Annotated in this window: 88 protein-coding genes, 2 other RNA genes, 3 pseudogenes and 1 other annotated feature; of the genes and pseudogenes, 74 read left to right on the forward strand and 19 right to left on the reverse strand. The window is 34.9% G+C overall.

The features are described 5' to 3' along the window. The first annotated feature begins 186 nt into the window (after nucleotides 1-186). From ACQV18_RS05705 to rpmA, 13 genes are all read left to right on the forward strand, one after another. Nucleotides 187-423 (forward strand): hypothetical protein, encoded by a 237-nt coding sequence (locus ACQV18_RS05705; RefSeq protein WP_428892689.1) that lies wholly within the window; start codon nucleotides 187-189, stop codon nucleotides 421-423. Between the two features lie 168 nt (nucleotides 424-591). Beyond that, nucleotides 592-2,052 (forward strand): alpha/beta hydrolase family protein, encoded by a 1,461-nt coding sequence (locus tag ACQV18_RS05710; protein WP_428892690.1) that lies wholly within the window; start codon nucleotides 592-594, stop codon nucleotides 2,050-2,052. A 27-nt stretch (nucleotides 2,053-2,079) separates the two neighbouring features. Further along, a complete protein-coding gene (locus ACQV18_RS05715) occupies nucleotides 2,080-2,358 on the forward strand; it encodes a hypothetical protein (RefSeq protein WP_428892691.1) in 279 nt (92 codons plus the stop codon). Beyond that, nucleotides 2,336-3,661, forward strand: a complete 1,326-nt coding sequence (locus ACQV18_RS05720) for a protein kinase domain-containing protein (RefSeq protein ID WP_428892692.1) — start codon at nucleotides 2,336-2,338, stop codon at nucleotides 3,659-3,661. Before ACQV18_RS05715 ends, ACQV18_RS05720 begins: the two co-directional genes overlap by 23 nt. A gap of 51 nt (nucleotides 3,662-3,712) precedes the next feature. Continuing rightward, nucleotides 3,713-4,594: a metal ABC transporter ATP-binding protein gene (locus tag ACQV18_RS05725; protein WP_428892693.1), complete on the forward strand. Its 882-nt coding sequence runs from the start codon at nucleotides 3,713-3,715 to the stop codon at nucleotides 4,592-4,594. Nucleotides 4,595-4,609: 15 nt separating this feature from the next. Continuing rightward, on the forward strand, nucleotides 4,610-5,410 hold the full coding sequence (locus tag ACQV18_RS05730) for an ABC transporter permease (RefSeq protein ID WP_428892694.1): 801 nt from the start codon (nucleotides 4,610-4,612) through the stop codon (nucleotides 5,408-5,410). 27 nt (nucleotides 5,411-5,437) lie between these two features. Then, entirely contained in the window at nucleotides 5,438-6,895 is a 1,458-nt protein-coding gene (abc-f, locus tag ACQV18_RS05735) for a ribosomal protection-like ABC-F family protein (RefSeq protein WP_428892695.1), read from the forward strand. Nucleotides 6,896-7,070: 175 nt separating this feature from the next. Beyond that, complete coding sequence (locus ACQV18_RS05740; RefSeq protein WP_428892733.1) at nucleotides 7,071-7,124, forward strand: hypothetical protein; 54 nt, start codon at nucleotides 7,071-7,073, stop codon at nucleotides 7,122-7,124. A 455-nt stretch (nucleotides 7,125-7,579) separates the two neighbouring features. After that, entirely contained in the window at nucleotides 7,580-8,023 is a 444-nt protein-coding gene (locus tag ACQV18_RS05745; protein ID WP_428892696.1) for a hypothetical protein, read from the forward strand. A gap of 116 nt (nucleotides 8,024-8,139) precedes the next feature. Further along, a complete protein-coding gene (locus tag ACQV18_RS05750) occupies nucleotides 8,140-8,370 on the forward strand; it encodes a hypothetical protein (protein WP_428892697.1) in 231 nt (76 codons plus the stop codon). A 381-nt stretch (nucleotides 8,371-8,751) separates the two neighbouring features. Beyond that, nucleotides 8,752-8,822 (forward strand) — a sequence feature (ribosomal protein L21 leader region). Nucleotides 8,823-8,858: 36 nt separating this feature from the next. Continuing rightward, on the forward strand, nucleotides 8,859-9,170 hold the full coding sequence (gene rplU / locus ACQV18_RS05755) for a 50S ribosomal protein L21 (protein WP_428892698.1): 312 nt from the start codon (nucleotides 8,859-8,861) through the stop codon (nucleotides 9,168-9,170). 2 nt (nucleotides 9,171-9,172) lie between these two features. After that, the gene (locus tag ACQV18_RS05760; protein WP_428874991.1) at nucleotides 9,173-9,517 is read left to right on the forward strand and encodes a ribosomal-processing cysteine protease Prp; all 345 of its coding nucleotides are present in this window, start codon (nucleotides 9,173-9,175) and stop codon (nucleotides 9,515-9,517) included. Nucleotides 9,518-9,529: 12 nt separating this feature from the next. Next, nucleotides 9,530-9,820 carry a 50S ribosomal protein L27 gene (gene rpmA / locus ACQV18_RS05765; RefSeq protein WP_090290150.1) on the forward strand — a complete coding sequence of 97 codons (291 nt, stop codon included), beginning with the start codon at nucleotides 9,530-9,532 and terminating at the stop codon, nucleotides 9,818-9,820. Nucleotides 9,821-9,926: 106 nt separating this feature from the next. On the opposite strand, the gene ACQV18_RS05770 is transcribed toward rpmA, so the two are convergent. The 5 genes from ACQV18_RS05770 to ACQV18_RS05790 form a co-directional block, all read right to left on the reverse strand. Continuing rightward, nucleotides 9,927-10,082, reverse strand: coding sequence for a hypothetical protein (locus ACQV18_RS05770; protein ID WP_428874421.1), 156 nt, complete (start codon nucleotides 10,080-10,082; stop codon nucleotides 9,927-9,929). A gap of 338 nt (nucleotides 10,083-10,420) precedes the next feature. Further along, nucleotides 10,421-11,626: a hypothetical protein gene (locus tag ACQV18_RS05775; protein ID WP_428892699.1), complete on the reverse strand. Its 1,206-nt coding sequence runs from the start codon at nucleotides 11,624-11,626 to the stop codon at nucleotides 10,421-10,423. 13 nt (nucleotides 11,627-11,639) lie between these two features. Beyond that, nucleotides 11,640-12,395 carry a hypothetical protein gene (locus ACQV18_RS05780; RefSeq protein ID WP_428892700.1) on the reverse strand — a complete coding sequence of 252 codons (756 nt, stop codon included), beginning with the start codon at nucleotides 12,393-12,395 and terminating at the stop codon, nucleotides 11,640-11,642. After that, nucleotides 12,396-13,076: an ABC transporter ATP-binding protein gene (locus ACQV18_RS05785; RefSeq protein ID WP_428874418.1), complete on the reverse strand. Its 681-nt coding sequence runs from the start codon at nucleotides 13,074-13,076 to the stop codon at nucleotides 12,396-12,398. Beyond that, entirely contained in the window at nucleotides 13,069-13,449 is a 381-nt protein-coding gene (locus ACQV18_RS05790; protein WP_428874417.1) for a GntR family transcriptional regulator, read from the reverse strand. Before ACQV18_RS05790 ends, ACQV18_RS05785 begins: the two co-directional genes overlap by 8 nt. Before the next feature lie 224 nt (nucleotides 13,450-13,673). On the opposite strand from ACQV18_RS05790, the gene ACQV18_RS05795 reads away from it, so the two are divergent. After that, complete coding sequence (locus ACQV18_RS05795; protein WP_428874415.1) at nucleotides 13,674-15,143, forward strand: DUF1538 domain-containing protein; 1,470 nt, start codon at nucleotides 13,674-13,676, stop codon at nucleotides 15,141-15,143. Between the two features lie 10 nt (nucleotides 15,144-15,153). Beyond that, nucleotides 15,154-15,804, forward strand: a complete 651-nt coding sequence (locus ACQV18_RS05800; protein ID WP_428874413.1) for a P-II family nitrogen regulator — start codon at nucleotides 15,154-15,156, stop codon at nucleotides 15,802-15,804. An 888-nt stretch (nucleotides 15,805-16,692) separates the two neighbouring features. On the opposite strand, the gene ACQV18_RS05805 is transcribed toward ACQV18_RS05800, so the two are convergent. Then, nucleotides 16,693-17,208 (reverse strand): hypothetical protein, encoded by a 516-nt coding sequence (locus ACQV18_RS05805; RefSeq protein ID WP_428876042.1) that lies wholly within the window; start codon nucleotides 17,206-17,208, stop codon nucleotides 16,693-16,695. Between the two features lie 378 nt (nucleotides 17,209-17,586). Here ACQV18_RS05805 and ACQV18_RS05810 point away from each other — a divergent pair, with 378 nt between their 5' ends. Next, the gene (locus tag ACQV18_RS05810) at nucleotides 17,587-18,486 is read left to right on the forward strand and encodes a YitT family protein (RefSeq protein ID WP_428874409.1); all 900 of its coding nucleotides are present in this window, start codon (nucleotides 17,587-17,589) and stop codon (nucleotides 18,484-18,486) included. Nucleotides 18,487-18,995: 509 nt separating this feature from the next. Here ACQV18_RS05810 and ACQV18_RS05815 read toward each other — a convergent pair. The 3 genes from ACQV18_RS05815 to ACQV18_RS05825 are packed head-to-tail and all read right to left on the reverse strand — an operon-like array spanning nucleotide 18,996 to nucleotide 21,075. Then, nucleotides 18,996-19,283, reverse strand: coding sequence for a DUF5960 family protein (locus ACQV18_RS05815; protein ID WP_428874407.1), 288 nt, complete (start codon nucleotides 19,281-19,283; stop codon nucleotides 18,996-18,998). Beyond that, complete coding sequence (locus ACQV18_RS05820; protein WP_428892701.1) at nucleotides 19,283-19,654, reverse strand: hypothetical protein; 372 nt, start codon at nucleotides 19,652-19,654, stop codon at nucleotides 19,283-19,285. The genes ACQV18_RS05815 and ACQV18_RS05820 overlap by 1 nt, the downstream gene beginning before the upstream one ends. Next, on the reverse strand, nucleotides 19,651-21,075 hold the full coding sequence (locus tag ACQV18_RS05825; RefSeq protein ID WP_428875001.1) for a Y-family DNA polymerase: 1,425 nt from the start codon (nucleotides 21,073-21,075) through the stop codon (nucleotides 19,651-19,653). The genes ACQV18_RS05820 and ACQV18_RS05825 overlap by 4 nt, the downstream gene beginning before the upstream one ends. Nucleotides 21,076-21,361: 286 nt before the next feature. Here ACQV18_RS05825 and ACQV18_RS05830 point away from each other — a divergent pair, with 286 nt between their 5' ends. Together ACQV18_RS05830 and ACQV18_RS05835 are read left to right on the forward strand one after the other, a co-directional pair. After that, on the forward strand, nucleotides 21,362-22,573 hold the full coding sequence (locus ACQV18_RS05830; protein WP_428876048.1) for a dicarboxylate/amino acid:cation symporter: 1,212 nt from the start codon (nucleotides 21,362-21,364) through the stop codon (nucleotides 22,571-22,573). A 146-nt stretch (nucleotides 22,574-22,719) separates the two neighbouring features. Continuing rightward, the gene (locus ACQV18_RS05835; RefSeq protein WP_428892702.1) at nucleotides 22,720-24,219 is read left to right on the forward strand and encodes a C69 family dipeptidase; all 1,500 of its coding nucleotides are present in this window, start codon (nucleotides 22,720-22,722) and stop codon (nucleotides 24,217-24,219) included. 49 nt (nucleotides 24,220-24,268) lie between these two features. On the opposite strand, the gene ACQV18_RS05840 is transcribed toward ACQV18_RS05835, so the two are convergent. Next, a complete protein-coding gene (locus tag ACQV18_RS05840) occupies nucleotides 24,269-24,547 on the reverse strand; it encodes a hypothetical protein (RefSeq protein ID WP_428874424.1) in 279 nt (92 codons plus the stop codon). Nucleotides 24,548-24,849: 302 nt separating this feature from the next. Here ACQV18_RS05840 and ACQV18_RS05845 point away from each other — a divergent pair, with 302 nt between their 5' ends. Continuing rightward, the gene (locus ACQV18_RS05845) at nucleotides 24,850-27,132 is read left to right on the forward strand and encodes an Ig-like domain-containing protein (protein WP_428892703.1); all 2,283 of its coding nucleotides are present in this window, start codon (nucleotides 24,850-24,852) and stop codon (nucleotides 27,130-27,132) included. 8 nt (nucleotides 27,133-27,140) lie between these two features. Here ACQV18_RS05845 and ACQV18_RS05850 read toward each other — a convergent pair whose 3' ends face one another. Next, nucleotides 27,141-27,356 (reverse strand): transposase, encoded by a 216-nt coding sequence (locus ACQV18_RS05850; protein ID WP_428874423.1) that lies wholly within the window; start codon nucleotides 27,354-27,356, stop codon nucleotides 27,141-27,143. 378 nt (nucleotides 27,357-27,734) lie between these two features. On the opposite strand from ACQV18_RS05850, the gene ACQV18_RS05855 reads away from it, so the two are divergent. Beyond that, nucleotides 27,735-28,943 carry an acetate kinase gene (locus ACQV18_RS05855; RefSeq protein ID WP_428892704.1) on the forward strand — a complete coding sequence of 403 codons (1,209 nt, stop codon included), beginning with the start codon at nucleotides 27,735-27,737 and terminating at the stop codon, nucleotides 28,941-28,943. 117 nt (nucleotides 28,944-29,060) lie between these two features. Then, the gene (gene pyrR, locus ACQV18_RS05860) at nucleotides 29,061-29,600 is read left to right on the forward strand and encodes a bifunctional pyr operon transcriptional regulator/uracil phosphoribosyltransferase PyrR (protein ID WP_428874395.1); all 540 of its coding nucleotides are present in this window, start codon (nucleotides 29,061-29,063) and stop codon (nucleotides 29,598-29,600) included. Between the two features lie 383 nt (nucleotides 29,601-29,983). Here the strand turns inward: pyrR and ssrS are convergent. After that, a non-coding RNA gene (ssrS, locus tag ACQV18_RS05865) (6S RNA) lies at nucleotides 29,984-30,166 on the reverse strand. Between the two features lie 144 nt (nucleotides 30,167-30,310). Next, a complete protein-coding gene (locus ACQV18_RS05870) occupies nucleotides 30,311-31,582 on the reverse strand; it encodes a replication-associated recombination protein A (protein WP_428882475.1) in 1,272 nt (423 codons plus the stop codon). 142 nt (nucleotides 31,583-31,724) lie between these two features. Here ACQV18_RS05870 and ACQV18_RS05875 point away from each other — a divergent pair, with 142 nt between their 5' ends. The 4 genes from ACQV18_RS05875 (at nucleotide 31,725) to recD2 (ending at nucleotide 37,004) form a co-directional block, all read left to right on the forward strand. Then, the gene (locus ACQV18_RS05875) at nucleotides 31,725-32,867 is read left to right on the forward strand and encodes a cysteine desulfurase family protein (protein WP_428892705.1); all 1,143 of its coding nucleotides are present in this window, start codon (nucleotides 31,725-31,727) and stop codon (nucleotides 32,865-32,867) included. 14 nt (nucleotides 32,868-32,881) lie between these two features. Next, entirely contained in the window at nucleotides 32,882-33,220 is a 339-nt protein-coding gene (locus ACQV18_RS05880) for a cysteine desulfurase (RefSeq protein WP_428874259.1), read from the forward strand. Nucleotides 33,221-33,311: 91 nt separating this feature from the next. Next, nucleotides 33,312-34,454 (forward strand): tRNA 2-thiouridine(34) synthase MnmA, encoded by a 1,143-nt coding sequence (mnmA, locus tag ACQV18_RS05885; protein ID WP_428874258.1) that lies wholly within the window; start codon nucleotides 33,312-33,314, stop codon nucleotides 34,452-34,454. 135 nt (nucleotides 34,455-34,589) lie between these two features. Then, entirely contained in the window at nucleotides 34,590-37,004 is a 2,415-nt protein-coding gene (gene recD2, locus ACQV18_RS05890) for an SF1B family DNA helicase RecD2 (protein WP_428892706.1), read from the forward strand. A gap of 96 nt (nucleotides 37,005-37,100) precedes the next feature. Here the strand turns inward: recD2 and ACQV18_RS05895 are convergent, their stop codons facing one another. Then, nucleotides 37,101-37,409, reverse strand: coding sequence for a hypothetical protein (locus ACQV18_RS05895; protein WP_428874256.1), 309 nt, complete (start codon nucleotides 37,407-37,409; stop codon nucleotides 37,101-37,103). Between the two features lie 487 nt (nucleotides 37,410-37,896). On the opposite strand from ACQV18_RS05895, the gene alaS reads away from it, so the two are divergent. The 13 genes from alaS (at nucleotide 37,897) to ssrA (ending at nucleotide 48,485) form a co-directional block, all read left to right on the forward strand. Then, on the forward strand, nucleotides 37,897-40,545 hold the full coding sequence (gene alaS / locus ACQV18_RS05900; RefSeq protein ID WP_428892707.1) for an alanine--tRNA ligase: 2,649 nt from the start codon (nucleotides 37,897-37,899) through the stop codon (nucleotides 40,543-40,545). 153 nt (nucleotides 40,546-40,698) lie between these two features. Next, nucleotides 40,699-40,959 (forward strand): IreB family regulatory phosphoprotein, encoded by a 261-nt coding sequence (locus ACQV18_RS05905; protein ID WP_428874262.1) that lies wholly within the window; start codon nucleotides 40,699-40,701, stop codon nucleotides 40,957-40,959. Between the two features lie 3 nt (nucleotides 40,960-40,962). After that, nucleotides 40,963-41,397 (forward strand): Holliday junction resolvase RuvX, encoded by a 435-nt coding sequence (gene ruvX, locus ACQV18_RS05910; RefSeq protein WP_428874254.1) that lies wholly within the window; start codon nucleotides 40,963-40,965, stop codon nucleotides 41,395-41,397. 10 nt (nucleotides 41,398-41,407) lie between these two features. Then, entirely contained in the window at nucleotides 41,408-41,713 is a 306-nt protein-coding gene (locus ACQV18_RS05915) for a DUF1292 domain-containing protein (RefSeq protein WP_428874253.1), read from the forward strand. Between the two features lie 167 nt (nucleotides 41,714-41,880). Continuing rightward, nucleotides 41,881-43,071, forward strand: coding sequence for an endolytic transglycosylase MltG (gene mltG, locus ACQV18_RS05920; protein ID WP_428884899.1), 1,191 nt, complete (start codon nucleotides 41,881-41,883; stop codon nucleotides 43,069-43,071). A 193-nt stretch (nucleotides 43,072-43,264) separates the two neighbouring features. After that, a complete protein-coding gene (gene udk / locus ACQV18_RS05925) occupies nucleotides 43,265-43,885 on the forward strand; it encodes a uridine kinase (RefSeq protein ID WP_428892708.1) in 621 nt (206 codons plus the stop codon). A 19-nt stretch (nucleotides 43,886-43,904) separates the two neighbouring features. Next, on the forward strand, nucleotides 43,905-44,384 hold the full coding sequence (greA, locus tag ACQV18_RS05930) for a transcription elongation factor GreA (protein ID WP_428874250.1): 480 nt from the start codon (nucleotides 43,905-43,907) through the stop codon (nucleotides 44,382-44,384). A 156-nt stretch (nucleotides 44,385-44,540) separates the two neighbouring features. Further along, on the forward strand, nucleotides 44,541-45,296 hold the full coding sequence (liaF, locus tag ACQV18_RS05935; RefSeq protein ID WP_428875419.1) for a cell wall-active antibiotics response protein LiaF: 756 nt from the start codon (nucleotides 44,541-44,543) through the stop codon (nucleotides 45,294-45,296). Continuing rightward, nucleotides 45,293-46,354, forward strand: a complete 1,062-nt coding sequence (locus tag ACQV18_RS05940) for a sensor histidine kinase (RefSeq protein WP_428874247.1) — start codon at nucleotides 45,293-45,295, stop codon at nucleotides 46,352-46,354. Before liaF ends, ACQV18_RS05940 begins: the two co-directional genes overlap by 4 nt. 25 nt (nucleotides 46,355-46,379) lie before the next feature. Further along, nucleotides 46,380-47,012 (forward strand): response regulator, encoded by a 633-nt coding sequence (locus tag ACQV18_RS05945; protein WP_428874246.1) that lies wholly within the window; start codon nucleotides 46,380-46,382, stop codon nucleotides 47,010-47,012. 65 nt (nucleotides 47,013-47,077) lie between these two features. Beyond that, the gene (locus ACQV18_RS05950; protein WP_428874245.1) at nucleotides 47,078-47,413 is read left to right on the forward strand and encodes a HesB/YadR/YfhF family protein; all 336 of its coding nucleotides are present in this window, start codon (nucleotides 47,078-47,080) and stop codon (nucleotides 47,411-47,413) included. A gap of 15 nt (nucleotides 47,414-47,428) precedes the next feature. Continuing rightward, nucleotides 47,429-48,031 (forward strand): ECF transporter S component, encoded by a 603-nt coding sequence (locus ACQV18_RS05955; RefSeq protein WP_428874244.1) that lies wholly within the window; start codon nucleotides 47,429-47,431, stop codon nucleotides 48,029-48,031. A gap of 91 nt (nucleotides 48,032-48,122) precedes the next feature. Next, nucleotides 48,123-48,485, forward strand: a transfer-messenger RNA (tmRNA) gene (gene ssrA / locus ACQV18_RS05960). A gap of 125 nt (nucleotides 48,486-48,610) precedes the next feature. On the opposite strand, the gene ACQV18_RS05965 is transcribed toward ssrA, so the two are convergent. Both ACQV18_RS05965 and ACQV18_RS05970 read right to left on the reverse strand, forming a co-directional pair. After that, the gene (locus ACQV18_RS05965; protein ID WP_428892709.1) at nucleotides 48,611-49,732 is read right to left on the reverse strand and encodes a tyrosine-type recombinase/integrase; all 1,122 of its coding nucleotides are present in this window, start codon (nucleotides 49,730-49,732) and stop codon (nucleotides 48,611-48,613) included. A gap of 66 nt (nucleotides 49,733-49,798) precedes the next feature. After that, nucleotides 49,799-50,458 (reverse strand): helix-turn-helix domain-containing protein, encoded by a 660-nt coding sequence (locus tag ACQV18_RS05970; RefSeq protein ID WP_428892710.1) that lies wholly within the window; start codon nucleotides 50,456-50,458, stop codon nucleotides 49,799-49,801. A gap of 154 nt (nucleotides 50,459-50,612) precedes the next feature. Here ACQV18_RS05970 and ACQV18_RS05975 point away from each other — a divergent pair, with 154 nt between their 5' ends. From ACQV18_RS05975 to ACQV18_RS06045, 15 genes are all read left to right on the forward strand, one after another. Then, on the forward strand, nucleotides 50,613-50,804 hold the full coding sequence (locus ACQV18_RS05975) for a helix-turn-helix domain-containing protein (RefSeq protein WP_428892711.1): 192 nt from the start codon (nucleotides 50,613-50,615) through the stop codon (nucleotides 50,802-50,804). 12 nt (nucleotides 50,805-50,816) lie between these two features. Further along, complete coding sequence (locus tag ACQV18_RS05980; RefSeq protein ID WP_428892712.1) at nucleotides 50,817-51,098, forward strand: hypothetical protein; 282 nt, start codon at nucleotides 50,817-50,819, stop codon at nucleotides 51,096-51,098. A gap of 211 nt (nucleotides 51,099-51,309) precedes the next feature. Then, the gene (locus ACQV18_RS05985; RefSeq protein WP_428892713.1) at nucleotides 51,310-51,549 is read left to right on the forward strand and encodes a hypothetical protein; all 240 of its coding nucleotides are present in this window, start codon (nucleotides 51,310-51,312) and stop codon (nucleotides 51,547-51,549) included. Nucleotides 51,550-51,583: 34 nt separating this feature from the next. Further along, nucleotides 51,584-53,914, forward strand: a complete 2,331-nt coding sequence (locus tag ACQV18_RS05990) for a phage/plasmid primase, P4 family (protein WP_428892714.1) — start codon at nucleotides 51,584-51,586, stop codon at nucleotides 53,912-53,914. Nucleotides 53,915-54,275: 361 nt separating this feature from the next. Then, the gene (locus ACQV18_RS05995; RefSeq protein ID WP_428892715.1) at nucleotides 54,276-54,572 is read left to right on the forward strand and encodes a hypothetical protein; all 297 of its coding nucleotides are present in this window, start codon (nucleotides 54,276-54,278) and stop codon (nucleotides 54,570-54,572) included. Nucleotides 54,573-54,576: 4 nt separating this feature from the next. Beyond that, the gene (locus ACQV18_RS06000; RefSeq protein WP_428892716.1) at nucleotides 54,577-55,098 is read left to right on the forward strand and encodes a hypothetical protein; all 522 of its coding nucleotides are present in this window, start codon (nucleotides 54,577-54,579) and stop codon (nucleotides 55,096-55,098) included. Then, complete coding sequence (locus ACQV18_RS06005; RefSeq protein WP_428892717.1) at nucleotides 55,091-56,302, forward strand: phage portal protein; 1,212 nt, start codon at nucleotides 55,091-55,093, stop codon at nucleotides 56,300-56,302. Before ACQV18_RS06000 ends, ACQV18_RS06005 begins: the two co-directional genes overlap by 8 nt. Further along, the gene (locus ACQV18_RS06010; RefSeq protein ID WP_428892718.1) at nucleotides 56,289-56,858 is read left to right on the forward strand and encodes an HK97 family phage prohead protease; all 570 of its coding nucleotides are present in this window, start codon (nucleotides 56,289-56,291) and stop codon (nucleotides 56,856-56,858) included. Before ACQV18_RS06005 ends, ACQV18_RS06010 begins: the two co-directional genes overlap by 14 nt. Before the next feature lie 5 nt (nucleotides 56,859-56,863). Then, nucleotides 56,864-58,066 carry a phage major capsid protein gene (locus ACQV18_RS06015; RefSeq protein ID WP_428892719.1) on the forward strand — a complete coding sequence of 401 codons (1,203 nt, stop codon included), beginning with the start codon at nucleotides 56,864-56,866 and terminating at the stop codon, nucleotides 58,064-58,066. 24 nt (nucleotides 58,067-58,090) lie between these two features. Beyond that, a complete protein-coding gene (locus ACQV18_RS06020) occupies nucleotides 58,091-58,369 on the forward strand; it encodes a head-tail connector protein (RefSeq protein WP_428892720.1) in 279 nt (92 codons plus the stop codon). 109 nt (nucleotides 58,370-58,478) lie between these two features. Next, entirely contained in the window at nucleotides 58,479-58,664 is a 186-nt protein-coding gene (locus ACQV18_RS06025; protein WP_428892734.1) for an HNH endonuclease, read from the forward strand. Nucleotides 58,665-58,776: 112 nt separating this feature from the next. Beyond that, nucleotides 58,777-59,136, forward strand: coding sequence for a hypothetical protein (locus ACQV18_RS06030; RefSeq protein WP_428892721.1), 360 nt, complete (start codon nucleotides 58,777-58,779; stop codon nucleotides 59,134-59,136). After that, nucleotides 59,133-60,779: a terminase large subunit gene (locus ACQV18_RS06035; protein ID WP_428892722.1), complete on the forward strand. Its 1,647-nt coding sequence runs from the start codon at nucleotides 59,133-59,135 to the stop codon at nucleotides 60,777-60,779. Before ACQV18_RS06030 ends, ACQV18_RS06035 begins: the two co-directional genes overlap by 4 nt. Before the next feature lie 14 nt (nucleotides 60,780-60,793). Beyond that, complete coding sequence (locus tag ACQV18_RS06040; protein ID WP_428892723.1) at nucleotides 60,794-61,204, forward strand: phage head closure protein; 411 nt, start codon at nucleotides 60,794-60,796, stop codon at nucleotides 61,202-61,204. Nucleotides 61,205-61,350: 146 nt separating this feature from the next. Beyond that, a complete protein-coding gene (locus ACQV18_RS06045; RefSeq protein WP_428892724.1) occupies nucleotides 61,351-62,091 on the forward strand; it encodes a hypothetical protein in 741 nt (246 codons plus the stop codon). 457 nt (nucleotides 62,092-62,548) lie between these two features. Here the strand turns inward: ACQV18_RS06045 and ACQV18_RS06050 are convergent, their stop codons facing one another. Next, nucleotides 62,549-62,713, reverse strand: a complete 165-nt coding sequence (locus ACQV18_RS06050) for a hypothetical protein (RefSeq protein ID WP_428874243.1) — start codon at nucleotides 62,711-62,713, stop codon at nucleotides 62,549-62,551. A gap of 283 nt (nucleotides 62,714-62,996) precedes the next feature. Between ACQV18_RS06050 and ACQV18_RS06055 the strand changes: the two genes are divergently transcribed. The 8 genes from ACQV18_RS06055 to ACQV18_RS06090 all read left to right on the forward strand — a co-directional run bounded on the left by ACQV18_RS06055 (nucleotide 62,997) and on the right by ACQV18_RS06090 (nucleotide 71,063). Beyond that, complete coding sequence (locus ACQV18_RS06055) at nucleotides 62,997-63,569, forward strand: TetR/AcrR family transcriptional regulator (RefSeq protein ID WP_428875506.1); 573 nt, start codon at nucleotides 62,997-62,999, stop codon at nucleotides 63,567-63,569. A gap of 33 nt (nucleotides 63,570-63,602) precedes the next feature. Further along, nucleotides 63,603-64,067 (forward strand): hypothetical protein, encoded by a 465-nt coding sequence (locus ACQV18_RS06060; protein WP_428892725.1) that lies wholly within the window; start codon nucleotides 63,603-63,605, stop codon nucleotides 64,065-64,067. Between the two features lie 11 nt (nucleotides 64,068-64,078). Then, nucleotides 64,079-65,272 (forward strand): iron-containing alcohol dehydrogenase, encoded by a 1,194-nt coding sequence (locus ACQV18_RS06065; RefSeq protein WP_428882486.1) that lies wholly within the window; start codon nucleotides 64,079-64,081, stop codon nucleotides 65,270-65,272. A 17-nt stretch (nucleotides 65,273-65,289) separates the two neighbouring features. Then, nucleotides 65,290-66,660: an aldehyde dehydrogenase gene (locus ACQV18_RS06070; protein WP_428874239.1), complete on the forward strand. Its 1,371-nt coding sequence runs from the start codon at nucleotides 65,290-65,292 to the stop codon at nucleotides 66,658-66,660. Between the two features lie 556 nt (nucleotides 66,661-67,216). Continuing rightward, nucleotides 67,217-67,720: a GNAT family N-acetyltransferase gene (locus ACQV18_RS06075; protein WP_428892726.1), complete on the forward strand. Its 504-nt coding sequence runs from the start codon at nucleotides 67,217-67,219 to the stop codon at nucleotides 67,718-67,720. Nucleotides 67,721-67,841: 121 nt separating this feature from the next. Continuing rightward, nucleotides 67,842-68,321: a cupin domain-containing protein gene (locus ACQV18_RS06080; protein ID WP_428874237.1), complete on the forward strand. Its 480-nt coding sequence runs from the start codon at nucleotides 67,842-67,844 to the stop codon at nucleotides 68,319-68,321. Nucleotides 68,322-68,929: 608 nt separating this feature from the next. After that, the gene (locus tag ACQV18_RS06085; RefSeq protein WP_428874580.1) at nucleotides 68,930-70,261 is read left to right on the forward strand and encodes a sodium-dependent transporter; all 1,332 of its coding nucleotides are present in this window, start codon (nucleotides 68,930-68,932) and stop codon (nucleotides 70,259-70,261) included. Nucleotides 70,262-70,739: 478 nt separating this feature from the next. Beyond that, nucleotides 70,740-71,063, forward strand: coding sequence for a hypothetical protein (locus ACQV18_RS06090; RefSeq protein ID WP_428875511.1), 324 nt, complete (start codon nucleotides 70,740-70,742; stop codon nucleotides 71,061-71,063). Between the two features lie 32 nt (nucleotides 71,064-71,095). Here ACQV18_RS06090 and ACQV18_RS06095 read toward each other — a convergent pair. Further along, a pseudogene (locus ACQV18_RS06095) lies at nucleotides 71,096-71,332 on the reverse strand (transposase); the annotation flags it as partial. 153 nt (nucleotides 71,333-71,485) lie between these two features. Here ACQV18_RS06095 and ACQV18_RS06100 point away from each other — a divergent pair. The 8 genes from ACQV18_RS06100 (at nucleotide 71,486) to ACQV18_RS06135 (ending at nucleotide 78,022) form a co-directional block, all read left to right on the forward strand. Continuing rightward, nucleotides 71,486-71,803, forward strand: coding sequence for a hypothetical protein (locus tag ACQV18_RS06100; protein ID WP_428892727.1), 318 nt, complete (start codon nucleotides 71,486-71,488; stop codon nucleotides 71,801-71,803). A gap of 57 nt (nucleotides 71,804-71,860) precedes the next feature. Further along, entirely contained in the window at nucleotides 71,861-72,160 is a 300-nt protein-coding gene (locus ACQV18_RS06105; RefSeq protein ID WP_428876321.1) for a type II toxin-antitoxin system RelB/DinJ family antitoxin, read from the forward strand. Beyond that, the gene (locus tag ACQV18_RS06110) at nucleotides 72,157-72,471 is read left to right on the forward strand and encodes a type II toxin-antitoxin system RelE/ParE family toxin (protein ID WP_428892728.1); all 315 of its coding nucleotides are present in this window, start codon (nucleotides 72,157-72,159) and stop codon (nucleotides 72,469-72,471) included. Before ACQV18_RS06105 ends, ACQV18_RS06110 begins: the two co-directional genes overlap by 4 nt. 297 nt (nucleotides 72,472-72,768) lie before the next feature. After that, nucleotides 72,769-73,830 carry an extracellular solute-binding protein gene (locus tag ACQV18_RS06115; RefSeq protein WP_428892729.1) on the forward strand — a complete coding sequence of 354 codons (1,062 nt, stop codon included), beginning with the start codon at nucleotides 72,769-72,771 and terminating at the stop codon, nucleotides 73,828-73,830. Between the two features lie 77 nt (nucleotides 73,831-73,907). Beyond that, a complete protein-coding gene (locus tag ACQV18_RS06120) occupies nucleotides 73,908-74,930 on the forward strand; it encodes an ABC transporter ATP-binding protein (RefSeq protein ID WP_428876324.1) in 1,023 nt (340 codons plus the stop codon). Continuing rightward, nucleotides 74,930-76,645: an ABC transporter permease gene (locus ACQV18_RS06125; protein ID WP_428892730.1), complete on the forward strand. Its 1,716-nt coding sequence runs from the start codon at nucleotides 74,930-74,932 to the stop codon at nucleotides 76,643-76,645. The genes ACQV18_RS06120 and ACQV18_RS06125 overlap by 1 nt, the downstream gene beginning before the upstream one ends. 255 nt (nucleotides 76,646-76,900) lie before the next feature. Next, a complete protein-coding gene (locus ACQV18_RS06130) occupies nucleotides 76,901-77,131 on the forward strand; it encodes a PF20097 family protein (protein ID WP_428874374.1) in 231 nt (76 codons plus the stop codon). A gap of 429 nt (nucleotides 77,132-77,560) precedes the next feature. After that, nucleotides 77,561-78,022, forward strand: coding sequence for a Dps family protein (locus ACQV18_RS06135; RefSeq protein WP_428892731.1), 462 nt, complete (start codon nucleotides 77,561-77,563; stop codon nucleotides 78,020-78,022). A gap of 176 nt (nucleotides 78,023-78,198) precedes the next feature. Here ACQV18_RS06135 and ACQV18_RS06140 read toward each other — a convergent pair whose 3' ends face one another. Then, nucleotides 78,199-78,819: a nitroreductase family protein gene (locus ACQV18_RS06140; RefSeq protein ID WP_428874372.1), complete on the reverse strand. Its 621-nt coding sequence runs from the start codon at nucleotides 78,817-78,819 to the stop codon at nucleotides 78,199-78,201. Nucleotides 78,820-79,390: 571 nt separating this feature from the next. Here ACQV18_RS06140 and ACQV18_RS06145 point away from each other — a divergent pair. From ACQV18_RS06145 to ACQV18_RS06165, 5 genes and pseudogenes are all read left to right on the forward strand, one after another. Further along, nucleotides 79,391-79,717: pseudogene (locus tag ACQV18_RS06145) on the forward strand (helix-turn-helix domain-containing protein); the annotation flags it as partial. A 51-nt stretch (nucleotides 79,718-79,768) separates the two neighbouring features. Then, on the forward strand, nucleotides 79,769-80,008 hold the full coding sequence (locus ACQV18_RS06150; RefSeq protein ID WP_428874371.1) for a transposase: 240 nt from the start codon (nucleotides 79,769-79,771) through the stop codon (nucleotides 80,006-80,008). A 37-nt stretch (nucleotides 80,009-80,045) separates the two neighbouring features. Further along, nucleotides 80,046-80,330, forward strand: coding sequence for a hypothetical protein (locus ACQV18_RS06155; RefSeq protein WP_428874370.1), 285 nt, complete (start codon nucleotides 80,046-80,048; stop codon nucleotides 80,328-80,330). Between the two features lie 297 nt (nucleotides 80,331-80,627). After that, nucleotides 80,628-80,759: pseudogene (locus tag ACQV18_RS06160) on the forward strand (hypothetical protein); the annotation flags it as partial. A gap of 93 nt (nucleotides 80,760-80,852) precedes the next feature. Next, nucleotides 80,853-81,197 (forward strand): transposase, encoded by a 345-nt coding sequence (locus tag ACQV18_RS06165; RefSeq protein WP_428892732.1) that lies wholly within the window; start codon nucleotides 80,853-80,855, stop codon nucleotides 81,195-81,197. Nucleotides 81,198-81,393: the final 196 nt, after the last annotated feature.

Below are 81,393 nucleotides of genomic sequence, written 5' to 3' on the forward strand. Positions count from 1 at the left end.
AGTGGGACATTTTGATTTGTGTTCTCTTGAGACATTATCATTTACGTTTAACAAAATTTAGTTATAAATCAAATTTTTTCTGACATAATAAATGTAAGCGCTATACTAAATGTAAGTAGAGGATTCATATGTGTTCTAGGTATGGAGGTCTGTTTATTTATTAATTTATGAAAGGGTGTATAAAATATGAAATTTAATGATTTAGTTAAAGATCTTCAAGGAAATCCAAACTTAATTGCGGCATATATTTCAAATCCAAATATGGTTTTAGAAAAGTATAATTTAACTTCAGAAGAACACGATGTATTGCTATCTGGAAGTTTTGACGGATTAGTAAGTTTAGGTGTTTCTGGAGAGTTAGCAGCTGGTGTTCTTTCAGGGGCTCATAGTTCTACTTGTGGACCTATGACGACTAGAATTTAAAACACATTTTACCTTTACGCAAATTAGAATATAATTTGTTTAAATAGACTTAAGTATTTTGAACTTTATATGAAAACTATACGAGAGTAGAATTAACGTTATACGATTACACAGAACAACTTGTTTATTTTAGTCTGTTCTGTGTTTTTGTATTATTGAGGTGATTGTATGAATTTTCAAGTGTACCAATTAACAGTAAATGAAGATAGGAGTCATATTTGTTACGTAGAAGCCACCGACATTGGAGAATGCTTAAAAATATGTAATTTAAAGGATGAAGAATTTAAAAAGTTAAGTGTAGAGGAAATAGTATTTTTAGGTTGGCTATCAAAAACATTACTTTTGATTCAAACTAAACATACGTTGATAGTGTATGACATGGTAACTGATAGAAAAAAGTACAATATATTCTTGAAAGATAAAATAAGGACGATACTAAGTAGAGATAGTACTTATTTTGATTATGTTGTTCAATTGACAGTCGATCTTCTGGAAGTAAAAAGGTACTATTTTTTAAATGGACAGACTGAGAAAATCATGTCATTAAATACAATATCAAACGATGTAGAATTTTTAGGTAGGGAAAAATTTGAAAGATATTATGTGGAATATGAGCGAATAATTTTAAAAACATTAGACGTGGGTCTAGGTGTTATTTTAGATAGTTGGAAGAAAGATACTTTGGAAGTAGTAAATAAAGATTTAGAATGTAAAATTACTGTGAATGATAAAATTTGTTTTAAAGGTAGTGGATACATTGATAGGGCATATATGTTGGAAGGGTATGTACTTTTTTCATTTACAAACTTTTTAAAACCTAGAACTTTATATAAATTATATCTAAATGGGTGTTTAGAAAGATATTCTTGTTCGAATCAATTCCCTGAAAAAATTTTAAACTCTCATTTTCAATTAGGGAACATTCAAAAGAAAAGGATGGGAAATAGAGAAGTTCCTGTAGTAGTAATTGAACCTGATGAATTTAATTTTAAAACGCTAGTATATTTGCACGGCGGTCCAGACACCTATATTAGGAACGAGTATTTGGATTTTGTGGAACAGATGTTAAATAAGGGTTTTAGAGTAATAATGGTTGATTATTCAGGAAGTATTAGCTATGGGTCAAAATTTTATAAAAAATTATTTAATAATAACGGAGAAGAAGCTGTTAAAGATATTGAAAGTATATTATTGAAAATTAGGATGGAAAATTCTCAAATTTTTATAATGGGTGAAAGTTTTGGGGGATATCTTGCTGTTGTTTCAGCAATAAAATTTTCTGATATCATTAGTAAAGCTATATCTATAAATGGCTTTACTGATTATAGATACCAGTATATATTTTCAGTAGCAAGACAAGTGATAACAAAATACTTTGACATAACCATATCTAAAAACAACCCGATTGATTTGATAGAAAATATTTCAAGCTCGGCACCATTGGTTTTTATTCATGGTGAAAAGGATGTATACTGTCCAATTAAGCAAATTGAAGTTTTTATAGAAAAACTAAGAATGATAGGATATATAGATGTTAAATTAATTAAAATTGATGGAGAAGGTCATTATAGCATGTTACCTCGAATTATAAATAAATTTTATTCACAATTTATAAAAGAAGTTGTTTAATAATTATTAATCAAGGGAGTGTCTCAAATGGAACGAACTATTAGTAAGGAATTAGTGGTAATGCTAGAGAAAATTTGTACTGATGTAGATGACAGTCCTCTTTTCTGGAGGGAGTTTTATAGTTGGTGTATCATTTCATATCGTAAAGATAGAGTGAATCGATTTTCAATATCAGAGTTAGGCAAGTTTTTATTAAAGAGAAACATTGAAAATACAAAAGAAATAATTGTAGCATATATTCATATTCTTTATTCTTTAGCTATGTATGAGGGGGAAGAAATTTATGGAGAAGGATTCGTTATTTGATTTATTAAGTGGGAAAGTTACAGAAATGAAACCAGAAATGATTTATGAAGAAGGAATATGGAGCCACTATTTACCTTCAATTGGTTATGAATTACCTAACTATGGATTTAAGATACACATTTCGGCTACTCTAGAAAATGTTATAGATATAGCAGAGATAATTTTCCCTATATTAATTGATAAAAATATAAAATTCAAATTTATTAAATCAATAACTCATTTAGGTTTTCTGAATATGGGGAATTATGGCTATTCACAGATGGGGAAAATGTGTACCATATATCCTAAAGATATAAAAGATTTATTATCTTTATTGGATATCTGTTATAAAAAGACTAAAAAATTCGCTTCTATAGCCATTCCATCGGATTTTCCATATATGTGCAGTAGTGTCGTGTATTATAGATATGGGGAATTAAAAACAGAAAAAGATGATAATGATATTGAATTTGTTGACTTAAGAAAAAAATTTATACCAGATAATATAGAGATACCAATTGATGATTATTATATTCCACGATTAGAAACTGTTGCGAAAAAATATATGCCATTAAAATGTTTACGAGTTAGAGGGAAGTCATCTGTTTATTTAGCTATTGATATTGATAAAAATAGTATGTGCATCATTAAAAGAGGGAATTTTTTAGGAGAAATAAATTTGGACGGAGAAGATGGACTTGACAAAGTATATAATGAGTATGTCATTTTAAAAGAATTAAAGAAATTAAAACTTTTTCCTGATCTATATGATGTGTTTTATAAAGATAAGTCATTATTTATTGTTGAAGAATTTATTGAGGGGGAAATTTTAACTAATATATTTTTAAATAAAGAAATACAGAACATAAATAAAATCATATTGATGGATATTCTAAAGGCTTTAAAGCAAGTACATTTGGAAGGATATCTACTTAATGATTTATCCCCTGATAATATAATGATTAATCAAAATAGGTTTGCACGTTTTATTGATGGAGAATATTCTGTACATGAAGAAAAGTATACAAATGTTATGAATTTAGTGGGTACACCAGGATTTTCTAAATCAAAATATAGTTTAAAAGATAAAGACCTATATTCTTTTATTTGTATTTGTTATTTCTTTTTCAACAGAAAACATTATTCAGACTTGCGAGAAGAAACTAAAGAAGATTTTATAAAAAAAGTAGATGAAAATCCAAGGTTTTTAGAAAATGTACACGTTGATTTAAGCAGTTTACTGGGTATGTATGAAGAAGAATTCTTTGAAAAGTCATATGAAACTAAGATAGAGATACTGGAACAAATAATTATGAAATGTTAATCTTATACAATTTGATAGGAGAAAAAGCATAATTTAAGGAGAGTGTTTAGATTGAAAAGAGTATTAAAAGTGGATAATTTGTCTTATTACTATGAAAATGGAGAGGGTATTAAAAATATTTCTTTTGAATTAGAAACCGGAGATTTTTTGGCGATTATAGGTAAAAGTGGTGCGGGGAAAAGTACGTTAATAAATTCTATTTTAGGAATTCTTCCAAAAATAGAGGGAGAGGTTTGGATAGATGATGCGTTGTCTGCTAAAGATATTTCGTTTAGTCCTCAAAGTCAAGCAATTGATTGGTATTTAAATGTCTTTGATAATGTTTATATGGAAGCTTTGTTTGAGGGTACGATAAATGCTAAAGAACAAACAAGAAATGTAATGAATAATATTGGGTTAGAAGGAAAAGAAAAGGAAGATCCAACCAATTTGTCAGGTGGGCAATTGCAACGGGTTCAGCTAGCAAGGCAACTTGTGTCAGATTCTCAAATCTTAATTTTAGATGAACCTACATCTAGTTTAGACGTGATAACTGCTGAAAAATTTTTAGAGCAATTAGAAAATCAAACTAAAACAGGAAAAACATGCTTGGTATCGTCTCATGACTTAGACATGTTAGAAAAACATTGCAATAAAGTATTATATATAGAGGAGGGAGAGGTTGTCTTTTTTGGATTACTTAATAGTTTTTTAGATCAATACAACAATTTGAATGAATATAGCGTTTTTTATGAAGGAGGCTTAACGAACGAATTAAGACAAAGTATAAGTGAACTATTTAATGTATTAGAGTGGCAGCCGTTAACAGTTGAAATAAATACTGATGAATCTATTAATCTAATACTGAAGATACTTGTTGATAATAATATTATAGTCCGTTCAATCGAACAGAAAAAACGTAGCTTAAAAGAAATTATTCAATTGAAAGGATAAGGAGAATAGGAAATTATGAAAAGATTAAGTTATAAATATCAAAAAGTAAATTTTATAAAATCTATACTTAGAGTAAGTTATATAGAATATCGCGCATTAATAAACAATAAACACCTAATCTATACCCAATTACTTGTACCTACGTTATATTTTTTATTCTATTCAACAGGGATATCTTCAACTTTTGGTATGATTTCTTATGCGAATAAGGAGATTTCCTTTTTGCAATTTTCTTTCATAGGGATTATTGGATTAACAGTGTACAGTCAAATGGCGCAGTCTGTGTATAGAATTATATTAGATCGTAAATGGGGGCTTTTAGCGTTTAAGTACTTCAAAGGAGTTACACCGTTAGCATATATTATTGGAAAAATGTCATTTCCATTATTTAACTTCTTAATACAAATAAGTGTAGTATATTTAATTTCTGTTCTTATGGGAGATTATTTTACTGCTAGTCAATTCTTAGTTATTGCGCTTTTTTCAATAATTATAATGATTTTTTGGTTTTCTGTTGGAACTGTTATATCTTTAAAAATAAGTTCTTACAAAGTGAGAGATTTGATTTTAAATACTTTACTCTTGCCAATTTCTTTCACAGCACCTATATTTTTTAGTTTTGATAGAGCGCCTATATTCATTCGATATGTATCGTATATAAATCCTTTGACGTACCAACTAAATGCACTTAGAGATATTAGTTTCCACATTCCCAATTATTTTAACGTGGGTATTGTTGTGTTGATGACAATGTTAATGGGAGGTATTGCAATATATTCTGTACAAAATGCAGAATTAACAACAAATGAAAGATAATATAAATAATTACTAGGAGGACGATGAATGACTATACTAAAAAGTATTTGTGTTGAAATTTCAGGGAGGCAAGTATTATCTATTGATCGATTGGAAATATCTGATGGTGATAAAATTGCTGTTTTGGGAGGTAATGGAAGTGGTAAAACCACACTATTAAATTTAATTTTTGGTGATTTTGAAGCTTTTTCTGGAATACTAGAAAAAAAACACGATTTTCTTTATTTAAAACAAAATAAGACCGATATTGGAATGGATAATGAAACAAATTATGAATTTCTATCTAAGATAGGTGATGTTCCTTTTCATAATGAGATAACAGCGTGTAGTGGTGGAGAGAAAATAAAACTGTATCTATCAAACGTTTTAGAGAATGAATATACAAATTTAATACTTGATGAACCTACTACTAATTTAGATTTAAAGAGTACACGTTTTTTGATACAAACCTTAAAAAATCATCAAGGTATTATTATTTTTTCTACCCATAATAGAGAATTAGTAGAAAATATTGCAACAAAAATTTGGATAATCGAAAATCATAATGTGAAAGAGTATAAAGGAGGATGGGAATCTTATATCTATCAAAAGGAATTAGAGGAATCAACTCTTCAAAATAGAAATACTCAGATACAAGAACAAAAAGAACAGTTAGAGGCTGCTATTGAAAATAAACGAGAGTCATTGAAGAAAATTTCTGATATTACAGTGCGAAAAAAAAATAAGAGAATTAATCCTGGTAGATTAGCACAGTCTAAATCTAAAGGAAGCAGTCAAAAAGGGATTGCTAGACAAATAAAATCGCTTGAAAAAAAGCTAGGAGCACTCCCTACTCAAGAGGATATAACTGATAGGAAAAATATAGAATTTCCTTTAGTAGAATCACTAGCTTTAAATAGTAAAATACCTATAATTGCCAACGGGTTAACAATTTGTATGGGTGATAGGATATTATTAGACAATATTTCATTTCAAATTGCAGCAGGTGAAAAAGTTGCTTTTGTAGGAAATAATGGCACAGGAAAAACGACCCTATTAAATTATATATATAATAGGGGAGAATCAATTTCGGTTTCTTCGAATGTAGAATTCTCATATGTCAAGCAAGGTATTTATTTTGTTCAAAGATCAATAAGTCTCATTAGTTATGCAATGCTCAATACAAAGTATTCGTATGACTTTGTTGTGAAAGTATTAAAACAAATGGGATTTGATGAATGTGACCTAGAAAAAGAAATTAGAATATTTAGTATGGGAGAGCAATTACGAGCCGTGATAGCCACTTCCATTCTTACACCTAGTAATATATTAATTTTAGACGAGCCAACTAATTATTTAGATATTAATGTAATGATGGGCTTAGAGAGGCTAATAAAGAACTATCCTGGTACAGTTGTATTCACATCGCATGATTACACTTTTGTAGAAAAAACAGCCACAGTTATCTATGAATTATCCGGGTGCAAATTAAGAAGGATCAAATAGAACTATATAGTGACCAATAAAATTACTAATATCATTAATAAAGATCATTATGCATTGTAATCCAACTTGAAAATGGAGATACGAAGATAATTATTTTAAACCGCTAACCATTATATAATAACCGAAGGAGATTGGTTTTTTGGAGTATTCAGCATGCTTATATCCAAATGGGAATATGGATATTCAAGTTTATTTTTTTTATAATGAGAATATAAAAAGTATGGTTTGAAGGTTATGTAGATAAGCAAGAAGAAAAAATGCAAGAACAAATGAATTTAGCAGTGGATTCTATTCAATATCCAAAATTGAGAGTTGAATAATATCGATTATTTACAAAAAATGGGTTTGTAGTAAATATGTTTGATTAAATAAGTTTCTGAAGGCAGCTTAAATATTGGCGGTATTCAAGGCTTTTTTGTTTTTGAGGGGGTATTTTTGAGTTAAAAAAGATGATGAGTTGGTGAGGATGTTGGATTTTATTATGATACTATATCTGTTATTTTATAGGGAATTTGTTAAAAAAAGAAGGTGAGGCTACAAAGGAATATGTACTTTTGTCTCAAATCATTGATAAATGTTTATTTTTACGGAATTATTTTGAAAAATTCTTAGACTATAATACATATGTGACATAAAAGGATAAAAATAGGAAGCTTCTGATACACTTAGTTTGTGAGAACAAAAGTGAAAGGAGCTTCCTATGAGGTCTATTATAACAGAAGAAGTGCGCTATCGAAAAAAGTTGTCGAATATGCTATTAAATACAACAATAATGCAGCAGCAAGACGTTATCATATGAGCCGTCATAATGTAAAACGTTGGCGAGATCGTTACAATGGGAATAGGGATAGTTTAAGATTAAAAAGTCCTAGACCGCATTCTCATTCGGCGAATTATCAAGCAGAAGAACTGGAGTTGGTTCGACGAAACTATCAACGCTATGGTCATGAAGGGCTAGCAGAAGTCTATGTACAATGTCGAAGAAAAGACTATAAGCGAAGTTATGATTCGATGTGCAAACAAATTCGTCAAAAGGGCTGGAATTGTGTACAGAAGGGAGCTATCCTAAGACAAAATGGCGGGGAACAAGAGCTACTCAACCTGGATAAAAAGTACAAATTGATATAAAACACGTTCCTCAGCAGTGCATTAGCTGGAATAGTTGTGGTAAATGTTACTAGCAAATTACTGCAATTAATGAGTATAGTTGAAAACGAGTATGTAAAATTGTTGAAGAGAAGAGAGTGACACATACTGCCACCTTTTTAATTGATCTTGAGGAACAGTTTGGCTTTAAGATTGACAAAGTTCAAACAGATAATGGCTCGGAATTCACTAACGCTCTCCATCAAACTGGCCGAAAAATTATCCCTGAAGAAATATTCGATCAAAAAGGGATTCACTATCAGCGCACAAGATCCTATTCTCCCTGGCAAAATGGGATTGTAAAGTGGAGTCATCGTGAGGATAGTTAGAGAATCTAACATCGAATCTTTAATTCAGAGGCACAATTGATATCCGCTCATCAACGGTATATCCATCGAGGTAACAATGTTCATCGAAAGCTACTCAATTTTAAAAGTCCAAATGAAATGATTCAAGACTATTTAACACACATGCGGCTTAGCCTTATCTAATTTATCTTATCTTGTTAGCAAATCAAGGATCGTTACACTTTCCTCCTTGACAGGCTAAGAAGGTAAGATGATCGAGTACTAGGCTAGATCGCTATCAGAAGATTTCTATTTGTGTAACATATGTTTGACAACTCTAGAACAACCAAAAATATCTTTCCTTAGAATTATTGACAGTCTAAAGTAATTCTGATATCCTACTAATGTTGTATTTGTGTAGCACCACAACTGCAACCGCTCATCCTTGAGTTTAAGTGCATTAGCCACTCAAGTTGGCGAGTCTAAGTGTAGGTATTTATACCGAAAATCTAATAATAGGAGGTGCTTGAATGTACGCAATTATAAAAACAGGCGGCAAGCAAATTAAGGTAGAAGAAGGACAAACAATCTTCGTTGAGAAGCTAGACGTTGCTGAAGGCGATAAAGTGACTTTTGATGAAGTCGTTTTAGTAGGTGGTGAAGGTGAAACAAAGGTAGGTTCACCATTAGTTGCTGGAGCAAGTGTAGAAGCGACTGTTGAGAAACAAGGACGCGAAAAGAAAGTGGTTACTTTCAAATATTTACGTCGTAAAGATTCTCACCGTAAGCAAGGACACCGTCAACCATACACTAAATTAACTGTTAACGCGATTAAGGTTTAATCATGATTCAAGTACAAATCAGCCTTTCAAAAGAGGGTCAAGAAGTTAAAGCAATCGAAATGACAGGACATGCTGGTTATGGTGAACATGGACAAGATATTGTCTGTGCCGCAGTATCTAGCCAAGTTATTTCAGTAGAAAACTCTCTTTACCAACTCTTGCAAGTGCCTGTAGAAACCACTGTTAATGAAATGGAAGGTGGTTATCTCAAGCTCGTACTACCATCGATTGAACAAAAGAAGTTAAAACATGATGTGCAACTTTTGATGCGTCATTTAATTTTAGCTTTAGAAGTGACAGAACAAGCTTATCCCGAATATATCCAGATTAAACAAACTATACTATAGGAGGTGCTCTCTATGTTGAAATTAGACTTACAACTATTCGCTACTAAAAAAGGTGGAGGTTCTACTCAGAACGGTCGTGATTCCATTGCTAAGCGTTTAGGCGCTAAAGTTGGCGACGGTGAAGAAGTAACAGGTGGATCAATTATCTACCGTCAACGTGGAACAAAAATCCATCCAGGCGAAAATGTTGGCCGTGGTGGCGATGATACATTATTTGCAAAAATTGATGGAATCGTTAAATTCGAACGCAAGGGTAAAAAAGCTAAGAAAGTTTCAGTTTACCCAGTAGCTGTTGAAGCTTAATCGAAGTTTTTAAAATGCCTAACATCTTAAAAGCAGTCCTAGTTAAACTAAGACTGCTTTTTTGTTTGTCTAATGATTTGTTGAAGTGACAGTTAAGCCGTAGTCATCATTGGTCGTTTATTTCAATTTCTTTGAATGCTATATTATAAAAGTCTGTCTTATCAATTAAAATAATACTTTCTGATTCTTTGCTTTTATCGGCTATTAACTCATCTTCTGTTGACTGTTTAATTGCTCTTTTTTGATTGAAGTATTTTCTCAAATTTTGAAATTTCTTCCTCTAGTTTTCTGCTTTCTTTTTCCCTTGCGCAAAGCAGTTGTGTCACCCGAGCTCATCATGCTCACCAGCCGTAAAAGCCTCTTTCATTTCACTTCCTCTTTAAATAGTTGATGGCTAAAATATTTCCAGTAATTTAAAGTGGCTATTCGATGGGGAATATAGCTAAGAAGCATAAATAAATATCTAATTATAATGTAACTTTAAGTAATAAAAAGGAAATGGTTTTCTTTTAAAATTAAAGGCATAACTTTTTTAAAATAAAAGGAGGCTGTGACATTAGTCAGCCTCCTTTAAAGTACAATATGGGTGCGTATGATTCTTTAATTCCAAATTAAAAGATCTAAATAATTCTGATACTCTTTAGGAAAATCGATTCTAAAGAGTGACTGGCTTTGTCCGGTGTTTAAATCGTAATAGCCATAATATTTCTTGCCAGAATCATTGAGGGAGAGAAGAGATGGCCCCTTACTGTTATAGTCAATCACTTGAATATCTAGCCCAACTTCCAAAGATTCAAAATGTTCAATCGGAATCTCACCGATATAATTATCTTCCTTTATTGAGTAGCGGCCAAAGTGAGGCTTATTTTTTTGATATTCGATGATATAAATATGGTTAGAGTCAGCAGTCAGGATTTCGAAGCTATTTGAACTTGGAATGGTTACTTTAGTTTCTTGCAATGATTGGTCTTTAAAATCAAACAGAAAGAAGGGACCATTCTCGTCATTTTCAAGATTATAGCTAGTTTGAATAAAGGGAGCATCAAGAGAGAGGTTACTACTTAAGAATGGACTATTGAGCCAAACATCTTTAGCTAGAGTTTCCTCATCACTATATACAGTATAGTCTTCTTCATTAATGAGTTTAAATTGGTTTTCTTTGTTGACTTCATCAAGTTGGTAAATTGTAATTTTGTTTTTAAAGGAAAATTTGTCGCTATTGCTGTTTCCCGATTCGATATTGTAAAGACACATTAGATAATATTTACCATCAACTTGTCGGATTTGAACATTTTGCAGATAGATTTTATTCGAGTCCTTAATTGAAGTTTTGATTGTAGGAATATCTTTGATAAGCTCCTTTTTATTTGTAAAGTCTAAAAAGTGAACTTTGATGGGTTTTTCTTCATTAGAAAACAAATCACTTTCAATCCAGAAATAGTGCTTATCTCCTTGATAGATTTGTTCTAGTGAATCTATTCCTTTGAAAAAGTTGGGGGCTTCTTTAGCTAATGCTTTTAATTCTTTATTTCCCTCAAAATCAAGGCTTTTGAATTTAAGATTTGAACGACTCAACTGAAAATCTCCACTTTTATTTTGGAACATTTCTTCTGGCAGAGAGAAGAAACTGTTTTGACTACTTAGTTGGACATACTCTTCAGGTAGATTGGTTAGTTTTTCATCTCCTTTTATTGAGGTTAATTTCCCAATAATCGGCGAGTTAAGACCATAGAGACTTCCTACTAATAAGATTAAACCCATGCCAATGATTGCAAAGTATTTAATCATTTGTTTATAATAATTCATCTTTCTACCTCCTTTAAATATGCAGATCTTTTGCGACATATTGACTGCCAATCCAGTAAGTGATACTTCCTACAAGGATAAAACTGAGTGGATAAAACGCATGAAACTCGAGATTAGTAGGTAGCATACCAAAAGCTATGAGTTTTCCAGTAAGATATGTTCCTGCTACTAGGATGAGCAAGTAGAGGACAGACCATTTCCAGGAATAGGCGCGTTCAAGCAGTACAAATAGAAGGGTGATTGGAATCAAGGCAAGCCAGGCTAAGATATTAACAAGCGATACCCAGATGGATTCGGTGAAAAGATTGGTGAAATAAGAAAAGTTGAAAACGAGATAGAGGGGCATATCATTTGAATACCGCTCTTGTAAGATCATTTGTAAGAGAAAATGAAAAACATATACCGTAAAATAAACGAATAAAATATTCAGGAAAAAATAAAAGACGAGGCTTAGAAATTTTGCATGGTAGAGGCTGGATCGTTTAAAAGGGCCAGCTAACCAGCGAGAAATCATTTTACCTTGGCTAAACCAATCTTTTAACCAGATTAAGAGGGTCGCAATTGCCATACTAATAACTCCGATAATAAAGGCGATATTTATGATATTCAGCAATATATTTGGCTGATTTACCATATTTTGTTGGAAATTGCTTTGTATATTATTATTAATAGAAATTAAGGATAGGACGAGATAGATCAAAGCGACGATTAACCAGTAAAATTTCTGCCTTTGTATTTCAAAATAAGTTAAACTCAATACTTCTCTCATTTAATTTAACTCCTTTCTTAACCATTCAACTAAGGATAGTTCTTCATTTTCACGCATATCTTCTAAATAGATAGAGTGTTTGATTTGGCCCTCACTCATTAAAACGGCTCGGTCGATAAAGTGTTCGACATCGTAAAGTTCATGAGTGGTTACTAAGACACCACAGTCTTTTTGGATAAATGAACCAAAGAGTTCAAGAATTTCTTCCCGGCTAAAGACATCGATGCCAGCAAAGGGTTCATCTAACAGAAGATAATCTGCCTCTAAAGATAAGCCTAACATTAAATTAAGTTTTGCTTGATTCCCCTTGGATAGTTCTTTAATGCGCTTACTATCTTCTAATTGGAAAAAATCTTGGATATCTTGTGCTCTAGTAGGATTCCAAGCAGGATAGAGATTGTACATAAATTCTTTGCATGCTTTAACCGTCATCGAAGGGGGAAAGTTGAGGTAATCGGGAACATGCCATATTCTAGCTTTAGCATCTCGCAATTTTATTTCATCAATATAAATTTCCCCTTGATAAGGCAAAAGTCTGGCAATACAGTTAATGAGGGTCGATTTTCCTGTACCATTAATGCCGATCAATCCAGTGATTTCACCTGGTTTAACTTCTAAATTGATGTCTTTAAGGACCTTATGCTTACTGAAAGACTTGTTGAGGTTTTCGATTTTAATCATGGTTAATGGCCTCCTTTTTAATTTGATAGCTATGGGTAAGGCGTTGGATGATATCTTCTAATTGCAAATCCATGGGAATTAAAACATCGACTAGGTTTTCGATGGCTTGATCAATGGATTCATATTTAAGTTGAGAAATTAATTGCGTGTCAGTTGTTATGGTGCTAGGTCTTTGAGCTTGAGTAACAATCATACCTAAGTCCTCCATTTCTTTAAATGCCTTTTGAACGGTATTGGGATTGACTTTCCATTCCTTTGCTAATTGTCTTCTTGAGGGCAATTGATAACCCGGCGTATATTTGCCTGTGATGATCTGATCTTTTACCCAAGTAATAATTTGGGTATAGATGGGTAGATTGGGTGCAAGTTTCATTATTTTACCTCCATTAAAGCTTTATTATATTCCAAGATGTGTCCCACAATCATAATACAGCTTGTTTAAGTGTATTATACGAGCCATACACTTTTAAGTCAAGGTATGAAGGTAAAAATGCAAGTAAAAGATGAACGGAATGAATGGTGATAAAGATTTAAGCAAAAGTCAAGCTAAGCTATGGTATGATGAAGGAGAAATAATATTTATGAAGGAGGAATGTTATGGATTTATTAGTCGATAAATTAAAAGAAGTGTTAGCTTCTGTACTGCCTATTATACTTATAGTTGTGATCATTTCATTGACCATGGTCAATGTGTCGGCAGATATGATGATTCGTTTTTTAATAGGGGCTGTCTTTTTAATTATAGGTTTAACGATCTTCTTATTTGGTGTGGAAGTTGGTATGAGTCCTATAGGAGATTTGATGGGGAAAAGTGTAGCAGATGCTCCCAATATTTGGGCCATTACAGGGCTAGCCTTTGTAATTGGTTTTTCGGTCACGGTCGCAGAACCTGATTTACTTATTTTAGGCCAACAGGTGGCTGATGCGATGGGAGGAGCTCTTACTTCAACGGTGATTGTTGCAATGGTCTCACTTGGTGTCGGCTTCTTAATTGCTTTTGGTATCGTGCGGATTTTGTCTTCCTTTTCGATTAAGTATTTTTTCTTAATTGCTTATGGGTTGATCGCCTTAATGGCTTTATTGGTTTCTAATGATTTTATAGCCATTGCTTTCGATGCGTCAGGTGCCACGACAGGTGCCTTAACCACACCTTTTATCTTAGCATTGTCAGCGGCTGTTTCATCTCGTAAAGGGGGGCACATGGCTGAGGAAGATTCTTTTGGTTTAGTAGGTGCCATGAGTGTCGGGCCAATTTTAGCAGTTATTTTATTATCAGTTATTACAGGAGTAAGTTTCCAAGGGCAAGCAGAAGTTTATCGTTATACGGAGGGAATTATTGCCCCATTCTTTTTGGCTATTGGACACACTTTGCTTGAGTCTTTAATGGCCCTCGCTCCCTTAGCCATTTTATTTGCGATTATGAATTGGAAACAATTTAAGCTTAAAAAGCGTGAACTCAAACGGATTATCAAAGGGGTTACTTACACTTTGATTGGACTGGTTCTCTTTCTAATAGGTGTCAATCAAGGCTTTATGGATATGGGGCGTTTTCTAGGTAATATGTTAGCGCGTGACTTTCAGGCATGGTTACCCGTAATTGGTTTGATTATGGGCTTGGTGATTGTTTTGGCTGAGCCAGCCGTTCACGTATTGGGAGACCAAGTTGAAGCGGTAACGGGTGGTTTTATTAAGAATAAACTTTTACTTGTCTTTCTATCTATTGGAGTAGGCCTAGCTGTCAGTGGGTCACTGGTTCGTATCCTAGTGCCTAGTATTCAAATCTGGTATTATTTATTACCTGGCTTTCTTTTAGCCATCTGTTTATCCTTTTTTGTAGATGATTTATTTGGAGGGATTGCTTTTGATGCGGGAGGCGTAGCTTCCGGACCAATGACGGCAACTTTCATCCTGTCCTTTGCACAAGGGGCAGCGGATCGGATTCCAACGGCAGATGTGGTAACGGATGGCTTTGGTGTCATCGCAACGGTTGCAATGGCGCCAATCGTCATGATATTATTACTCGGAATCATCTATAAGTGGAAATTAAAACAAGAAAAAATAGCATAGGAGGGTATTTATGCAGACAGTCTTATTTTTTGCAATTGTTAAGAAGGGTACAGCCTCCTATTACCTTGAGCAGGCACGCCTGGCAGGAGCCACCGGTGGAACGATCTTTCAAGCAGAAGGAACAGTTGCCAATCCTTTCTTAGATTTATTAGGTTTGAATGATTCCAAGCGTGAAGCCTTATTGATGTTGGTTGATCATTCAAATGAAGAAAGAATTCATCAAGTCTTAACCGAAAAGTGTGAATTACCTAAAAAAGGAAAGGGCATTCTCTTTTCAATTAATACAAGTAGTGTTTATGGCAGTCACCAGTTAATGCATGAATTTAATGAGGGAGGTCAAGAAATGAGTAAGTATCAATTAGTAGCTACAATTGTTGATCGTGATTCAGGGGATGAAGTAGTGGAAACTGCTCGTGAAGAAGGAGCAGGTGGAGCAACTATCCTCCATGGTCGAGGACTAGGTTCGAAGAAAGCTCCTAAGATTTTTAATGTTCAAATTGAACCGGAAAAAGAGCTTGTCTTAATGATTGTTGAGACACAAAAAGTGCCTGAAATCATTGAAAAAGTTTCTAAAGCCATGGATATTGACCAACCGGGTAAGGGAATCCTTTTTACTATCGATGTCAACGATGTAAGCGGGCTTTTCCAACAAATAAACTAATTATGTAAAACTAAAAAAGTGGATTAAGACGAATGATTAGCTTATGATACATTTATTAAAAGGGAAAAATGACAAAAGAAGTTTGTCGTAACACCGAAAATAAAGCTATTTAATATAGTATCAATTCGAAAAGTAATTTTTTGAAAAAATAAATATTAAAAAAGCAAGATGAATTAAATTAATAATTTATCTTGCTTTTTAGTATTGCTAAATTTTTGCTAATCTTATGATACCTCTAAATAAAAATTGTAATTTAACAGGAGCGACAGTATATATTTTTTTAGCACCTGTCCATGATATATATCCTTCATATTTTATGCCGTTCCTATACTCTACATACCATTGTTTATAGGATCTAGGGACCGGACCCGGGTCAGTTGGTACCACTTTCCATACTTCTACAAAAAGAGTACGCGGAGGCCAAACTTTCGACCTGAATATATAATCCTCTTTTGTTACATCTGTATCTTCAGTAGAAACAGATTGTGTAGTAATATAATCCTCTTTTGTTAGATCATTATCTTCAACAGAAACAGATTATGTAGTTATATAATCCTCTTTTGTTAGATCGTTTTCCTCAGCAGAAACAGATATAGTTGATAGACCTAAAAATATAGTTAGAATTAATATTGATTTTATATAATTATTTTTTTTCATAATTATTTTCCTTCCTATGTTTTTTATCTACAAAATAAAATAATGAATACACAAACACAAATCCTATTATTCTATACAATAAGTTATCAAAAAAATATGAAATCGTTAATTTCCCTTGGAAAAATGTTATTAATACGCTTACCAAAATATATACTCCTACAAAAAGTAACTCATTTATTATTTTGCTTAGTTTCTTCATAAAATTCACCTAATGATCCTTTTAAGTTACGATTATTGTAAATAATTGTATTGATAACGAAATCCTCTTACAACAAATACTCTTGCATAGTCAGAAAAACCGATAGCACCAATAGCTCCATCTATAGCCGCTGCTGCAAGTTTAAATTGTGGTGGTAACAACATAAGTATAAATCTTGTTGCAACTCCCGTACCAGCTCCACCTAGAATACTAAACGTTGACGCACTTATATATACATCCTCATTACCTTTTGATGCTTTTCCATGCCATACCAACTTTGTTACCCCGTTACTTTGTCTTCTTAACATGCTAGTACTATCATTTGAAAATTTAGAAGTATCTATTCCTAGATCATTAAAATACTTTATAAGTTTATCATCTGTGATAGTTACAACTGTCTCATCACCATTTTCCGAAGTGTCAAAATACTCTGAATTTTCTTTATAAAAATCCATTACAACATTATCATTAACATTAGCTGTTTCCTTTATTGAAGTACTTGCATGGGCATTAACATCAAAATTAAAGAGAGAACTTACCATTATCATTAAACTTACTGCTATCACACTCAACTTATTCTTTGCACACATCAACACCAACCATCTTTCAAAAATTTATTGTTGATAGTATACACAAAAAAATCAGATATAACAATTCTTTTTTTAAAAATTATAAATAATTAAATTTGTTGTATAAAAATTTATTGTTTTTAACTTAAATAAAAGTCTTAACAAGAGAAAAAATATACCATCATTACTTTTGCAAATTATTAGGAATGGTAACTCAGCGCTGTCAATAACTATTGAAACAATAAAATAAATTAATGATTGATTATAATTTACTAAGATTTTAAAAACCTACTTGAAAGTGATTACATTCTTGTCAAAAAAGGGTATAATATCCTTGATAGTAAAGGAGTGGTGGCAATGGTAAAAAAAGTAATGGACTATTTTGAAATAACACCGAAAGGGATTCTTTATTCTGTTTTGATAATGACTTTAGGTTGCATTGTTTATGCCTATGGGGTTAATTATTTCCTCATTCCTAATCATTTTGGTAACGGTGGTGTAACGGGTGTTTCTATGTTGGCCTATTATTTACTTAAAATACCAACCGGTACAAGCAACTTCATCGTTAATGCCATTTTATTAGTGGTTGGATGGAAATACCTAAGTAGGCGAACCTTGCTTTATACAATTTATGCTTCAACTTGTTTAAGTTTTTGTTTAAATGTTATCCAACCAGCCCCTTATATTGCAACTAATATTATTATTCCAGCTGTAGCGGGTGGAGTTCTTTTAGGAGCAGGTATTGGTTTAGTTCTTAGAGGCAACGGGACGACTGCTGGTACGGACATTGTCGCAATGATTATGCAGCAGTATCTAGGAATCAGTTTCTCTGCTGGTTTGTTAATGTGTGATATGCTAGTTATTTTGGCTTCCAGCTTCATTATTGGAGTAGATATGACGATTGTGACGATCATGATGATGTTTATTGCGAGTCAGACCGTAAACTTTGTGACAGATGGGGTCAACCGTCGAAAGTCCGTGATGATATTCTCCTCTAAGAAAGAAGAAATTGCGGATATAGTAATTAAAGAGATGGTGCGAGGTATCACTGTATTTAGGGCATATGGTTACTATTCTAAGCAAGAAAGGGAAGTCTTACTGGCAATAGTGAATCGTAATCAGGTTGTTCAATTACAAAGATTAGTGACTCAAATTGATCCCAAAGCCTTCGTCACTATTTCAGACGTTCAACAAGTAATTGGCGAAGGGTTCACCTTCTTCTCCTATGAAAGTCCACACAAAAAAAGATACCATTAACCATTAGTAATTAACTGATCTAAGGAACTCGATTGAAAGGTGAAGCCCCCTTTTTAATCGAGTTTTTATCTTGCTATATAAGGAAATAAATGAAGAAGCTAATAATATTTCCCTGCTTCAAAAACAATGGATACCATTGATTGAGCTGTGCTCTTTAATCCAGCCATCTTAGCATTGGATGAAGTAAGTTCTTCAGTCGATAGTTTTTTAGAAAGATTAAATGAAGAAGGTATGGATAAGGTAAGGGAGGGGGACCTCCTTCGTAATGCCCTACCGCTTATCGACCATTTGTAATGCCGATATTATCTTGTTGATGAAGAGTGGTAATATTAGTGAAAAAGGAAACATGATTTGCTTTAAGTAGCTAATGGGTGTTATGCAGACGGCTATTAAAGTCAGTTTGCTAATCAAGCTTAGAAAAAAGCTCACTCAAATGAGTGGGCTTTTTGAATAGAAAGATGGATAGCACTAAAATCCTAGCTTGATAGGCTGGCATTGAGGGTAGAACTTTAATCAACATAATGATACTGATATTGGTAAATGCGAATTAAATGGTTGCGCTTATCGGTACGCACCTTGAAAACAAAAGTGTGAGTACGTTGGTCGAGACTGTGTTTTTGAGGGATACGAAAATAATTAATGGTTGATGCCGACATCATTCGTAATAACTCATCCTCTAGAAAAGCAAGAGGAACTTTCAGCTTAGAATAACGATAGAAATCCTCTTGAAATCGTTGATAATTTTCACTGAAATAATCAAATTGTGTTTGATTATGGTGGTAGTCATTGGTTTTCATTATTCCACCTCCTCAGCAAGTGTAATATCGATAATTTGTTCAAAAGCTAAAAGGAGAAAGTTTCTAGAAAGGGGGTCTTCAATCGCACAATGGTCTAGATTTAGCTCTTTAAGAGTGCCGGTAAATGATTGGTGGGCCTTATTTGGATGATTGCCTTGATAAATAAGGCTAATGGAGAGTTTTTGAACATAGGCTTGGCTGAGTAAAAGAAATTTCTCCTTAGGAGACAGTCTGGCCGGGCTTGAGTCAGTAAAGCTGTGTGACAGAGCAGAGCTATGTTCTGATAAGAAAAAGCCCATCCATTTAGCCATTTTGCGATCTTGATATTGACGTGCAGCTTTAGATGATAAGTAAGACCGATCTACACTCATTCTAAACCATCCAATCCGCCTGCTCCGCCTGCTGCATGACCACCCATCAACTTGCTTCGAGCAATGGAACGAGAACTTTCTAGTAAGGCGCTAGCTTTTAAAACAGAGACGTAGCCAAAACGTTTTCGAATAGCATCTACTGTTTTATCGAGGCGCTCTTCTTTTGATATTTGTCTTGGCTCTTCAAAAAGCGAAAAGTAATGGATGTTTTCTTCTACCAAGCCCGAATAACGAACACCAATATGGCGAACGGGTCCGTTTTTATATTTAGAGCGAAAGAGCTCAATTACAGTGGCTGTTAAGACTTTTGTTTGCTGGCTAGGATCGATTTTGGTTTGAGCGCGAAGGGGAGATAGGTCAACTGCTTTGGAATAACCGACAGAGACAGAGACCAGCTGTGCTTTTTTGCCAGCCCGTCTTAAACGAATGGCCACTTGTTCTGCCATTTCACTTAAAAGCAATTCAATATCTGCTTGCTGAGTATAATCATGGGGTAAAATTTGCGAATTACCGATAGCTTTAGACTTCGGACGATAAGGCTCACTAACTTTACTTTCGTCGACCCCATTGGCATGAAAGAATAATTGCAAGCCAATTACACCGAACTCCTTTTTTAATTGTTCAGGATTAGCATGGGCTAGATCATAAATGGAATGAATCCCTAACTGATTGAGTCGTTTGGCTGTGCGCTTACCAATCCCCCAAAAATCAGTTAAATTTGGAATGGCCCATACTTTGCTTGCAACATCTTCATAGGACCAATTTGCTCGCATGGTCGGCTTCTTTTTAGCCTCGTTATCTAAAGCGAGCTTAGCCAATAAAGGATTGGCATTAGAAAGACCAATGGTTGAAGCGATTCCTGTTTTACGCCAGATATCCAGTTGAATTTTACTAGCTAACATTTCTAATTTGTCTCGACGTGACACCTGACGATCAGGAATAAAGTAGTTCAAAACATGCGTTAAATCAATAAAGCTTTCATCAATTGAATAGGGGAGAATATCTTCTTCAGAAGCATACTGGGTTAACAGCTTTAAAAGGTCGATATTCTTTTTAATATAAAGGTCCATCCTGGGTGGCACAAATAATGAACGTTTGGCCCAAGATTCAATATAACGAACATAGGCAGGATCCGTTCGTAAGCCATTACGTCGAGCGTTGCGATAGTTGAATCGTCGATTATGAAGAGAGAAGGGTAAATCATAAGTTCGTCCCACATTGCTACGCCCAAAAACTTGCTTAAAAATGGGAGAAGAAGCCAAAATCAGACCTTGAGAAGTGTCTGTTTGACTCATGACACAAAGGCTTGTTCTTAGAGGATGCAAGCCACGCTCAACACACTCTACGCTCGCATAGAAGGATTTCATATCGATAAAAGCAATATCAGATTTAGGTTCACGGCTATAATCAATAATAGTCATTACAAATTCCTCCTGTAAGCAACAGTTTAATACGAACGGATGTTCGTGTCAATAGCGAAAATAATTTAAAGAATTTTATGAGATAGGAAACATTTTAAAAAGAGTATTTTATTACTGTTTTTAAAATAAAATTTCTTAAAAAGAGCTACAATTATTACTATTCAGCAAAATACAGTTAAAAAATAAGATAATTTAAAAAACGCTTTCATATAACTTTTTTTCGTGTATAATATAAGCATAGTAATAACTCGAGTTTGCTAAAAAAATTCCAAATGGAGGGGAAAAAATGTCAGAGAATAAAAATGACAGAATTAAAATCAAAACGGGTTTAGTCGGTCGGTTGCTGATAGCTATTGCAATGGGTATTTTGATTGGGCGTTTGCCATTTGTTCCTGAATGGTTTATTAGAATTTTAGTTACTTTATCTAGCCTGTTTTCAGCCTTTTTAGGTTTCTTTATTCCTTTAATGATTATTGGTTTAGTAACTAAAGGAATTGCAGATCTTACAGAAGGAGCAGGCAAATTACTAGGTATGACAGCTTTAACAGCTTATGGATCAACCCTTATAGGGGGGACTTTTGCTTACTTTGTGGCAACAAGTATTTTCCCTAGTTTTATTACCAGTGATTTAGTCAATAAGATTACTGAAGCAGGAGAAGGAGCTACTCCATTCTTTACGGTTCCGATAACGCCTATTTTAGAAGTTACAACAGCGGTTGTGCTGGCTTTTATGATGGGGCTTGTTATTTCGTGGTTACGGGCTAATCGAAATTCTGGACAGGTACTTTACCAATTGACTGTTGAGTTTGAAGAAGTGGTAGTTAAAGTATTAGAAACGGTAATTATTCCCTTGTTGCCAATTTATATTCTAGGAAATTTTGCAAATATGTCTTATTCTGGATCGGTATTTGCAGTACTATCTATCTTCTGGAAAGTATTCGTTATTGTCATCATTATGCATTTACTTTATGTTAGTTTATTATTCATTGGTGCAGGAAGCTATGCTGGGAAAAACCCATTACGACTCATTAAAAATCAAATTCCAGGTTATATGACGGCAGTTGGGACCCAGTCATCTGCTGCAACTATTCCGGTGAACTTAGATTGTGCAGAAAATAATGGAGTATCTGAAGAAATTCGTAATTTCGTTGTCCCTCTATGTGCAACTATTCATTTAGCAGGTTCGATGATTACTATTACTTCCTGTGCGACAGCCTTATTATTAATGTATGATCTTCCGCACAGCTTTAGTGTAATTTTTGGCTTTATCTGCATGTTAGGTATTGCGATGGTAGCAGCTCCAGGAGCACCTGGAGGAGCTATTATGTCAGCTGTACCATTCTTACCAATGGTAGGAATTGTTGGAGATGCTATGCAACAATTAATGATTTCGCTGTATTTAACTCAAGACTCTTTTGGTACTGCAGCGAATGTTTCAGGAGATAATGCCATAGCAGTTTTTATTGATAAAATATATTCCGATAAGATTAAAAGCTAAAAATAGCACTGTAATAAGCTCTTCATTAGTTAGCCAGCGACCTAACTAATGAGGAGTTTTTTAATACTTAAGAATAAATACATTATTCAGACTTTATTTTTAGAAGTAAGAAGCATAAGATAGGAGTATGAAAGTGAGGGATTAATATGGGATGTACAACAATTTTAGTAGGTAAAAAAGCCTCTTATGATGGGTCAACGCTTGTCGCACGAAACGAAGACTCTGTTTCGGGACAATTTAATGTAAAAAAAATGGTCAAAGTCGATAGTCAAGGACATCCGTCTCACTATCGGTCGGTGTTAGCTCACTTAGAAATTGAGTTGCCAAGTGACCCATTAGCTTATAGTATGACCCCTGATGCTGTAGGAGACCAGGGAGTTTGGGGAGCGTGTGGGGTCAATGCCGCAAATGTTGCCATGACTGCGACCGAAACGATCACTTCCAATGCGCGAGTGTTAGCTGCTGATCCATTGGTAACCTACCAAGAAGCTAGGGGTGAGCAGGGGAGCGATAGTTATCAAGCAGAAATTCCTGGAGGTATCTCAGAAGAAGATATGGTATCGCTCGTCTTACCTTTTATACGGTCTGCTCGTGAAGGGGTAAAGCGGTTGGCAAGTTTGTTAGAAGAATACGGCACTTCCGAGATGAATGGGATTGCTTTTCAAGATGTCGATGAAATTTGGTGGTTGGAAACAATAGGGGGTCATCATTGGTTAGCTAAACGGGTACCAGATGATTCCTATGTAGTGATGCCTAATCAATTTGGAATAGATTCCTTTGATTTAGAAGATGCATTCGGTCAACAAAAAGAGCATATGTGTTCAGCTGATTTAAAAGAGTTTATTCAAGAAAATCACTTAGATTTATCAAAAGATGGTCCATTTCAGCCACGTTTGGCCTTTGGCTCAAGAACTGCTGCAGATTTAGTATATAACACGCCACGAGCTTGGGTAATGGGACGCTTTTTCAATCCAACAACTTATAAGTGGGAAGGCTCAGAGGCAGATTACACACCACAATCCTTTGATATCCCATGGTCCTTTGTGCCTGAACATAAAATTACTGTCCAAGAAATAAAAGAGATCCTTTCCAATCATTACCAAGGAACCCCGTATGATCCATATGTTACTAAGGGCTCAAGCGAAATGCGAGGCGCTTACCGGACAATTGGAATCAATCGCAATAATTTTTTAGGTCTAACTCAAATTCGGCCTTATATGCCGGAAAACAATCGCAGTCTTCAATGGATGGCCTTTGGATCAAATGTCTTTAATGCCATGATTCCTCTATATCCTCAAGCGAGTGAATTTCCGGCTTATCTCACTCAGACAGATGATCAAATCACAACGGACAGTCTGTATTGGTCTGCTAGAATGATTGCTGCTTTAGCGGACGCACATTATTATCAAACGCAAACAGTGATAGAGTCTTATCAGTCCAAGGTGGACCATCAAGCTTTAGCAATCATTAAAGCCTATGATCAAAAACTTGCAACAAGCCCTAGCTCTCAAAGTCAGCAAGTATGTGAGCAAGCCAATCATAAACTGGCCGCCATGTTACAAGAAGAAACACATCAGACGCTTAAAAAGGTATTAGATATTGCTTCCAATGGCATGAAGAATGCCTATGCTCGATCTGATCAATAAGTTTTATGTCTAGCAAATAGGAACCGACCCCCAACCGTTAGCTTTTTGTCTAACGGTTGGGGGTCTTTTGGTTTGATAAAGTCTGCCTAAGAAGCCAGCAAAAGAAGAGGGTGGCTGTATGAGTGAGTAGGGTCTGATTATTAGTTTTTGAGTGATCGGCAATCACATTGGTTTGATAAGCAGATTCAATCATTGTTCTTGTTAATTCAGCAGTTTGAGAATTAGGACGAAAGAGTCTTTTAACGAAGTCAGTCGTTCGCACATTCATAAAAGATTTATCGACTGGAAGTGGTTGATAGATTGGACTAGTTAGGGCGCTTAAAGTAATGTAATTTTACTTGTTTGAGAGGCGCGTCTTTATCATTTATCCAATCGCAACATAAGACTTTGGGAAAGTATCCAACGATTTTTTCTTCTCTTAAGTTAAAAAAGTTCGGTGTTGTTCAATGTTTTAGAGACATTGTTTTTTATTCAATCTTGCTTTAAATTGCTTCACTAATGATTGTAAAGTGTACAGGAGGTCTATTTAGTCACATTCATAATATTGTGTGTAATTACCACAACATTATGGATGTGGCCGTTTTTTAATTGTATAAGTATGGTATTTTTTAAAATTTAAGGAGTGATAATATGTTAGGAAAGAATAATGTTACAGAGTTACAAAAGAAAAATGCTAGAAAGAAAAAAATCTATAGTTTAAGAAAATATAGTGCAGGCTTAGCATCCGTTGCTATTTCAAGTATGTTCTTTTGGGGTTCGAATAGTGTTTTAGCAGCAGAAAACACTACGGAAACTTCCCAAGTCATTAAAATTGATGATGCAGAAATATCGGCTGTTGATCAGAGTTTATCAACAGCAATTGTAGAAACTGTAGAATCAGTTGATTCTAACGAGATTCATAGTGAAGAAGTGTTAGAAGAGACTAACAGTACCGAAATGAGTGTGGAATCATCAGCTGATGAGAAAACAGTAGAGTACGAGAGCGTCTCAACTTCTATTCCAGAAACAGTCGGCAGCTTAGTTGAAGAGACAACTGAGAGTTCTACTGAAGAATCTATATCTACTGAAGAAGAAATAGTTTCAGAGGAAGAGCTAATCATTGATGAAGAAGCCGCTGTGATTGAAGAAAGTGTAGTCAATGAGTCAGACTCCATTGTTAATTCAGAAGAAAAAAGTTTGGGAGAATCAGATGACCAGTTAAGTGAACTTCATCAATTAATTGATGGTGAAATTGATCGCGAGGCGGTGATCCGTCAACAATTAGCAGAGATATACAGTGCTGAAGAAATTGAAGGAATCCTTTCAGGCGTTGATAAAGAGACCCTTCAAAATGCGTCCGCAGAAGTTTTGATGGAGAAAATTACTCAAGCTGGGATTGATTATGCTGAAAAACACTCTGGCTTTCAAATGTTTGCTATCCAAAATGCCACAGGAAGAGATGTAAAGGATTTAATCCAATTTAGTGATTTGCAATTTAAAATACTTGGTGGGAACGGTAGTGTATTAAATGCAACTCAAAATGGGGAGATTGCTTTTACTGGGAACTATCAATTAGATAACGCTATTAATTCTGGTGATTATTTTGATGTTAATTACGGTCAATATGTATTACCTGGAAGTATTACTGTTCCACGAAATGGAGTTCAATTTAAAGATAGTCGAGGAAATATTATTGCAGAATCATTTTATGATCCAGCTACTAATACTACTCGATACATCTTTACAAAATATGTGGACTTAAACCAAAATATTACTGGGTCATTTAACGAGAAATTAGTGGCTAATAGAGACACAGCTGTAATAGAGAATGTAGATTATCCTGTTACCGTAACCATTGGTGGGGAATCCATCTCTAAAGATATAACCATAGATTATGGAAATACTAAAACAGAGAAATTAGTTCAAGGCATCACTGAAACAGGACGTGATTCAGAGGGACGCAAACTTCTTAAGTATACTGTTTATTTAAACAATAAAGGAGAACGAATTGGACTTTATTCTGATATTCGAGTCATAGCTGATCAATTTCATATTGATCCTAATTCGCTGAAGATTCATAAAGTTATACCTAAGAAGGGGAATAAAGATTATCCTTCTCAAATTATGCGCGATAGTCTGGTCCCTAACTTAACAGGAGATAATGCTAATTTTAATGTAACTGTAATAAATGGTACCATTATGAATAATCCAGAATATGGTAATGCTAATGTTATTAAATTAGGTCGAATGTTAGAAAACGAACGCTATGTAGTAACTATGACCTTGGTAGAGGATTCACCCGGTGCCTCTAATAATTTAGAAAAAATAAAAGTTGTTACACGTCTTCATAATTCTGCAGATCCAAGTGGTAACGCTATTGTTGGGAGAAACTCAACTATATCTCATACAAGCTCATCATCCACAGGTGAAAGTACAGAAGCAACTGGTTCATTTGTAGAACATCATATTTATCAAACTATAAAATCAGATGGTTCAATTGTTGTGGATATAACCGATACCAAGCCAGTTCAAATTGGTAAACGGAACGAATTTTATCAAACACAAAAACAGGATAAAGAGGGTTATGAGTTGGTTAAGGTAGAAAACCCCATCAATAATCCAATTTATAATGAGGATGGAAGTCTTGCTGGAGGAAATTATCAACCAGGTAAAAAAGTTGAAATAACCTATGTATATCAAAAACAGGAAGATCTAAATCCAACACCAGATCCAGATCCAACACCAGATCCAGATCCAACGCCAGATCCAGATACACCTATGAGCGAAGAAGTAACTGTCAACAAGTCAGAGGTTACACTGCCTAATACCGGTTCTGATGAAGGAGAATATGTAGCAATGGGTCTTGCTTTATTGGCAATGGGCTTAGGAATTTCTGTAGCAGAATTAAAAAAACGCCTAAGTGAGAATCAATAAGCTGTAGGCTATGACTCTAGTGTTAGATTTTTAAGACTCTGTGCCGAATAGGGTTGATGACAATTTAAGGAGACTAAGCAACTAATGATTGTTTGGTCTCCTTTTCTTTTCTTCCTGACATATAATCTTGATATTAAAAGAATTATATTTATGAAATGGTAGTAGATCCTAAAACCATAGACATTGCGCTTAAGTATTTTAATTTTATTATTGAACCCTTCAATTGACTCGTTCTTTAGTTGAAGATGGTTAAAGGCGCTCTCATGGGGGTTATTAAATTTGACAAAACTTCTAACTTATCCCAGTTGATAACAGGTAGTTAACAATATTTCCAGTATCCCCGGCTATCCAGCAAGTCAAAAAACGGCACTAAGTAAAAAACAACCTTAAAAGGTAATAATCGTTATGGCTGAAAGGAGGGGAGCTATTTTTAATTCATTAATTCTTTATTATTATCAGTAAGTTAATAATTATTAAACTTTTGAAGGATAGAGCAAACTTTATTAAAAACTTCACAAAATTTTGAATCAGTGTTTACGGTGTAAGGATAAACATGATATACTAGACCTATATGAACTAACAAAGAAATGGGGAAATTGTAAATGTCTAAAACAATGGCGATTAATGCGGGTTCTTCAAGTTTGAAATTCCAAATCATAGAGATGCCTGAAGAAACAGTGGTTTCTAAAGGATTAGTTGAACGTATTGGATTAAGCGATTCAAAATTAGAAATTAAATATACGGACGCTAATGGTGAAGATCAAAAGTTTCAAATAGTCGAAGATATTGCAGATCATGCTCGTGCAGTGGATTTATTACTAACTAAACTTCTAGACTTAGGAGTTATCACAAACTTTGAAGAAATTACCGGTGTCGGACACCGTGTAGTAGCTGGTGGAGAACTCTTCAAGGAGTCTACTCTAGTAGATGAGCAAGTTATCAAAAACATTGAAGAATTGGGAGATTTCGCCCCCTTACATAACCCTGCGGAAGCAGTCGTAATTCGTGTTTTCCAAGAAAAATTACCACATGCTACCATGGCAGCAGTCTTTGATACTTCTTTCCATACTTCAATGCCGGTTGAAAATTATTTATACAGCATTCCGTACGAATACTATGAAAATTACTCCGTTCGTAAATATGGAGCTCATGGGACAAGTCACCAATTTGTGGCCCACCGTGCAGCTGAAATCGTAGGTAAGCCCATTGAAGATCTTAAAATTATCACTTGTCATTTAGGGAACGGAGCTTCAATTACTGCTGTGGAGAAAGGGAAATCTGTTGATACTTCAATGGGCTTCACTCCACTAGCTGGCTTAACAATGGGAACACGTGTCGGTGATATCGATGCATCTGCAATTCCATTCATCATGCAAAAGGAAGGTATTGAAAGCATTGAAGAGATGGTAACTATCTTCAATAAAAAATCTGGTTTACTCGGTATTTCAGGTGTCTCATCCGATATGCGTGATGTGGAAGAAGCTGCAGAAGCAGGAAACGAACGTGCACAACTAGCTCTAGATATTTTCTTCAATCGTATTATTAAATACATTGGACAATATGTAGCAGTGATGAATGGTGTAGATGTGATTGTCTTTACTGCCGGTATCGGTGAAAACTCTAAAGAAACACGTGAAATCACTATGAGAAACTTTGGTTATATGGGTGTTAAGATTGACGAAGAGCGTAATAACACGCGCCAAGAAGCCATCGTTTCTACAGATGATTCTACGGTAACAGTTATCAACATTCCTACTAACGAAGAAATTGCGATTGCTCGTGACGTTGAGCGTCTTAAAAATCAAAAATAATCATTAAGATAAGTTGGTTTGAACGTTATTCTCATTTGAGAATGACGTTCTTTTGGTATATTATTAAGGGAAGAAAATAAAGAAGTCTAGAGATACCAAACTGAAGGAGACACATGAATGGCTGAAAATATTATTATAGATGAGCAAGCGATCAATAGAACTCTAAAGAGAATGGCCCACGAAATTGTCGAACGGAATCCGAACGTCCAAGAATTAGTATTAGTAGGAATTAAAACAAGAGGCATATATTTAGCCCATCGTTTAGCTGAAAAAATTTCGCAAATTGAAGCTATTCAAGTAGAGCTAGAAGAGTTAGATATTTCTTTTTACCGTGATGATTTGACCCACAAGTTTAAAAATGAAGCACCTGTTGTTCAACCCCCTCACTTTTCTCACTCAATGCGTGATAAAGTTGTGATTATGGTGGATGATGTTTTATATACAGGTCGAACCATTCGAGCAGGACTGGATGCGATTCTATCGTCAGATCGTCCAGCCAAAATTCAATTGGCAATACTGGTGGATAGAGGTCACCGTGAACTCCCAATTCGCGCTGATTTCGTCGGTAAAAATATCCCGACATCCAGCGAAGAAAAAGTGGCAGTCAAATTAAATGAAGTAGACCAAGCAGAAGAAGTCGTTATCTTACGTAAATAAACGAAGCCCTTCAAAGTTATTAGCTTTGAAGGGCTTTTAATTTGAATGAGTTAATGCGACCTAAGAGTAAAGTAGATGAGCACAGAGACCATGGTAATCAAAATCAAAACAAGGACTAGCCAGACAAGACTCCAAATTTTTAATTGTAAATAGATTAAGATAAAGCCTAAAATAGCTAATAAAAAAAAGGTTAGTGCGATTAAATTGAAGACCCTAAGGTCTTGTAGCTTGAGCAATTTTAGTAAGGAATGTCGGAAGTAAAAAATATAGAGGGCCAAAATCACTAATATCGATGGGAAGGCATAGAGCAAAGCTTGTAGCATTATTAACCTCAATTCTATCTAAAGATTCATTAAAAAGAGCTGGCAATTGCCAGCTCTCAAAATATATCCGAATCGTGCCGATTCAATAAAGCTAGGTTGAACCCGCTAGCAATTAGGTGGGGTTCTCACGAAATGCTTCTGACTTCCACATGCGATGGCTTGTCATAGGTATTCGATTGAAGAATCCCTAATGTAAAATGTTCGGTCAACACATTGACTATCTCTCGAACACATCAGATATATTTCCTATGTACCTAGTATAACACGATGAGATTGAATTGCAATAGTTTTGTTTGAAAAAATGAAAGCATTTACAATATTAGTCGTTAGTAGCTTATTGTATTGAGAAAGAAAAATCGAAACCCATAACTAAACCTTCATGTAAAGCTAATTCTGCTGTTTTTTTATTTCTTGATAGTATTGGTTAATAGCAGCTTCGTATTTTCCTGTTGGTTCGGCTTTGAAGTATTGCTTATTTTTAAGGGGATCGGGAAGATATTGTTGACGGATAAAATGATTGGGATAATCGTGAGGGTTTTGATAGCCGATGGAGCGACCTAATTTTTTTGCTCCCGCATAATGTCCATCTTTTAAGCTGTCTGGTACTGGGCCTGTGTGTCCAGCTTCAATATCCGCCAGGGCCGCATTAATGGCACGGTAGGAGGTGTTGGATTTAGGACTTAAGGCTAAATCTGCCACAGCGAAAGCCAAAGGTATGCGTGCTTCTGGTAGGCCCAACTTTTCAGCAGCTTCAACAGCCGCTACTGTTCGTTGAGTAGCTTGCGGATTGCCAAAACCAATATCTTCATAGGCAATAACTAACAAACGTCGGCAAGCGATGACTAATTCACCAGCTTCTAAAAGAATAGCTAAGTAATACATAGCCGCATCCACATCTGATCCTCGGATTGACTTTTGAAAAGCAGAGATGACATCATAGTGATTGTCACCATCTTTGTCATGGCTTAATCGTTTACGCTGTAAACATTCTTCAGCAATTTCTGGCGTGATTACAATCTTACCCTGATCGTTTTCAGCTGTAGAAAGAACGGCCAACTCTAATGCGTTGAGGGCTGAACGAATGTCGCCATTTGTTACAGATGAAAAATGTTCAAGGGTGTCTTTGGTAATTTCAACTGGATACTTGCCCAAGCCATGATCAACATCCTTAATCGCTCTTTGTAACCCCTCTTGAATCTCTTGACTGGATAGAGGTTTGACTTCAAAAATTTGAGTACGTGAGCGAATGGCAGGATTAATCGAAATGTAAGGATTCTCAGTAGTCGCACCTATTAAAATAATCCGTCCGTTTTCTAAATGAGGCAACAAGTAGTCTTGCTTAAGCTTGTTCAAACGGTGAATTTCATCTAATAGTAATATCAAGGTACCTGACATTTTGGCTTCAGTGACGACAACTTCTAAATCTTTTTTTGCATCAGTTGCTGCATTTAAATGACGAAAAGCATATTCCGTAGTACCAGCAATAGCAGCAGCAATCGAAGTTTTTCCGGTACCTGGTGGACCATATAGAATCATAGAAGAAAGACGTTTGGCCTCAACCATTCGACGGATAATTTTGCCAGATCCTACAAGGTGAGTTTGTCCCAAGATTTGATCAATGTGCTGCGGCCGCATGCGATAAGCTAAAGGTTGTTGCATTAGGAAACCTCCTTATAATGTGTATAGTTTACCACAAAAGGCTCTTTTTGATTAATATACGCCTTTTATTTCTATAAGTAAACACTTTCAAAATCATTAAAATACGTTATAATAGTTGTATTAGGAATGAAAAGGTGAGGCAATGATATATTTTGATTATGCAGCGACAACCCCAGTCGACCTCCGTGTTCAAGCACGAATTTCTCATGCTTTAGCAGAATCTTTTGGAAACCCTTCTGCTACATATAAGCTAGGAAAGGCAAGTAAAAATAAGTTGACCTTAGCGCGTCGACGCTTAAAAGAGTTGTTAAAATTAGATGAAAACGCTGATTTGTACTTCACTTCTGGTGCAACAGAGGCCATCAATTGGGCACTGCGATCACAAGCTGTTCGAGCACGTGATTTAGGTCTAGGTAATCATATTGTTACCACAGCAATTGAACATTCAGCAGTGGATAAGGTTCTTCTTGATTTAGAAAACAGAGGGTTTGAAGTGAGCCGAATTCAGCCGGACTCTAACCAACAATTCACACTACAGCAATTTATTGAAGCCAGTAAAGAAACGACCATCGGTTGGACAGCTATGGCAGTAAATAATGAAGTGGGTTCTCAACTTCCTATCCAAGACCTAGGTCAATATGCTAAGCAAAAGGGCTATTGGTTCCATGTTGATGCCACTCAAGCTGTTGGTTATCAACCGATTAACCCACAAATTTTCCCTTGTAGCTCTTTCAACGGGTCAGGTCATAAATTTTATGCACCAAAAGGAATTGGTTTTCTGGTCTATCAGGCTTGGAACAAAGAAATGACCTTAGATCCTTTATTATTAGGTGGTGATCAAGAATATACTAAGCGTTCAGGAACTGAAAACCTTCCTTATATTTTAGGTATGGTGGAGGCCTTGGAGTTGATGTATCAGGGGTATGAAGAACTACAAGGAAATTTTAAAGAACTAACAGCATATTTTTTTCAACGATTAGATGAAGCGAGCATTAACTATCAAAGAAATGGTGATCTTAATCATCATAATAACCGCATACACAGTATTTGGTTTAAAGGAAAATTAGCTAGCCAGTTGATTATTCAAATGGACATGCAAGACATTTATCTTTCAGCAGGATCCGCTTGTTCAGCCGGTTCAGTAAAACCCAGTCGCATTCTAACTGCTTATTACCCAGATAACCCAGCGCGTTGGCAAGAGAGTGTTCGAATTTCATTTGGTCGTTATACGACTAAAAATGAGATTGATCAATTAATTGAAGCAATTATAAAAATAAATAAATAGTAAGGAGTAGAACAATGGCATTTACACCAGAAGCAAAATTATTAGGATTCAATCGAACTTTTGAAGTCAGTCCAGAATGTAGACCTTATACTTTAAGAGATAATGGCTTCAATGAAACACGTGGAGGTAACTACTTATACAAACGAGAATTAGATTCGACACATCGTACAGGTTTGGTTTTAAAGGTAACTGTTAATGCTGATTTAAATGGGTTAAAAATTTCAACCGTAAATTCTAACGGTTTGCAGGCGGTTAATGTGTTCAGCCTGGCCAACAACGAGATGGTAATTGAAAAAATAAATTTCATTTTCGACGGATTTGTTGACCGAAACGTTCTAGTTGAAGTAAAATAGAAAATAGTTTTGAATGTATCTAAACGGACTTTCCATTCAAGGTGAGTTCGTTTTTAATCTTTATATAAATATTAAAAGAAAGGAAGACCCAATGACTCCAACAAAAGATAAAGCACAAACGCGAGTAGTGATAGGTATGTCAGGAGGTGTCGATTCTTCGGTAGCCGCCTTATTACTAAAGGAAGAAGGCTATGACGTGGTCGGTCTGTTCATGAAGAACTGGGATGATACGGATGAAAATGGTGTTTGTACGGCTACCAAAGATTATGAAGATGTTGCCTTAGTCGCTGAACAAATTGGTATTCCCTATTATTCAGTTAATTTTGAAAAAGAATATTGGGATCGCGTTTTTGAATATTTTTTAAGTGAATATCGCAAGGGACGAACACCCAATCCGGATGTTATGTGTAATAAAGAAGTCAAATTCAAGGCCTTTTTAGATTATGCCACCGAATTAGGGGCGGATTATATTGCCATGGGTCATTATGCCCAAGCAGCAAGAGATGACAAAGGACAGGTTCATTTGTTGCGTGCATCGGATCAAAGGAAAGACCAGACTTATTTCCTTAATCAATTATCTCAACAGCAATTACAAAAAGCTTTATTCCCACTTGGACACTTGGAAAAAACACAAGTGCGTGAAATTGCAGCCCAAGCAGGCTTAGCAACCGCTAAGAAGAAAGATTCTACTGGGGTATGTTTTATTGGAGAGAGAGATTTTAACCAATTTCTATCTAATTATTTACCCAACCAACCGGGTAAAATGAAAACTTTAGATGGTGAAGTGAAAGGCGACCATATGGGATTGATGTACTATACAATTGGGCAAAGACATGGTTTAGGTATAGGCGGATCTACTGGATCGAATGGCTCCAATGAGCCTTGGTTTGTGATTGGCAAGGACATGGCTACTCAAACACTTTATGTAGGCCAAGGCTTCCACCATCCGCATTTATATGCTGATTACTTAGAAGCTTCGGATCTTTCTTTTACAGATGGTGATAAGAGTGATCGGACTTTTAGATGCACTATTAAATTTCGTTACCGTCAAGAAGATGTTCCAGCAGAAGTGACGATTTATGACCAAGGGAAAAAAGCACGAGTGGTTTTTGATGAACCAGCACGAGCCATTACGCCTGGACAAGCGGTAGTTTTCTACCAAGACCAAGAGTGTCTAGGAGGTGGCATTATTGATGCGGCCTATAAAGATAATCAAATGCGGCAATATATTTAACTGTCAGTCACCCTGAGCATTTAGGGTGATTTTTTTATGGACATATTAAGAGTCTTAGGCAAGCTTTGAATGGCAAGCTCTAGTTCTTAATAAAAAAGATTGATATAATAAGACATACAAGTGAGGTGAGAGTGGATGGAAGAATTAATAGTAGGTAGCGTGGAAAGTACCATCTTCGAAAATGACCAAAATTTTTATAAGGTCTTGCGCATTAGTGTAGATTTAGATCAAACGAGTCTCTTGGTAGACGAAGAATTGGTTATTACGGGTCAATTTACTACGATCCATTACGATACGCCCTATCAATTTTTTGGAAAATTAGTCTACCACCCACGTTTTGGACAGCAATTTTCAGTCACTCGCTACCAGCAATTGATGCCGACTTCACGCAGGGGCTTAATTGATTATTTGTCCAGCAATCGTTTCAAAGGAGTAGGTCCTAAAACAGCCACAAAAATCGTAGAGTCATTAGGGGAAACGGCAATTGATCAAATCCTTGATGATCCCAATGCTTTAGACAAAGTGAGTGGTTTAACAGCTAAAGTTGCCAATCAATTAAGGGCCAGTCTTTTAAAATTTCAAGGAACAGAACGTATTTTTATGCAGTTAAGCGAATGGGGCTTTGGTCCTAATTTAGCAGATAGAATCTATAAGAAATTCCAATCGAATACACTGGAACAAATAAAAGAAAATCCCTATCAATTAGTAATAGAGATTGAAGGAATCGGATTCACTAAGGCCGATAAGTTAGCAGAACAATTAGGCATTCAACCCGACGCCGCTGAACGAATTGCTTCAGCTATTACCATGGCGGTGGCACAAATTTCTACCGATCAAGGAGATACCTATGTACCGATACCGGATTCGTTGAGAACTGCACGCGACCTCCTAGAAAAAAGTCGCCCCTTTTTGATTGAGGATGATTTATTGACCAAGGGGTTGGATCTTGCAATTATTCAAGACCAGCTGTTAGTGCTAGGAGAAGATCTTGTCATTCCCTCAATTTTCTACGCAGAGTACGGAAGTAGTAAAAAGATTCACGACTATCTGATGGCTGAACAAGTTAAGCGATTTGAAGCAGAAGAGATTGATCAAGCCATTGAGGATGTTATGGCCTTAATTAAAATTGACTATGATCAAGAGCAACAGCAGGCATTAAAATTAGCCATTCAATCCCCTCTCTCTATTATTACAGGAGGTCCAGGAACCGGAAAAACAACCTTGGTACAAGGACTCATTTATTTACATGCTATCTTACATGGCTATGATCTGGCCGATCTAAATGAGGATAATTTTGATTCTCCAATCCGTTTGGCGGCTCCGACAGGCAGGGCGGCTAAACGGATGCAAGAAACTTCTCATTTGCCAGCTTCTACCATTCACCGCTTAATTGGTTATAATCGTGAGTCGACGCTAAGAGACTTTGAACCGATGATAATTGATGGCAGCCTTTTAATTATCGACGAAATGTCAATGGTTGATGTGTGGTTAATGAATTGGTTGCTACAAGCCATTCCCTATGAAATGCAAGTAGTCTTTGTCGGGGATAAGGACCAACTGCCCTCAGTAGGACCAGGTAAAGTTTTTTCAGATATGATTGATTCGGGTCTGATTCCAACTGTTTCGCTATCCAAAATTTATCGTCAGTCCGATGATTCATCCATCGTTCATTTAGCTCACCATATACGTCAAGGCTATCTGCCAGAGGATTTTTTAGCCAAGCATAATGACCGTTCATTTATCCCTTGCTCTGCTCAGCAAGTCAGTGATGTGGTTGGACAGATTGTAGCAGCAGCAATTAAAAAAGGCTTTAATAGCCAAACGCTACAAGTCCTAGCCCCTATGTATAAGGGACCAGGCGGCATCAATCAGATCAATGACTTGATGCAAGAAATGTTGAATCCTGCTAGTTCAAAAAAACGTGAGATAAAACATTTTGACCAAGTCTACCGTATAGGAGACAAGGTTCTTCAACTGGTAAATAATACAGAAGAGGGTGTTTACAATGGGGATATTGGCAAGATAACTGCTATCTTAACGGCAAAAGAAAGTTCAAATAATGTGGAAGAAGTGATTGTTGATTTTGATGACAATGAAATCCATTATCGAAAAAATGAACTGGATCAGCTGACTCTGGCTTATTGTTGTTCCATTCATAAGGCACAAGGATCAGAATATGACTTAGTCATCTTACCATTGGTTGATCGCTATTCACGCATGTTAAGAAGGGACATCATCTATACTGCTGTGACAAGGGCGGTCAAATCCTTAGTCATGGTAGGGAACCCTCAAAGTTTTAATAAGGCGGTTTCACAAGTTCAAATAGAACGCAAAACCAAATTAGCTGAATACTTACAATTAAACTTGACTGAGCAAGCAAAGAAGCGAGAGCTGACAAAAAGCAAAAAGCAAGAGGATGATACAGCAAGTGTTACTCAAGTAGCAGAAAGCAAAATGTCAAAAGAAAGCTTTGTCTTAAATGACCAAACCATCTGGCAAGTCGATCCCATGATTGGCATGGAAGGACTCAAGCCGGAAGATTTTGTATAGTAATAAAGCTTTCTTTGTGTGATTTTAATAGTAACTAGCAAAACCTCCTAAAGAATGTTTCTTTAGGGGGTTTTGATAATTAAAACTTCAATCGCATTATCTATTGATTATAATTTCAAATAAAACAGAAAGGATGCCGACGATTATCAAGATGGCCATCAGAGAATATTGTTTTCTACTATAAGCTAAATTTATTTCCATCAGCCATGTGGCAATATACACTACTGTTGAAATAAAAAGTAAAGCTAACCCTAAGGACAATCCAATCGAAAAAAGTGGATTAGACTTAGGCAAGCCTGATAGCAAGACGGATATAATTATGATTACGCCAATCATGCCTATAATTGGAAAGATTTTCAAAATGTTTTCAATTTTTAAATCTTTCTTGTGATTATCTTTATTCATAAGTTTCACCACCTTTTATAAATATTATTTAGCTAATTTTAATTTAATAACTGGTCCTCAAGATTAATTATATAACTTGTTACAACTTCTATCTTTCTTCAATTCCTTGATTTTTTAAAGGTGTTATGGATGCCTAGGCTTTTACTAAAGAATTTATCGTACGATCACCTACTTTTCAATGAAAAACTTTCTATTAATGATTATATACTAACTGGCAAGATTTTTTTATTCAGGATTGACCTTTTTTATAAAAATTGCTATATTACTAAAGGTAGAGGACATGTCAGGTCATTCTAGAGAGATTACATTTGGTGCAAGTAATCAAGACATTGATGCTCCCTCATACGGACCATTCGAAAGATTGGCGTTTTGCTGGCGTTAACAGTCACTTAAGAAGATAACCAAGAGTTATTATAAGCAAGGTGGTACCGTGGTTAAGCGCCCTTGCATATAATGACTCTTTATTTTTATTGAAGGAGAATGCGGCATGAAACCATTAAAGAGTAAAGAAATACGTCAGATGTTTTTAGATTTTTTTGCAGAGAAAAATCATCAAATCGTTCCCTCAGCTAACCTCATTCCAATTAACGATCCAACGCTGTTATGGATTAACTCAGGGGTTGCTGCTTTGAAGAAATACATGGATGGAACTGAAGTTCCTGACAATCCCAAGATTGCCAATGTTCAAAAGTGTATTCGTACCAACGATATTGAAAACGTTGGTGTGACTGCACGACACCATACTTTATTTGAAATGCTAGGTAACTGGTCCATAGGGGATTACTTTAAAGAAGAAGCCATTCAATGGGCGTGGGAATTTTTAACTTCAGAAAAATGGTTGAATTTTGATCCCAACCGCCTATATGTTACCTATTATCCCGAAGATGAAGAAACTAAGCAGATTTGGATAGAAAAATGTGGTTTAGATGAAGATCATATTGTGGCTGTGGCTGATAATTTTTGGGATATTGGTGCCGGACCATGTGGTCCCGATTCAGAGATCTTCTACGACCGAGGGGAAAATTATCAAAACCTTTCAGCTGATGACCCTGAAATGTACCCAGGAGGAGAAAATGAACGTTACTTAGAAATTTGGAATCTAGTATTCTCACAATACAATCATATGCCAGATGGAAGCTACCAACCCTTGCCTAACAAGAACGTTGATACAGGTATGGGCTTAGAACGGATGGCCTCGGTCATGCAAGATGTTCCGACAAATTTCGAAACAGATTTATTTATGCCGATCATTGAAGCAATTGGTAGATTGACAACTGTCAATTATGGTGATGATGTAAAAACAGATACCTCTTTTAAAGTTATTGCTGATCATATCCGTGCGGTATCCTTTGCTATTGCTGATGGAGCTTTACCTTCTAACGAAGGACGTGGCTATATCTTAAGACGCTTAATCCGTCGTGCAGTTATGCATGGTCGTAAATTAGGAATTAATCATCTGTTTATTTCAGATTTAGTGCCAATTATTGTGGCTATGATGGGTGATCCTTATAAAGAGCTCATCGAAAAAGAAAACTTTGTTAAAGAAGTACTTTTAAAAGAAGAACAACGTTTCCATGAAACAATTGAAGAAGGCGAAGTCCAACTTCATCAAGTGATCAATGCGGTTCGTCAAGCAGGCCAAACGGTTATTAATGGAGACAAGGCTTTTCATTTATATGACACCTTCGGTTTCCCACTTGAATTGACGCAAGAAATGGCTGATGAAGAAGGGCTAACAGTAGACATTGAAGGTTTTGAGACAGCCATGGAAGAACAAAGAGAAAGAGCCCGTGCCGCACGTACAGATGAAGGATCGATGGCGATCCAATCGACAACTCTACAAGCTATTGACTATGAGTTTGATTTTGTGGGTTATGAACAATTAAGTTCAGATGCGACATTGAAATATATTGTCGTCGATGACCAAGAAGTGGACCAATTACCAGCTAATAGTGAAGGGATTGTATTCTTTAACCGCTCACCTTTTTATGCCGAAATGGGGGGACAAGTAGCCGATTTAGGAGGGATTTTTGATGGCGATCAAATGCTGGCAGAGGTCCTAGATGTTCAAAAGAGTCCTCATGGTCAATTTATGCATAAGGTGAAAACATTGGAAATGCCGTTAAATCGCGAACAGTCTTATACTTTGACAGTTGACCGTCAAGCCAGAATGAGGACCAATCAAAACCATACAGCTACTCACTTATTACATAAGGCCTTAAAAGAAGTTTTAGGGGACCACGCTAATCAAAAAGGATCGTATGTGGGGCCAGATCGCTTACGTTTTGACTTTTCACATTTTGGTAAAATGTCAGCCGAAGAACTTAAACAAGTGGAATCCTATGTAAACTTTATGGTTGAAAACGCTATTAATGTTGACATAAGTGAAATGCCAATTGATGAAGCAAAAGCAATGGGAGCCATGGCACTCTTTGGTGAAAAATATGGGTCAATTGTTCGCGTAGTTAATGTAGGCAATGAATCCATCGAATTGTGTGGAGGAACTCATGTTAACAATACTAATGAGATTGGAACCTTTAAATTAATGGCTGAAAGTGGTATAGGAGCAGGATTGCGCCGCATTGAAGCCTTAACAGGTCAAGCAGCTATCGCCAACTATCAAAAGAACGAATCGCTACTAAAAGAAGTTCAAAATCAATTGAAAGTTAGCCAAAGTGATCAACTGCTAAGCAAGATTGAACAGTTACAACAGGATCTTAAAGTACAGCAATCTGAAATCGACTCCTTGACTGCACGCTTAATGCAGGAAGCTTCAGATGAAATCTTTGATGATGTTCAAACAGTTAAAGACATTAGCTTTATTGCAGCCAGCGTAGACAATCAAAATATGGATTCTTTAAGATCTTTAGGCGATACATGGCGAGAAAAAGCTGCTTCTAATATCCTTGTTTTAGCCACTTCTCATGAGGGAAAAGCTAATCTGTTAGTTTTAGTCGATCAAGAAACAGTGGCCAAGGGCATTAATGCGGGAGATTTAATAAAACCATTAGCAAAACATATTAAAGGTGGTGGAGGAGGTCGTTTGACTATGGCGCAAGCAGGGGGTAAAAATCCAGCGGCTATTCCTCAGTTGTTAGAAGCAGTGCCGCAAGAGATTGAGAATAGACTGATCTAGCCTGAAACACAATTTTAATAGTGAAAAAGCTATAAATAAAGCACAATAAGAGCCTTTTTATAGGCATTTATGGTAAACTGGAGATAATAGCTAACAAATCAACTAGGGATGTATTAAGTTGATGAGATTAAGAAAGGTTCGGTGAATACATCTATGCAATCATTAGATGAAACAATACTCTTTAAGTTAGATGATTTAAACCAACATACAGTTCGCGAGAGCTTAGAGATTGTCTATCGCGCATTGGAGGAGAAGGGGTATGATCCAGTCAATCAAATTGTGGGCTATCTCTTATCAGGTGACCCGGCTTATATTCCACGTCACAATGATGCGCGTAACCTCATTCGTCGTCATGAACGCGATGAAATTGTCGAAAAATTAGTCAAGTATTATCTAACTAAGAAGGAGTCTTAGTTCATGCCAATTGGAAATCGCAGCATGGGCTTAGATGTGGGTTCTAAAACGGTAGGGGTTGCTATTAGTGACTTAATGGGTTGGACAGCCCAAGGAATCGAAACTATACCGATTGATGAAGAATCGGATAACTTTGGTTATCAACGTCTTCAAGAACTCATCGAAGAGTATAAAGTAGATAAAGTCATTATTGGCTTACCAAAAAATATGAACAATACATTAGGACCAAGAGCAGAGGCTTCCCAAAAATTTGGTGAAAAACTGCATAAAATTGTCCCAGACTGTCAAATTATTTATCAAGATGAGCGATTGACTACTTCTCAAGCAGAACGGATGCTGATTGAAGAAGGGAATGTCTCACGTAAAAAACGCAAAAAAGTAATTGATAAATTAGCGGCAGTGATGATTTTACAAAATTACTTAGATTATAAGAAATAGGGGTGTTAAGATGGTAGAAGAACATAATCATGAACACGCAGAAAAAGAAATTGACTACATTACTGTTGTCGATGAAGAAGGCAACGAATCGTTATATGAAATTCTATTCACCTTTGATTCACAAGACTATAATAAATCCTATGTCCTTATTTATCCAGCTGGAGCAAATGAAGAAGAAGAAGTAGAAATTCAAGCTTACTCCTATAAAGAAAATCCAGATGGGACTTCTGGTGATTTACAAGCGATCGAAACTGAAGAAGAATGGAACATGATTGACGAAGTATTAAATACATTTTTGGCAGATGAAGAAGAATAGTTAAGAAAGCTAAGCTCTTTCCGATTGATGAAATCGGCAAGAGCTTTTTCTCTTATAAAATCATGAAGCTTGAAACATTAATTTAATCATTCATTAATTAGGTCAGGATAGTTATTTACTGTGTTATTTGCTATAATGCTTACAACATTAGGCTATTAGGAGGAAGTATGAAGATAGATTGGAATAGAATACAAGAAGATGCAAAAGTAAATGAAACCATGCATGTTAAAGAATTACTTTGGACCAATCGAGTAATTAAAATCATTCTTTGGATATTTTTGATTATTATCGTAGTAGGCACCTTACTCATTTATTGGAAACTGGATAAAGATTTAGGGCCGGTGGATGCCAATAGTTCTGAGGCAATCGAAGTGACGATTCCCATCGGGTCGACTTCTAGTGATATTGCACAAATTTTAGAAGATGAAAAACTGGTTAACAATAGTCAAATTTTTAATTTGTTTATGAAATTTAAAGGAGCTAGTGACTTTCAAGCAGGCTATTATCAATTAAAGCCTAATATGAATGCAGAAGAGTTGATTGCAACTTTAAAGGAAGGTGGCGAACCAATCCAAGAAGATATTGATACCACACTGACTGTTGTGGAAGGCATGCAAATAACTGATATTGCACAAGTAGTGGCTGAACAAACACCAATTGAAGCTGATACTTTTCTTGATCGCGTTCAAAGTGAAGAGCTGTTTGAAGACTTGTTAAGGCGTTTTCCAAGCTTGATTCAACCACTATCTGAGATTGAAGGCTTAAAATATCGTTTAGAAGGTTATCTTTTCCCAGCTACTTATGATTATATTGCTGGCATGACGGCTGATGATTTAATCATTAATATGGTTGGAAAAGCTAATATTGAATTTCAGAAATTGCAAGAAGACCTTAGCAATACTTGGTTAAACTATCACCAGTTGTTGAGTCTGGCTTCGGTTGTTGAACGAGAAGCATCGACTGATGAAGATCGCGCCTTAGTTGCAGGAGTTTTCTTCAACCGTCTAAACATTGAAATGGCTCTACAAAGTGATATTACGGTTATTTATGCACTTGGCAAGCATAAAGAGCTGGTTACTTATGAAGATTTAGAAGTAGATTCGCCTTATAATACGTATCAACATAGCGGGTTGCCAGTAGGACCGATTAATAGTCCTTCTCTATCATCGATTATGGCGACTATATATCCAACTTATTCAGATAACTATTACTTTGTCGCAGATATGAATACAGGCAAAATCTATTATTCTGCAACAGAAGCTGAGCATAGTGCCTTAGTAGAACAATACGTTCAACCATTCTTTGATGAAGCAAAAAAAGAAGCGAGTCAAGAAAATGCAGAATTAGAAGAAGAATAGCAAGAACAACAAATGAAACTTTTAACAAGCATTTGAATACTAAAAAAGAAATAATATGAAATGGCTTGCATTCAGCTAATTTATATGTTATTTTCTTAAGTATAGTTTTGAGCAAGTTCAATAGAAAGCAAGTAATCACCTCTTATTGGGTGGTTGCTTTCTTTATGTATTTGTCAATTAAGGGAGTGAAGTAATGGGGGATAGACCCATCATCATCGGTGTCACTGGTGGATCAGGTTCTGGTAAATCAAGTGTTAGCAAGCGAATATTAGAACAGTTTACTGAGATGTCCGTTTTGGTCTTAGCACAAGATAATTATTATAAAGACCAAAGCCATCTGACATTTGAGGAAAGATTAAAGACGAATTACGACCATCCCTTTGCTTTTGACAATGATTTATTTTTTGAACATATCCAAGCTTTTATAAGAGGTGAAACAATTGAAGTCCCTATTTATGATTTTGTGAACTACACGCGTTCGCTTGAAACACGTAGAGAAGCTTCACGTGACGTGCTAATCTTAGAAGGGATTTTAATTTTTGAAGATAAAATGATTCGTGACTTATGTGATATTAAAATATATGTCGATACGGAAGATGATATTCGCCTTTCTAGAAGAATTAAACGCGATGTCATTAAAAGAGGACGTTCTGTAGAATCTGTTCTTGAACAGTACGAAACAGTTGCCAAGCCGATGCATCATCAATTTACTGAGCCAACTAAACGCTATGCAGATATTATTGTCCCGGAAGGCGGCCATAATCATGTGGCCATAGATTTATTAGTTACTAAAATTAACACAATTATTAATTAATTTGAAGGAGTATTAACAGATGGCAGATAAAACATATCCAATGACCCTAGAAGGTAAGAAAAAAATTGAAGCTGAATTAGAAGATTTAAAAGTAAATAAACGAGCTGAAATTATTGAACGCATTAAAGTAGCCCGGTCTTTTGGTGATCTTTCTGAAAACTCAGAATATGAATCAGCAAAAGATGAACAAGCTTTCGTTGAAGGACGTATTTCAACATTAGAAAATATGATGCGCTTTGCTGAAATTATTGATGATAAAAATGTTGCGGCTAATGAAGTAACATTGGGTCGTACCGTGACTTTTAACGAATTGCCTGATGGTCCTGAAGAAGCATATACCATTGTTGGCTCTGCTGAAGCAGACCCAATGGAATATAAGATTTCTAACGATTCGCCAATGGCCAAAGCTCTATTAGGCCATAAAGTGGGTGATAAAGTAACTATTGAAACACCGGGCGGCTCATTTGATGTGGAAATTACTAAGGTGGCTAAGGCATAATTTATCCAACAGTTAGACTCCTTTTGGGGGTCTTTTTTTATGCCTTTTTCTAGGATTTGTTTGCTATAATAGATGGAAGATAAGCAAAGTATTATCTTTTTTCAGTTTATCTTTTATGCAATAATAGCAATGACTTAACAGAAGGGAGGTATTCCAATGAAAGACTTCTTTCGCAAACGTATTTTTCTCACGATGATTCTTTGTATCTTTTTAATTATATTAGAATTACTTACAGATTGGCATTTTCTTGGAATGTTTGCAGGAGGATTTTTGCTCATCAGTTTGAGCCTTTATATAGAGCGCTATTGGTTGAACCGATTGATTTTAGGATTGGGTTTGATTTTGGTTATTATGACGATTGTTTTAACCAAATCATTCTGGCTATTTCTTTTAACCATCTTTTTCGCTTTAATTGTCTTTAAAAAAGAGCATATCCATGAAATGGGTAATCTTTCGGAGAGTGTTTTACATCCAGCCCCTAAAGAGTCTGAGAGTTATTACGGGATTAAACTGCTTCAACCACAAGACCAGCAGCGAACAATCTTAGAATATCGCTCTCTTTTTGATATGCGAGAAGAAGGAACCAAGACTTCATATGAGTGGGATGATATTAATCTTGTATATTTTGGTGGAAATTCTATTATTGATTTAGGGAATACCCTCATTCCAGCAGGTGAGCATACGGTAGTCATTCGAAAAATGTTTGGCCGTGTTCGTTTAATCATTCCGAGGGATATTGGCTTGAAAATGAATATATCTTTAATTAGTGGCAATGTTTTATTTGAATCTCAAGACTATGTATTAACATTGGAAAACTTTAAATGGCGTAGTCCCGATTATCAACAGGCTAACCGCAAATTAAATGTTATTATTTCAAGCTTTATAGGAGATGTAGAGGTGATTATTTTATGAATTTACGGTTATGGATTCGTATCTTACTCAATCAATTAATTATTACATTGCTGATCTGTTTTTTTGTGGTTGGTCTTTGTGCATGGCAACTACCAGCTTTTAATATTGAAGACCTTTTTATAATTAAGATCTGGGACGTTCGATTATTTATCTGGGTAGTAGCTATTATTATTGCCTTCTCAGTCATCTATAGTTTATATCTTACCTTTTCACTAAATGATTCTTATGAACTGATTCGAGCAAAAATCAATTGGTTATTGTTAGGCAAATATCACCATCCGATCTTCAATAAAACCAACCGTAAATCCAGTCTCTATACACAAGATTATAGCTTGGCCCAAGATATTAACCGCCTGCGCAATCGCTTGGTTGATTTGACTGAAGACTTACAAGAATTTACAGCTGCTCCGGTCTTTGTCGGTGAAGAGACTAAGGAAGAAATTATCGAACATGAGCGTAGTCGCATAGCACGTGAACTTCATGATTCGGTATCCCAACAATTATTTGCTGCTATGATGATGTTGTCAGCTATTACTGAATCCTATCCTGAAGAGGAAAACCCTAAATTAAGTGCTAAGCTTGAAAAAATTGAATCGGTCATTGGAAATGCTCAAACTGAAATGCGAGCCTTGCTCTTACATTTACGACCGGTTGACTTACAAGGAAAATCACTGCAACAAGGAATTAATAATTTGCTATTAGAACTACAAGCCAAAATACCTCTAGAACTGACTTGGGAATTAGATGATCCTAGACTAGAAACGGGAATCGAAGACCATCTCTTTCGGATTATTCAAGAAGCGGTGTCGAATACTATGCGGCATGCTCGAGCAAATAAATTAGATGTTTATCTAAGAGAAACAATGGATATGATAAATATTCGCATTGTTGATGATGGACGTGGCTTTGATCCTGTTCAATCGAAAAAGTCAGGCTCTTATGGTTTAACCAATATCCAAGAAAGAGTGAAGGGGATGGGAGGGGCGGTTTCGATAATTTCTTCTCCAGGGCAGGGAACGGTTGTCGATATTAAGTTGCCTTATAAACTTAAAAAATAAAATTATAAAATAAAGGAGTCAGTGTATGATAAAAGTATTATTAGTTGATGACCACGAAATGGTCAGGCTAGGTGTTTCGTCTTATCTAAGTATTCAAGAAGATATGGAAGTGGTGGGAGAAGCTAATAATGGCTTAGTAGGTTATCATCGTGCCCTGGATTTACGACCGGATGTTATTTTGATGGACTTAGTCATGGATACCATGGACGGAATTGAAGCCACGCAAAAAATTATGCAAGAGTGGCCCGAAGCTAAAATTATTATCGTGACATCTTTCTTAGATGACGAAAAAGTATATCCAGCTATTGAAGCAGGAGCTCAATCATATATCCTAAAAACTTCATCAGCTAAAGAAATCGCCGAGGCTATTCGCTCAACCTACCAAGGTAAGAGCGTGATGCAGGATGAAGTTACGCAAAAGATGCTAAATCGCGAAACCGAAGAAAGGCAAGTCCATCTGCATGATGATTTGACCAATCGTGAGCGTGAAGTCTTAGGATTGATTGCTAGAGGGTATTCCAATCAAGCGATTGCAGAAGAGTTGTTTATCACTTTAAAGACGGTAAAAACCCACGTTTCTAATATCCTATCAAAATTAGAAGTGGATGATCGCACACAAGCGACGATATATGCTTTCCAACATAATTTGGTGGATTAAGCAAAAAACTCGCTCAGATAAAAAAATTGCTATATGATAGATTCAGTTTATAGAGGAGGGAGTTGTTGCATTTGATTGCAACAAAGCATATGAAACTAACAGTAACAAATAAAGCAGCAGATTGGTTTAAGGAAGAAATAGGATTTAGCCAAGGTGCTGGTGTTCGCTTTAAAACAAAAATTTATGGATCGAGCCCTTTTGACAATGGTTTTGGGATTGCCATTGATTCTGTTCAGCCAGAAGACCCTTTAGTCACTTATCAAGCGCCCAATGGGGTCCTCTTCTTTATTGAACAAGATGACGAATGGTTTTTTGATGAATATGATTTAGAGGTAACTCTTGATGAAAGACTCTGTGAACCCACTTACAATTACATTAAGAATGGTCATTCCATTCATTAAATGAGGAGGATATTTGTGTCAGCATTACAAAATCAAAACGCTATGAAAACTAAACGCTTAGTTATTTTAAGTATCTTCATGGCTATTATCCTATTACAAACTTGGGTACCTTTTCTAGGCTATATAGCCATACCCCCATTAAATATTACTATTATTCATGTAACGGTAATTGTAGCGACCTTATGGTTAGGCACTAAAGATGGTTTTATTATCGGAGCATTTTGGGGCTTGAACTCCTTGATTCGTGCTTATGTTATGCCAACATCGCCCATGTATGTTTATGTCTTTTCTTCACCATTAGTCTCACTTTTACCACGGATGATTATGCCTTTGATTGTTGGATGGTTTGCCCACCAAGCTCAAGATAAAATTCAAGATCGCTTGCGCTATATGATAGCAGGGGCCTTAGGTTCAATCTTAAATACAGTTTTCGTCTTAGGGGCAATTGGCCTCTTTAAACAGGCAGAGTATTCACAAATTAGTGGAGCCAATCTCGATAGTTTATGGCAGGTGCTCGGTGGTATTGTGTTAGTGAATGGTGTACCTGAGATGATCTTTTCAATTTTAGTGACGCCAATTTTACTGAATGCCGTCAAAAAATTACCTCAAACTCTTTAAGTAGGAAGTCCAAGATAATTCGTCTAAAAGCTGACTGACCTTCTTTGACATTTCCTCATGGAGATGCTAGTATGTATTTATACCTTTAATTGGGGGTGTCATGGTTTCGACAGGTGTTGTTCGAACCTTGGATGCGTCAGGTAGGCAGCGACTACCTCACCAACGCTACAGTTAAATATAACTGCAAACAATAATAACAATTTAGCTTTAGCTGCCTAAAAACAGCTGGCTAAGATCAGCCTAGCATCGCCCATGTGTTAGTTCCTGGTCTCAAATTAGTGGGATACGCTAAGTCTTTCCGTCTGTAAGCCTTAGAAGAGATAAGCAGACTCGCAAACACAAACGCCTGTTGGTCGGCTATGTGGAAGCTAAATAACAATAGACGCAACTATTGACGTAGATTCTTTGGTGGCGAGACATTTGGACAGGGGTTCGACTCCCCTCATCTCCATTGTATGATTTCTTAGGTTTTCTATCAGGCTCTAAAGCTTGATGGAAAGCCTTTTTTATTTTTTCTAATTTCTCTGATTTGCTTTTATTTGGCATTCATGGCATTCATTTTGGCATTCATTTCGAATTTTAACTAGTCATAAACTTAGCAAATTGAGTAGCAGTTTCTTCTTGTCTTTCTTTGGTAACGTGAGTATAAATATTCATTGTGGTCTGAATATCTGAATGGCCAAGGCGCTTTTTAACAACTTCCATGCTGACACCTGCTTCAAAGAGTAGAGAACAATGAGTATGTCTTAGACCATGAGCAGTGATATTAGGTAATCCTGCTTGCTCTTGAGCTTTAATTAAGTTCTTTCTAATTTGGCTTGAAGTCATGTGTTTATTAGTGCTATCCACTGGGAAAACTAATTGACTATTTGACCGCTTACCTATGAGCATAAGAATTTTCTTTTGTTCCATCTGCCACAGTTTCAGTATATTCATTGTTTCTTGATCTACTGTTATAAGTCTTATAGATGATTGACTTTTAGGCGGTTGAACGATTAAAGAGTTGCCAATCCCTCTAGTAAGAGCTTTATTAATATCAACAGTAAGGTCTTTAAAATGAATATCTTTCCAAGTCAACGCTAATAGCTCACCTTGTCGCATGCCTGAATAGGCTAATAAGCGGAATAGGGCGAGCCATTTTTTATTGTCATTTTTTTCCAAAGTATCCAGTAATTCATTCAGTTGATCTTTAGAATAAAAGTTTTCAAAATCATTATTTGATTTCTTTTCTCTAGGCAAATCTACTTTATCTACTGGACTTTTAGAAATTAGATCCATTTTAACCGCCTTTTGAAAGACCTTATCTAAGTATCTAACCATAATTTTGTATCTCACAAACTCATTTGACCACTTATTAACGAGTTCTTGAATCTCTAAGGGGTTTATATCTTCAATTGCTAAACTCCCTAAAACAGGCAATATATGCAGTTTAAAGATGGTCATAGTTTTATGGTAGGTGCTTTCTCTAACTTCATTATAGTATTGAGTTTCCCATAAATTAAAAACTTCTTTATAGGTTCTTGATACAGGCTTATTGATAGGATTATCATTCAATATTCTTGCTTCAGCTAATTTAGCTTCTTTTAAAGACTTGAAACCTCTTCTTGTAGTCTTTCTAATTTTACCTCTACTATCTTTTCCCAAATAAACTTGAACTAAATAACGGGTGCTACCGTTTTTCAATTTATATTCTTTAATCATTTTATTTTCCTTTCCACCTAGTGCGCTCCCCAGTGACTATGATGGTGTGGAAGAAAAATCAGATAATTAATGATTATCTTTATATTTTAGTTCGATTCTTTGTAATTCTTCGAAAACTTCATTTTTAAGACGAGTTATTTCTTCTAAAAGATTTTCGTTCATATCTTCATTAAGATAGTAGTTATATTCTCCAGTTTTTAAAGACATATAGTAATAATCATGATACTTATCAAAAGCCCTATTAACTTCATACATTAATTGATTTAAGGCAGAAATTTCTAAAGACTTTGTATTAATCCAATGATTATAAGCTTTTTGCTTTTGTAGTTTAAATTTTTCTTCAAACTGTTCTTTGGAATCAAACATTTCAGAAACTTTAGGAGCATATTCGTGAAAATAACTTAAATAAACTTCTTTATAAATAGGGTCTTTTAACTTTTCTATTATAGTAGAGTCATTCTCAATTTCATTTTTGAAATCTTTTAAACGATTAATAATATATTCTTCTAAACTTCCATATAACAATTGATCCACTGAAATGTTTGCTAATTCAGAAATAATTGATAGTCTTTCTGGATTAGGTAAATACCTCCCATTTTCCCAACCTGAAACTAGTCCTCTATTTGCAGGCGGGTCAAAGTGTTTTCCAAATACTTCAGCAGTTTCCCCAAGAGAAAATCTTATCTCTTTTATACGCCTTCCTACACTTAGTTTATCTATATCCAATTTATCACATTCCTTTCTTTGTAATTAGTATATAATCTTTCAACAAATTTTACAATTCATTTTAATACTTTTAGTTGCAATCCATTTTAAAACATGATACATTTGTATTGAAATGGATTGCGATTCATTTTAATTCATAAAGGAGGGGAAAATTTTGAAAAATAATTTTAGAGTAATTTTAGCAGAACAAAGAAAAACAGTGGCTGAAGTTCATAAAATAACTGGTATTTCAAAATTCACTTTAACTAATATTTATTATGAACGTACAAAAAATCCTGGTTTATCCACAATTAAAAAGATTGCTGATTATTTAGGAGTTACTATAACGGAATTACTAGGTTATTAGGAGGTGATAAAAATGGAACAGCCACAATTGCAGGTAATACTAACACCCGAATCACAGAAATTGTTTCTATCTAATGTGGGTAAGTTATTGGATCAAGCGATCGAGGAAGCAGTTGAGAAGTCAAAACTTTCTAAAAGATTTGTTACACAAAAAGAATTAAAGGAAATGCTTCAAATTGGAGCAGACACTTTAAGTGATCTTGAAGCCAGAGGATTGAGAAGAATCCCTTTAGGTAGAAAGTGGCTATATGATACTGAAGAAATTGCAGAAGTCTTTAACTCAATGAAAATTTAAATCCTAGTGCGCTCCCCAGTGCAGGAAGCAGGTTTATATGTTTAAACATGAAAAAACAGAGACCGGGAAGATCTCTGTAAAATTTATGAAAGATTATTTTGGTGATGGAAGCCAAAATTTTGAAAAAATGAGTTGTTAGGTTTAGGTAGATTAGCCTTCCTAACAACTCCATTATAACAAATATTAATTAAAAATGGAATGGAGAATAACTATGAAATCTAATATTGGCGAAACTATTTATAAGTTACAAAGACTATTAATTAAAGCAAGAATTAATAGTGACTATATAAATTCATTGCATGATTATTCATTAAAGTATGAAAAAGAAGGTTTAGAAGCTACAAAAGTTTTAGCTTATGAGGCTCATAGAGTTTCACCAATCATTGATAACTTAAATATAGATCTTATTGAAGGTTTGCAAGAAATAATAGAAGAATTGGAATCAGATTGATTATCTGTTTTGTAAAGAATGAGGTGATAGTGATTTGAATCAAAATAAAGTAATTCTAGAAAATATTCCACAAGAATTAAAAGACATGCCTAGATGGGTAGCGTGGAATTATGAAGAAAGAAACGGAAAAATAACTAAAGTACCTTATGATTTTTATACTGGTTTTAAGGCAAGTAGTAATGATCCAGATACATGGTGTGATTTTGATACAGCAGTTGAGTATTTAAAACATTATGACGGATTAGGCTTTCAATTAGGTGAGGGAATTTTTGGAATTGATATAGACGCAAAAGATAATCAAGAATTACAGGATTATTTAAATGATGGGATAAATAATAGATTTTGTGAATTTTCAAAATTAGGAACTTATGCTGAAATATCTCCTTCAGGTAATGGTGTTCATTATTATTTTAAAGGCAACTTACCAGGAAAAGGATTTAAGAACTCAAAGCTTGGTGTAGAAGCTTATGAGTCAGGAAGATTTTTCACTGTTACAGGGAATATGTTAGGCAATTATCCTAACTTAATTGACGGTTCAGAGATAATAAAGCCTTTGTATGAGAAGTACAGAACAAAGAAAGATAGTCCTGTACATTTATTAAATAATATAGGTAATGGTAATACCTATGAAATAAATAAGTTAATTGAGTTAGCTAGTAAATCTAAAAATGGTGAAAAGTTTAAAAGTTTATTCTTTGAAGGTGATACTAGTTCTTATAACCACGACGATAGCGCCGCAGATCAGGCATTAGCTAATATTCTTGTGTGGTGGTGTAACCATGATCTAGAAAAAGCTAATGAGATGTTTAGACAATCTAAGCTATACCGTGACAAATGGGATTCTAAAAGAGGTAGTACCACTTATGGAATGCTAACCTTATCTGAAGCTAGCAGGGTTACCAATGGTGGATTTACTGGAAAATTTGAATTCAAATTTAAGGATAGCTTAGAGCTTCGATTAAGAATAAAAGGTGAAGAAGCTTTAGAAGAACTTATACAAGAATGGGAAATTGATAGGGCTGAAGGTAGCACTCGAAAGAAACCTAATACATTACCGCCTGTAGTAATTTCTAATATCTTACAAGATGAAATAGTATTTATTAAGTTTGCTTTTGAGGAAAATTCTAGAGTTGCTATGTACCAGGAAACAAAAGGAATATATACACAGAATTTAGATTTAATAAGGCACTATATAAAAATTGTGGATAGAAATAGTACTAGAAGAAGTGCTGAAGAAGTTATTTATGATCTAACGCATACAGCAAGTGTTAAAGAAAAAACAGTTTCAAGGTTTTTAATACCTGTTAACAATGGTGTGTTTAATTTAAAAACCAAAGAACTTGAACCATTTACACCTGATTATGTATTTACTTCTAAAATTGCTACTAATTATATCCAAGGTTGCCAAAAACCTATTATTGATGGTTGGGATATTGATAAATGGTTATTAGATATTGCAGTTGGTGATGAACAGATTACAGAGTTATTGTGGCAAGTTATTTCAGCTAGTTTAAATGGTAACTACTCAAGAAAAAAATCAATTTGGCTAGTAGGTAGTGGAAGAAACGCAAAAGGAACCTATCAAGAATTAATTACTAATTTAGTTGGGTTTGATAATGTAGCCACGCTTAAAATAGACCAATTTGGTGGAAAAGATAACAATCGTTTTAATTTATCCTTATTAGAGGAGAAAGTTGTTTGTATTGGTGATGATGTTCCTGCAGGTGTCTTTATAGATAATTCATCTGACTTTAATAGTGTGGTCACTGGTGACGCAGTTAAAGTTGAGCGTAAGAACATGGACGCATACAGCACGAGATTTAATTTAACTATCATTCAATCCACAAACGGCTTGCCTAAAATACATAACAAAACTGAAGGAACCTATAGAAGATTTTTGATTGTTCCTTTTAATGCTAAGTTCACAGATAAAACAGACAATAGCAGAATTAAGGACGAATATATAAAGAATCAGAAAGTACTTGAATATGTTTTATATAAGGCTATTAATTTAGATTTTGATAAGTTTATTGTTCCTGATATATCAGCTCAATTATTAGAAGATTTCAAACAAGATAATGATCCATTAGTGGACTTTAAAGAAAATGTATTTGATCAATTAAATGTTGATAGGATACCAACTTATATAGTCTATGCAATCTATAAGGAATTTTGTAATGAAAATGGGTTTAAGTTTTTATCAAAAATTAAATTTACTAAAGAGCTAACCAATCTTTTAAAAGATACTTGGGAAAAGAAAGTAGCTAAAGTGGGTTCAGAAAAGGAATTTTACAAAAATTTAAAAGCTAATTTTGATATGCCTATTGCAGGGAGCGCACCTCAACACTTTGTAAAAATTAATTAGGTTGCAAAGTTGCAGGTTGTAGGTTAGGTTTAGAAACCATCTTAAAACCTGCAACCATTTAGAGCTGTATTGTTTTGATTTGTAGCTAAGGTTGCATAGTTGCAGGTTAATATACTTTATTTTACAACTAAAAATATATTTTTAAGTTATATATAAAAGTAAGCTACAGTGTGAAAAAAGTGCAACCTCTCAACCTAAGCATTTAAAAACGTTGATACAAATAGCTTTTGAAGAGTTGAGGTTTAAATCTAAGAACTGCAACCTAACCTATCCGCCACAGCTAAAATGTTGAAAGATGATAAAGCCTTTCAGAGGTAGGTAAATGATAAATACGAAAAGTTAGTCTATAGGAGTTGAAAAAATGTACAGTACCTTAATAAGTTTTAGAGAAATTAGAATGAGAATCGCCTTTTTAGAATTTTCAAATGCGGATCAGACTGAAATAGATATCTTGAAATACTCATTAAAAAAGTTAGATGACTTTATTAATAGACAGAGTGAAGATATACAGGTAATCCTCAAAGGTAGGTATTATGAAAACCGCTCATTTAAAGATATTTCTTTAGAACTAGGGTACTCATATAATCGTGTGGTAAAAATGCACGGAACATTTATAAAAGCTTTGAAAATTGCAGAATCTAAACACAGAAAGGGATGAAAAAATGTTAAATAAACGAAAAGCAAACTGGCAGGCGATTGAACAACAATGCAAACCAAGTAGAGATGACGTTAATGATCCTTATGCTTTTTATGATTTACCTAAATCATTACAAGTGAATTTGGTGACTTGGTGCTTAAGATATCATAGGCAGGAAAATATCAATCATAGCTATACTTCTTATACGCTTAAACATATTTTTTCAGACTTTACAAAAAAGTATGTTAATAATGGCCAGTTTAAGGGAGCTATGCTTATAGCAGGCTTTAGGGTTCATGACTTAGAAAGTTTAAACTGGAAATTTAATATTTCAAAATCTGAAATCAGAAAAGATTTGGAGATACTAAAGCAGGATAAGTCAATCATTGATGAAACAAGGCGGAAAATATATGAACTTAGTAAGCCTGAAAATAAAGAGATTAGAGAACAACTAGAAGCTGAAACTAAAAGAATCGATAGCATATATAGACAAGGATATAATGATTGTCTTAAAAAATATGGGATAAGTGAGGTAAGTAATGGCTAATATATTAGAAAAAATATTTAAGAAAAAAGAAGCAACTCAAAATTCTAAAAATATTGAGTTATTACAAGGGAGCGGCATAAGTTTCTCTACTTTTATTAATGATCCGTATGCTAATGATATTTATCGTGCAGGTGTGGATACAATAGCGAGAAACACAGCAAAGTTAAAGCCCATTCATTTTATTAATGATAAAAAAGGTGACAAAGATTTAAATCGCTTATTGCAGGTAAGACCTAATGAATACATGAATACTTATGATTTTTTATACAAGGTTGTGACTCATTACTTTCTAAATAACAATGCTTATATCTATATTCAGCGTGATATGAATGGCAAAGTTAAAAATCTATATCCTATTAGTGGGACAAAAAGAGTATTTGGAACGGATAATGAAAATAATCTTTATATGAAAGTAACCTTTAAACAAGGTATGGAAGTTTATTTTCCATATAGTGATATTATTCATTTAAGAAGACACTTTAATTCAGATGAATTAAACGGTGATGACAATAGCGCCTTAAGTCCAGTATTAGAAGTTGCTCAAACTCAATCCGAGGGAATGAGTAAAGCAATTAGATTAGGTGCTAATATTCGAGGTATTTTGAAGTTTAATAAATTGACTAGTGACGAAACTAAAAAGGAAAAAAGAGATACTTTCATGAAAGATTATCTTTCTCTTGAAAATAATGGAGGAGTGATTGTATCTGATCAAGAAGCTGAATATGAATCGATTGATAGTAAACCTGTAAATATTGATGAAAATCAAATAAGAGCTATCAGTGATAAAGTCTATAACTATCTTGGAATTAATAGAAATATTGTTTCGGGAAAATACACAGAGAATGAATGGCAGGCATTTTATGAAAGTGTAATTGAGCCAATTGCCACACAATTAAGTTTAGAATTTACACACAAAATATTTACTATTATTGAACAGAATTTTGGGAATGAAATTATCTTTGAATCTAATCGATTAAATTATAGTAGCTTACAAACAAAAATAAATCTTATTCAAACAATCTCACCTCTAGGTTCAGTAACCATTGATGAAGTTAGAGAAATACTAAATTTACCTAAGTTAGATGGTGAAGAAGGATCTAGAATCTTACAATCACTTAACTATATGGAAATTAAAGATATAGAAAAATATCAATTAAGTAAATCAGGATTAAAAGAAGGAGCAAATCAAAATGAAGGAAATTAGAATTTCTAAAATAGAAACAGAAAATAGAAATGATGATACTAAGAATATGGTACTTGTTGGTAGACCTATTCTCTACGATATACCAACACAAATAGGTGAGGGGAACTTTGCCTTTACAGAAGTTATTCAACGTGGGGCATTAGATGGTGTGGATTTAAAAGACACCAGGCTATTGTATAACCATGATATGAATAAGGTGCCTTTAGCTAAGACACCTAAAACAATGCAATTAGAATTAGATCAGGCAGGTCTAAAGATGGTTGCTAATTTAGCTAACACAGAGGAATCTAGAAGCGTTTATACGGCAGTAGAACGTGGCGATTTATCAGGTATGAGTTTCGCCTTTAAGGTTCCTGAAGGTGGCGATTCTTATAATGCAGAAACAAGAACAAGAACAATTCATAAAATTGAAAAAATTTATGAGGTAAGTGTTGTTCCGTTTCCTGCTTATGCAACTACTTCAGTAGAAGCTAGAAGTGCCATTGATAATTTATATAGTGAAGAACGAGATGACTTAAGAATTAAACTAAACAATATTTTATATAAAGGAGAATAATAAATATGAATTTTAAAACAGTAGAAGAAGCATTCAACCATTATAACGGATTAGGATTAGGTGAAATTGAAAAACGTGCTCAAGAAATACAAGATATTGTAAATACTGATCCTAATGCAGATATCAATTCATTAAACATAGAAGCAGAAGGATTAAAGAAAGCTAAAGAAAACTTAGTTGAAAAACGTAATTCAATTCTATCTTTTAATCCTATAACAGGAACAGGTGAAGCTAAAACTAATGAGGTTAAACAAAACGATATTATTTCTACAGTAGAATATCGTGATGGCTTCTATAAACATTTACTTGGCCATAAGTTAAGTCCTGCAGAACAAAGAGCAATAGATATTGAACAATCTGAAAAACGTGCTGAACCATTTAATACAGTTACTGATAATGCTCATGTAATCCCTACACTAACTTTAAATGAAGTGATTAAGAAAGCACGTACTCAAGGTGGTATCTTATCAGAAGCTAGATCATTTAATATTCCTGCTAATCTTAAAGTTCCAGTGGGTACACCACTAACTAAAGCAGAATGGCATACTGAAGGTGCAGAGGTAGCAGGTGAAAAATCGAAGCCTTCAGCAGTAGAGTTTAAAGCCTATGAATTAATTAAAGTATTTTCAATGAGTGCTTTAGCTAAGAAAATGAGTATAAAAGCTTTTGAACAATACATTATTGATGAATTAGTAGCTTCAGTTATGGAGACAATCGAAAGCTCATTAGTTACTGGTACTGGATCTAAACAAGGTGCAGGTTTAGAAACAATTACCTTTAATGCTACCAATCAAATTGAATATACTGATATGCCTGCTTATACAGATTTCACTAATCTATTAGCTTTAATAAAACGAGGGTATTCAAATGGTGCTAAGTTCGCTATGAACAATGCCACCTTGTATAGCAAGGTCTATTCAATTGTGGACGGTAATAAACGACCTATCTTTATTGCTGACCCTCAAAATGAATCAGTCGGTCATATTTTAGGTTATCCAGTTATTATTGATGACAATATCAAAGATGGGGATATTTACTTTGGTAACTTCCAATATTTGGGTTATAACATGCCTGAAGGAATTGCTTTAGAAGTATCTACTCAATCTAGCTTCAATCGTGGATTAATTGACTATCGAGCATTAGCAATTGCTGATACTCAAGTCATCTTACCTGAAGCATTTGTGAAGCTATCCTTAAAGACAGCCTAGTAAAACAAGGGGGTTCAAATTTTCATGCCTATTAATTTAGAACAAGCGAAAGATAAATTAAGATTAGACAATGATTTCAACGATTCAATCATTCAATCCTTAGTTGATGCTGTTCCTAACTATATTGAATCTACAACAGGCATGACAGTTGAACAACAAGAAGCAGAGCCACTAGCTACAACGGTTGGTGGCTTTCTTGTTCAACTGTGGTATTATCCTGAAAACACAGATACATATAGATTAAAACAGGTTATAGATAGTTTGCTAATGACACTAAAAGATAGAGTAAATAAAAATGAGTAGAAGTAAAAAACAAAATGAATTCTATTGGTCTAAAGAGTGGAGAGCAGTAAGAGACTACTATTTATCTAAGGAGAATTATATTTGTGAGTTGTGAGGGAAACCTGCAAAGATAGTTCATCATAAGATTTGGTTAAGTGATGATAATTTAGATGATTTATCAATCACTTTGAATGAAGATAATCTTCAAGCTGTTTGCCATGATTGTCATAACAGAATACACTTTGGTTCAAAGGCAGTTATAAACGGTTTAGAGTTTGATGAAAACGGACAGATTAAAGAAGTGGGGAAGGGGTAAGTTGGTCATTATGATCCCCCCTTAACTCCTTCTTATTTTAAAAGTCTTATCAGCGGGCGGGAACAACACTTTTCCTCTCTATTAATAAATTTTTTAGGAAAGGGGTAGAGATATGAAAAAGAAAAAATTAGTTATTAAGAGTACTAACTATATTAAACAGTTTGATAATTTGTTAGAAGTCATTCCAATTGAGAAAAAAATTTTAGCTCAAGAGGTAATTTCAGAACTAAGCTTTATGAGAAGTATTTTAAATGATCTCAAAAAGGATATTTCAACTGTAGGTGCTACAGACAATATTAAGAATGGTAATGAGAAAGTATCTAGAAATCAAACACCAGAATTTAGAGCATATATGGATATTTCAAATAGATATAATCAATATCTAAAACAATTGCTTGCCTTGTGTCCTAAAGATATGCCTGAAAGTGTAGAAAATGATTTAGAAAAATTCATCATTAATGGTGCTGCTTGATAAATTATTTAAAAGAATATTCTGAAAAAATAGAAACAGGCGAGCTAGTCACCTCTAAACGAGTGGCTAAAGTATATTCAGAATTAAATGAAAGAATTAAAAAGCCAGAGGGGCAATTCGTTTTTAATAATGACAAAGCTAATTATGCAATAGAATTTATTGAAAGATTTTGCAAGCATAGTAAGGGTGAATGGGCAGGGAAGCCTGTAGAACTAGAGTTGTTTCAAAAAGCTTATATAAGTGCCCTTTTTGGTTTTGTGGATAAAGATACTGGATTGAGACAATATCAAGAATCATTGTTACTGGTAGGGCGAAAAAATGGTAAATCTACTATGTTATCTGCTATTGCTTTATATATGTTAGTAGCAGATCATGAAGCAGGGTCAGAAGTATACAGTGTGGCCACAAAGAAGGATCAAGCTAAAAGAGTCTTTGAAGAAACTTATAATATGGTTCAGCAAAGTAAAGATATTAGTGAGATGGTTAAGAAACGTAAATCAGATTTATACGTTCCTATAACCTTTAGTAAATTTGAACCTTTAGGGAAAAACTCAGATAGCTTAGATGGTCTAAACAGTCATTTAGTTATTATAGACGAGTTACATGCTATAAAAGATAGAAATCTATATGAGGTTATGAAACAATCTCAATCCTCTAGAAAACAACCATTATTAGTGATGATAACCACTGCAGGGACTCTTAGAGAGTGTATCTTTGATGATATGTACAGTTATGCTTGTAATGTTGCTGATGGTAACTTTGAAGATGAAACCTTTTTACCAGTGTTATATGAATTGGATAAGAGGGAAGAATATAAAAATCCTGATTTATGGGTAAAAGCTAATCCTGGTTTAGGAACCATTAAGCGTAAATCTTATATCGAAAAACAATTGTTAAAAGCTAAAAATAGTCCTAGAGATTTAAGAGGTGTCTTAGTTAAAGACTTTAATATTCGAGATAATGTAAGTGAAACCTGGTTAAGCTTTGATCAGATAAATAATGATGAAACATTTAATCTATATGATTTTAATGGTAGATATGCTATAGGCGGTGTAGATTTAAGCTCTACCACAGACTTAACTTGCGCTACTTTATTATTCATGGATAAAGACAGCGAGAAGCGATATGTTCACCAAATGTATTGGTTACCTGAGGAAGGCTTTTTAGAACGTGTGGAATCAGATAAGATACCTTACGATAAATGGAGAGACCAGGGTTACTTAAGGCTATGTGAGGATAATAAAATTAATTATGGTGATATCACAAAATGGTTTATTGAAATGGTAAAAGATTCAGGCATAAGAGTTGCTTGGGTTTATTATGATAATTGGAGTGCTGAATATTGGGCTGAAGAAATGCGAGAGTATGGCTTTGATATGAATATATGTAGACAAGGCTATAAAACACTATCAGCACCAATGAAGAATTTAGGAGCAGATTTAGAAGCTAAACTAATTAATTATAATAATAATCCAGTTTTAAAATGGTGTTTAACCAATACAGCAGTTAAAACGGATATTAACGGTAATATAATGCCCGATAGGTTAAATTCAAAGATGAAAATTGATGGTACAGCTAGTTTATTAGATTCATATGTAGGATTAATGGAGCATTATAGTGAATTTAAAGAAGTACAGCCATAGAAAGGGACTTTAATATGACAATAAACGATCGATTATTTTCCACAAGAAGAAAGAAAAGAAAACTGAAAGATAAAAAGATTCAGTTTTATCAAGAAGAAACTTTAAGAGATAAATTCAATTCACCTATTGGAACAGGATTAGTTTTAAAACTCAATAATATATGGGCTTATGTTCGTCAAACTTCAGCAGAGGAATATTGGCGATCAGAGTATATCAGTGATCAGAATTACAGTGTGGATTTATTGATTACTATTAATTATCGTGAGGGCTTAAATAATGAAATGATCATAAGATATGCAGATAAGCTTTATCAAATTACAAGAATCGATTACTTTGAAGGGAATAAGGAAGATATTTTAATAAGTGCTAAAACTTTTAAAGATATAACAGATAGAAGTATAAAAGACCAAATAAAAGACTTTTAGAGAGGAAATTTTTTATGAAAGAACTACTTAGATTATTAAAAGAAATTTTGGTAGAATTAAAAGAGATTAAAAATCAATTAGTTACACAGACTATGTTACTAGATAGAATGGACGATAAAATGTAAGCAACTGTGAAGGGTGATAATATGAGAAAATTTAAGGAAAAATATTTTGAGTATATTTTGATGTTTTCGTTGTTTTTAAACGTTGCTTTTATTTTTAAAAACATTCCTTTTTTAGAAATATACTTAAAAAATGGTACTTTTGTTTCAATTTGTGCATTGCTTTTTAGTATATTAAGTTTTAGAGAAAGTATAAGTATTACAAGAGAACACTTTGAGCGAGACCTTCATTTTAAAATTAATCAAAAGCAGATAGATGAAATAAAAAAATATTCTTCTCAAATCATTTCAATTTCAAATCAATCATTAGGAGCATTAAATTCAATTCCTGATCATCTAATTAAAATGAAAGCTATTGACAGCAATAAATTTAATAATACAATTATAGAAGGGAAAATATACAATTATTATGAAACGATATCAAAATTATCGAGAGAAATTTATGAAAAAACTGAAATATTAAATATAACAGTACTAAGAGATGAAGAAGAACAAGACTTTTTAAGTTCACTAGAAAAAGCAGCTTATTCGGTTCAAAAATGTAGCCTAATTTTAGAAGATCAAGGTAATCTATTTAACCTTGATATAAATATGATTAAAAGTTTTCAAAATAAAGTTGATGAACATTATAAAGATAGTGAAGATTTAATCAATGAGTTCATAAAAGAGACGAAAAAGTTAGTAAAAAAATTAAACAAAGAGGTTTACGATCACAATCACAGGGGAACGCACGAAGCTAATGGCATTCATTGTGGCATTCAATGAGCGCTAAACATTGGTATATAAGGGTTGTTTGAACTCCCCTCATCTCCATTGTTTTTTAATAAGAATATAGATTTATCAGTATTTTAAGACATAAGTAGTTGAACTTAAATAAAGTTATGGTTTGAAATGCTTAATAGGTCTTATATTGAGATAAAATAATCTATATTCTTTTTTGTATGGTAGTGAATATAGGGCAGTGTCAAATAAATTGTGTAAGCTAATGTAAGATTAAGTAAAAAACTTCTAACTAGATAATATTATAGGCATTATACGTCATCCCCTATAGGGGATGAATTTTTTTGCTTTGACCTTTTCCTTGTATTTCATCTAGCATTTTACTTAGTTCCTACTGTGCTTGACCAAACCCCTTATGGATTCTAGAAGAAAACTTCGTATTTAATTTTGAAACATAGGTATATAGATACTTTTCTAAAGATCTCTCATGGGAAATTGTTCCTTAACCATTGCAGCCTTTGACTTCCGATTTTTCGTAATTAAGAAAGACTGTCCTTTCGCATACAGGTAATAAGTTAATCGCTTCTTCTAAGTTTTGACGAAATAGGTCTTGAACAGATTTATCTTCTGCTAGTGCTGTGAATAATTTTGTGCTAACGACTTCCATAAGGGACCTCCTGTGTGATTGCTTATTTGATTTTACAATCTTACATAAGAGAGGTCTCTTTTCTACAAAGATTCGGAGCTTACACAAAATATTTTACGCTCTGAAGAAAAGCGTAATTATCTATATTAGAAGGTTATTATATTGTGGGATCTCTCCCTTTTAATAACTTCTTTTTTCTTAATCATAGTAGCTTTAAAATAAGCATATTTGACACTAAAAGCTGGTTGAATTAAACTTAAACTAATTAATCGGTCAGTCGACCGAACGGGAAATGGGTGGATAAATGACAAAAATATCTATTAGTGATGGGAACTCTAATCAAGATATGCGATCTTATATACTTGAGATTGCATCAGTTTTAATTAGTGAATTAGGCATTGAAGAAACAACTTTGCGTAAAATTGCTGAAGCAGCGGGTATTAGTAAAGGAACGCTTTATTATTATTATCCTGCCAAACAAGCGATCATTTATGAATTGGCAGAAAAAAATTTAGAAATGATAACAGAAGACTTACTTTTATTCATTGAAGAGTCTGATGAGGAGATTGATGCAGAAGAAATATTGAAGACTTTATTTAATAAAATTATCTATGCGGATACTAGAGGCTCCTTACATCTTTATCTTTTAAGCGATGCGATTACTAATAATCAATCCTTGGCTAAAAAGTTTGAAACACGCTATCAGTCCTGGCGAGAGACCATTCGAAAAAGTTTAATAAAAGGATTAAAGCGACAGGGAAGAGATTATCACGCCCTCTCTTATCTTATTTTAGCTTTGTTAGATGGCTTAATTATTCAACAGAAATTTGCTACGGAAGAAATACCTGTGAATCAGATTGTTAAATTGCTTATTTAATTAAGCAAAATTTATAAAAGGCGGTTGCATGTTATGAAAAAATTAATGGTAGAAATTGGTTTAAAATTTTTAGTAAGAGGATTAATAGCTGCTGCTAAAGTAGAGCCTGCAATTCAGAAAGAGTTAGGACACTATGCGGATGGTTTCTTGTTTGAATTGACAGTTTTAAACACTAGTACAAAAGTATTCTTTGAAAAAAGAAATGATGGCTTTAATTATTTAGGAAAGCATGTGGATGCCCCAGCTGATCTGTCGATTATTTTTAAAAGTTATCGGGCTGCACAAATGTTAATTCTTGGTCAAATAGGTCTGCACCAAGGCTATGCTCAACATCGTTTTATTGTTAAAGGTGATTTCCTAAAAACTATGCCTCTCGTTCGAATTTTATATTATGTAGAAGCTTATCTTTTCCCAAATTTTATTAGCAAAAATATTTTAAAAGAACAACCAGTGCTTTCAGCCAGCAAAGGCAAAGCCTACTTTCATTTAGTGTTTTAAGGAGGATTAGTATGAAAATACCAGAATATTATGAGTTTATGAATTCAGTCAAGATTTTATCTGGCAAAGGCGCTTTAGAAAACATCCCATTTGAATTATTGAATTTAGAGGCCCAGAGGCCTTTGATTTTAACAGATGAGTCATTGATAAAGCATGGACAAGTGCAAATTATTACAGAGGCTTTAGAAGATGCCAACATTGAAATCGCTGCCATCTTCAAAGAGATTCCACAAGACTCATCATTAAATGTGGTCCACGAAATCAGTGACGTCTATCAAACACATCAATGTGATAGTATCATCGCTATTGGCGGTGGATCAGTTATTGATACTGCTAAAGGAGTAAATGTTTTAGTTTCTAAAAAAGTCAAAGACTTAAATGAACTCATGGGGTTAGAGCTAGTCGGTGGTAAGTTAAATCCTTTGATAGTCGTGCCAAGTACTGCAGGCACAGGCTCGGAGGCAACCTTAGTCTCAGTGATTGCGGACACGAGCCGTAAGGTAAAGTTGGAGTTTATTTCATACAGTCTTTTACCAGATGTGGCTGTTTTAGATTATCGAATGACAGCGTCACTTCCAGCGAAAATAACTGCATCAACTGGAATCGATGCCTTAACACACAGTATTGAGGCCTTAACGGGTTGTCAAAAAAATCCACTTAGCTCTGCTTATTCCTTAGCTGCCATAGAATTAATTGGGAAGCACCTTAAAGAAGCGGTCCAAAATGGTAAAAATAAAGAAGCTCGCATAGCCATGGCGAATGCGTCCTTAATGGCAGGTATATCCTTTTCTAACTCAATGGTAGGCATTGTTCATGCGATAGGCCACGCTTGTGGATCAATCAGTAAAATTGCCCATGGAGATGCGATGGCGATTTTACTTCCATATGCTATGGAAATGAATTTAAAGCATTCACAATCTTGTAAAGAGGAGTATGCTAGAATTTTATTGGCTTTCTCTGGACCAGAAGTATACAGCCAGACACCCAAAGATCAAAGAGCCGCTCGTACAATAAATGCTATCAGAGATTTACTTAATGAATTGCATAAAATAGCGGGTTTACCGACCCGTTTGCGAGATGTCGATGTTAAAAAAGAGGATTTTAAACAGATTGCCAAGACAGCCATGAATGATGGGGCTACAATTGTGAACCCAGTGCAAGTTACTACTGAACGGATTATGGATATTTTAGAAGCAGCTTATTAAGAAGGAGCATGATAAAAATGGAAGAGACAAGTGGTGTATTAGAAAAACAAAAAGAATATTTTGCAAGTGGAGAGACCAAAGCAATTGATTTTCGAATTGCTAAGCTGAAAAAATTGTATCAAGCGATTGAAGACTATGAGCTTGAAATATTAGAAGCCTTAAGAAGTGATTTAAATAAAGCAGGATTTGAAGGCTATGTTAGTGAGATTGGATTGGTTTTAGAAGAGATCACTTATATGTTAAAAAACATGAAGAGATTACTCAAACCTAAGCGTGTACGAACACCAATCTCTCAGTTTCCATCAGTCAGTCGTGTCTATAAAGAGCCTTATGGGCAGGTGTTGATTATTGCCCCTTGGAATTATCCATTTTTGCTGACTTTATCGCCACTTGTTGGTGCCTTAGCGGCCGGAAATACTGCTGTTATCAAACCCTCTGAATTTGCACCGGCTACGTCTGCTATTATTAAAAAAATGATCGCAGATACCTTTGATCCGGCTTATGTGACGGTGGTGGAAGGGGCTGTTGAAGTTAATCAGTCTTTGTTAAGTAAAGATTTTGACTTAATTTTTTTCACAGGAAGCAAACAGGTGGGGAAAATTGTAATGGAAAAAGCAGCTCAGCATTTGACGCCAGTCGTCTTAGAATTAGGTGGGAAAAGTCCAGCCATTGTTGACAAATCAGCCGATATAAAAATAGCTGCTAAGCGAATTGCTTGGGGCAAAGCTTTAAATGCAGGACAAACCTGTGTGGCTCCAGATTATTTACTTGTTCAAGAAGATGTGAAAGAAAAACTAACAGAGGAATTAATGAAGACTCTGGAAGGTTTTTTTGGCAAGCACGCAGAAACCAATCCTGAATATCCCAAAATAATCAGTGATAGGCATTATCAGCGATTACTTAATCTGCTAGAGACAGGCAAAGTGATTTACGGGGGTCAAAAAAATGATGAAACACACCAAATAAATATCACATTAATGGAGGATGTTTCTTGGAAAGATCCAATTATGCAAGAAGAGATATTTGGTCCGATATTACCCATAATCACCTATAAGACTATAGATGAAGCGATGGATCATATTAAGGCACGTCCAAAGCCTTTAGCTTTGTATTTATTTACAAAAGAGAAAGATATTGAGCGAAAGGTTTTAACGGAGGTTTCCTTCGGAGGGGGAGCAATAAATGAGACAGTAACCCACCTAGCGACTCCTTATATGGGCTTTGGTGGAGTGGGAGAAAGCGGAATGGGCAGCTATAATGGCAAAAACAGCATTGACACCTTTTCTCATAGTAAAAGCATCTTGAAAAAAAGTAATTGGCTTGATCTTCCTTTCCGTTATCCACCTTATAAGACAAGTATAAAATGGATCAAAAAGATTATGAAATGAGATATTTTTTAGCTAGCAATAAGCAGTTGACTAGCAAGTAAATGTTCAGCATACTTTAAGTTTTGTTTAAAGAGAAACTAGTATAAGAAATCGATAAAATTAATAATATAAAGATCTTTATAGGAGAGATGCCCCCCAAAGATAGAGCTATCAAACTCACTTTTGGGGGTTATATTAGAGTAGCTGATTATTTTAATAGCAATAAATTAAATGCAAGTAGCCTTTTAAGGAAGTATAAAGACCTAGCATTGAATGGGCTCACTAAAAAAACTATAGCTCTTCATGAGTGGAACCTAAGACTAAAACAGCTCGATCAGGACAGTGTTTTTATTTGCTAACTTAAAATAGATGTTGACTAAGTAAAGTATAAACTAATAGCTATGACAAAGTTTTTAACTTCTAGAAGATTGCCTAAAGATTTAGCTTATGGAAATCACTATTTTTATTTAAGGAAGAATTTGTTTTATGGTTTGATAGCCTATGAAAAGTTTTGTAAACTTTGCTATGCTTGTAATAATACGAAAAAAATAGTTACGAAATTGACGGAGGATTTATAGTGGAAAATTTTACTGCAATCTGGAATATCTATGAAAGCTCTTTTCCTGAAGATGAAAAAAGAAGTTTAAACTTACAATTAGAAATATTGAAAAATCCTAATTATCAAATGAAAGCCTTAGAAGATGACGGTAGAGTATTAGGTTTTATATCTTTTTGGGACATTGGAGAATATGTATTTATTGAACATTTTGCCATAGATGACAGTTTCCGAGGTAGAAATTATGGCAGTAAATTTTTGAATACTTTCTTAAATGAAGCTGATAAAAAAATAGTCTTAGAGGTAGAAAAGCCTGAAGACAATATCACTAAACGAAGAATAAGTTTTTATCAGCGTTTAGATTTTAAGTTGAATGCTTATGACTACACGCAACCTCCATTAGAAGAAGGGAAAAATGCGATTCCGCTTTTATTGATGACTTATCCAGAAGCAATGGATCAAGAGCAATTCAATAAGGTTAAAGAAGCTTTGTATCGGGTCGTTTATTCGAATGAGATTAAGTAATCCGGTAAGATGCTAGCAAAATCGAGAAAGTTTACTAATTACAAGGCTGCTTAAAGTGGATAAGAATTTTAGACCCTTACACTCCCTATGCTAAAATAGTATAAAATGTTAGGAGATTATTATGAATCAATCAATGGAAGAATGGATAAAAGCTTTGGATATGGAAGCTCATCCGGAAGGTGGCTATTATTGCGAAGTTGAAAGATCACAAGACAAACTAAAAATAAATGGGAAAGAACGTTCTCTGTTCACTAGTATCTATTTTCTATTGGAAAAAGAAAACCCCTCACATTTTCATCGTTTAACTGCTGATGAAATATGGTACTATCATTACGGACAGCCATTGACCGTGCATATGATTTCTCCAGATGGCGATTATACAAATGTTACTTTAGGACTAGCTGTTGCGCAAGGTCAAGTACTGCAATATCGTGTTCCTAAAGGGACAATCTTTGGCTCAACCGTTGAAGATGGGTTTTCGCTCGTATCGTGTATGGTTTCACCAGGATTTGAGTTTGAGGATTTTGAGTTGTTTCGTTACCATGAACTGATCGAACAGTACCCAGAGTATGAAGAAATGATCCAATTATTGAGTAAATAATAAAAATGGAAGAAGCAGAGTGTTTCTTCCATTTTTTTTGGTAGTAAAGCTTATCTATTGGAATCAGCATCTATCCAAGGGTTTTTACTATAGACCTTTATCTTTTGAAGGGTAGATTGTTGTTTTTTATTGATGAAGATGCTGCTGAATGACTTTCAGTTCCCTCACGTTCGGCGTTGATTGGTTTAAAGGAGCATTCTCCATTTTCAATTATTGATTTTCTTTACCTAAGAGATCGGCTGGGTAAAATAATTTCTCATTTGACTTTCTGTCAAGCCTATTAGATAATTAAATAAATAAAAAAAGAGAAAGGAAATCACACAAATGAAATTCACCATTCATTCATGGCAGGCTTGGCATAGTTGAGTGGTCTAACTTCTGAAGTAAGAAGGCTAGGCTCACTTTATTTTTCATGTATAAATGGAGCCTATGCCAGTGTGATTTTTAATAGATAGTTGTTTAAAAGACACTGCATAGATCAATTTAAAATTGATGACGCAGTGTCTTTTTGTGTCTTTATATTGATATGAGCTCCATTTCCGCTGAAAAATAGGGTTAAAGGATTAGCTAGTAGCATTTCTAAACAAAGGAAACGAGGAGTGAAAAAATTGAAAGACAAAAAAATAATAGGAGAAAGAGATGGTTTTCAAAGTAGGCTAGGTTTTATTCTAGCATCAGTGGGTTCAGCGGTAGGGATGGGAAATATATGGTTATTCCCTTATCGTGTCGGTCAATTTGGAGGAGCGGCTTTTTTAATCCCCTATATTCTTTTTGTGATTATCATTGGTTTTACGGGAGTAATTGGTGAGATCGCGTTGGGAAGAGCGATGAAAGCAGGTCCTCTGGCTGCCTTTAAGAAGGCAATGGCTAAAAGAGGCAAGCCGTATGGCGAATGGCTTGGCTTAATTCCCACCATCGGGTCTTTAGGGATCGCGATTGGCTACTCGGTTGTCATTGGCTGGATTTTAAGGTTCACCTTTGGGGCAATCTCAGGTTCGATGATTCAAGCGGCAGATAGTTCAGCTTATTTTGAAAAGATTGCTGGGAATTTTGGAAGTATTGGCTGGCATCTAGCTGCACTCATCCTAACTTTTGGGATTATGCGAGTGGGCATTTCAAAGGGGATTGAAAGAATAAATAAAGTGCTCATGCCCGGATTTTTTATAATGTTCCTGCTTTTAAGTATTCGCGTGATCTTCTTACCGGGAGCAAGTCTAGGGTATGCCTATTTGTTTCAACCTGAATGGGAAGCGCTAAAAAATCCACAAACATGGGTCTATGCATTAGGCCAAGCTTTCTTCTCCTTGTCCTTAGCTGGTTCGGGAACATTGGTGTATGGGAGTTATTTAAGTGAAAAGGAAGATGTGGTTACTTCTGCGACCTATATTGCAGTAAGTGATTTAATAGCAGCTATATTGGCTGCTCTCGTTGTTATTCCATCTGTGTTTGCTTTTAATATGGACCCAACCGCGGGCCCTCCTTTGATCTTTATCACCATGCCAGCGATTTTTAAACAAATGCCAGCCGGTAACTTATTTGCCATTCTTTTCTTTATTGCAGTACTGTTTGCAGGGATTAGCTCCTTGATCAATTTATTTGAAGCTCCAATCGAAGCGCTTCAAGAAAAGTTCCATTTTTCAAGAGCAAAAGCGGTAGGAATCGTAGCGAGTATAGCGATAGCCATCGGAATATTTGTTGAAAATGGCGCTATTTTAGAAAGTTGGATGGATATTGTGAGTATCTATGTGATTCCATTAGGCGCTTTGTTGGCTGGAATTATGTTTTATTGGGTATGTGGACCGGACTTTGCTAGAAAGCAAGTACAATTGGGCTACAATAAGACTCTGGGGCCATGGTTTGAGCCAATGGGCAGATATGTCTTTGTAGGGTTGACGATTTTGATATATATTATGGGAATATTTTATGGTGGGATCGGTTAAATCGTTTAGTGCATTCAGATGGTTGCTAATATGGATAATCCTATAATTTAAAAAAAGACATAGAAGCATTAAATTTAAGCTAAACGACTATCCTTAGTCTAAGATTATTAATGTTGAGCTAACAGAGTTGAGTCAATCTCTTAGTCATTTTAAGTTCAAACAATTAATCACTGTCAAAGTTTTGGGTAGTATTAAATTGTTTTGTATAAAGAAATATCAATGGATTATTTGGTATTTTGTTGAAGTAGAATAGGTGAAATAATTGCAGAATAATCAAATAGTGTTCTATTTATGAGCTGATGGCTAGGAGTCTTGTTATAATGATGATAATAGCCAATAATTAGGAGAGTGACCAGTTTTCAAGCATTCTATTTTAAAATTAAACGATTGGTTGGTGGGCTGTTAGAGTGAATATTGAATAAGATTGCTCTAATAAAGTAAAGAAGTAAAAAAATGTGAATTTGTGAAGGAGTTGGAAATGGAAAAAGTTAGAAAAATGCTGGTATATTTGATCGTAATAGCTTTTGCCTTTTATCTATTGCCATTTTTCATTAAAAATACAGGAAGTGGGATGTTGGTTTTACTATTGGCTGTCCCAATGACATGTTTTATATCATCGCTAATCTATGGAATGAAGCACTCATTTAACTGGATTTTTCCAATGCTTGTTGTCTTGCTATTTATTCCTACCCTATTTATTTTTTATAATGAGAGTGCAAGTATTTATTCTTTAATCTATGGCGTTATTTCAGTGCTTGGAAGTTTTTTGGGAAGTTTACTTTATAAGAAAAAGAAGTTTTAAAAGGAAATTCCAGTCTGTAGTTGTTAACACCCTTTTAAATCAAGTGTTCCTACACAAGTGGTAAACTCTCGCTCATAATAGCCGTTTTTTTGATTTTGACGACTTTTTAAACGTTCATACTCATCGGCTTGAATATATTCTGTTCGTTGGTTTTCCATTAACTGATTAAATACTGTCGTCAAACTATTTTTAGATACCTCCTCTTTTACTGAATAATCAATAATAATTTGAACCACTTTGCTGTGTAGTTTAAAATGTACTTGGGTCATGTAAGTCCTCGGTATGTTTTGGAGTAAAAACATTGTACCGTAAAAGGAGCTTTATATGGCTCTTTATCTTTTACACAATTATATGGACTTTATCCGAATAACTCTAATATTGATATAGGTTCTTTAGAACTCTTTGAGAATGTAGCCTATGTCATGGCAAGACATGGGGATAAGACGGTAGAAGACAGTCCAGAGGAATGGTTAGATAATTTTTCTACTTTTTCTATTTATCAAATCCTACCCCAGCTAATAAAATTGTGGGGATTAAATATTAAGACGGAAAAAATACTTAAAAAAGTAAGACCAATGACCACCCCCTTATTTTTATTAAGAGCAGTGGAACGTGGTCTTTCTGTTTTTGATTTAGATTTACTCACCATTGGACTTATAACTGATATGGACACAGAAAAAACTAACGATGAGTGGAAAGATAAGCAAGTAGTTACACAGGAGGACTTTGATAAACTTTAAATGTATAGACATAGTATTGACGTATTTGATATAATTAAGCAAAAGGAGGAGTCAATTATGGCTAAGTCAGCAAACCTAAATATAAGGATGAAACCGGAAATTAAAGAAAGGGCGGAGGAGATACTGAAATCCTTGGGCATACCTCCATCAAATGCAGTGGATATGTTTTATAGGCAGATTATTCTTAATAAAGGCTTACCTTTTGATGTAAAATTACCGGATGCAAAACTTGTTGATATTTTTGACATCTCAAGGGATGAATTAAACAAGATGCTAATGGAAGGGATAAATGATTTAAAAGATGGGAAATATGAAAATGTGGATGAGGCTTTTAAATCAATTTACGATCAATTATGAGCAAATATACTATTGTAGTATCATCTAGAGCCAAAAAAGACATCATTAAAATATATGAGTATATTTCTGCAAACTTGAATTCTGATTTATCCGCATTAAGGTTAATAAAGAAAATAGAAGAGTCTATAAGAGGGCTTGATGAAATGCCTGAAAGATTTAGAAGGTATAGAGATGAAGACTTAGATAAAGAGAATATAAGAATTTGTCCCGTAAAAAACTATCTTATTTTCTACCGAGTAAATAATGGAGAAAAGCTAGTAGAAATAATCCGTGTTCTGTATTCAAGAAGAAATTACGAAGATATTTTATAAAGCACCTATCAAAAAGGGAGGTGCTTTTTTGATGCCTAAAATTAAGGAGGTGATATATTGGCAAATAGAATAAAGAAAATAACGGTAGAAATCGGTGGAGATACGACCAAATTACAGGCTGCATTAAAATAAGTAAATATCTTTAACGATATGAATCCATCAACGTTGGTAAGTGTTTAAATTAATAATAAATACTTGAATCAGCTTTTGAAAGGAGAGTAACTTTGTCACAACAATTGACTTTAATAGAGTGGGTTGGTAATCTTAGTTTGAAAAAAATAATGAGGGGCTTAATCAATGTATAAAAAATTTTTAATAGCATCAATGGCCGTTTTATCTGCATCCGTTTTTACTAGCACTGGACTTGCTAAAGGAATGGCACAAGACGAAAAGCGTACAGTAACGATTTATTCCAATACTTATTATGACGATGCGCGTACGGTTCGGCTTGTCGAATTAGCTGAAGCTGAAGGCTTTTACTTGGAAATGGTAACCGCTCCGGGGGGAGATACTTACAATCGGCTACTGGCTGAGGCAAACGATCCACAAGCGGATGTGATTATTGGGATGGATGAAGCCAACTGGTTAAATGTACAAGAGCAAGTTGATTTACATGCTTTTGAACCAGTTTGGGCCGAAAACGTACCCGAAGAAATTATCATCGGCAAGGGTGAATTTTATCCTTTTGCTGAAGCGTATATTTTTGGGATGTACAATCCTGAATTTATAAACCAAGAAGATGCTGTAAAAACATTGGAAGCGTTAGGCCAAGAAGAGGCGTTGAAGAATAAGTACCGTATTCCTTCGGATTTAGCAGGTTCAACCAACCAAAAAATTATTCTTTCCATGCTAATGCAATACCGCGACGATGAAGGAGAACTTGGAATTTCTGAAGAAGGGTGGCAAAAAGTTGCGACTTATATCAATAATGGCTACCAAGCACGTGAAGGGGAAGACCAATGGGTGCTTTTCCAAGAAGGCACAACCCCTTATAACTACTATCATATTTCAGGGACTGCGCTTGCCTTAGAAGAGTACGATGGCTTAGCATTAGAGCCAATCGTTCCAACATACGGTATTTTTTCCATGACTGAGCAAATCGGGATTTTAGATAAGGGAGAAGAGTATGATTATTCAGCGGCTGAAGATTTCGTAAACTGGTACGGCTCTGATGAAGTGCAAAAAGTTTTTGCTGAAGAATTTGGCTTCTTACCGGTGACGGAAGGTGGCCAAGAAGTGCTTTCCGAACCCCTAAAAGCATTATTAGATAAAATGGTCCGTATGGATGTTGACTGGGATTTCTACCGTCAGAATGTAGATAGTTGGGTAGAAAAATTAGAACTGGAATATATGCCATAAGATCATTCACGCCAAGTCCTCATCCTCATTTCGAGGCTGAGGCTTTTTGTTTTCTTATTCAATAAAGGAGTGGGCTTATGCTTAAATTAGAATCAATCGAAATTCGTTATGGAGACTTTGTCGCGGTCAAGGGTGTTAATTTATCAATAAATAAAGGAGAATTTTTTACTTTATTGGGTCCTTCCGGTTGTGGAAAAACAACCACCCTTCGCGCCATTGCAGGCTTAACATTACCGAGTCATGGTAAAATTTTATTAAATGAACAAGACATAAGCTATCAACCAGCTGAAAAAAGAAATATCGGCATGGTGTTTCAATCCTACGCTTTATTTCCGACGATGACTGTCTTTGATAACATTGCTTATGGTTTAAAAGTAGCGAAGGTAAATCGTGAAGAAATTAAACAAAGAGTAGCCGAACAAGCGCAATTAGTCGACCTCGACACCACCCTTTTAACTAAAAATGTTTCCCAGTTATCAGGTGGACAGCAACAGCGTGTGGCGATAGCAAGAACGTTAGTTACTGAACCGGATTTAATTTTATTTGATGAACCCTTATCCAATTTGGATGCAAAATTACGCGAACAGTTGAGAGGGGAGTTGAAAGCTATCCAAGCGCGTACAAATCTTACAGCTGTTTATGTTACGCACGATCAACGCGAAGCTTTAGAATTATCAGACCGAATAGCTGTTTTTAATAAGGGGGAAATTCAGCAAGTGGGAACGCCAAGTGAAATTTATAATCGGTCAGAAACAGAATTTGTCTGTAATTTTGTCGGAGATGTCAATTTTCTTTCAGAAAATTTAGTAGAATGGCTGAACCGTCAAAGCGATTTCAAATTCGATCGATCGAAGCGTCATTATATTCGTCCAGAGAACTTGCATGTGCACAGATATCCTTCTGACAATTTAAGTTTTACGACGACCCTTACGAATAAAATCTTTCAAGGAGATGTTATTCTATACGAAGTTGAAGCGGGACCGTCAACACTTCGTTTTATGACGCTCAACCAAACATTGAACACCTTTCAGCCTGGCAATTCTGTGACCCTATCTTTAGATACAGCAAGCATTTTATCCTATGAAAAAGGTGAGAGCTAATGCCAAAAATATCTAATAAAAAGGTGACTCATTTATTCTTCTATACTTTTATCATTTGGCTAGTTATTACCTTTATTATCTATCCAATTAGTGTTGTTTTCACCAATAGTTTACTAGTGGGTGGCAACCTTGATTTTTCTTCAATTGAGAAAGTGTTAACGTCCAAACGCGCCATGCAATCGATAAAAAATTCCTTTGTTTTAGCTGTTTCTTTGGCTGTATCAGTGAATTTCTTAGGCGTGTTTTTAGTTCTAGTCACGGATTATTTTGAGATAAGCGGGGCAAGATTCTTGAAGATGGGCTACATGACCACCCTGTTAATGGGTGGAATTGTCATGAACTTTGGCTATCTACTTGTTTATGGAAAGAATGGGTTTTTGACCAAGTTATTAATGGAGGTCTTGCCCAATTTAGATCCTTATTGGTTTGAAGGATTTGGAGCTGTTTTCTTTGTAATGACTTTCGGCACCACTCATATTTATATGCTTTTCTTATCATCCGCTATCCGATCGGTTGATTTTAACTTGATTGAAGCAGCCAAGTTGATGGGATCAAGCCCTAGTTATATTTTGAAAACGGTTGTTTTACCAACACTTAAGCCGGTAATTATAACGCTGACTATTATGACCTTCCAAACAGGCTTGGCAGCTTTTTCGGCGCCAGTTATGGTAGGAGGGAAGACGTTTCAGACGATTAGTCCATTAATTTTAACCTTTGCCAATCGGCCTGCTTCTAGGGACTTAGCGTCCATTCTATCGATTTTTCTAGGCTTCACCCAAATTTTTTTACTATATAGTATGACTCGTAACGAACACCGCCTGCGTTACTTATCTCTGTCAAAGACGCAAGCTCGTTTGCAAAAGCAAAAAATTCAGTCGCCTATCTGGAATGCAGTAATTCATGTGCTAGCTTATCTTATATTGATAATTTATTCCTTACCGCTCGTGGCTTTAATCATCGCTTCTTTTTCAAAATCTCAAGCCCTACGATCTGCTAATCTTTCACTTGGTCAGTTAACTTTAGATAATTATGTCAAGGTTTTTTCACTGAGTGACAACCTTCAACCCATTGTGACCTCCATTTTTTATTCATTAATTGCTGCACTGGCAGCCGGTTTTCTAATGGCTATTGTTGCTCGCAAGCTTCACCGTGGGCAGCTAAAATTTTTCACGTCTCTTTTAGAATACGTCTTTTATATTCCTTGGTTGATTCCAGGGATACTGTTGGTAGTGGGGTATCTGATGGCTTATGATCGGCCTTCCTTTTTATTAGGAGGACATTCAGTAATCGGATCTTGGTGGATTTTACCCATAACTTATATGGTAGTTTCCCTTCCTAATTCCTTGAGGTATTTGAAGGCAGCTTATTATGGATTGGATAATCAGTTAGAAGATGCTTCGGTCCTATTAGGAGCTTCATCAGGGTACACCTTTAGAAAGATTGTGTTACCAGTTATCCTACCGACTATCCTAGCACTTATAGCCATTCATTTTAATCGGCTAGTCGATGATTTTGATCTCTCAGTCTTTTTATATCAACCCTCCCAGCCTACTTTAGGTATTGTGATCCGTCGTAATGCGAACGCAGACACTAACAGTGACGCTCAAGCAATTAATGCGGTTTATTCCGTCTTTTTAATGGGGATAAAGGGACTCGCGTTGTATTTCATATATGGTCGGGGAAATCGCTTAGCTGAGGAAAGAAGAGGGAAATGACCTCTAAGGAATCGTCTGTTATTAAAATAAAAAAAATTAAGTAAAATAAAAACGCCACCTTCAAAAGAAAGCCCCTTTACAAATAAAAATAACCATTCTTTCTTTGTGAAGAGAGTGGAGAAATAAACGCAGTACAACTTATTCCATAGTGGCATAAACTGCATCACTTGAACCGTTAAAAGTAAAACGGTTATAATTTCTCTAACCGATAAGTTTGTGATAGTCGGTGCATTAAATTTTAAAGGAGATGATTGTATGAATTGTCCTCAATGTGGTAACGAAATGTTAAAAGGGAGTTTATTAGGAGATCGCTATGCGATTAAGTGGCAGCCCGACGATAAAAAATTAGTCGGTGGTATATTTGCTAGCGGAGGATTCGCTTTAAAGAGTAATGGTTCTTTCTTAAGTCGCCCTAAAGCAGAGGCTTTTGTTTGTGAAAACTGTGAATTATTAACCGTCGATCTAAAAACGCAACGTAAAAAATAATAAGCTCTTAAAATAGCTGGAAAGGCTTGAATTTTCAAGTCTTTTTTTATTAATCAGGGGAAAAATGTTTTAAGACCTCTTGTTAAATTCGCTTGCTTTCTTATTAGTTATTTTATTCGTGTACTTTCGTGAATCGATTCTTATTCATCGCTAACAGGGTTCGCGAGTGAGCAATTGTTCAATGGAACGTTTCAAGAGGTGTTTTCTTTTACTAATTCATTTGGTAGATAGTTCTTGTTGCTGGCTAATCAGTGTCGGATAATAGCTGTTTTAATTAAAAGGATGAAGGGAAACCGAAGTGATTAATTTTTAAGTATGGTTGAAGATAAGCATAATAATTAACTATTGAAGAGGAACATGCTATGCTAAAGATATAAAGCAATGGTGAGAAAAACCTTGCTTTAAAAGCAAAAAATAGGAGGAAATCGTATGGAGAAAAAGGTGTTTGATCTATTAAATAAAGTGGTTGCTACACAAGGTGTTTTCTATACTCGGCTGCATCAATTTCATTGGTATGTAAGCGGAACACGTTTTTTCACACTGCATGAAAAGTTTGAAGAATTGTATGATCAGGTGACAGCTGATATGGATGAGGTTGCTGAACGTTTATTAGCTATTGGTGGTCAGCCATATGCCACTTTAACAGAATTTATTGAACATTCTGTTATTAAAGAAAGTACTAGTGATCAAGCATTATCACAAGATCAAATGGTAGAAGCGATTGTCAACGATTATAGAACATTAATTGCTTTGTATGATGAAGGCATTCACTTAACCGATGAAGCAGAAGACTTTCCATCAAATGATATGCTCATTGCTTTAAAATCCGAGGCTGAAAAAACAATTTGGATGTTAAATGCTTACTTAAATAAAAGTGCTAATGAAAAATAGTCATAACATCTCCCTCCGTTATAAGAGGGAGTTTTTTTGTTCAGTGAATTCTTTTTAAGAAGATTGTTTAAGTTTATTGGCGTATTTTTCTATTTAAAGCTTAATAAAAGATTTAAAAAAGAAGTATTATCCATTTGGACAATACTTCTTTTCAAATGTTAATGAAAGTGTTTTACTTATTTTTTAACGATGAATCGCTCTTCTACTGGTTGGAACTCTTTAGGGCCAGCTGGTGAACCGATTTCGCCAAATGGCATTTGAGCGACTAATTCCCAGTCTCTAGAAATGCCATAAGTTTCATAAACTTTTTCATCAATCACACCATTATAGTGTTGTAAGGAAGCACCTAAATGTTTCTCAGCAAAAGCAGTCCATACATTAAATTGATGCATAGCATTAGTATGTTGAGCCCAAGTAGGGAATCCATCAGCAAAGATAGGGAATTGTTCTTGCAAACCTTTAACGACTGTCTTATCTTCGAAGAAGAGAACGGTTCCGTATGCATTTTTGAACATATCCATTTTTTGTTGTGTTCCTGTGAAATCAGCATCTCCCATCATCTCTTTTAAAGACTCTGTAGTTAAATCCCAAAGTTGTTTGTGGTTATCGTTTAATAGTAAAACGATACGTGTACTTTGTGAGTTGAAAGCTGAAGGTGTAAATTTAATTACATCTGCAATGATACTTTCAATTTCTGAGTCACTGATTGGTGATGCAGCCTTCAAATCGTAAATTGAGCGTCTTTTCTCAATCATGTCTAAAAAGTTTTCTTTTGGTTCTTTACTAAATAATCCCATTTCTTTCACTCCTAAATCTAATTTGTAATTGCTCTAATCAGATACACTCAAAGCTTAGTTTTCGTATATCTCTATTTTTAAGTATACACTATTCTTAACAAATAGCAAGTATAAGTTTCAAATTTTTTCTAAAGTTACTAAAAGTTTTGATCGATTGGAGTTATTTGCTGCTATCTAATCAAGAGATGGCAGACATCTGTCTTAAAAGATCTTCTTAGTAATTTACTGTTAGTGCCTTTTACTTTTGCTGACCAATAGAATTTAAAAAATGTGTAAATTATAAGCTAGATAATGAAGTAACAAACGTTAACTAGAACTAAAAACGAAATGTTTTTATAAAAATTAATATTAATTAAATTGATATTAAGATAAACATCAGTCTAAATTACTATCAAATAAACCTTAAAAGTGGAAAAAAAGATTGAAATAGTGAATTGTAAAATAAACTTAGCCATATAAATTAGAAAAAGAGCCAGTGTGTTTGCTAATCTATGTAGTAACAACCCAAACATAGAGTAGGAGACTCCACACGGCTCAAACATATTGTACAACCTCTCCAAAAGGCAAACATCTATTTTATGAAGAACGTGTGAATATTGAAGCTTATAAAACAAAAGCCCCACCTCAATCCAACCGAGCAATCGCTCGATTACTCGGACGTTCATCACAGGCCATTCATACAGAAGTGAAACGTGGCACTGTTACTCAAAAACGCAAACAATCTGCAAACGGAAAGACCTCTATCTACTTCTGGAATGTCTATAGTGCTGTTGCTGGGCAAGCGACGTATGACCACTTGCATGATGGAACGGGTCGACAAGCTAAATGGATTACTAATATAGTAGTAATCACAAAACCATTTAGGAGGGTTTTTCTACGTAGCAACAGTATACTATGAATTAAAATTGCTTGTCACTGAAAATGGATTGTTTATTCCCTGAAAATCATAGTGTTTAGGCGAAATCATGAGATAGTCGAACAGATTTCAGAATTAAATATTCGCCCATTTGAACCTGCCGATGGGCGACCTTCTTATCATCATTGTGTTCTAATTAAAGCATTGTTATTTGCTTATTCTGAAGGCAGTTTTTCAGGCCGTCGTCTTCAAAAGATGATGGAAGAAAAGCTTGCCATGCATTGGTTAACTGATCAACAGATTGTTTTCTATCGCACAATCAATCGCTTCTGATCATCTGAGACAGCTGCTTATTTTCTACAGGATTTTTATGTTTTTTACTGTACAATTAAAAATTGACCAGCTGATTACCTACGATCATATGTTTATAGATGGGACGAAGTTTGAAGCTGACGCTAGTAACTATTCGTTCGTATGGAAGAAAGCCATTGACCGTTATGAAGCAGCGCTCACCCACTCGGTGACGACGTACTTTAGCGAACTGATTCAACCGGAGATTCAGCAGGCAATGACTTTCGATCAAGCCGACACCTTACAGGAAGACCTCGTTACGATTGGGAAGCTCTTAAGCGAAGAAGTTGAAACGCTTAATTGAGCGATCGAATCGCAAATTGTTGCCGGAGCGAATGAACGCAAAAAGAAGCGCCGTCGTCTCATAAAGTATCACCGAAAAATTGCCCAGGATTTTATTCCTCGTGAAGAAAAACACATCGTTTATCAAGAGACATTCCACGGTCGCAATAGCTTTTCTAAGACCGATCACGACGCAAGGTTTATGCGGATGAAGGAAGATCCTATGCGCAACGGTTAACTCAAGCCGAGTTATAGTGTTCAGATTGCCACGGAAAATCAATAGGTCTTAACCTATGATGTCTTCCTCAATCCGACAGATACGCTGATGCTCATTCCATTTGTGGAACAGTTTGCCCATCAACCACGTTTTATTATCGGGGATGCTGGGTATGGCAGTGAGGAAAAATTAACTGACTTAACTTCCCATGGATACAAGCACCTTATTAAATAGAATTTATTTGAAAAAGAGCAAACGAAGAAATACCAACGGACCTTTAAATTTAAGGGGAACTGGCGTATCGACCCTCAAGCACAGACAATCACATTGCCTGAAGGAAGTATTTACTACTATCATCATACGCGACATGCAAAAACACGTAGTGGCTATAAAAGTACGATGAACGTATACCGACCGAAAGAGCCAGATAAGGCGCCTCAAAAAGCAATCTATCACAACTCGTATTATGAATCACTCAAGCAAAACGAACGAGCGAAGCTTTTATCTGACGAAGGAAAGGCACTCTACAGTCAACGAAAGATTGATGTAGAGTCTGTATTTGGACAAGTAAAGGCGAACTTAAGTTTCACTCGGCTCCACCTTCTCGGTAAAGATAAGTTGAAGACTGGTGTCGAGCTGCTATTTATGGCCAATAATCTAGGATCGCTGTAAATTTTGTGGCGGCTGAGAAGCCCTTTTGTCCCAACTCTTTTTTGTATTTAGATTTTTTAATTGTATCAAAGTAATGTCAACCGTAAATGAAAATGTCCTGAAATTTTAAAAATTTGTGGGATTCGAACCCACGCGCGCTTGGCTTGGTGAACTCGAGGAAAAAGTGAGAATTTCTATTCTCATCTTTTTCCTCGAG

The sequence above is a fragment of the Facklamia sp. P9177 genome, from assembly GCF_050409585.1.
GTDB lineage: Bacteria > Bacillota > Bacilli > Lactobacillales > Aerococcaceae > Facklamia.

Coding starts and splice junctions, on each gene's coding strand:
- ACQV18_RS06090 (WP_428875511.1), top strand. CDS start 70,740: ATGGAAAAAGTTAGAAAAATGCTGGTATATTTGATCGTAATAGCTTTT.
- ACQV18_RS06125 (WP_428892730.1), top strand. CDS start 74,930: ATGCCAAAAATATCTAATAAAAAGGTGACTCATTTATTCTTCTATACT.
- ACQV18_RS05830 (WP_428876048.1), top strand. CDS start 21,362: ATGTCAGAGAATAAAAATGACAGAATTAAAATCAAAACGGGTTTAGTC.
- ACQV18_RS05980 (WP_428892712.1), top strand. CDS start 50,817: ATGGAACAGCCACAATTGCAGGTAATACTAACACCCGAATCACAGAAA.
- ACQV18_RS06015 (WP_428892719.1), top strand. CDS start 56,864: ATGAATTTTAAAACAGTAGAAGAAGCATTCAACCATTATAACGGATTA.
- ACQV18_RS05985 (WP_428892713.1), top strand. CDS start 51,310: ATGAAATCTAATATTGGCGAAACTATTTATAAGTTACAAAGACTATTA.
- ACQV18_RS05775 (WP_428892699.1), bottom strand. CDS start 11,626: ATGAATTATTATAAACAAATGATTAAATACTTTGCAATCATTGGCATG.
- ACQV18_RS06140 (WP_428874372.1), bottom strand. CDS start 78,819: ATGGGATTATTTAGTAAAGAACCAAAAGAAAACTTTTTAGACATGATT.
- ACQV18_RS06065 (WP_428882486.1), top strand. CDS start 64,079: ATGAAAATACCAGAATATTATGAGTTTATGAATTCAGTCAAGATTTTA.
- mnmA (WP_428874258.1), top strand. CDS start 33,312: ATGACTCCAACAAAAGATAAAGCACAAACGCGAGTAGTGATAGGTATG.
- ACQV18_RS06120 (WP_428876324.1), top strand. CDS start 73,908: ATGCTTAAATTAGAATCAATCGAAATTCGTTATGGAGACTTTGTCGCG.
- ACQV18_RS06110 (WP_428892728.1), top strand. CDS start 72,157: ATGAGCAAATATACTATTGTAGTATCATCTAGAGCCAAAAAAGACATC.
- ACQV18_RS06055 (WP_428875506.1), top strand. CDS start 62,997: ATGACAAAAATATCTATTAGTGATGGGAACTCTAATCAAGATATGCGA.
- liaF (WP_428875419.1), top strand. CDS start 44,541: ATGAAAGACTTCTTTCGCAAACGTATTTTTCTCACGATGATTCTTTGT.
- ACQV18_RS06080 (WP_428874237.1), top strand. CDS start 67,842: ATGAATCAATCAATGGAAGAATGGATAAAAGCTTTGGATATGGAAGCT.
- ACQV18_RS05760 (WP_428874991.1), top strand. CDS start 9,173: ATGATTCAAGTACAAATCAGCCTTTCAAAAGAGGGTCAAGAAGTTAAA.
- alaS (WP_428892707.1), top strand. CDS start 37,897: ATGAAACCATTAAAGAGTAAAGAAATACGTCAGATGTTTTTAGATTTT.
- ACQV18_RS06115 (WP_428892729.1), top strand. CDS start 72,769: ATGTATAAAAAATTTTTAATAGCATCAATGGCCGTTTTATCTGCATCC.
- ACQV18_RS05720 (WP_428892692.1), top strand. CDS start 2,336: ATGGAGAAGGATTCGTTATTTGATTTATTAAGTGGGAAAGTTACAGAA.
- pyrR (WP_428874395.1), top strand. CDS start 29,061: ATGGCTGAAAATATTATTATAGATGAGCAAGCGATCAATAGAACTCTA.
- udk (WP_428892708.1), top strand. CDS start 43,265: ATGGGGGATAGACCCATCATCATCGGTGTCACTGGTGGATCAGGTTCT.
- ACQV18_RS06000 (WP_428892716.1), top strand. CDS start 54,577: ATGTTAAATAAACGAAAAGCAAACTGGCAGGCGATTGAACAACAATGC.
- ACQV18_RS05820 (WP_428892701.1), bottom strand. CDS start 19,654: ATGAGTGTAGATCGGTCTTACTTATCATCTAAAGCTGCACGTCAATAT.
- ACQV18_RS05880 (WP_428874259.1), top strand. CDS start 32,882: ATGGCATTTACACCAGAAGCAAAATTATTAGGATTCAATCGAACTTTT.
- ACQV18_RS06045 (WP_428892724.1), top strand. CDS start 61,351: ATGAGAAAATTTAAGGAAAAATATTTTGAGTATATTTTGATGTTTTCG.
- rplU (WP_428892698.1), top strand. CDS start 8,859: ATGTACGCAATTATAAAAACAGGCGGCAAGCAAATTAAGGTAGAAGAA.
- ACQV18_RS05780 (WP_428892700.1), bottom strand. CDS start 12,395: ATGAGAGAAGTATTGAGTTTAACTTATTTTGAAATACAAAGGCAGAAA.
- ACQV18_RS06105 (WP_428876321.1), top strand. CDS start 71,861: ATGGCTAAGTCAGCAAACCTAAATATAAGGATGAAACCGGAAATTAAA.
- ACQV18_RS05965 (WP_428892709.1), bottom strand. CDS start 49,732: ATGATTAAAGAATATAAATTGAAAAACGGTAGCACCCGTTATTTAGTT.
- ACQV18_RS05815 (WP_428874407.1), bottom strand. CDS start 19,283: ATGAAAACCAATGACTACCACCATAATCAAACACAATTTGATTATTTC.
- ACQV18_RS05825 (WP_428875001.1), bottom strand. CDS start 21,075: ATGACTATTATTGATTATAGCCGTGAACCTAAATCTGATATTGCTTTT.
- ACQV18_RS05790 (WP_428874417.1), bottom strand. CDS start 13,449: ATGAAACTTGCACCCAATCTACCCATCTATACCCAAATTATTACTTGG.
- ACQV18_RS05785 (WP_428874418.1), bottom strand. CDS start 13,076: ATGATTAAAATCGAAAACCTCAACAAGTCTTTCAGTAAGCATAAGGTC.
- ACQV18_RS06005 (WP_428892717.1), top strand. CDS start 55,091: ATGGCTAATATATTAGAAAAAATATTTAAGAAAAAAGAAGCAACTCAA.
- ACQV18_RS05940 (WP_428874247.1), top strand. CDS start 45,293: ATGAATTTACGGTTATGGATTCGTATCTTACTCAATCAATTAATTATT.
- ACQV18_RS05805 (WP_428876042.1), bottom strand. CDS start 17,208: ATGATAATGGTAAGTTCTCTCTTTAATTTTGATGTTAATGCCCATGCA.
- ACQV18_RS05810 (WP_428874409.1), top strand. CDS start 17,587: ATGGTAAAAAAAGTAATGGACTATTTTGAAATAACACCGAAAGGGATT.
- ACQV18_RS06030 (WP_428892721.1), top strand. CDS start 58,777: ATGAAAAAGAAAAAATTAGTTATTAAGAGTACTAACTATATTAAACAG.
- ACQV18_RS06040 (WP_428892723.1), top strand. CDS start 60,794: ATGACAATAAACGATCGATTATTTTCCACAAGAAGAAAGAAAAGAAAA.
- ACQV18_RS06050 (WP_428874243.1), bottom strand. CDS start 62,713: ATGGAAGTCGTTAGCACAAAATTATTCACAGCACTAGCAGAAGATAAA.
- ACQV18_RS05870 (WP_428882475.1), bottom strand. CDS start 31,582: ATGCAACAACCTTTAGCTTATCGCATGCGGCCGCAGCACATTGATCAA.
- ACQV18_RS05905 (WP_428874262.1), top strand. CDS start 40,699: ATGCAATCATTAGATGAAACAATACTCTTTAAGTTAGATGATTTAAAC.
- ACQV18_RS05845 (WP_428892703.1), top strand. CDS start 24,850: ATGTTAGGAAAGAATAATGTTACAGAGTTACAAAAGAAAAATGCTAGA.
- ACQV18_RS06155 (WP_428874370.1), top strand. CDS start 80,046: ATGTTTTTTACTGTACAATTAAAAATTGACCAGCTGATTACCTACGAT.
- mltG (WP_428884899.1), top strand. CDS start 41,881: ATGAAGATAGATTGGAATAGAATACAAGAAGATGCAAAAGTAAATGAA.
- ACQV18_RS05795 (WP_428874415.1), top strand. CDS start 13,674: ATGGATTTATTAGTCGATAAATTAAAAGAAGTGTTAGCTTCTGTACTG.
- ruvX (WP_428874254.1), top strand. CDS start 40,963: ATGCCAATTGGAAATCGCAGCATGGGCTTAGATGTGGGTTCTAAAACG.
- ACQV18_RS05730 (WP_428892694.1), top strand. CDS start 4,610: ATGAAAAGATTAAGTTATAAATATCAAAAAGTAAATTTTATAAAATCT.
- greA (WP_428874250.1), top strand. CDS start 43,905: ATGGCAGATAAAACATATCCAATGACCCTAGAAGGTAAGAAAAAAATT.
- recD2 (WP_428892706.1), top strand. CDS start 34,590: ATGGAAGAATTAATAGTAGGTAGCGTGGAAAGTACCATCTTCGAAAAT.
- ACQV18_RS06100 (WP_428892727.1), top strand. CDS start 71,486: ATGGCAAGACATGGGGATAAGACGGTAGAAGACAGTCCAGAGGAATGG.
- rpmA (WP_090290150.1), top strand. CDS start 9,530: ATGTTGAAATTAGACTTACAACTATTCGCTACTAAAAAAGGTGGAGGT.
- ACQV18_RS05800 (WP_428874413.1), top strand. CDS start 15,154: ATGCAGACAGTCTTATTTTTTGCAATTGTTAAGAAGGGTACAGCCTCC.
- ACQV18_RS05875 (WP_428892705.1), top strand. CDS start 31,725: ATGATATATTTTGATTATGCAGCGACAACCCCAGTCGACCTCCGTGTT.
- ACQV18_RS06010 (WP_428892718.1), top strand. CDS start 56,289: ATGAAGGAAATTAGAATTTCTAAAATAGAAACAGAAAATAGAAATGAT.
- ACQV18_RS05705 (WP_428892689.1), top strand. CDS start 187: ATGAAATTTAATGATTTAGTTAAAGATCTTCAAGGAAATCCAAACTTA.
- ACQV18_RS05835 (WP_428892702.1), top strand. CDS start 22,720: ATGGGATGTACAACAATTTTAGTAGGTAAAAAAGCCTCTTATGATGGG.
- ACQV18_RS06070 (WP_428874239.1), top strand. CDS start 65,290: ATGGAAGAGACAAGTGGTGTATTAGAAAAACAAAAAGAATATTTTGCA.
- ACQV18_RS05995 (WP_428892715.1), top strand. CDS start 54,276: ATGTACAGTACCTTAATAAGTTTTAGAGAAATTAGAATGAGAATCGCC.
- ACQV18_RS05915 (WP_428874253.1), top strand. CDS start 41,408: ATGGTAGAAGAACATAATCATGAACACGCAGAAAAAGAAATTGACTAC.
- ACQV18_RS06130 (WP_428874374.1), top strand. CDS start 76,901: ATGAATTGTCCTCAATGTGGTAACGAAATGTTAAAAGGGAGTTTATTA.
- abc-f (WP_428892695.1), top strand. CDS start 5,438: ATGACTATACTAAAAAGTATTTGTGTTGAAATTTCAGGGAGGCAAGTA.
- ACQV18_RS05855 (WP_428892704.1), top strand. CDS start 27,735: ATGTCTAAAACAATGGCGATTAATGCGGGTTCTTCAAGTTTGAAATTC.
- ACQV18_RS06135 (WP_428892731.1), top strand. CDS start 77,561: ATGGAGAAAAAGGTGTTTGATCTATTAAATAAAGTGGTTGCTACACAA.
- ACQV18_RS05710 (WP_428892690.1), top strand. CDS start 592: ATGAATTTTCAAGTGTACCAATTAACAGTAAATGAAGATAGGAGTCAT.
- ACQV18_RS05895 (WP_428874256.1), bottom strand. CDS start 37,409: ATGAATAAAGATAATCACAAGAAAGATTTAAAAATTGAAAACATTTTG.
- ACQV18_RS06060 (WP_428892725.1), top strand. CDS start 63,603: ATGAAAAAATTAATGGTAGAAATTGGTTTAAAATTTTTAGTAAGAGGA.
- ACQV18_RS05945 (WP_428874246.1), top strand. CDS start 46,380: ATGATAAAAGTATTATTAGTTGATGACCACGAAATGGTCAGGCTAGGT.
- ACQV18_RS05715 (WP_428892691.1), top strand. CDS start 2,080: ATGGAACGAACTATTAGTAAGGAATTAGTGGTAATGCTAGAGAAAATT.
- ACQV18_RS06020 (WP_428892720.1), top strand. CDS start 58,091: ATGCCTATTAATTTAGAACAAGCGAAAGATAAATTAAGATTAGACAAT.